This is a genomic window from Burkholderia sp. BCC0506, from assembly GCF_902833145.1.
Taxonomy (GTDB): Bacteria; Pseudomonadota; Gammaproteobacteria; order Burkholderiales; family Burkholderiaceae; genus Burkholderia.
Window position 1 is genome coordinate 344740 of record NZ_CADFEN010000005.1, and the last position, 115343, is coordinate 460082.

At 67.5% G+C, this 115343-nt stretch carries 98 protein-coding genes, 3 pseudogenes and 3 riboswitches (1 of these 104 running past the window's edge); of the genes and pseudogenes, 51 read left to right on the forward strand and 50 right to left on the reverse strand.

The features are described from left to right. The first annotated feature begins 31 nt into the window (after positions 1-31). The 7 genes from HWX62_RS14070 (at position 32) to HWX62_RS14100 (ending at position 6780) form a co-directional block, all read left to right on the forward strand. Positions 32-796: a sugar phosphate isomerase/epimerase gene (locus HWX62_RS14070; protein ID WP_175929125.1), complete on the forward strand. Its 765-nt coding sequence runs from the start codon at positions 32-34 to the stop codon at positions 794-796. Between the two features lie 29 nt (positions 797-825). Then, positions 826-1818, forward strand: a complete 993-nt coding sequence (locus tag HWX62_RS14075) for a sugar kinase (protein WP_175929126.1) — start codon at positions 826-828, stop codon at positions 1816-1818. 115 nt (positions 1819-1933) lie between these two features. After that, positions 1934-3214, forward strand: a complete 1281-nt coding sequence (locus HWX62_RS14080) for an MFS transporter (protein WP_175929127.1) — start codon at positions 1934-1936, stop codon at positions 3212-3214. A 4-nt stretch (positions 3215-3218) separates the two neighbouring features. After that, positions 3219-4184, forward strand: coding sequence for an NAD(P)-dependent oxidoreductase (locus HWX62_RS14085; RefSeq protein ID WP_175929128.1), 966 nt, complete (start codon positions 3219-3221; stop codon positions 4182-4184). Positions 4185-4516: 332 nt separating this feature from the next. Beyond that, positions 4517-5560 (forward strand): LacI family DNA-binding transcriptional regulator, encoded by a 1044-nt coding sequence (locus HWX62_RS14090; RefSeq protein WP_175929129.1) that lies wholly within the window; start codon positions 4517-4519, stop codon positions 5558-5560. Positions 5561-5615: 55 nt separating this feature from the next. Then, the gene (locus HWX62_RS14095) at positions 5616-6404 is read left to right on the forward strand and encodes a YhfC family glutamic-type intramembrane protease (protein ID WP_175929130.1); all 789 of its coding nucleotides are present in this window, start codon (positions 5616-5618) and stop codon (positions 6402-6404) included. A 13-nt stretch (positions 6405-6417) separates the two neighbouring features. Continuing rightward, the gene (locus HWX62_RS14100) at positions 6418-6780 is read left to right on the forward strand and encodes a DUF3022 domain-containing protein (protein ID WP_175929131.1); all 363 of its coding nucleotides are present in this window, start codon (positions 6418-6420) and stop codon (positions 6778-6780) included. A 43-nt stretch (positions 6781-6823) separates the two neighbouring features. Here HWX62_RS14100 and HWX62_RS14105 read toward each other — a convergent pair whose 3' ends face one another. Together HWX62_RS14105 and HWX62_RS14110 are read right to left on the reverse strand one after the other, a co-directional pair. Continuing rightward, on the reverse strand, positions 6824-7255 hold the full coding sequence (locus HWX62_RS14105) for a PGDYG domain-containing protein (protein ID WP_175929132.1): 432 nt from the start codon (positions 7253-7255) through the stop codon (positions 6824-6826). Between the two features lie 143 nt (positions 7256-7398). After that, positions 7399-7959 carry a Spy/CpxP family protein refolding chaperone gene (locus HWX62_RS14110; RefSeq protein WP_175985155.1) on the reverse strand — a complete coding sequence of 187 codons (561 nt, stop codon included), beginning with the start codon at positions 7957-7959 and terminating at the stop codon, positions 7399-7401. 248 nt (positions 7960-8207) lie between these two features. On the opposite strand from HWX62_RS14110, the gene HWX62_RS14115 reads away from it, so the two are divergent. After that, on the forward strand, positions 8208-8672 hold the full coding sequence (locus HWX62_RS14115; RefSeq protein ID WP_006481526.1) for an Lrp/AsnC family transcriptional regulator: 465 nt from the start codon (positions 8208-8210) through the stop codon (positions 8670-8672). A 495-nt stretch (positions 8673-9167) separates the two neighbouring features. Beyond that, positions 9168-10268 carry a saccharopine dehydrogenase C-terminal domain-containing protein gene (locus HWX62_RS14120; protein WP_175929134.1) on the forward strand — a complete coding sequence of 367 codons (1101 nt, stop codon included), beginning with the start codon at positions 9168-9170 and terminating at the stop codon, positions 10266-10268. A 104-nt stretch (positions 10269-10372) separates the two neighbouring features. Here HWX62_RS14120 and HWX62_RS14125 read toward each other — a convergent pair whose 3' ends face one another. Continuing rightward, positions 10373-10990 (reverse strand): ATP-binding protein, encoded by a 618-nt coding sequence (locus HWX62_RS14125; RefSeq protein WP_175929135.1) that lies wholly within the window; start codon positions 10988-10990, stop codon positions 10373-10375. Next, positions 10987-11121, reverse strand: coding sequence for a cytochrome bd-I oxidase subunit CydX (cydX, locus tag HWX62_RS14130; protein WP_175929136.1), 135 nt, complete (start codon positions 11119-11121; stop codon positions 10987-10989). The genes HWX62_RS14125 and cydX overlap by 4 nt, the downstream gene beginning before the upstream one ends. A 200-nt stretch (positions 11122-11321) precedes the next feature. Here cydX and corA point away from each other — a divergent pair, with 200 nt between their 5' ends. Next, on the forward strand, positions 11322-12299 hold the full coding sequence (corA, locus tag HWX62_RS14135; RefSeq protein ID WP_175929137.1) for a magnesium/cobalt transporter CorA: 978 nt from the start codon (positions 11322-11324) through the stop codon (positions 12297-12299). Between the two features lie 7 nt (positions 12300-12306). Here the strand turns inward: corA and HWX62_RS14140 are convergent, their stop codons facing one another. Then, the gene (locus tag HWX62_RS14140; protein WP_175929138.1) at positions 12307-12600 is read right to left on the reverse strand and encodes a YciI-like protein; all 294 of its coding nucleotides are present in this window, start codon (positions 12598-12600) and stop codon (positions 12307-12309) included. A 458-nt stretch (positions 12601-13058) separates the two neighbouring features. Here HWX62_RS14140 and HWX62_RS14145 point away from each other — a divergent pair, with 458 nt between their 5' ends. The 14 genes from HWX62_RS14145 to HWX62_RS14210 all read left to right on the forward strand — a co-directional run bounded on the left by HWX62_RS14145 (position 13059) and on the right by HWX62_RS14210 (position 34676). Beyond that, positions 13059-13547 carry a YbaK/EbsC family protein gene (locus tag HWX62_RS14145; protein WP_175929139.1) on the forward strand — a complete coding sequence of 163 codons (489 nt, stop codon included), beginning with the start codon at positions 13059-13061 and terminating at the stop codon, positions 13545-13547. Between the two features lie 857 nt (positions 13548-14404). Beyond that, entirely contained in the window at positions 14405-15106 is a 702-nt protein-coding gene (locus tag HWX62_RS14150; RefSeq protein ID WP_175929140.1) for an energy transducer TonB, read from the forward strand. 86 nt (positions 15107-15192) lie between these two features. Then, complete coding sequence (locus HWX62_RS14155) at positions 15193-16092, forward strand: MotA/TolQ/ExbB proton channel family protein (protein WP_175929141.1); 900 nt, start codon at positions 15193-15195, stop codon at positions 16090-16092. A gap of 20 nt (positions 16093-16112) precedes the next feature. Beyond that, positions 16113-16535 carry a biopolymer transporter ExbD gene (locus HWX62_RS14160; protein WP_175929142.1) on the forward strand — a complete coding sequence of 141 codons (423 nt, stop codon included), beginning with the start codon at positions 16113-16115 and terminating at the stop codon, positions 16533-16535. Between the two features lie 18 nt (positions 16536-16553). Further along, positions 16554-16985 (forward strand): biopolymer transporter ExbD, encoded by a 432-nt coding sequence (locus HWX62_RS14165; RefSeq protein ID WP_175929143.1) that lies wholly within the window; start codon positions 16554-16556, stop codon positions 16983-16985. A gap of 16 nt (positions 16986-17001) precedes the next feature. Next, positions 17002-18192 carry a tetratricopeptide repeat protein gene (locus HWX62_RS14170; protein ID WP_175929144.1) on the forward strand — a complete coding sequence of 397 codons (1191 nt, stop codon included), beginning with the start codon at positions 17002-17004 and terminating at the stop codon, positions 18190-18192. A 310-nt stretch (positions 18193-18502) separates the two neighbouring features. Then, positions 18503-19078, forward strand: a complete 576-nt coding sequence (locus HWX62_RS14175) for a cupin domain-containing protein (RefSeq protein WP_175929145.1) — start codon at positions 18503-18505, stop codon at positions 19076-19078. Positions 19079-19327: 249 nt separating this feature from the next. Then, positions 19328-22144 carry a TonB-dependent receptor gene (locus HWX62_RS14180; RefSeq protein WP_175929146.1) on the forward strand — a complete coding sequence of 939 codons (2817 nt, stop codon included), beginning with the start codon at positions 19328-19330 and terminating at the stop codon, positions 22142-22144. Between the two features lie 240 nt (positions 22145-22384). Continuing rightward, complete coding sequence (locus HWX62_RS14185; protein ID WP_175929147.1) at positions 22385-24265, forward strand: extracellular solute-binding protein; 1881 nt, start codon at positions 22385-22387, stop codon at positions 24263-24265. A gap of 13 nt (positions 24266-24278) precedes the next feature. Further along, a complete protein-coding gene (locus HWX62_RS14190; protein ID WP_175929148.1) occupies positions 24279-25331 on the forward strand; it encodes an ABC transporter permease subunit in 1053 nt (350 codons plus the stop codon). Then, positions 25285-26397: an ABC transporter permease gene (locus HWX62_RS14195; RefSeq protein WP_175929149.1), complete on the forward strand. Its 1113-nt coding sequence runs from the start codon at positions 25285-25287 to the stop codon at positions 26395-26397. The genes HWX62_RS14190 and HWX62_RS14195 overlap by 47 nt, the downstream gene beginning before the upstream one ends. Next, positions 26397-28037: a dipeptide ABC transporter ATP-binding protein gene (locus HWX62_RS14200; RefSeq protein WP_175929150.1), complete on the forward strand. Its 1641-nt coding sequence runs from the start codon at positions 26397-26399 to the stop codon at positions 28035-28037. The genes HWX62_RS14195 and HWX62_RS14200 overlap by 1 nt, the downstream gene beginning before the upstream one ends. Before the next feature lie 50 nt (positions 28038-28087). Continuing rightward, positions 28088-31255, forward strand: coding sequence for a multidrug efflux RND transporter permease subunit (locus HWX62_RS14205; protein ID WP_175929151.1), 3168 nt, complete (start codon positions 28088-28090; stop codon positions 31253-31255). Between the two features lie 700 nt (positions 31256-31955). Next, on the forward strand, positions 31956-34676 hold the full coding sequence (locus HWX62_RS14210; protein WP_175929152.1) for a TonB-dependent receptor: 2721 nt from the start codon (positions 31956-31958) through the stop codon (positions 34674-34676). Between the two features lie 263 nt (positions 34677-34939). Here HWX62_RS14210 and HWX62_RS14215 read toward each other — a convergent pair. Further along, positions 34940-35626 (reverse strand): annotated as a pseudogene (locus tag HWX62_RS14215) (IS110 family transposase); the annotation flags it as partial. Between the two features lie 132 nt (positions 35627-35758). On the opposite strand from HWX62_RS14215, the pseudogene HWX62_RS14220 reads away from it, so the two are divergent. Further along, positions 35759-36010: pseudogene (locus HWX62_RS14220) on the forward strand (helix-turn-helix domain-containing protein); the annotation flags it as partial. Between the two features lies 1 nt (position 36011). Here HWX62_RS14220 and HWX62_RS14225 read toward each other — a convergent pair. The 9 genes from HWX62_RS14225 to HWX62_RS14265 all read right to left on the reverse strand — a co-directional run bounded on the left by HWX62_RS14225 (position 36012) and on the right by HWX62_RS14265 (position 55191). Beyond that, positions 36012-36728: a LuxR family transcriptional regulator gene (locus tag HWX62_RS14225; protein ID WP_089431111.1), complete on the reverse strand. Its 717-nt coding sequence runs from the start codon at positions 36726-36728 to the stop codon at positions 36012-36014. A gap of 166 nt (positions 36729-36894) precedes the next feature. Beyond that, positions 36895-37404: a helix-turn-helix domain-containing protein gene (locus HWX62_RS14230; RefSeq protein WP_175929154.1), complete on the reverse strand. Its 510-nt coding sequence runs from the start codon at positions 37402-37404 to the stop codon at positions 36895-36897. A gap of 106 nt (positions 37405-37510) precedes the next feature. Further along, a complete protein-coding gene (gene fabF, locus HWX62_RS14235) occupies positions 37511-38794 on the reverse strand; it encodes a beta-ketoacyl-ACP synthase II (protein WP_208456121.1) in 1284 nt (427 codons plus the stop codon). 76 nt (positions 38795-38870) lie between these two features. Beyond that, complete coding sequence (locus tag HWX62_RS14240) at positions 38871-40109, reverse strand: MFS transporter (RefSeq protein ID WP_175929155.1); 1239 nt, start codon at positions 40107-40109, stop codon at positions 38871-38873. A 52-nt stretch (positions 40110-40161) separates the two neighbouring features. Next, the gene (locus HWX62_RS14245; RefSeq protein WP_175985157.1) at positions 40162-49890 is read right to left on the reverse strand and encodes a non-ribosomal peptide synthetase/type I polyketide synthase; all 9729 of its coding nucleotides are present in this window, start codon (positions 49888-49890) and stop codon (positions 40162-40164) included. Beyond that, positions 49877-51406 carry an FAD-dependent oxidoreductase gene (locus HWX62_RS14250; protein WP_244136039.1) on the reverse strand — a complete coding sequence of 510 codons (1530 nt, stop codon included), beginning with the start codon at positions 51404-51406 and terminating at the stop codon, positions 49877-49879. The genes HWX62_RS14245 and HWX62_RS14250 overlap by 14 nt, the downstream gene beginning before the upstream one ends. 65 nt (positions 51407-51471) lie before the next feature. Continuing rightward, the gene (locus tag HWX62_RS14255; protein WP_175929158.1) at positions 51472-53343 is read right to left on the reverse strand and encodes an amino acid adenylation domain-containing protein; all 1872 of its coding nucleotides are present in this window, start codon (positions 53341-53343) and stop codon (positions 51472-51474) included. Continuing rightward, a complete protein-coding gene (locus tag HWX62_RS14260; RefSeq protein ID WP_208458648.1) occupies positions 53294-54490 on the reverse strand; it encodes a thioesterase domain-containing protein in 1197 nt (398 codons plus the stop codon). Before HWX62_RS14260 ends, HWX62_RS14255 begins: the two co-directional genes overlap by 50 nt. A gap of 299 nt (positions 54491-54789) precedes the next feature. Further along, positions 54790-55191 carry a hypothetical protein gene (locus HWX62_RS14265; protein WP_175929160.1) on the reverse strand — a complete coding sequence of 134 codons (402 nt, stop codon included), beginning with the start codon at positions 55189-55191 and terminating at the stop codon, positions 54790-54792. 36 nt (positions 55192-55227) lie between these two features. Here HWX62_RS14265 and HWX62_RS14270 point away from each other — a divergent pair, with 36 nt between their 5' ends. The 6 genes from HWX62_RS14270 (at position 55228) to HWX62_RS14295 (ending at position 60068) form a co-directional block, all read left to right on the forward strand. Further along, positions 55228-56418, forward strand: a complete 1191-nt coding sequence (locus HWX62_RS14270; protein WP_175929161.1) for a hypothetical protein — start codon at positions 55228-55230, stop codon at positions 56416-56418. Positions 56419-56435: 17 nt separating this feature from the next. Beyond that, positions 56436-57140, forward strand: a complete 705-nt coding sequence (locus tag HWX62_RS14275; RefSeq protein WP_175929288.1) for an SDR family oxidoreductase — start codon at positions 56436-56438, stop codon at positions 57138-57140. An 840-nt stretch (positions 57141-57980) separates the two neighbouring features. After that, entirely contained in the window at positions 57981-58400 is a 420-nt protein-coding gene (locus HWX62_RS14280) for an organic hydroperoxide resistance protein (RefSeq protein WP_175929162.1), read from the forward strand. A gap of 66 nt (positions 58401-58466) precedes the next feature. Next, a complete protein-coding gene (locus tag HWX62_RS14285; protein WP_175929163.1) occupies positions 58467-58793 on the forward strand; it encodes a DUF4148 domain-containing protein in 327 nt (108 codons plus the stop codon). 63 nt (positions 58794-58856) lie between these two features. Further along, on the forward strand, positions 58857-59186 hold the full coding sequence (locus tag HWX62_RS14290) for a DUF4148 domain-containing protein (RefSeq protein ID WP_175929164.1): 330 nt from the start codon (positions 58857-58859) through the stop codon (positions 59184-59186). Between the two features lie 168 nt (positions 59187-59354). Continuing rightward, positions 59355-60068: a GNAT family N-acetyltransferase gene (locus tag HWX62_RS14295; protein WP_175929289.1), complete on the forward strand. Its 714-nt coding sequence runs from the start codon at positions 59355-59357 to the stop codon at positions 60066-60068. Positions 60069-60120: 52 nt separating this feature from the next. Here the strand turns inward: HWX62_RS14295 and HWX62_RS14300 are convergent, their stop codons facing one another. Then, entirely contained in the window at positions 60121-60576 is a 456-nt protein-coding gene (locus tag HWX62_RS14300; protein WP_006482257.1) for a MarR family transcriptional regulator, read from the reverse strand. A gap of 107 nt (positions 60577-60683) precedes the next feature. Beyond that, positions 60684-60893, reverse strand: a complete 210-nt coding sequence (locus HWX62_RS14305) for a hypothetical protein (protein ID WP_175928773.1) — start codon at positions 60891-60893, stop codon at positions 60684-60686. A 505-nt stretch (positions 60894-61398) separates the two neighbouring features. On the opposite strand from HWX62_RS14305, the gene HWX62_RS14310 reads away from it, so the two are divergent. After that, a complete protein-coding gene (locus HWX62_RS14310) occupies positions 61399-62862 on the forward strand; it encodes an MFS transporter (protein ID WP_175929165.1) in 1464 nt (487 codons plus the stop codon). Between the two features lie 67 nt (positions 62863-62929). Here the strand turns inward: HWX62_RS14310 and HWX62_RS14315 are convergent, their stop codons facing one another. The 5 genes and pseudogenes from HWX62_RS14315 to HWX62_RS14335 all read right to left on the reverse strand — a co-directional run bounded on the left by HWX62_RS14315 (position 62930) and on the right by HWX62_RS14335 (position 66783). Then, entirely contained in the window at positions 62930-63823 is an 894-nt protein-coding gene (locus HWX62_RS14315) for a LysR family transcriptional regulator (RefSeq protein WP_175929166.1), read from the reverse strand. Between the two features lie 33 nt (positions 63824-63856). Then, positions 63857-64153 (reverse strand): annotated as a pseudogene (locus HWX62_RS14320) (hypothetical protein); the annotation flags it as partial. Positions 64154-64197: 44 nt separating this feature from the next. Beyond that, positions 64198-64581, reverse strand: a complete 384-nt coding sequence (locus tag HWX62_RS14325) for a VOC family protein (protein WP_034207330.1) — start codon at positions 64579-64581, stop codon at positions 64198-64200. Positions 64582-64608: 27 nt separating this feature from the next. After that, positions 64609-65571, reverse strand: a complete 963-nt coding sequence (locus HWX62_RS14330; protein WP_175929167.1) for a hydroxymethylglutaryl-CoA lyase — start codon at positions 65569-65571, stop codon at positions 64609-64611. A 21-nt stretch (positions 65572-65592) separates the two neighbouring features. Continuing rightward, positions 65593-66783: a CaiB/BaiF CoA-transferase family protein gene (locus HWX62_RS14335; protein ID WP_175929168.1), complete on the reverse strand. Its 1191-nt coding sequence runs from the start codon at positions 66781-66783 to the stop codon at positions 65593-65595. Here HWX62_RS14335 and HWX62_RS14340 point away from each other — a divergent pair. Together HWX62_RS14340 and HWX62_RS14345 are read left to right on the forward strand one after the other, a co-directional pair. After that, positions 66782-66931 carry a hypothetical protein gene (locus HWX62_RS14340; protein ID WP_175929169.1) on the forward strand — a complete coding sequence of 50 codons (150 nt, stop codon included), beginning with the start codon at positions 66782-66784 and terminating at the stop codon, positions 66929-66931. The two genes, HWX62_RS14335 and HWX62_RS14340, sit on opposite strands and share 2 nt — an antisense overlap. A 111-nt stretch (positions 66932-67042) precedes the next feature. After that, the gene (locus HWX62_RS14345; protein WP_175929170.1) at positions 67043-68008 is read left to right on the forward strand and encodes a D-2-hydroxyacid dehydrogenase; all 966 of its coding nucleotides are present in this window, start codon (positions 67043-67045) and stop codon (positions 68006-68008) included. Positions 68009-68210: 202 nt separating this feature from the next. On the opposite strand, the gene HWX62_RS14350 is transcribed toward HWX62_RS14345, so the two are convergent. From HWX62_RS14350 to HWX62_RS14375, 6 genes are all read right to left on the reverse strand, one after another. Continuing rightward, the gene (locus HWX62_RS14350) at positions 68211-68423 is read right to left on the reverse strand and encodes a hypothetical protein (RefSeq protein ID WP_175929171.1); all 213 of its coding nucleotides are present in this window, start codon (positions 68421-68423) and stop codon (positions 68211-68213) included. Between the two features lie 198 nt (positions 68424-68621). Further along, a complete protein-coding gene (locus tag HWX62_RS14355) occupies positions 68622-69059 on the reverse strand; it encodes a hypothetical protein (RefSeq protein ID WP_175929172.1) in 438 nt (145 codons plus the stop codon). A gap of 121 nt (positions 69060-69180) precedes the next feature. Continuing rightward, on the reverse strand, positions 69181-70104 hold the full coding sequence (locus tag HWX62_RS14360) for an ABC transporter permease (RefSeq protein WP_175929173.1): 924 nt from the start codon (positions 70102-70104) through the stop codon (positions 69181-69183). Next, complete coding sequence (locus HWX62_RS14365; RefSeq protein WP_175929174.1) at positions 70104-70976, reverse strand: sugar ABC transporter permease; 873 nt, start codon at positions 70974-70976, stop codon at positions 70104-70106. Before HWX62_RS14365 ends, HWX62_RS14360 begins: the two co-directional genes overlap by 1 nt. A gap of 49 nt (positions 70977-71025) precedes the next feature. Next, the gene (locus HWX62_RS14370) at positions 71026-72105 is read right to left on the reverse strand and encodes an ABC transporter ATP-binding protein (RefSeq protein WP_175929175.1); all 1080 of its coding nucleotides are present in this window, start codon (positions 72103-72105) and stop codon (positions 71026-71028) included. Positions 72106-72154: 49 nt separating this feature from the next. After that, complete coding sequence (locus HWX62_RS14375) at positions 72155-73321, reverse strand: extracellular solute-binding protein (protein WP_175929176.1); 1167 nt, start codon at positions 73319-73321, stop codon at positions 72155-72157. Positions 73322-73785: 464 nt separating this feature from the next. Here HWX62_RS14375 and HWX62_RS14380 point away from each other — a divergent pair, with 464 nt between their 5' ends. Continuing rightward, positions 73786-74490 carry a glutathione binding-like protein gene (locus HWX62_RS14380; protein ID WP_175929177.1) on the forward strand — a complete coding sequence of 235 codons (705 nt, stop codon included), beginning with the start codon at positions 73786-73788 and terminating at the stop codon, positions 74488-74490. 233 nt (positions 74491-74723) lie between these two features. On the opposite strand, the gene HWX62_RS14385 is transcribed toward HWX62_RS14380, so the two are convergent. The 4 genes from HWX62_RS14385 to HWX62_RS14400 form a co-directional block, all read right to left on the reverse strand. Beyond that, positions 74724-75167 (reverse strand): antibiotic biosynthesis monooxygenase, encoded by a 444-nt coding sequence (locus tag HWX62_RS14385; RefSeq protein WP_223297006.1) that lies wholly within the window; start codon positions 75165-75167, stop codon positions 74724-74726. 99 nt (positions 75168-75266) lie between these two features. Further along, positions 75267-76292: an aldo/keto reductase gene (locus HWX62_RS14390; RefSeq protein WP_175929178.1), complete on the reverse strand. Its 1026-nt coding sequence runs from the start codon at positions 76290-76292 to the stop codon at positions 75267-75269. Positions 76293-76425: 133 nt separating this feature from the next. After that, positions 76426-76725 (reverse strand): hypothetical protein, encoded by a 300-nt coding sequence (locus tag HWX62_RS14395; protein WP_006498287.1) that lies wholly within the window; start codon positions 76723-76725, stop codon positions 76426-76428. After that, positions 76722-77282: a flavodoxin family protein gene (locus tag HWX62_RS14400; RefSeq protein WP_006485396.1), complete on the reverse strand. Its 561-nt coding sequence runs from the start codon at positions 77280-77282 to the stop codon at positions 76722-76724. The genes HWX62_RS14395 and HWX62_RS14400 overlap by 4 nt, the downstream gene beginning before the upstream one ends. Positions 77283-77440: 158 nt before the next feature. Between HWX62_RS14400 and HWX62_RS14405 the strand changes: the two genes are divergently transcribed. After that, complete coding sequence (locus HWX62_RS14405; RefSeq protein WP_035975584.1) at positions 77441-78397, forward strand: LysR family transcriptional regulator; 957 nt, start codon at positions 77441-77443, stop codon at positions 78395-78397. A 218-nt stretch (positions 78398-78615) separates the two neighbouring features. Here HWX62_RS14405 and HWX62_RS14410 read toward each other — a convergent pair whose 3' ends face one another. Further along, the gene (locus tag HWX62_RS14410; protein ID WP_175929179.1) at positions 78616-79137 is read right to left on the reverse strand and encodes a MarR family transcriptional regulator; all 522 of its coding nucleotides are present in this window, start codon (positions 79135-79137) and stop codon (positions 78616-78618) included. Between the two features lie 130 nt (positions 79138-79267). Between HWX62_RS14410 and HWX62_RS14415 the strand changes: the two genes are divergently transcribed. Further along, positions 79268-80446: an MFS transporter gene (locus HWX62_RS14415; protein WP_175929180.1), complete on the forward strand. Its 1179-nt coding sequence runs from the start codon at positions 79268-79270 to the stop codon at positions 80444-80446. 37 nt (positions 80447-80483) lie between these two features. Here the strand turns inward: HWX62_RS14415 and cobM are convergent, their stop codons facing one another. Genes cobM through cbiE form a run of 4 tightly spaced genes read right to left on the reverse strand, consistent with a single transcriptional unit; the run spans position 80484 to position 84333 of the window. After that, positions 80484-81212, reverse strand: a complete 729-nt coding sequence (gene cobM / locus HWX62_RS14420; RefSeq protein WP_175929181.1) for a precorrin-4 C(11)-methyltransferase — start codon at positions 81210-81212, stop codon at positions 80484-80486. A gap of 42 nt (positions 81213-81254) precedes the next feature. Next, positions 81255-81986, reverse strand: coding sequence for a cobalt-precorrin-6A reductase (locus HWX62_RS14425; RefSeq protein ID WP_175929182.1), 732 nt, complete (start codon positions 81984-81986; stop codon positions 81255-81257). Then, positions 81983-83071 (reverse strand): cobalt-precorrin-5B (C(1))-methyltransferase, encoded by a 1089-nt coding sequence (locus HWX62_RS14430; protein ID WP_175929183.1) that lies wholly within the window; start codon positions 83069-83071, stop codon positions 81983-81985. Before HWX62_RS14430 ends, HWX62_RS14425 begins: the two co-directional genes overlap by 4 nt. Continuing rightward, on the reverse strand, positions 83071-84333 hold the full coding sequence (gene cbiE, locus HWX62_RS14435) for a precorrin-6y C5,15-methyltransferase (decarboxylating) subunit CbiE (RefSeq protein WP_175929290.1): 1263 nt from the start codon (positions 84331-84333) through the stop codon (positions 83071-83073). The genes HWX62_RS14430 and cbiE overlap by 1 nt, the downstream gene beginning before the upstream one ends. A gap of 203 nt (positions 84334-84536) precedes the next feature. Beyond that, a riboswitch (cobalamin riboswitch) is annotated at positions 84537-84728 on the forward strand. Between the two features lie 67 nt (positions 84729-84795). Here cbiE and cobG point away from each other — a divergent pair. The 5 genes from cobG (at position 84796) to HWX62_RS14460 (ending at position 90959) form a co-directional block, all read left to right on the forward strand. Then, positions 84796-86196, forward strand: coding sequence for a precorrin-3B synthase (gene cobG, locus HWX62_RS14440; RefSeq protein WP_244136040.1), 1401 nt, complete (start codon positions 84796-84798; stop codon positions 86194-86196). Next, complete coding sequence (locus tag HWX62_RS14445; protein ID WP_175929185.1) at positions 86189-86815, forward strand: precorrin-8X methylmutase; 627 nt, start codon at positions 86189-86191, stop codon at positions 86813-86815. The genes cobG and HWX62_RS14445 overlap by 8 nt, the downstream gene beginning before the upstream one ends. After that, the gene (locus HWX62_RS14450) at positions 86812-87546 is read left to right on the forward strand and encodes a precorrin-2 C(20)-methyltransferase (RefSeq protein WP_175929186.1); all 735 of its coding nucleotides are present in this window, start codon (positions 86812-86814) and stop codon (positions 87544-87546) included. Before HWX62_RS14445 ends, HWX62_RS14450 begins: the two co-directional genes overlap by 4 nt. After that, the gene (gene cobJ, locus HWX62_RS14455; RefSeq protein WP_175929187.1) at positions 87543-89264 is read left to right on the forward strand and encodes a precorrin-3B C(17)-methyltransferase; all 1722 of its coding nucleotides are present in this window, start codon (positions 87543-87545) and stop codon (positions 89262-89264) included. Before HWX62_RS14450 ends, cobJ begins: the two co-directional genes overlap by 4 nt. Positions 89265-89603: 339 nt before the next feature. Next, positions 89604-90959, forward strand: coding sequence for a chitinase (locus HWX62_RS14460; RefSeq protein WP_175929188.1), 1356 nt, complete (start codon positions 89604-89606; stop codon positions 90957-90959). Between the two features lie 94 nt (positions 90960-91053). Here HWX62_RS14460 and HWX62_RS14465 read toward each other — a convergent pair whose 3' ends face one another. The 4 genes from HWX62_RS14465 to HWX62_RS14480 all read right to left on the reverse strand — a co-directional run bounded on the left by HWX62_RS14465 (position 91054) and on the right by HWX62_RS14480 (position 95667). Continuing rightward, entirely contained in the window at positions 91054-91797 is a 744-nt protein-coding gene (locus HWX62_RS14465; RefSeq protein ID WP_175929189.1) for an IclR family transcriptional regulator, read from the reverse strand. A gap of 59 nt (positions 91798-91856) precedes the next feature. Then, positions 91857-93023 carry an acyl-CoA dehydrogenase family protein gene (locus HWX62_RS14470; RefSeq protein WP_175929190.1) on the reverse strand — a complete coding sequence of 389 codons (1167 nt, stop codon included), beginning with the start codon at positions 93021-93023 and terminating at the stop codon, positions 91857-91859. A 37-nt stretch (positions 93024-93060) separates the two neighbouring features. Beyond that, positions 93061-94362 (reverse strand): citrate:proton symporter, encoded by a 1302-nt coding sequence (locus tag HWX62_RS14475; protein WP_175929191.1) that lies wholly within the window; start codon positions 94360-94362, stop codon positions 93061-93063. Positions 94363-94497: 135 nt separating this feature from the next. Continuing rightward, positions 94498-95667 (reverse strand): CoA transferase, encoded by a 1170-nt coding sequence (locus HWX62_RS14480; RefSeq protein ID WP_175929192.1) that lies wholly within the window; start codon positions 95665-95667, stop codon positions 94498-94500. A gap of 278 nt (positions 95668-95945) precedes the next feature. Here HWX62_RS14480 and HWX62_RS14485 point away from each other — a divergent pair, with 278 nt between their 5' ends. Next, positions 95946-96206, forward strand: a complete 261-nt coding sequence (locus HWX62_RS14485; RefSeq protein ID WP_175929193.1) for a hypothetical protein — start codon at positions 95946-95948, stop codon at positions 96204-96206. A 153-nt stretch (positions 96207-96359) separates the two neighbouring features. After that, positions 96360-96782, forward strand: coding sequence for an NUDIX hydrolase (locus tag HWX62_RS14490; RefSeq protein WP_175929194.1), 423 nt, complete (start codon positions 96360-96362; stop codon positions 96780-96782). 33 nt (positions 96783-96815) lie between these two features. On the opposite strand, the gene HWX62_RS14495 is transcribed toward HWX62_RS14490, so the two are convergent. The 7 genes from HWX62_RS14495 to cobW form a co-directional block, all read right to left on the reverse strand. After that, on the reverse strand, positions 96816-97142 hold the full coding sequence (locus tag HWX62_RS14495) for a low molecular weight protein tyrosine phosphatase family protein (protein WP_175929195.1): 327 nt from the start codon (positions 97140-97142) through the stop codon (positions 96816-96818). A 28-nt stretch (positions 97143-97170) separates the two neighbouring features. After that, complete coding sequence (locus tag HWX62_RS14500) at positions 97171-97743, reverse strand: DUF1993 domain-containing protein (protein ID WP_175929196.1); 573 nt, start codon at positions 97741-97743, stop codon at positions 97171-97173. 86 nt (positions 97744-97829) lie between these two features. Next, complete coding sequence (locus HWX62_RS14505; protein ID WP_047900659.1) at positions 97830-98282, reverse strand: YaiI/YqxD family protein; 453 nt, start codon at positions 98280-98282, stop codon at positions 97830-97832. 60 nt (positions 98283-98342) lie between these two features. Continuing rightward, positions 98343-98951, reverse strand: a complete 609-nt coding sequence (locus HWX62_RS14510; protein ID WP_175929197.1) for a VWA domain-containing protein — start codon at positions 98949-98951, stop codon at positions 98343-98345. A 68-nt stretch (positions 98952-99019) separates the two neighbouring features. Next, on the reverse strand, positions 99020-100105 hold the full coding sequence (locus HWX62_RS14515; RefSeq protein ID WP_175929198.1) for an ATP-binding protein: 1086 nt from the start codon (positions 100103-100105) through the stop codon (positions 99020-99022). After that, complete coding sequence (cobN, locus tag HWX62_RS14520) at positions 100102-103911, reverse strand: cobaltochelatase subunit CobN (RefSeq protein ID WP_175929199.1); 3810 nt, start codon at positions 103909-103911, stop codon at positions 100102-100104. Before cobN ends, HWX62_RS14515 begins: the two co-directional genes overlap by 4 nt. A 6-nt stretch (positions 103912-103917) precedes the next feature. Beyond that, positions 103918-105006: a cobalamin biosynthesis protein CobW gene (cobW, locus tag HWX62_RS14525; RefSeq protein ID WP_175929200.1), complete on the reverse strand. Its 1089-nt coding sequence runs from the start codon at positions 105004-105006 to the stop codon at positions 103918-103920. Positions 105007-105328: 322 nt separating this feature from the next. Then, positions 105329-105595, reverse strand: a riboswitch (cobalamin riboswitch). A 221-nt stretch (positions 105596-105816) separates the two neighbouring features. Between cobW and HWX62_RS14530 the strand changes: the two genes are divergently transcribed. From HWX62_RS14530 to HWX62_RS14550, 5 genes are all read left to right on the forward strand, one after another. After that, entirely contained in the window at positions 105817-107886 is a 2070-nt protein-coding gene (locus tag HWX62_RS14530; RefSeq protein ID WP_244136041.1) for a TonB-dependent siderophore receptor, read from the forward strand. 69 nt (positions 107887-107955) lie between these two features. Next, a riboswitch (cobalamin riboswitch) is annotated at positions 107956-108192 on the forward strand. Positions 108193-108302: 110 nt separating this feature from the next. Then, positions 108303-109112: a uroporphyrinogen-III C-methyltransferase gene (gene cobA, locus HWX62_RS14535; RefSeq protein WP_175929202.1), complete on the forward strand. Its 810-nt coding sequence runs from the start codon at positions 108303-108305 to the stop codon at positions 109110-109112. Further along, positions 109109-109486 (forward strand): cobalamin biosynthesis protein, encoded by a 378-nt coding sequence (locus HWX62_RS14540; protein WP_175929203.1) that lies wholly within the window; start codon positions 109109-109111, stop codon positions 109484-109486. The genes cobA and HWX62_RS14540 overlap by 4 nt, the downstream gene beginning before the upstream one ends. A gap of 34 nt (positions 109487-109520) precedes the next feature. Next, positions 109521-110123 (forward strand): cob(I)yrinic acid a,c-diamide adenosyltransferase, encoded by a 603-nt coding sequence (gene cobO, locus HWX62_RS14545; protein WP_034207296.1) that lies wholly within the window; start codon positions 109521-109523, stop codon positions 110121-110123. A gap of 2 nt (positions 110124-110125) precedes the next feature. Further along, on the forward strand, positions 110126-111430 hold the full coding sequence (locus HWX62_RS14550) for a cobyrinate a,c-diamide synthase (protein ID WP_175929204.1): 1305 nt from the start codon (positions 110126-110128) through the stop codon (positions 111428-111430). Positions 111431-111685: 255 nt separating this feature from the next. On the opposite strand, the gene HWX62_RS14555 is transcribed toward HWX62_RS14550, so the two are convergent. After that, entirely contained in the window at positions 111686-112849 is a 1164-nt protein-coding gene (locus tag HWX62_RS14555; RefSeq protein WP_175929205.1) for a M20 aminoacylase family protein, read from the reverse strand. A 324-nt stretch (positions 112850-113173) separates the two neighbouring features. Here HWX62_RS14555 and HWX62_RS14560 point away from each other — a divergent pair, with 324 nt between their 5' ends. Together HWX62_RS14560 and HWX62_RS14565 are read left to right on the forward strand one after the other, a co-directional pair. Continuing rightward, on the forward strand, positions 113174-114244 hold the full coding sequence (locus HWX62_RS14560; RefSeq protein WP_175929291.1) for a type IV toxin-antitoxin system AbiEi family antitoxin: 1071 nt from the start codon (positions 113174-113176) through the stop codon (positions 114242-114244). After that, positions 114213-115118, forward strand: a complete 906-nt coding sequence (locus HWX62_RS14565; RefSeq protein ID WP_175929206.1) for a nucleotidyl transferase AbiEii/AbiGii toxin family protein — start codon at positions 114213-114215, stop codon at positions 115116-115118. The genes HWX62_RS14560 and HWX62_RS14565 overlap by 32 nt, the downstream gene beginning before the upstream one ends. Before the next feature lie 22 nt (positions 115119-115140). On the opposite strand, the gene HWX62_RS14570 is transcribed toward HWX62_RS14565, so the two are convergent. Continuing rightward, a protein-coding gene (locus HWX62_RS14570; protein WP_175929207.1) for an AbrB family transcriptional regulator crosses the window boundary here: on the reverse strand, positions 115141-115343 show its 3' portion. Its footprint extends 16 nt past the window's final position; 203 of the gene's 219 nt are visible here — the last part of the coding sequence; the start codon falls outside the window, past its right edge; it ends in the stop codon at positions 115141-115143.

A 115343-nucleotide genomic window follows, 5' to 3' on the forward strand; every position in this document is an offset into this window, starting at 1 on the left:
AACCGGTTCCATCCGGTTGAAAAAGGGCAACATGGCAGACATCGTGATCGTGGCGAGCGCATTCGGGATGGACCGGGTGCGCCAGGAGGGCCACAGTGCATTCATCGCGACCGTGGCGGCATCCGGCGCGGCCGGTTTCGAGGTGCGGCGCGAACTGTTCGCGTCGGACGACGACACGGCGCCCGGCGCGCTGGCCGCGCTCGGTGCGCAGATCGCCGGCCACGGGCTGTGGTCGGTCTATTCGACACCGGACTCGCTCTATACGGAAACGGGGGCGCTCGACGCCGACGCGTTGCGCGACGGGCTCGCGCAAGCCGACGCGCTCGGCGCGCGCTTCGTGAAATTCCAGCTCGGCGGCTTCGCCGGCGACGCGCACGCGGCCGGGATCGTCGCGCTGTCGCGCGGTGCGCGGGCGCGCGTGGTGGTCGAGAACGGCCAGCTCGAGGTCGGCGGCGCGTTCGCGCAGTTCCGCGGGCTGTTTGACGCGCTCGCCGAAGCCGGCGCGCCCGATGCGCTCGGCATGACGTTCGACATCGGCAACTGGCAGTGGCGCGGCGAAGCGCCGCTCGACTGCGCACAGGTGCTCGCGCCGCGCGTGGAATACATTCATTGCAAGACCATCGAAGGCGAGGGCGCGCGTCGTTTCGCCGCCGCGCCGGCGCCGAACGATCCGCTCGTGACCGGCGTGCTCGCCACGCTGCCGCAGCATGCGCCGCGCGGCATCGAGTTTCCGTTCGACGCGGCCGACCTGGCGGGCGACGCCTGCCGGCGCGTCGCGTGGCTCGCGACCGCGTGACGGCGGCAGCAATCCTGAGGAGTTCAGTCATGAAAGCAGCACTCGATGTCGTGACCTACGGCGAAGCGATGGCGATGTTCGTCGCGACGGAGCCCGGCCACCTCGCGCACGCCGGGCAATTCGCGAAGCGGATCGCCGGCGCCGATCTCAATGTCGCGATCGGCCTGTCGCGGCTCGGCTTCCGGGTCGGCTGGATGAGCCGGGTCGGCCGCGATTCGTTCGGCCGCTACGTACTCGACACGCTGGCGCGCGAGGGCATCGACGCGTCGTGCGTGACCGTCGATCCGCGTTACCCGACCGGTTTCCAGCTGAAGTCGCGCAACGACGACGGCAGCGATCCGACCGTCGAATATTTCCGCAAGGGTTCGGCGGCGAGCCACCTGTCGTGCGACGACTACGTGGCCGACTACGTGCTCGGCGCGCGCCATCTGCACCTGACGGGCGTCGCGCCGGCGATCTCGGCGACGTCGTGCGAACTCGCGTTCCGGCTCGCGCGCGAGATGCGCGCGGCCGGCAGGACGATCTCGTTCGACCCGAACTTGCGCCCGACGCTGTGGCCGTCCGCCGACGTGATGGCGAAGACGCTGAACGCGCTCGCGACGCTCGCCGACTGGGTGCTGCCGGGGCTGGCCGAAGGGCGGCAGCTCACCGGGCACGACCGGCCGGCCGACATCGCGGGCTTCTATCTCGCGCAGGGCGCGCGCGGCGTCGTGATCAAGCTCGGCGAGCAGGGCGCGTATTTCCGCACGGCCGACGGCCGCGAAGGCACGGTCGCCGGCGAGCGCGTCGACAAGGTCGTCGATACGGTCGGCGCCGGCGACGGCTTCGCGGTCGGCGTGGTCAGCGCGCTGCTCGAGGGGCGCAGCGTCGAGCAGGCGGTCGCGCGCGGCAACCGGATCGGGGCGCTCGCGATCCAGGTGATCGGCGATTCGGAAGGCTTGCCGACGCGCGACGCGCTCGACCGGCTCGAAAATGTCAGCAATCGTGCCGATCGCTTAGAGGAAACCGTCACCGCGCAATGAGAGGCCGGACACGGCACAATCCGCGGATCCATTTCGTGCGCGACGCACAGCAGTTTTGTTCGAGGCCGGTCAGGCGCCAGCGCGCCCACTCCGGTCCATATACGGAGACACTCTCATGGCAGCCAATCTCGCAGCCCGTCGCTGGTGGACGATCATGCCGATCGTCTTCATCACCTACAGCCTCGCTTACCTCGACCGCGCGAATTACGGGTTCGCGGCGGCGGCCGGCATCAACCAGGATCTCGGGATCAGCAAGGGGCTGTCGTCGCTGATCGGCGCGCTGTTCTTCCTCGGCTACTTCTTCTTCCAGATCCCCGGCGCGATCTACGCGGAGCGCCGCAGCGTGAAGAAGCTCGTGTTCGTGAGCCTCGTGCTGTGGGGCGGCTGCGCGGCGCTGACCGGCGTGGTCAGCAACATCCCGTCGCTGATGGCGATCCGCTTCGTGCTCGGCGTCGTCGAGGCGGCCGTGATGCCGGCGATGCTGATCTACATCAGCAACTGGTTCACGAAGAACGAGCGCTCGCGCGCGAACACGTTCCTGATCCTCGGCAACCCGGTCACCGTGCTGTGGATGTCGATCGTGTCGGGTTATCTCGTGCATGAATTCGGCTGGCGCCACATGTTCATCGCCGAAGGCGTGCCGGCCATCATCTGGGCCGTGTGCTGGTGGTGCCTCGTGCAGGACAAGCCGGCCGATTCGCCGTGGCTCAGCGCGCAGGAAAAGCGCGACCTCGATGCCGCGCTCGCGGCCGAGCAGGCGGCGATCAAGCCGGTGCGCAACTATGGCGAGGCATTCCGTTCGCCGGCCGTGATCAAGCTGTGCGCGCAGTATTTCTGCTGGAGCATCGGCGTGTACGGCTTCGTGCTGTGGCTGCCGTCGATCGTGAAGAACGGTTCCGACCTCGGAATGGTCGCGACCGGCTGGCTGTCCGCGCTGCCGTACCTCGCGGCGACGATCGCGATGCTCGCCGCGTCGTGGGCGTCCGACAAGGTCGGCTCGCGCCGCGGTTTCGTGTGGCCGTTCCTGCTGGTCGGCGCCGCCGCGTTCGCCGCGTCGTATGCGCTCGGCTCGTCGCATTTCTGGATCTCGTACGCGCTGCTGGTCGTCGCGGGCGCCGCGATGTACGCGCCGTACGGCCCGTTCTTCGCGATCGTGCCGGAACTGCTGCCGAAGAACGTCGCCGGCGGTGCGATGGCGCTGATCAACAGCATGGGCGCGCTCGGCTCGTTCGTCGGCTCGTACTTCGTCGGCTACCTGAACGGTGCGACCGGGTCGCCTGTCGCGTCGTACGCATTCATGAGCGCCGCGCTCGTCGCCGCGGTGATCCTCACGCTGTCCGTCAAACCCCAGGCGCGCGATGCGCATCCGCTCGCCGCGCCGCTGCAAGGAAAATGAAACGATGAAGCCCCGTATCGTCGCGTACAAACCGCTGCCCGATGACGTTCTCGCGTACCTGCGCGAGCATGCGGACGTCGTGCAGGCGGACGGCGCCGACGCGCTCGCCGCCGCGCTCGGCGACGCGGACGGCGCGATCGGCGCGAGCCTGAAGGTCACGCCGCAGATGCTCGACCGCGCGCCGCGGCTGAAGGCGTGGTCGACGATCTCGGTCGGCTACGACAACTTCGACGTCGCCGATCTGACGCGCCGCGGCATCGTGCTCGCGCACACGCCGGACGTGCTGACCGAGTCGACCGCCGATACGGTGTTTTCGCTGATACTCGCCTCCGCCCGGCGCGTGGTCGAGCTGGCCGAGTGGGTGAAGGCCGGCCACTGGCATCGCAGCATCGGCCCGGCGTTGTACGGCACGGACGTGCAGGGCAAGACGCTCGGCATCGTCGGGCTCGGGCGGATCGGCGGCGCGGTCGCGCGGCGCGCGGCGCTCGGCTTCCGGATGCAGGTGCTGTACGCGAACCGGTCCGCGCATGCCGAGGCCGAGACGCAGTACGGCGCCCGGCGCGTGACGCTCGACGCGCTGCTCGCGCAGTCGGATTTCGTGTGCCTGCAGGTGCCGCTGTCGCCCGACACGCGCCACCTGATCGGCGCGCCCGAATTCGCGAAGATGAAGCGCAGCGCGATCCTGATCAACGCGTCGCGCGGGCCCGTCGTCGACGAAGCCGCGCTGGTCGACGCGCTGCGCGCGGGGACGATCCGCGGCGCGGGCCTCGACGTGTTCGAGAAGGAGCCGCTGCCGGTGGATTCGCCGCTGCTGCAGATGAAGAACGTCGTCGCGCTACCGCATATCGGCTCGGCGACGCACGAGACGCGCCATGCGATGGCGCGCTGCGCCGCGGAAAACCTGGTCGGCGCGCTGGCCGGCACGCTGCGCACGAATCTCGTCAACCCGGATGCGCTGGCGCACGCCTGAGCCGCCTCCGGCAACCGGCCGGCGCGGTGCCGGCGCCGTTAGAGTCGATGATCTTGGTGCCGGAGGGCCGGCTGCGTTATGATCGCCCGCGCTCGTCGCATCGACGGCCGGCCCCGCGGCCGGCGGCGTCGCGCGACGGGCATCCGCGCCAGGTCCGGTGCGGCCGACTGCCGTAGCACGCGACTGGCGGGCGCGGCGCGGCCGCGAGACACCGGGCCGGCGCAGGCGCCCACGCGCCAGGACAAGGGAGGCCGCCGGTTGGCTTACGTTTCCAACAACAAAGGTCCGTCTGCTCATGAAGCGGCGCGGATCGTACGTCGCGAGGCACGACAGTGACCGATTCGCAACCTTCCACGACGCGTCCGGCGACGATCAGCGACGTCGCGCGCGAGGCCGGCACGGGCAAGACCAGCGTTTCGCGCTACCTGAACGGCGAGACGCACGTGCTGTCCGTCGATCTGCGCCAGCGGATCGAGGCGGCCATCGCGCGGCTCAACTACCGGCCGAACCAGATGGCGCGCGGGCTCAAGCGCGGCCGTAACCGGCTGCTCGGCATGCTCGCGGCCGACCTGACCAATCCTTACACCGTCGAAGTGCTGCAGGGCGTCGAGGCCGCGTGCCATGCGCTCGGCTACATGCCGCTCATCTGTCACGCGGCGAACGAAGTCGAGATGGAGCGCCGCTTCCTGCAACTGCTCACGACCTATCGCGTCGAAGGGCTGATCGTCAACGCGCTCGGCGCCGAGGAAGACGTGCTGCGCCCGCTGCGCGGCGCGGGCATTCCGGCCGTGCTCGTCGACCGGACGGTCGAAGGCTTCGAGGCCGACCTGATCGGCCTCGACAACGCCGACGCGATCGAGACGGCGCTCGCGCACCTGATCGAACACGGTTTCGACGCGATCCATTTCGTCGTGCAGCCGTTCGAGGCCGTCAGCTCGCGGCGCGTGCGCGAGGCCGCGTTCCGCGCGGCGCTGGCCGCGCGCGGGCTGCCGGTGCCGTCGACGATCGTGCTCGACCTGAACGCGCCCGACGCGGCCGCGGCGGCGCTCGCCGACGTCGATGCCCGCATCGACGACGCGGCCCGGCGCGGCGTGCGCGCGGCGCTGTTCGCCGCGAATGCGCCGGTCGCGCTGGCGATCGCGCGCCACCTGCGCGCGCGCTTCGGCGCCGCGTGGCAGCAACAGGCGGCGCTGCTGTCGATCGACGATCCGGAATGGGCCGAGCTGATCGGCATCACGACGATCCGTCAGCCGACCTACGAAATCGGCTACAAGGCCGTCGAATTCGTGCACGAGCGGATCGACGGCGCGGCCGGCGACGTGCGCGTCGCGATGCTGCCCGGCGAGCTGATCGCGCGCGCGTCGACCGCAAGCTGAGTATCATTCGGGGCACGCGGCGCGTCAGGTGCGCTGCTTCGAACCAAGGAACTCCATGACTGTCGCTCCCGTCACGCTGGCGGCGCTGATCGCCGCCACGCTGATCATCGCGCTGCTGCCGCTCGTCCTCTACCGCATCCTGCGCAAGCCGCTTGCGCTCAACCGCCGCGACACGATCGTCGGCGTCGCGGTCTTCACGCTGTTTGCGATGATTCTCGAGCGCGCGTTCCACGGGCTCGTGCTGAGCCGCACGCCCGAGGACGGCTGGCTGACGCAGCCGCTCGCGTTCGTCGCGTACAGCGCACTCGCGACCGCGGTATTCGAGGAAGTCGGTCGCTATCTCGGGATGCGTGTGCTGGAGCGCCGCTATGGCGCGTCGGCGGGCGACGCTCGCGGGATCGGCTACGGGATCGGCCACGGCGGCGCCGAGGCATGGTTCGTCGGCGTGCTCGTGTGGGGCCAGTGGTCGTATCTCGCGTGGCTCGCGAGCCGCGGCCAACTCGAGACGCAGTTGTCCGACTTGCCGGTCGACACCGTGGTGCGGCTGCACATGATGCTCGCGACGCTGTCGGCCCAGTCGATCCTGCTGTTGCTGCTCGAACGCTGCGCGGCGTTCGCGGTGCAACTGGCGCTGTCGGTGCTGGTGTGGCGCGGCGTACGGGCCGGCCGACTGGCCGTGTTGCCGCTCGCGATCGTGCTGCATGCGCTCGCGGCGACGCCGACGCTGCTGTACCAGGTGCGCGCGCTGCCGGCCGCGTGGGTCGAGGCCGCGTATTTCGTGCTGGCCGCGATCCTGACGGTCGTGCTGGTGAAGACGTGCCGGCCGTCGCATGCGACGGCCTGACGGGAGAGACGCAATGGACGACTATCTGATCGAATGCCGGAGCGCGGAATTCGACGCGCTCGCGCGCGTGATCTGCGATCTCTTTCCGGAGCAGACACGCTTTGTCGAAAACAGCGACGAACGCGGCCGATTCCTGTCCGTGCAGTGGCTCGCGATGCGGTTCGGCGCGACCCCGAAGCGAATGACGCTCGATATCCGGATCGTGCCGGCCGCGCTCGCGCGCTACCTGGCGCTCAAGCCGATGCAGCGTGCGCGCAGCCATGCCGTGTTGCACGCGTATACGGAAGCGATGCTCGGCTCGCTCGAAGAGCGGCACGCGGCCGGCGAGGCCGTCGAGCGCGATGCGGCACTCGAGCTGGACGAAGATTTCGCGTGAGCCGTGGCGCCGGCTTCGTGCCGGCGCGGTGCGTTACGTCACGTCACGCGTCGCGGTAGACCTGCGCGAAGCGCTGCGCCTGCACGACGCCGTAGTCGCCCGGCGCGTATTGCATCACCCAGTCGCCGGCGACGCCGCGCAGCGTGTCGCCGTTTTCCGAGCGGGCGATCGTGAACGGTTCGTCCATCCGGCGCGCGAGCACGACGGCCGGCCGGTTGCGGTAGGCGCCCGGCGCGCCGTGCGCGAGTGCCGGATCGGCGGGCAGGTATTTGGCGTCGAAGCGCGTGCGCGACACGACCCAGCGGTCGCCGGTCGAGCCGGTGATCAGCGCGTCGCCTGCCACATAACGGTTCGGGCCTTCGAGGCTCATCAGTTCGCCGTCGGCGTCCGCGAACGACACGGCGACGGTTTCGTCCTTGACGACGCGACGGGCCTGCGGATCGGTACGCAGATCGAGGTGCTTGAGTTCGAGCATGGCGGGAAAGGGCGGGAAAGCGGGAAAAGCCGGGAGCTTATCCCGAATTCGGCGCGCCGTGTGACGCGCCGGTCGCCGGTTGCCGATCGAGGCGCGGCGCCGTTCGGCCCGGGTGGGCCGGTACGGCGCCGGCGGGGAGGGCGTCAGGGCTGTGCGGGTGCGCTCGCGGCCGGTGCGGCGGCCGCCTTGCCTTCCTTGCCCTTCGCCTTGCCCTTGCCGCGGTGCTCGCCGCCGTGGTGCAGCCAGCTGCGGAACGTCGTGTCGGCCAGCGCCTTCTGTTCGGCCGGGAAGCTCTCGTAGAGCGGCGCGAACGCGTCGGCGAGCTTCTTCGCGCCGTCGGCGTTCCCTTGCGACAGTTCCGCGTACTGCTTCATGTCGTCGAGCGCGGACACGTCGTGCCTCGCCATCCGTTCGCTGTAGAGCCGGCCCATCGTCGCGCCGTTGTCGCGCATCGTGTCGGCGAACGTCTTCCATTGCGGCTCCTGCGCCGACGTGATCTTCAACTGGTCGTGCAGGTACTTGATGCGCTGCTCGATGCGCGCTTCGTGGCGTGCCACGCGCTGCTGGGCGCTCGGGGCCGACGCCGCGGCCGTCGTGGTCGTCGATGCCGCGGCCTGAGCGGGCGCTTGCGGCTGCGCCGGGGTTTGCGCGAATGCGCTGGCTGCAACGACGAGCGTAGCGAGGGTGAGCGAGATTTTCTTCATGGTGGGCTCTCCGGGGTGGTGTCTGGCGAGCGGGCGCGGCGGCCATCGCCGCATGCGCGCATCTCGCGTCGCCCGTTATTAGTAGCACGTCGGGTGCAGCGCGGCAGTGAATGCGACACTTGCTTACATCCGATACGAATCGAAATTGAAGGGGCGAATCCAGGCGATGCCGGTTGGGCGCGCCGGCGTTAGGCGCTATCATCGCGTCACTTTCCACTTTGCCGGCATATGCATGCCGGCCCAGCGTCATGCGTCCACCCCGCCTCGACCAACTCGACGATCTCGACCGGCAGCTCGTCGCGCTGCTGCAAGCCGATGCGCGCGCCAGCGTCGCGGATCTCGCGCGCCAGCTCGACGTCGCGCGCACGACGGTCGTCGCACGCATCGCGCGGCTCGAGCGCACCAACGTGATCGCCGGGTACAGCGTGCGGCTCGGGCAGGACGTGCTCGATGCCAGCATTTATGCGTACGTCGGCATCATCCTCACGCCGAAGTTCGGCAAGGACGTGTTGCGCAAGCTCGACCGGATGCCCGAAGTCCAGCTGCTGTGCGCGGTGAGCGGCGAGTACGACTACGTCGCGTGGCTGCGCGCCGATTCGCCGGAGCGGCTCAACGATCTGCTCGACCAGATCGGCACGCTCGAAGGGGTCGAGCGCACGACGACGTCGATCATCCTGTCGCGCAAGATCGATCGCGGGACGATCGGCGGCTGATCGGTTGCACGCTGCGCGTGCATGACGGCGCAAGCGCCTGCGCCGCGCAAGTGTCGTCGCGTCACAAGTAACCGGATCGAGGTCGGGCATTTGCCCGCAAGCATTCGTATCGGCCTTCGCTGTACTTCGTGATCGGCACGGGGGCCCGCTGCCGTTCTTTCGCGCCGCTCGCGCGTCTCTCCCGGGTTTTCCTTCGCATTCCACTTCGACACGGCGTGTCGCACCTGACGCATGAGTCGTTCGTGCGTCCGGCGCCACGCCGTCGGTCGTCACCTTCTCCTTGCAATGCGCAATCGCCAACGGCCGGTTTGCGACCGCACCGCTACGCGATTTTTAGATGAATCTGTCGTTTCGTCGAAATTATTCGTCATAACGTCGAAATTACAGGTCGTTTCACATCATTCTTCGTCTTGGAACTGATTTTGAGCGTCCCTACACTGTGGTTCATGGCTCGACGCCGTCCACAACACCAACCCATCATCAGGAGATAAGCGCATGAAAATCGCCATCGTCGGCGCAGGTCTGATCGGCCACACCATTGCTCACATGCTGCGCGAAACGGGCGACTACGAAGTCGTCGCGTTCGACCGCGATGCGGATGCGCTCGCGAAGCTGTCGCGCGAAGGCATCGCGACGCAACGGGTCGATTCGGCCGATGCGAATGCGATTCGCGAAGCAGTGAAGGGCTTCGATGCGCTCGTCAACGCGCTGCCTTACTACCTCGCGGTCAACGTGGCGGCCGCCGCGAAGGCGGCCGGCGTTCACTACTTCGACCTGACCGAGGACGTGCGCGCCACCCACGCGATCCGCGAACTGGCCGACGGCTCCGACCGCGCGTTCATGCCGCAGTGCGGCCTCGCGCCGGGCTTCATCGGCATCGCCGCGCACGAGCTCGTGAACGGCTTCAGCGAAGTGCGCGACGTGAAGATGCGCGTCGGCGCGCTGCCCGAATACCCGACCAACGCGTTGAAGTACAACCTGACGTGGAGCGTCGACGGCCTGATCAACGAATACTGCCAGCCGTGCGAAGCGATCCGCGACGGCCGCAAGCAGTGGGTGCAGCCGCTCGAAGGTCTCGAGCACTTCTCGCTCGACGGCACCGAATACGAAGCGTTCAACACGTCGGGCGGCCTCGGCACCCTGTGCGAGACGCTGTCGGGCAAGGTCGAGACGCTCGACTACAAGTCGGTGCGCTACCCGGGCCACCGCGAGCTCGTCCAGTTCCTGCTGGAAGACCTGCGCCTGTCGAGCGATCGCGACACGCTGAAGTCGATCATGCGCCGCGCGGTGCCGTCGACGAAGCAGGACGTCGTGCTCGTGTTCGTCACGGTGACGGGCGTGAAGGACGGCCAACTGGTGCAGGACGTGTTCACGCGCAAGATCTTCGCGAAGGACGTGTGCGGGATGCACATGAGCGCGATCCAGATCACGACGGCCGGCGCGATGTGCGCGGTGCTGGATCTGTTCCGCGAAAAGAAGCTGCCGCAGAGCGGTTTCATCCCGCAGGAAAAGGTGTCGCTGAAGGCGTTCCTGTCGAACCGTTTCGGCAAGCTGTACGACGGCGGCACGATGGAGCGCGTGCACGCGCTCGCCTGACCGCGGTTGCAAGACCATTCGCCAGTCACCGGCACGAGGGCCGTACGACGCCGGGAGCGCAGCAGCGCTTCCGGCGTTGTTTTTTGCGGAGGCGGGCGGCGCGCTCAGGCCGGCAGCGGCGGGACGATCGTCGCCGGTTGCGACGGCGGCACGATGCGGTACAGCAGCGCATCGATGTCCGCGTCGGACGGCGCGGTGTTGTCGAACATCACGATGCCGTCGCATTCGCGGCCGGTCGGCACGAAGCGGCGCTGCCGGTATTCGTCCCAGTGCGCGAGCTTGTACGCATCGTTCGGGTTCGCGCGCGCGACGATCCGCTGGCGGGCGACGTCTTCCGACGTGTGAACCCAGACGACCGTCAGCGTGACGTCCGGCGCGATGCCGAGCCACGCGCGATCGAGGAGGCGCCGGTCGCGCACTTCACGCGACAGCGGGCCGACGACGAGTACGCCGATGCCGAGCGAGAGATTTTCACGGGCCGTGTCGAGCAGGCCCTGGTATTCGGGATCGCGAAGATGTTTCAGGTAGAGCGGGCTGTCGCGGTCGTTCGGGTCGTCCGTGAGCGCGCCCATCGCGGCCGCGCTGTAGCGGCCGTACAGCGTGTCCTTGTCGAGCAGGCAGAACGCCTCGCCGGTCGCGCGCATCAGCGGCCCGATGAGCCGCTTCGCAAGCGTGGTCTTGCCGGTGCCGGCGTGACCGCAGAAGAACACCAGGTGCGTCACGAATACCGGCTCCCCGACTGCTGGCCCGACGTGTCGCCGCGCGAGAACACTTCCGCTTCCAGCCACATCGCGTTGATGATGCCGAAGCCGAGTGCCACGCCGATGCCGAGTATCCACGAGAAATACCACATGGGTCTGTCTCCTTGACGATTGGGCCGCACGGCCGTTGTGCACAGCGCAACGCAGGCCGGTCGAGCCTGTCGACGTGCGCCGACGCGCGTGCTGCGGCGCACGCAGCCCGATCATGACCAATATCGGCGTGCCGCGCAAGCCGGGCCGTCCGTGCGGCAAACCGGTAAACTGATGCGCAAACCGCAACGTCACGGACAACATGCTGATCAACTGTGCTGCTTACCAGGACGGCCGCAAGCTGGCCGATATCGAAATCGACGCCATCAGCGATTACGTGTCGAAGCCCGAATGCTTCGTGTGGGTCGCGCTGAAGGATCCGACGCCCGAGGAAATCGCGCTGATGGGCGAGGAGTTCGGGTTGCACGAGCTTGCGCTCGAGGATGCCCGCAAGGGCCATCAGCGGCCGAAGATCGAGGAATACGGCGATTCGCTGTTCGCGGTGCTGCATACGGTCGAACTCGACGAGGACGACGAATTCAAGGTCGGCGAACTGAACGTGTTCGTCGGCCCGAACTACGTGCTGTCGATCCGCAACCATACCGAGCAGGATTTCCGCGACGTGCGCAAGCGTTGCGAGCGGGAGCCGCATCTGCTGCGGGAGGGGGCGGCGTTCGTGTTCTACGCGCTGATGGACCAGGTCGTCGACCGGTATTTCCCGATTCTCGAAACGCTCGGTACCGAGCTCGAGGAACTCGAGGACCGCATCTTCGCGAAGGCGACGCCTGCGTCGTCGCGCGCGATCATCGAGGATCTCTATTCGCTCAAGCGTCGGCTCGTGCTGCTGTACCAGCACACGGCGCCGTTGATGGAGCCGCTCGCGAAGCTCACCGGCGGGCGCGTGCCGCAGGTGTGCAGCGGGATGGCTGCCTATTTTCGCGATGTGTACGACCATCTGCAGCGGATCGTGAAGACGATCGAAGGGCGGCGCGAGATGGTCGTCACCGCGATCCAGGTCAACCTCGGGATGATTTCGCTCGCGGAGAACGAGGTGACCAAGCGGCTCGGCTCGTTCGCCGCGCTGTTCGCGATACCGACGATGATCGCCGGTATCTACGGAATGAACTTCGCGAACATGCCCGAACTGCACCTGAAATACGGGTTCTACGGCTGCATCGCGGTGATGGCCGTCGCCGACCTCGCGCTGTGGTGGCGTTTCAAGCGGGCAGGGTGGCTGTAGCCCGGCTTCACGCCGGACGCGGCGCATGCTTGCCGACCACGACGCGCCACGGCCGCACGCGCCACGATTTCACGAGGCCGTTCTGCACGTACGGATCGGCGCGCGCGAACGATTCGGCCGCCTCCGGCGAATCGCCTTCGAACACGAGTATGGCCTGATCGGCCGGGTCCGCCAGCGCGCCGGCGAGCACGAGTTCGCCGCGCTCGGTCGCAGCCTGCGCGAGCGCGAGATGCTGCGCCCGGAACGGTTCGCGTCGAGACAGGTAATCGTCGACGAGTTCGTAGATCAACTGGTAATGCATGATCGCTCCAGGAGTGGGTTTCCGCCGCGGGAGGATGGGCGGCCGGCTCAGTATAGGACACCGGGAAAGCCGTTGACGGCGTGGTTTGCCGGCGCGGCGACGGGTATTCGCGGGGTGGCTCTTTTTGAACGACGCATGGAGGGCGATATCATGGTGTTCTTCCTTAAACGCAACTAACAGTCTATTTTTTCAACGTCGGCAAATTGCCCGGTTCGCCGGCCTCGACGCATCCTCGTGGCAAATTCGTCTACAGGAAATGAGGGCCCGCCACGCGTATTCCGGGTCCGGATTTCGCATGCCGGCGGGGTGGGCGGGCGGATCGAAAACGACGGGAACAGCCTCCCTGGCCGTCCGCACGGGCGGTGCGCGAGAGCGTTTCCATTGGGCCGGAATGCGACCTATGCTGAACGAATCCGGAGCGAACGCCGTTCGCCCGATTCATCCAGACGAGGTGTGCCATGCCGGTCTCAGCCACCCTGCAGGATTGCCTGCGCCAGAAGTCATCGCGGTACGAAGTCGTGTACCACCCCTACAGCCATACGAGCATGGAGACGGCTGCCGCCGCGCACATTCCCGGCGACCGTCTCGCGAAAACGGTGCTCCTCGAGGACGCCGACGGCTACGTCGCCGCCGTATTGCCGACCACGCACGCCGTGCGCCTGTCGGATCTCTGGGTGAAGACGGGACGCCATCTCGTGCTCGCCCGGGAGGTCGAATTGCGCGAGCTGTTCAAGGATTGCGACATGGGCGCGCTGCCGCCGGTCTGCATGGCGTACGGGATGAAGACGTTCCTCGAGGAACGTCTCGCGCAGCAGCCGGAAGTCTATTTCGAGGCCGGCGACCATGAAGCGCTGATTCACATGATGCAGGACGAATTCCTGACGCTGATGGAGACGGCCGAGCGCGCGCATTTCTCGCACCGGATGCAGGGGATGATGCTGTCCTGAGCGATGCCGGTCGCGCGTCGATGACGCATGCGCGGGCATTTTCCCACCGGGCTCGGTGAAGGGGAGATGCCCGTGTGCGCCGAGCGTCGGGCAATGCATTCACGCCGATGCAGCCACATGCTGCGTCGGAAAAGAGATTCGTTGTCCGGATAATTGTGTGGATTCGATCGGTAGGAAAAGCTCTTTTGTTTTTGATTCGGAATCCTTTCTAGGTAAGCGATGGGTCCGTTCGAACATCTCATGAACAAGCCCTGGCTACGCATGAAAACGGCCGATCGGCTTCCATCCGTGCATGAGACAACGAAACGTATCCGGCGATGCTTGCGTCGGGCGCGCCGATTCGGTGCACCGCACTAAATTGGTGACTGTTTATATTGGACTCACTCGATTGGTGCGATTTCATACAAAATAATTACTGAACAAATGGAAAATGGTTAATGAGGTTTACTAACTCGTAATTCGAGTAACGCCTCCAAACTTTGTATTCGAGTATCAAATAAAGTTTGACGCCCAAATTTTTTCCTTGCTATCTTCTGCACCCAAGAAGAACGGCCTGGCTGACATCAGCGCGTAACGAAGCACCAATCGTCATGCGAAGGTATGCCAGCGTCGACGCAGCTGACAAATGCCTGAATGCGCTGGTTCGGGGTGGGCGCCGGATAGGGCGGCTATCCCGTTGCAGTTGAAACGATTCCTTGAAATTGAATGAACAGGATCCGAAGCCGATGCTTTCAATTCGGATCACTAATTGAATTAAAAATGAAATTTCGTGATGAGACGGAGACGGAGCCGACCCGGTTCCGGAGCCGGTCATCGTCGCGAAACTGGGCGATTCGCTTGGGGGATGGATAGTGGGCATGAAAGTCGAAGAGCATCTGGTTGCTTCGAACAGCGGGCTGGCCACGCTAGGGCGTCCGCGAGAATTCGGCAAGAAGCAGCAGAATCCGGTGCGCCGTTTCGGCGGCATCGCAGTCGTCCTCCTGTTGCATGCAGTGCTGATCTACGCATTGCTCAACGGCCTCGCGACGAAAGTCGTGCAGGTGATCCAGCATCCGATCGAAACCCGCATCATCGAGCCGGTGAAGCCGCCGCCGCCACCGCCGCTGCCGGTCGTCAAGCTTCCGCCGCCGAAGTTCGCGCCGCCGCCGCCGCCGTTCGTGCCGCCGCCGGAAGTGCCGGTGCAGGCACCGCCGCAGGCGGCGCCGATCACGCACCAGTCGGCACCGGTGCCGTCCGCGCCGGCCGTGCAGGCGCCGGTCATCGCACCGCCCGCGCCTGCCAAGCCGGTCAGTCACGAAGTGGGGGTCGTCTGCCCGAATTCGGACTCGATTCGCGCGTCGATGCAGTACCCGAAGGAAGCGCAGGAAAACAACATCACGGGTGACGTGACGATCGAGTTCGTCGTGGATGCGGAAGGGAACATCACGAACGAACGCGTGGCCCAGTCGGCCGACCCCGTGCTCGATCGTGCGGCCTACAACACCGTGAAGCGGTTCAAATGCGTGGCGCAAGGCCAGGCAGTACGGGTGCAGGTGCCGTTCTCGTTCAACCTGAATTGACGTAGTGGGCGGTCCGGCGGAAGCCGGACCGGGGAAAACCGGCTCGAACTCAGATAGTAAGTTCAACGAAAGAATTGGAGTGGGGTATGACGAAGCGTTCTCTGGCCGCGCTGGCGGCAAGCCTGTTGATGTCCGTCGCTGCAATCGACGGGCTCGTTGCACCGCAACTCGCTTACGCGCAAGCGAGCGGATCCACGGCGACATCCGACGCCTTGACACAGGCCGCGGCGCCGGCGCCGTCCGCCGCCGAGCCGGCTCCGCCGCCGGCGCCGGCCACGACCGAAGCGGTCGAGAATCCGTACGGGCTCGGCGCGCTATGGAAGAACGGCGACTTCGTCGCGCGCTTCGTGCTGATGCTGCTCGTGATCATGTCGATGGGCAGCTGGTACATCATGATCACGAAGTTCGTCGAGCAATTGCGGGCGAACCGCCGCGCGAAACTCGCCGATGCGCAGCTCTGGAGCGCGCCGTCGCTGGCCGAGGGCGCGAAGTTGCTCGACGAGGCGTCGCCGTTCCGCTTCATCGCCGAGACGGCGATCGAGGCGGGCGAGCATCACGACGAGGCGCTGCTCGAAGCCGTGGATCGCAATACGTGGATCGACGTGTCCGTCGAGCGCTCGATCACGAACGTGTCGAACCGCCTGCAGGACGGGCTCGCGTTCCTGGCGACGGTCGGCTCGACGGCGCCGTTCGTCGGGCTGTTCGGCACGGTCTGGGGGATCTACCACGCGCTGACGGCGATCGGGATCGCGGGTCAGGCGTCGATCGACAAGGTCGCGGGCCCGGTGGGCGAGGCGCTCATCATGACGGCGATCGGCCTGGCGGTCGCGGTGCCTGCCGTACTCGGCTACAACTTCCTGGTCCGGCGCAACAAGTCGGTGATGGAGCGGGTCCGCAACTTCGGCGCCCAGCTGCATACCGTGCTGCTGGCCGGCAGCAAGCGTCCCGCTCGCGCGCCGTCGCCTGCCGCGTCGCTCGTGAACTGACCGGCTGACGGAGGCGCGCGATGGGCATGAACGTCGGGCAGGACGAAAGCGACGAGGTGATCGCGAACATCAACACGACGCCGCTCGTCGACGTGATGCTGGTGTTGCTGATCATCTTCCTGATCACGATTCCGGTCGTCACGCACACGATCCAGCTGCAGTTGCCGAAGGAGGTCGTGCAGCCGCTGCAGACCACGCCGAAGAGCGTCGAGATCGCGGTGAACCGCGACGGCGATTTCTTCTGGGGCGAGCAACTGGTGGATGCGTCGACGTTGCTCGTGAAGCTGAAGGGGGTGTCGCAGCAGCAACCGCAGCCGAGCGTGCACGTGCGGGGCGACCAGAACACGCGTTACGAGTTCATCGGCCGCGTCATCACGATGTGCGAGCGGGCGGGTATCGCGAAGGTGTCGTTCATTACGGAACCGCCGGCGCGTGGCGGTTAGCCTTGACAGGAGCAGAAGATGGGAATGAACGTGCCTTCGGGCGGGAGCGGCAGCGAGCCGGACGTGATGGTCGACATCAACACCACGCCGCTGATCGACGTGATGCTGGTGCTGCTGATCATGCTGATCATCACGATCCCGATCCAGATGCATTCGGTGAAGATGGACCTGCCGGTGGGTAACCCGCCGCCGCCCGCTACCCAGCCGGAAGTCGTGCAGATCGATATCGACTTCGACGGGACGACGACGTGGAATGGCGCGCCGGTGCCGGACCGCGCGGCACTCGAGGCGAAGCTGACGCAGGTCGCGCACGAACCCGTGCAGGCGGAGATCCATCTGCGGCCGAACAAGCTGGCGCCGTACAAGGACGTGGCGGCCGTACTGGCGTCCGCGCAGCGCGTGGGCGCGACGAAGATCGGCCTGATCGGCAACGAGCAGTTCATGCAATGACGGGACAGACCGACCGATGAACCAGCGACGATGGAAACGGATGATGGCGGTGACGGCGCTCGGGGCCGCCTGCGCGCTCGGCCGGCCGGCGTGGGCGGCCGACGCGCTGCGCCCCGATGTGGCGAAGCCGCTGGCGGCGGCGCAGGAGCTGTATCGCGCGCACAAGTATCGCGATGCCCTCGGCAAGATCGCGCAGGCGGCCGCCGTGCCCAACCGCACGCCGTATGAAACCTACATGGTGGAAGCGACGCGCGGCGCGACGGCGATGGCGGCCGGCGACACCGGCGTGGCCGCGCAGGCCTACGAAACCGTCCTGAACTCGGGGCGCCTGTCGGGCGACGAAGAGCAGCGGACGACGGCGGCGCTCGCCGGGATCTATTTCCAGCAGAAGAACTATCCGCAGGCGATCCGCGTCGCGCAGCGCTACCTGAAGGCGGGCGGCACGGATCCGGAAATGCACACGCTGCTCACGCAGTCGTATTACCTGTCGAACGATTGCAGTCAGGTTGTGAGCCAGCTGAAGGCGAGCACGGATGCACAGGCGAAGGCCGGCCACGCGCCGGACGAAGCGCAGTTGCAGATGCTGGCGACCTGTGCGCAGAAGAGCAAGGATACCGGCGCGTATCGCAACGCGCTCGGCATGCTGGTGGCTTATCATCCGAGCCCCGCGTACTGGGACGAAATGGTTTCGGCCATTCGCGGCAGCCCCGGTTACCTGTCGTCGCTCGACCTCGACATCTACCGGCTGCGCAGGGCGACGGGCTCGCTCACGACGGCCGATGCCTATATGGAGATGACGCAGCTCGCCCTGGTGGCCGGAACGCCGGCCGAAGGCAGGCAGGTGATCGACCAGGGATTCGCGTCCGGCGTGCTGGGCAAGGATGCGCAGGCGGACCGCGAGAAACGGCTGCAGGCGCTGGCCGCCAAGCGTGCGCAGTCGGGCTCGGATGCCGCCAATCCGGTGGCGCCGATCGACGCCGGCATGAATCTCGTGTTCGCGGGCCACGCGGCGCAGGGGCTGTCGATGATGGAGCAGGCGATCGCGAAGGGCGGGATCGAGCATCCCGATGCGGCGCGGCTGCGGCTCGGCGAGGCGTATTACGTGGCGGGCCAGAAGGCCCACGCGCTCCAGGTGCTGCGCACGGTGAAGGGTACCGACGGATCAGGGGATCTGGCGAAGCTCTGGACCGCCGTCGCGTCGCGCTGACGGGATGCAGCGGAAGGCAGGTGCCCGACGATGGGCGCCGTGCCGCGTACACGAGGTAGGACGGTGATCTGACGGAAGCTGACGGCAGGGAAGTCTGTCTGGACGAAGATAAGGGGCAGTCTTGTTAATTAGCAAACCGAATGAAATGAGCGTGAATCGCGCGGCCGAGAGGCGGGAGTCCCGTTTCTCGCCGCATGCGACGCGCGCCCGGCGGCGAAGCGGAACGGCGTGTCGCGCCGCGGCAGCCTCATGGCATCGGGCAAGGCGTGCCGACATCAAACCGATTTCGATTGAGAGGGTCCGCTCTTCCATGGTCTTGCCTCCCGATGAATCGGTGCTCGTCGCGATTTCGCTCGGCAACAAGATCCGCTCGCTTCGACAGCGCCTGAACCTCACGCTCGACGAAACGGCCACGATGGCAGGAATCTCGAAGCCGTTCCTGTCGCAGGTCGAGCGCGGGCGCGCGACGCCGTCGATCACGTCGCTGGTCCGAATTGCGAAGGCGCTCGGTGTGACGATGCAGTACTTCATCGATACGCCAACCGAGGCGCGCTCGGTGTGCCGCGGCGACGCATTGCAGTATTTCCAGTTCACCAACTCGGCGAGCTCCTTTGCCCGGCTGACGAATCTCGTGGACGGTCGCAAGCTCGAGGCGATTCTCGTCAGGATACCGGCGGGGCAGTCGCCGTCGGAAGTGACGACGCATGCAGGCGAGGAGTTTCTCTACGTGATGCGCGGCAGGATCGCGCTCACGCTGGAGGATTGCACGTTCGTGCTGAGTGCGGGCGACACCGCGCACTACGAGTCGACGATGCCGCATGCGTGGCACAACACGGCCGACGAAGATGCGGTGATCGTCTGGGTCGGTACGCCGCGGCTGTTCTAGCCCGTCGTGCCGGAATTATTCGAAACGGAAAGAAAGCGTGCGCACAATGCAAGTCATAAGTCATGCAAATTAAATAACGAGAAAGAGACGTGTCGCGTTCGCGCTGCACGGTCGGTCCGTTCGGGTCGAGGTGGTTGGCAGGTCGGCAATGGCGGGCTCCGGCACACGGATGCCCAGGACGCGCGACGGAATTCACAAGGTTCCGACGCGCAGCGGGTGGGGTCTTACTGACGAGCGAGAGGGAACAAGATGAAGCCGAGAGTTTTGGCGTTGGCCATCAAGAGGATAGTCTGGGCGGAGCTGGCGCTGACGGCCGCGCTGGTGCCGCCGGCGTTCGCCCAGAGCCAGCCGGCGCCGGGAGCCGCATCGATCGCGGACGCGGTCGCGAACGGCGCACCCGTGACCGTTGCGCAGGCGGACGGCACGGCGGGCGCCGTCGCTGCCGCGGGACCCGGTGCGGCAGCCGAGGCGACGCCTGCCGCGCCCGGCGCGAATGGGCAGGGCAAGGTCGCGCAGATCAAGCGGTTCGAAGTGACGGGTTCGCTGATCCGGCAGGCCGACAAGGTCGGCTTCAACCAGGTGCAGACCATCACGAGCAAGGACATCGAGAACAGCGGTCAGACCAGCGTCGCTGACTACCTGCGCAGCACCTCGGCGAATTCGGCAAGCAGCTGGAGCGAAGGTACGACGAACAGCTTCGCACCGGGCGGCGCTGGTATCGCGCTGCGCGGTCTCAGCGAGAAATACACGCTGGTGCTGATCGACGGCATGCGGGTGTCGCCGTATGCGTTCGCGGTGAACGGCAGCGATCAGTTCTTCGACCTGAACACGCTGCCGCTCAACATCATCGACCGTATCGAAATCGTCAAGACTGGCGCGGTGTCTCAGTATGGTTCCGACGCAATCGCGGGCGTGGTGAACATCATCACGAAGAAAAACTTTCAGGGTCTTGAACTGGGAGGCAGCTACGGTGGTGCGACGAACGGTGAAGGCGGCCAGGGCACGACGAAGTTCAGCATCCTCGGCGGTTTCGGCGACCTGAACGCCGACCGCTTCAACGTGACGGCGGCGCTCAGCTACTACAAGTCGAACGGCATCTCGATCGCCGATCGCGACACGACGCAAAACCAGAATTTCTCCAATTTCCCGGGCGGCTTGTCGAACCAGAGCGTCTCCTACTGGCGCAATCCGGCCACCGGCGCGAAGGTGCCGCTGAGCCCGTGTCCGAACGGAGGCCAGGCCGTGCCGGGCACCTCCGTCGCGCAGGTCAACGGTCCCGGCACGGTGTGCGCAAACAACACCGCGTACGCATCGTCGCTGTCGCCGTGGACTGAACGCCTGAGCGCGAAGGTGCACGCCGACTTCAAGATCAACGATGCGATGCAGGCGTTCGCGGATCTGTGGGAAAGCAACAATACGACGGTCACGAACAACTTCGTCGGCCGCCTCGGTAACAGCACGCAGACCTATGATCCGGCGACGGGCGGTCTCACCCCGATTTCGAACCTCGTGCCGGGCAGCAACCCGTATAACCCGTTTGGCGTGCCGGCGAAGCTGGTCTACGCATTTCCGGCCGCGCAGGCGGTGCATACGAGCTCCAACTTCTGGCGTGCCGCGACAGGCGTGAAAGGCTCGTTCAGCACGCCGCGTGTCGGGGATTGGGATTGGACCGCGTCCTACACGCATTCGCAGGACACGGTGTCGAACAACTATTCGAACCTGATCAACGCGGCCGCACTGAAAAATATCGTGCAGAACGGCGTGTTCGACTTCGCCAATCCATCGTCGACACCGAACGGGTTGAACGGGCTGTACGGAAGCACGTCGACACAGGCCATCACGAAGCTCGACGCTGTCGACGCGACCCTGTCGACGCCGAACCTGTTCACGCTGCCCACGGGTAACGTCGGCCTGGGCCTCGGTACGCAATTCACGCACCAGAGCCAGTACATCGGCACGGGCGCGGACTACGCGAACGGCACGCTCATCCAGCCGGCGCTGCAATCGGTCAATGGCGAGCGCAACGTCGCGGCGGTCTACTACCAGATCGACATTCCGATCGTGAAGAACCTGACGTTCAGCCAGTCGGGTCGCTACGACCACTACAGTGACTTCGGCGGTGCGTTCTCGCCGCGCTTCGCGCTGCGCTTTCAGCCGATCCGCGAGCTGACGATGTACGGTTCGTACAACCGTGGCTTCCGCGCACCGACGCTGATCGAGAACACCTCGTCGAGGACCTACGGCGCGCAGGGCGCGGTCGATCCGAACGATCCTAACAACCCGAACGCATACAACCTCGTCGAGGAAGTGCAGGCCGGTAACAGCAAGCTGCAGCCGGAGCGGACCAAGAACTACAACATCGGCTTCCAGCTGTCGCCCACCCGCAATACCGATTTCGGCTTCGACTGGTACAAGATCCACATCGACAACGTGATTGGCACGGAAGACATCCAGACGGTGGTCGACCAGAACGATCCGTCGAATGTGATCCGTAACCCGAACGGTTCGATCGCGTATGTGCGGCTGCCGTATATGAACCTGTCGTCGCTCGATACGGACGGCTTCGAGACGACCTTCCGTCAATCGGTGTCGACCAAGATCGGTACTTTCACGCTGTCGGGTGACTGGGCCTACGTGTGGCACTTCAAGATGCCGATGGGCGGCGTGTCGACCGACTTCGCGGGCAACAACGGTTCGCTGAACGAGCCGTTCGGCGGCAGCTTCCCGCGCTGGAAGGGCAACACGAGTCTGAACTGGAACTACCACAACCAATGGAATGCGACGTTGACGTGGATGTTCACGGGGCCGTACAGCCAGGCAATCCTGTCGCCCGGCCAATATCCGAACATGCAGGACAGCGTGGCTTCGTACAGTCAGTTCAACCTGATGGTCAGCTACACGGGCTTCAAGCACTGGACGATCTATGCGGGCATCGACAACATCTTCAATCGTGCGCCGCCGTTCGACCCGGTTTATATGAACGCGAGTTACCAGACGGGCTACGACACGTCGCTGTACACGTATGTCGGTCGATTTGCGCAGGTTGGCGCGACCTACAAGTTCTGATGGCGATCGCGATGCACTGACAGGCTTTGGACCGGCCGCTCCACGTCCACCTCCCCATTTTTTGGAGCGGCCCTTTTTTGCCTGACGCCACGACGGCCCGCGACCGGGACGCGCGGCGATGCAGCTTGCAGGATCGTTGACAGCACGAACAACTAGTGGGATGCGGGCGGCACGCGGCATCCTGCACAGGCATCTACTGCGCGCAGGCATCGCGCCCGCACGCTTTCGGACAGACCGACCATGAAACTGTTGAATTGGCGATGGGCAGGCGTGCCGCGCACGGCGCTGTTCGCGTGCGCCGTGCTGCTCGTGTCGGGTAGCGCCATGCCGCGTGCGGCGCTCGCCGTGCCCGCCATCGCGCAATACGACCAACCGAAATACCCGCCGGGCTTCACGCATTTCGATTATGCCGATCCCGACGCGCCGAATGACGGCACGCTCAATTTCCAGAACTACGACGAAGCGCAGAGCTACGATTCGCTGAATCCGTTCCTCGTGCGCGGCTCGCCCGCACCGGACATCAAGAACCTGATGTTCGACACGCTGATGCAGCGCAGCTGGGATGAACTCGCGTCCGAATACGCGCTGATCGCCGACGACGTCGAGGTGGCGCCCGACGGGCTGTCGGCCACGTTCCACATCAATACGGCCGCACGCTTCTCGAACGGCGACCCGATCACCGCGGCCGACGTCAAGTATTCGTTCGATACGCTCACGAGCCCGCAGGCGTCGCCGCTGTACAACGCGCAGTTCTCGATCATCAAGCGCGCGGTGATCGTCGACGGCCACACGATCCGCTTCGAGTTCAAGCACGCGGAGCGCGACGCCGCGCTGATCGCGGGCGACCTGCCGGTGTTCTCGCCGAAGTGGGGGCAGCGCCCGGACGGCACGCGGCCGCCGTTCGACCAGATCGCGAACGTGCCGCCGATCGCGAGCGGCGCGTACCTGATCGAGCAGCGCAGGAACGACAAGCAGATCGCGTACGTGCGCAACCCGCACTACTGGGCCGCGAACCTGCCGTCGCGGCGGGGGATGTTCCGTTTCGCACGCGTGTCGTTCAAGCTGTATCTCGACCAGTACACGGAGCTCGAGGCGCTGAAGGCCGGCGATGTGGATGCGCGGGTGGAATACAGCTCGACGCAGTGGGCGCGCAAGTACGTCGGCAAGAACTTTCGCAGTGGGCTGCTGAAGAAGGGCGAATTTCCGGATGGCCCCGCGCAGATGCAGGGTTTCCTGATAAACCTGCGCAAGCCGATGTTCCAGGACGTACGCGTGCGGCATGCGCTCGCGTTGGCATTCGACTTCGACTGGATGAGCCGGATGATGTTCTACGGGCAGTACCGCCGTACCAGCAGCTTCTGGGAGGCGAGCCCGTTCGCGGCGTCCGGCATGCCGAGCGACAAGGAACTCGCGCTGCTCGAACCATTCCGGTCGACGCTGCCGCCGGAGGTGTTCGGCCCGATGGTCAAACAGCCGTCGACGCTGCCGCCCGGCTCGCTGCGCGCGAACCTCCGGCAAGCGCGCGACCTGCTCGCGCAGGCCGGCTGGCACTATCGCGACGGCGCACTGCGCGACGCGAACGGCACGCCGATGACGATCGAGATCATCGACGACCAGCCCGGCATGGATCGTGTGATCCTGCCGTACACGCAGGCGCTCGCGACGCTCGGCATCCATGCATATCTGCACGAGATCGACAGTGCGCTCTACCAGAAGCGGCTCGACAATTTCGAGTACGACATGACGACGTACATCTACTCGCCCGTGACGATCCCCGGGGCGGAGTTGACCCGCCGTTTCGGCAGCGAGGCCGCATCGCAGCCCGGCTCGGAGAACTATCCGGGCGTGAAGTCGAAGGCCGTCGATGCGCTGATCCGCGCGGCGCTCGCGGCCAATACGCTCGACGATCTCGAGACGGCCATGCACGCCCTCGACCGCGTGCTGATCAACCTGTACGTGCTGGTTCCGGAGTACTACGTGCCGAACGCGCGGATTGCATACAAGACGACGCTCGGCCATCCGGCGGTCGTGCCGGTTTCCTATCAGTACGAGGACTGGATCATCGACTACTGGTACGCGAAGAAGCCGGCAGCACGACCACAACCCGCTCCGGCGGCCTGACGGGGGAATAACGATGCTGGCATACATATTGAGGCGCCTGCTGCTGATGATCCCGACGCTGATCGGGGTGGTGACGATCACGTTCGCGGTCACGCAGTTCGTGCCGGGCGGCCCGGTCGAACAGGTGCTCGCGCAATTGCGCCACGGCAGCACGCGCGGCGGGGAGGCGGGCGGAGGTGCGGGCGGCTACCACGGCAGCCAGGGCGTCGACCCGCAGCAGATCGAGCAGATCCGCAAGCAGTTCGGTTTCGACAAGCCGCCGCTGGAGCGCTATCTGCTGATGCTGAAAAGCTATGCGACGTTCGACCTCGGCCAGTCCTACTTCGCGCACCGCAGCGTGTGGGCGGTAATCCGCTCGAAGTTGCCGGTGTCGATCACGCTCGGACTGTGGACGGTGATGCTCACGTATCTCGTGTCAGTGCCGCTCGGCATCGCGAAGGCGGTGCGCAACGGCTCGCGGTTCGACACGGTGACGAGCGTGCTGGTGCTGACCGGCTACGCCGTGCCGGGCTTCGTGCTCGGCGTGCTGTTGCTGATGCTGTTCGGCGGCGGCACGTTCTGGCAGGTGTTTCCGATGCGCGGGCTCACGTCGGACAACTTCGACGAGCTGACGCTGGCCGGCAAGACACTCGACTATCTGTGGCACATCGCGTTGCCGGTTACCGCATCGGTCGTCGGCAATTTCGCGATCGTCACGATCCTCACGAAGAACACGTTCCTCGAGGAAATCGGCCGGCAATACGTGTTGACCGCGCGCGCGAAGGGCGCGCCGGAGCGCGACGTGTTGTGGAAGCACGTGTTGCGCAATGCGGCGATTCCGCTGCTCACCGGGCTGCCGGCGGCATTCGTCGGCGCGTTCCTGAACGGCAACCTGCTGATCGAGACGCTGTTCTCGCTCGACGGGATGGGCCAACTGTCGTACGACTCGGTGATCCGCCGCGACTATCCGGTCGTGCTCGGCTCGCTGTTCCTGTTCACCCTGATCGGTCTGCTGACCAAGCTCATCGCGGATATCTGCTATGTCCTCGTCGACCCCCGTATCCAGTTCAGCCGCCTGGACCACTGACCCGGCCGCCGTCGCGTGCGCGGCGTCGCCGTCGCCGTGGCGACGCACGTGGCTGCGGTTTCGCGCGCAGCGGCTCGGCTACTGGAGCCTCGTGATCTTTGCCACGCTGTTCACACTCAGCCTGCTGGCCGACGGATTGTCGAACGACCGGCCGCTGCTCGTGCGCTACGACGGACACTATTATTTCCCGATCGTGAAGGAGTATCCGGAGACGCAGTTCGGCGGCGATTTCCCGGCGAAGACCAACTATCTCGATCCGTACATCCGGGCGAAGATCGAATCGCACGGCAACTTCGCGATTTACCCGCCGAATCGCTACCGCTACGACACGATCGACTATTTCGCGTCGCGGCCGTACCCGGCGCCGCCGTCCGCGAGCAACTGGCTCGGCACCGACCAGTTCGGCCGCGACGTGCTCGCGCGGCTGCTGTACGGGTTTAGGCTGTCGGTGCTGATGGCGCTCGCGCTGACGGTGTCGGGCGTCGCGATCGGCGTGCTGACGGGGGCGCTGCAGGGCTTCTACGGCGGGCGCACCGATCTCGTCGGGCAGCGCCTGATCGAGATCTGGAGCGCGCTGCCCGACCTGTACCTGCTGATCATCTTCGCGTCGATCTTCGAGCCGTCGCTGTGGCTGCTGTTCATCCTGCTGTCGATGTTCGGCTGGCTCGTGCTGTCCGACTACGTGCGCGCGGAGTTCCTGCGCAACCGCGCGCTCGACTACGTGAAGGCCGCGCGCACGATGGGGCTGTCGAACTGGCAGATCATGTGGCGGCACGTGCTGCCGAACAGCCTGACGCCGGTGATCACGTTCCTGCCGTTCCGGATGAGCGCGGCGATCCTGTCGCTGACGAGCCTCGACTTCCTCGGCCTCGGCGTGCAGCCGCCGACGCCGAGCCTCGGCGAGCTGCTGCAGGAAGGCAAGAACTACCTCGACGCGTGGTGGATCTCGATCTCCGCGTTCACGGCGCTGGTCGTCACGCTGCTGCTGCTCACGTTCATGGGCGACGCGCTGCGCAACGCGCTCGACATGCGCACGCGCGGTTCGGCCTTCGGCGGGGAGCAATGATGACGACGCCCTTGCTGGATATCCGGCGGTTCTCCGCGCACTTCGGCGCGAAAGCCGCCGTGCAGGACCTGAACCTCTCGGTCGGGCGCGGCGAGCGCGTGGCGCTCGTCGGCGAGTCGGGCTCGGGCAAGAGCGTGACGGCGCTGTCGATCCTGCGGCTCGCGCAGCACGCGACGCTGTCGGGGCAGATGCTGTTCGACGGCGAGGATCTGCTCGCGAAGACCGAGCAGCAGATGCGCGGCATCCGCGGCGCCGATATCGCGATGGTGTTCCAGGAACCGATGACGGCGCTCAATCCGCTATATACGATCGGCAAGCAGATCGCCGAGAGCCTGCGGTTGCACGAGGGGCTGCGCGCGGGCGACGCGCGCGAGCGCGGCATCGCGCTGCTGCGGCGCACCGGGATTCCGGAGCCGGAACGGCGCATCGACAGTTTTCCTCACCAGTTGTCGGGCGGCCAGCGGCAGCGCGCGATGATCGCGATGGCGCTCGCGTGCCGGCCGCGGCTGTTGCTCGCGGACGAGCCGACGACGGCGCTCGACGTCACCGTGCGCCAGCAGATCGTCGACCTGCTGATCGAACTGCAGGAGCAGGAGGCCGCCGCGCGCGGGATGGCCGTGCTGCTGATCACGCACGACCTGAACCTCGTGCGGCGTTTCGCGCAGCGCGTGGCCGTGATGGAGCAGGGCGTGCTCGTGGAGACGAACACGACCGGCGCGCTGTTCGCCGCGCCGCAGCACGCGTACACGCGCCGGTTGCTCGACAGCGCGCCGCAACGCGCCGTCGAGCCCGTCGCGGCCGGCGCGCAGACGATTCTCGACGTGCAGCAGCTCGCCGTCGATTACCGCATCGCGGCGAAGGGCTGGCGCGCGATGTTCGGCAAGACGGCGTTCCGGGCCGTGCACGACGTGAAGCTGAGCCTCAGGCGCGGCGAGACGCTCGGGATCGTCGGCGAGTCGGGGTCGGGAAAATCGACGCTGGCGGCGGCCGTGCTGGGCCTGCAGCGACCGGCGTCGGGCGGCATCGAGATCGACGGCATGCCGCTGGCGTTGCTGCGCACGACGCGCGGCCGGCGCGCGCTGTACGGCCGCATGCAGGTCGTGTTCCAGGATCCGTTCGGCTCGCTGTCGCCGCGCATGACGGTCGAGCAGATCGTCGGCGAGGGGCTCGCCGTGCACCGGCCGACGGTGGCGGGCGCCGCGCGGCGCACGCGGATCGCCGCGCTGCTGCAGGAGGTCGGCCTGCCCGCCGAAGCGATGCTACGGTATCCGCACGAATTTTCCGGCGGCCAGCGCCAGCGCATCGCGATCGCGCGCGCGCTGGCGGTGGAGCCGGAGCTGCTGGTGCTGGACGAGCCGACCAGCGCGCTCGACGTGTCGATCCAGAAGCAGGTGCTGAATCTGCTGACGAATCTGCAAAAGAAGTACGCACTGAGCTACCTGTTCATCACGCACGATCTCGCGGTGATGCGCGCGATGGCTCACCGGGTCATCGTGATGAAGGCAGGACGCGTGGTCGAGGAGGGCGATACGCTCGACGTGTTGCACGCCCCGTCCCACCCGTATACGCAGGCGCTGCTCGCGTCGTCGATGCTCGCACCGGAACCGGGGCCGCAGCAGACGGAAGGGAGACACGAATGATCGACGTGAAGCGGGCGCGGGGCGCCCGTGCCGTTCGCTGACGCACCGCGATGCCGTCGTTCTTCATCGACCGCCCGGTGTTCGCGTGGATCGTCGCGCTCGCGATCGTCGTCGCGGGCGTGCTTGCCATTCCGCAATTGCCGATCGCGCAGTATCCGCGCCTTGCGCCGCCGCGCGTCGTGATCACCGCGACGTATCCGGGCGCGTCGACCGAGACGGTCGACGGCGACGTCGGCAGCATCATCGAGGAAAGCCTCGACGGCGCCGACGGGCTGCAGTACTACCAGACGAGCAGCGACGGTCACGGCAATCTCGAGATCGACGTGACGTTCGCACCCGGCACCGATCCGGACATCGCGCTCGTCGACGTCAACAACCGGCTCAAGCAGGTCGAGCCGCGATTGCCGCAGCAGGTCGTGCAGCAGGGCATCGGCGTGTTCAAGGCGGCCAACACGTTCCTGATGCTCGTCACGCTCACGTCGACGGACGGCACGCGCGACTCCGCGCAGCTCGGTGACTATCTGAACCGCTACGTGCTGCGCGAACTGAAGCGCGCGCCGGGCGTCGGCGCGGCCGAGCTGTGGGACGCCGACGAGGCGCTGCGGGTCTGGCTCGATCCGAACAAGTTGCGCGAATACGACCTCGGCGCCGACGACGTAATCGCGGCCATCGGCGTGCAGAACGCGACGGTGACGGCCGGCGCGATCGGCGATGCGCCGTTCGTGCGCGGCCAGCAGCTCACCGCGACGATCGTCGTCAAGGGGCAACTGACGTCGCCGGAGGAGTTCGGCCGGATCGTGCTGAAGTCGAAGCAGGACGGTTCGGTGGTGCGCGTCGCCGACGTCGCCCGCGTCGAAATCGGCCGCGACGACTACTCGTTCTATTCCCGGCTGAACGGCCGTCCGGCAGCCACCGTCGGCATCCAGCTCGGCCCGCGCGGCAACGCGCTCGAAACGTCGAACGCGATTCGCGCGCGGCTGGCCGAGCTGTCGAAGACGCTGCCGCCGGGCGTCGCGGTCGAGATTCCGTTCGACGGCGCGCATTTCGTGAAGATCGCCATCCGGGAAGTCGTGCTGACGCTCGTCGAGGCCGTCGTGCTGGTGTTCTGCGTGATGTGGCTGTTCCTGCGCGAGCTGCGCTACACGCTCGTGCCGACCGTCGTGATTCCCGTCACGCTGATGGGCGCGTTCGCCGCGATGTGGGCGTTCGGGCTGTCGATCAACGTGTTCACGATGTTCGGTCTCGTGCTGGCGATCGGCATTCTCGTCGACGATGCGATCGTCGTCGTCGAGAGCGTGCACCGCGTGATGGAGGACGGCGTGTCGCCGCGCGATGCGACGCGTCAGGCGATGAAGCGGATCGGCGGGGCGATCGTCGGCGTGACGGCGGTACTGACGGCCGTGTTCGTGCCGATGGCGTTCTTCCCGGGCAGCGTCGGCGGCATTTACCGGCAGTTCGCGGTGTCGATGATCGCGTCGATGCTCGTGTCGTCGTTCATGGCGCTGTCGCTCACGCCCGCGCTGTGCGCGAATCTGCTGAAACCGGTCGGCCGCCATGAGGGTGGGGGCGTGCCGCGACGCAGCGTCGGCGCGCGCCTGGCCGACCGCTTCGGCGTCGCGTTCGCGCGCGCCGAGGCCGGCTATCGGCGCGTGACCGTGTCGGCGGTGCGCCGCACGGGCATGGTCGCGGGCATCTATGTCGTGCTCTTGGCCGTGTGCGGGCTGCTGTACTGGACGATGCCGGGCGGTTTCCTGCCGACCGAGGACCAGGGGCAACTGCAGGTGATGATCCAGTTGCCGGCCGGCGCCACGCAGGCGCGCACGTTCGCGGTCGTGCAGCGTGTCGAGGCGATCCTGCACGCGGAGCCGGCCATTGCGAACGTGACGAGCGTGATCGGCTGGAGTTTCGCTGGCAGCGGGCAGAACGTCGGAATGGCATTCGTCGAGCTGCAGGACTGGGCGCAGCGCGACGTCGATGCGATGACGTTGCGCGATCGCCTCAACCGGCGTTTCGACGAGATTCTCGACGGCGACGTCCAGGCGACGCTACCGCCATCGGTGCCCGGCATCGGTCACGCGGACGGCTTCACGTTCCGTCTCGAGGATCGCGGCGGGGTCGGGCTCGACGCGCTGAAGGCCGCTCGCGAACAGTTGGCCGCGCGCGCGAAGGCGGACCCGGTGCTCGCGTCCGTGCATTTCGAGGACTTGCCGGATGCACCGCGAATCGAGCTCGACGTCGATCGCGCGAAGGCGTATGCGCTCGGCGTGCCGTTCGAGCGCATCGCGGGCCTGCTCGGCGGCACGTTCGGCTCGAACTACATCAACGATTTCCCGGCGTCGGGCCGGATGCGCCGCGTGATCATCGAGGCGGATCCGACCGCGCGCGCGACCGACGCGCAGCTGATGGCGCTGACGGTGCCGAACCGCACGGGCGACATGGTGCCGCTGTCGGCCATTGCCGCGCCGCGGTGGACGGTCGGGCCCGTGATGCTGAATCGCTACGACGGCTATCCGTCGCTCGACATCAGCGGCCGGGCGGCGACCCACGCGAGTTCGGGCGCGGCGATGGCGGAGATGGAGCGGCTTGCCGCCACGCTGCCGGCCGGGATCGGCTACGACTGGGTCGACGCGGCGCGCGAGGAGCGGATCGCCGAGCGGCAGACGCCGCTGCTGGTCGGGCTGTCGGTGCTCGCGGTGTTCATGGCGCTCGCCGCGCTGTATGAAAGCTGGACGATTCCGCTGTCGGTGCTGACGATCGTGCCGCTCGGTATCGTGGGCGCGTTTGCGGCGGCGCTCGCGCGCGGGATGCCGAACGACGTGTACTTCAAGGTCGGGATGATCACGGTGATCGGGTTGTCGGCGAAGAATGCGATTCTGATCGTGCAGTTCGCGCGCGAGCTCGTCGGGCGCGGTGTGCCGCTGCGACAGGCGGTGGTGGAGGCGGCTGCCGTGCGGTTTCGGCCGATCGTGATGACGTCGATGGCGTTTCTGCTCGGCGTCGTGCCGCTGGTGCTGGCGACCGGCGCGGGCGCGGAAAGCCGGCGTTCGATCGGGACCGGCGCGTTCGGGGGCGTGCTGGCGGCGACGATGTTCGGGCTGGTGTTCGCACCGGTGGCGTTTCGGGTAGTCGTGTCCATAGGCCGGCGAGGGCGGCATGCGACGGTGACGAAGCGCGAGGCGCGGCGCGTGGAAACGGCCGGGAATCTGGAGACCGATTGATGATCGTGACGGGGTGTTCGGGCTGTTTCCATGCGAAGGATTCGTGTTGCCTCTCTGCTAAACAAAAAAGTTCGGGCTGGCGAGCAGCGGCCGCGTGCTCCATTGCGGCGCATGCGCGAGCGGGTGAAAAAAACAGCCGAACAAGGAAGACAAGACAACGGTAGCGGTGGATGAACCATATCGATTTTTATTCGGCACCAACCGAGTGCATCTATTGCACCTAAACAAAGTTTTGTGGCATCAAATATTTTTTGACGCATCGATTCTGTCCTGCTATGTTCGCGTCCAACGTAAAACTTTGGTAGTGAACGGTAATGAAGATTCCGTGCATTAAGAATTCCAAAGTGAAGGCGTAAAGCAGTCCTTCAACGGGCGACTGCCTTTCTTGGTAGCGCGTACGCTCCGGTTGATGAAGCGCCGTGGCGGGAATGTTCCGGGGTGCGGCGTGCAGGCAGCCGTTCGATGCGCGGAAAGATCGATCCACGTAATTAGGGTTCCTAACTCTATGGGAATTCCGCTTGTCGTATTTCAAATTCATTCTGCTTGATAGTGGAAGAAATAACTTTGAAAGAAATAAGCAGGCGAGCGGAATGGTTGTGAGCACCAGATGACGAATCAGGAACGCGGGGCAACGCTATTTAAAGGCCGGCGAATCTCCGTGCATACAAAAATTCAGGCCTTGCGACGACAAAGGGGTGTTATGAAACCAACGGCTTTGGGATCGGCAATACGCAGCATCGCATGGGCTGAAGTCGCGTTGACCGCGGCTTTGGGTACCTCCGCTTACGCGCAGACAACGCCCGTCGACGGAAGCGTCGCCGCCGAGCAAACCGGAAGCGCTGCCGCCACCGCGCCCGCGCCGGCATCCGGCGCCGCCGCGGGCGGGCAGAGCGTGAAAAAGCTCGACAAGTTCGAAGTGACGGGCTCGTTGATCCGCACCTCCGACAAGGTCGGCCACACCGAAGTGCAGGTCATCACCGCGAAGGAGATCCAGCAAAGCGGATACACGACGGTCGCCGATTTCCTGCGTTCGACCTCGGTCAATTCCGCAAGCAGCTGGGGCCAGACGACGATGAACAGCTCGGCCCCCGGCGGCGCCGGCATGGCGTTGCGCGGGCTCAGCGAGAAATACACGCTCGTGCTGGTCGATGGCCAGCGCGTCGCGAACTATGCGCAGTCGGTGAACTTCACCGACACGTTCTTCGATGTCAACGCGATCCCGCTGAACATGGTGGAGCGCGTCGAGATCGTCAAGACCGGCGCGGTATCCGTCTACGGCTCGGACGCGATCGCGGGCGTCGTCAACATCATTACGAAGAAGAACTTCCAGGGCCTGCAGATCGACGGCCAGCTCGGCAAGGCGCAGCATCCGGGCGACGGGCAGGGCAACTTCAGCGTACTGGCCGGCTTCGGCGACCTGAATTCGGATCGCTTCAACGTCACCGCGGCCGCCAGCTACTACCGCGATTCGGGCTCGACGCTCGGCGATCGCGACATGACGTCGGCGCAAGACTTCACGCAATATCCCGGCGGGCTGGCAGCGCCGCTCGGGCCGAACCAGCAATCGTACTGGTCGGTGGCGGACGGCTCCAGGGTGCCGCTTTCGCCGTGCCCGCCGGGCAGCAAGACGAGCGCGACCAATTGCACGTACAACCCGGCCTCGTCGACATCGCTCGTTCCGTCCACGACGCGCCTGAACGCGAAGGTGCGCGCCACCTTCAAGATCGACGACAACACGCAGGCCTATGCGGGCTTCTGGGTGAGCCGCGATGAAACCGTCCAGTTGCAGGGGCCGGCGTCGATCTCGAGCACGACGAACGTCTACAACCCTGCGACCGGGTCCGTTTCGCCGCTGCCGCGCACCGTACCGGTGAGCAACCCCTATAACCCGTTCGGCGTGCCGACGGCGATCAACCTGACCTTCCCGGACAACGTCGTGAGGGCGGACACGGTATCGACGTTCTGGATGGCGAACACGGGCGTCAAAGGCTCGTTCGACACGGGCAGATTCGGCGCGTGGGACTGGTCGGCCGATTACGGCCACTCGCAGAGCACCGTCGATACGACGTATCGCAACCGGATCAACGCCGCGGGCCTCGAGAACATGCTCGCGAACGGCACCTACAACTTCTCGAATCCGGCCTCCACGCCAAACGGCCTGAACGGCGTTTTCACGGACGACGATCAGCAGGCCATCTCGAAGATCGACAGCGTGACGGCCAAGGCCTCGACGTCGAATCTCTTCACGCTGCCCGGGGGGGCGGTCGGCCTGGGCCTGGGCACCGAGTTCCGTCACGAATCGTCGACGATCAACCCGCAGACGCTCGCGTCGCAGGGCGTATCCGCGCCTGCGAACGTGCAGACGGTGGAGGGGTCGCGCAACGTCGCCGCCGCGTTCTACCAGGTCGACATTCCGATCCTGCGCAATCTGACGTTTACGCAGGCGGGCCGCTACGATCACTACAGCGACTTCGGCGGGGCGTTTTCGCCAAGCTTTGCGCTGCGCTTCCAGCCGGTGCAAATGCTGACGACGTATGCATCGTACAGTCGCGGTTTCCGCGCGCCGACCCTCGTCGAAAACTCGCAGGCCGTCTATCTGTCTCACCAGAACCTCGTCGATCCGAACGATCCGAGCGGTGTGCCGACCAAGCACTTCACGACGGAGCAAGTCGCGGGCAATCCGAATCTTCAGCCCGAGCACACGAAGAACTACAACATCGGCTTCCAGCTTTCGCCCGATGCGATGACCGATGTCGGCGCGGCGTTCTACAAGGTCCGCATCGACGGCGTCATCGGCACCGACGACCCGAACGCGGTGCTCGTCGCCAACGATCCCTCCCGCGTCGTGCGCAACGCCGACGGGTCGGTGCGTTACCTCGTTCAGCATTTCGTGAACCTCGGCGCGCTCGATACCGATGGCTTCGATCTGAACTTCCGCAAAGCGATGCGCACCAAGTACGGCACGTTCACGCTCGCAGGCGACTGGACTTACGTGTGGCACTTCAAGCTGCACAGCCCCGGAACCGCACCGCAGGACTTCGCCGGCAACAACCTGGCGCTGCTGCAGCCGTTCGGCGCGAGCAACCCGCGCTGGAAGGGCAATACGAGCTTGAGCTGGGACTACCGGCAGTTGACCACCACGCTGACCTGGCAATACACGGGGCCCTATACGAACGCCGTGGCCGCGGAATTCGGCGACGGCGGTACGGGATCGGTGGCGTCGTACAGCCAGTTCAACCTGATGTTCAACTACCGCGGCTTCAAGCATTGGACGATTTACGGCGGCATCACGAACCTCTTCGACAAGAAGCCGCCGTTCGACGTCGAGTGGCAAGCCGTGCCCGACATCACTGGCTATGACCAGTCGCTCTACACGGATCTCGGCCGTTTCTTCCAGATCGGGGCGACGTACCGGTTCTGACACCGAGGAGGCCGCCACGCGGCAACCGGTCCCGGCGCGTGGCCCGCGCCGGGACGACGAAGCATGAGCACATCGGTTCCTGCGAGGATCAGACCGAAGAAGTACAGCGGTGCAAGGTTTGAACGCGAGGACGCTTGGCCGGCAACACCTCGTGCAGTCGATTTTTATGATTTGACATAATCATAATTATCGAACTTCGAACTGTAAGAGCAAAGTTGTAATCTATGGCCAGCCCGAATTTTGCAACCCTTGGTTTTGAGATTCTCGGACGCCAGCAGGCTCGCCGTGATGACGCCAATCCCGGGAATCGACAGCAGCCGTATTGCGTTCTCGTCTTCGCGCAGTTGGGCAGTCAATTCCTTGTCGAGCCCCGCGATCTGCTCATCGAGGTATCGGTAATGGGCGTGTAACCGGTAAATGACCTGCAGCAGTCGCGGCGGCAGATCATGGAGAGCGGTTGCGTCGGGCAAACAGCGCAAGGCGGCCTTGGACAGCGGTATAACGACGCCAAACTCGAGCAGAAGTCCATGAATCCGGTTGATGGTGGCTGTGCGTTCAGTCACGAGGCCCTCGCGCGCTCGATGCAAGGCTGCCAGTATCTGCTGGGCTTCGTTCCGCGGCTCGACGAAGCGCATGGCGGGTCGCGACGCCGCTTCGCAGATCGCTTCGGCGTCGATGTAGTCGTTCTTGTTGGTCTTCACAAAAGGCCGAACGTATTGAGCTGAAATCAGCTTTGCCTCGTGTCCCATTGCATTGAGCTTGCGTGCGAGCCAGTGCGAACCCGCGCAAGCCTCCATGACGACGGTCACCGCCTTGAGATTGCTGAAGAACGGCAGCAACTGCGCGCGAGAGAGCTTCTTGCGAAACACTTCGCGTCCCTTCGCATCTTGCGCATGCAGATGAAAGACATGCTTGCCCAGATCGATACCGATCAGCGTGACCTCGTTCATGGCGCTCTCCTCTACTCCGGACCGAACGTCCTATCCTAGAACGGTCGTAGGGATCGGGCTGGCCATTTCATTATGTCGTAGCTCGAGGGTTTCGGCGCATGCTGGCGACGGTTCGAACTACCGGAGCGCATCGTGGGCCAACCTGGACTGATCACCGTGAGCATGCGGGAGCTGGATCGTCTGAAGGTCGTGGAAGCCGTGATCGAGCAGCGTCTGATGCCTTGGCGAGCCGCGGAGCGGCTCGGGATCAGTCGACGGCAGATTGAACGGCTGGCCGCCCGGTATCGGGCTGCTGGCCCGGCCGGGCTGGTTTCGCAGCGTCGTGGCCAGGCGAGCAACCATCAACTGCCCAAGGATTTGGCACATCGTGCCTTGAGCCTGCTTGTCAGACGCACAGCAGCCCGAGGGAGATGGCCTTCGTCACCGCATGACGACGGCCCTTGGCATTGAGCTTCCGAACGACATTGCCGATATGAAAATTCACGGTTCGCTCGGTGATGCCGAGAATCTCGCCGATCTCCCAGCTCGTCTTGCCGGCGGAACACCATTGCAGGCATTGCCGTTCGCGCGAACTCATGCCCGACATCCGCGTGGTGCCCTGCCCTTTGGTTTCCCGCGCGATCATGGTGACCTTTTCCTCGATGTACGCGCAAAGCAGACTGAGTTTCGCGGTCTGGCCGAGGTCGTGCGCCGGGATGCCTTCAGAGCCGTCGGAGGCAACGCTCAGCACGCCGATGTCGCCGCGATGGCCGCGCACCGGCAAGCTCAGGCCGTGAACGAGACCGAAGCGACGCGCATCCGCTTCGAGGCACCGCTGCTCGCCGGAGCTGTACATCGCGCGCTCCCATCGCAGCGGCAGCGAGGACGTGCGTGCGTGGGCGAGTATCGGGTCGATGTTCGCGTAGCGGCGCTCGGCGTAGACATCCTGCCAGGCCGGGCAGTTCGAGATGATGTGACTGAAGGCCGTCTCGCCGGCGGACCCGGACGAGACAACCGAATACATATAAGTTTGGTATCCGGCCTCGCGGCAGAAACTTCCCACGTGGGCCCCGAGCTCCTCCATCGTCTGCGATTGAAGGATAGGCATGAATTCGTCTACCAATTCAAACTCCGTATTGACTCTTCACTGATCTCGAACGTAAGCACGCATCAACACCATCGGAAACGCCGCACTCGCCCGCCGACAAGCGGCGCCCGCGCGGGTCGATCCGGTATTTCACGGCCGGTACTCGGGGCGAGTCCGGCTGGTTCCGACGGTACGGGAGCGGTTAGCTGCCCGACGCACTTTCGCGCAGCTCGCGCACCTGCTCGACACGTTCATGCACGGCGGCCGACGCGACCGGCCCTGCCTTGAGCAAGACGCGATCCACGGTAATCGGCTGCAGGTCATTCCTGTCGACGACCACGGACTCCAACACCCGACCGCTCTCCCGATCGATCTGCTGAACCGCGACACCGTCGTTGACGAGGTACTTGCTCCCCCAATCGAACAGCACGACCAGCAGCGGGAACAGGTCGATGCCCATCTGCGTCAGCACGTACTCGTAACGCGCGGGCCGCGTCATGTAGCGCCGGCGTTCCAGCAGGCCCTGATCGACCAGGCGTTTCAATCTGCGCGTCAGCGTATTGGTTGCAATCCCGACACTGCGCTGGAATTCGTCGAAGCGTGTGCACCCCTGCAACGCATCCCGCAGGATCAGGAGCGTCCACGATTCGCCGATGCAGTCGAGTGCGCGCGCGGTCGGGCACTCCATCGATTTAAAGCTGGTCGTTCTCATGGCGTGAAGGCTAACATCGTTACTTCTAATATGCAAGTAACTATCTGGACGGATGCCCTGTGGCGTCAAGGGCATGCCGGACGGGCGTGTCCGGCACGCCCTTGGATCAGGCGTCTGCCGGCGGAGGGCCGAATATCAGCGCGGCGTTCGTTCCGCCGAAGCCGAAGGAATTCGACAGCGTGTAACGCACCGGCCGCGACTTGCTGCGGTTCGGCACCAGATCGAGGCCGTCGCATTCGGGGGCCGGGCGATCGAGGTTGATCGTCGGCGGTGCGACCTGGTCGCGGAGCGCCAGCAGCGCGAACACCGCTTCGACGCTGCCGGCGGCGCCGAGCAGGTGCCCGGTCGACGCCTTCGTGGCGGACACCGACGCACCACCGAACAGATGCTCGCCAAACACGCGTTTCAGCGCGGCGATCTCGGCCAGATCGCCGGCGGGCGTCGACGTCGAATGCGCATTGATGTAGTCGATGGCGTCCGGCTCGATGCGCGCACGCTTGAGGGCGGCAAGCATCGCGCGGGCCGCGCCGTCGCCATCGTCCGGCGGAGCGACGATGTGATAAGCGTCGCCCGACATGCCGTAACCGATCACTTCCGCGTAGATCCGGGCGCCGCGCGCCAGCGCATGCCCGTATTCCTCGAGGACGACCATGCCGCTGCCCTCACCCATCACGAAGCCGTCGCGGTCGGTATCCCACGGCCGCGACGCACGCTCCGGCGTGTCGTTGAAGCCCGTGGACAGCGCTTTCGCAGCGGCAAAACCGGCGATCCCGACCTCGCACACGGCGGCCTCCGCGCCCCCCGCGATCATCACGTCCGCGTCGTCGAGCGCGATCAGGCGCGCCGCATCGCCGATCGCATGGGCACCGGATGCGCATGCCGTGACCGTTGCGTGCGTCGGGCCGCGAAAGCCGTACTTGATCGAAATCTGGCCGGCGGCCAGGTTGATCAGGTTCGACGGAATGAAGAACGGCGACAGCCGCTTGCCGGGCGCGCGCTCGATTTGTCGCGATCCAGCCTCGATGCCCGGCAGGCCGCCGATACCGGCACCGACCATGACACCGGTGCGATTCTGCAGCGCCCGGTCGTCCGGATGCCATTGTGCGTCGTCGAGCGCTTCCGTGGCGGCCGCGATCGCATAGACGATGAACGGATCCATTTTCTTGCCTTCCTTCGCCTCGACCCATTCGGTCGCATCGAAGCCGCCGTCGCGCGCATTGCCGGCGGGAATCAGCCCGGCGATCTTGCAAGGCAGATTCGACGTGTCGAAGCGATCGATGGTCGTGATGCCGCTTCGACCGGCGAGCAGGTTCCGCCACGAGTGTTCGACACCGACGCCGAGCGGAGTCACGAGGCCGAGCCCCGTCACGACGACGCGCCGCAATCCCAGCGGATGAGGCAGTTGGGGAGTGATGGCATTCATTGAATTCTCCAGTTGGTTCGCGGTGAATAACCTTGGCGCGGGCTCATCGGCTAACCTCAAGTTCGACCGCCTGGTTGCAGAAGCGACCGCCCAGCACACACGCCGACACGAGCACCAGCGCGGACGTTGCGACCGGGAGGACGATCGAGTGCGGCTGCAACAACGAGGTCACGATCGGGGCCACGCCCCAGGCAAGCGCATTGATCGACGATACGACGCCCAGCACCTGCCCCTGGTCGTCGGCAGTCGCGCGGTTCGACGCGATGCTGAGCAGCGTGACATAGCAGTTGGATACGGCGAGCGCGAGCAGCGGCACGGCCGCCCAGAGGCTGACGGGGGCGTCGACCATCATCACCAGTGCGATCAGGACCGGTTGCGCGATCAGGCTGCCCATGAGGTTCTGTCGCGGTGAAAACGCCTTCGCCAGTGCGGGAATGATGAACAGCAGCGACACGGCGAAGCAGGCCGAGTAAAACGACAGCAACATCGCTTCCCAGAACGCGTCGAATCCATACCGCAACAGGGAAAAGGCCGACATGTAGTTGAAGAAGATGTAGTAGCCGGTCAGGAACACCGCGAGGATGATGAGCGGCGTACGGAGTACCGGCGAGGCCGCATTCGCGACGATGCGCCGCCATGCGCCGGTGCGTCGCGCAGGCGTGGTGCCGTCGTGTGCGCGACGATCGGAGAAGAACGCGATCACGAACGCAAGCGTGAGCGCCGCCAGGGCAGCACCGATGACGAACGGCAGCGCGACGCCGAACGCACCGCCGCCCGTGCCGGAAAACACCCCACCGATGACCGGCCCGATCGCGAATCCCACGCCGTTCGCCGCAGTGATCATGCTGAGGTTGCCGGCTTTCGTGTCGGGCGTGCTGATGTCGATGACGGCCGCCTGCGCAACCGGCAGGCTCGCGGCGGTCAGGCCGCAGATCGCGCGGCCGACGAGCACCCCCCACAGACTGCCGGCGTACACGCCGGCAGCGGTGCCGAGCATGCCGAGCGCGTTGCCGCCCAGGCACAGCAGCAACACCCGTTTGCGGCCGTACCGATCGGACATGTCGCCGAGCAGCGGCGACGCGGCGAACATGGCCAGCGGATAGAGCGCCAGCACGATGCCGTAGATCTGATAGCGCGTAGCCTCGCTCACCGACGCTGCAAACAGGCCGGTTTCGTTGTTGAGCAGCATCGGCGTCAGCGCGGGAAACACGATGCCGATGCCGGCGGCATCGACAAAGATGGTCAGGAACAGCGAGGCAATGGCAAGTTTGGATGTCTTCATGGTCAGCGTGCGGACGGACGGGCAACCGTCCGTCCGGGTTCAGGGAAAGGGATCAAAGCGCCGCGAGCCGGTCCAGGCAAGCTGCGGTCGTGGCGAGCAGCCAGTTGCCCGAGTCGTCGGCGGCCGGCATTTCCAGCCGGCCGAGTTCGTCGAGATACGCGGCATGTTCGACGGGTCGCCCGCTACCCACGCCGTCGCCGAGCGCGCTGTACAGCGGCAACATCCTGAAGAACGGATCGGATTCGGGCGTTTCGTCGCGGGCGCGGGCCACCCATTCGGCGGCCGGTATCCCGCGCAGCGTCGACCCGTTGCGCAGCCGCGCCACGATCGCGCGAAAATCCAGATCGTCGATATGGACATTGCGCACGGCCGACATCATGGTGACCTTGCTGCGACGGACGATGTAGCGCGCCACGTGTTCCGTCGGCATGACCGGCACCGCAACGGGAAGATCCGGGTAAGCGCCCATCGCCACGCACTTATTGCTGAACGCGACGAAATGGTTCTGCCGTTTCAGGTTCGGATCGCGGTCGTCGATCAGCAACGGCAGCCGATAGATCGACGTGGGATAGCCGTGCAGTACCGATTGCGCGAAGCAGGCTTCCGCCACGAACTTCGAGCGTTCGTAACCCGACGACAACGCGCGGATCGCCGCGTGGTCGAGCCATTGTTCCGGCAGCGATCCCAGCTCCGTGTACTGCGTCGAAATGTAGTGCACGTGGGCGACTTTCGCGGCCGACGCAAACGCCAGGACGTGCCGGCTCGCGCCGACGTTGCCCTCGCGCATGAATGCGTAGTCGGCCGCGTGATTGACGTGCGCCGCGCAATGCATGACCTGCGTGACATGGGTCAGCAACTGCGCATGGCTGTCGTCGTCCATGCCGAACCGCGGCAAGGTTGCGTCGCCGCGGCAGATCCGGACACGCGCGACGGGCAGCGCGCCGCCGAACATGGCACGGTAGCGGGCGTCGAGACGCGCGCGCGCGTCGGCGTCGTCGTTGCCGCGCACCAGCACGTAGACGTCCGCGTGCGTTTCCTCGAGCAGCATCCGCAGGAGCCAGGCGCCGAGGTGCCCGGTCGCGCCGGTCAGCAGATAGGCGTCCGTCGCCTTCGCCGCCGTCCCCGTGAATGCCGGCAGCGTCGCGGCGGCCGCCAGATCCGACGCATACGGCGCATCCTCCTGCCGGTTGACGGCGTCGTTCGTCGTCGTCGCCCCGTCGGGCCGGTGCGCACATGCGGCAAGGAAACCGTCGATCGTCGGGTTGGTCAGGAAGCGGCTGAAGTCGACCTTCAGCGCGAGCTCGCGTTCGGCGGCGAGGACCATGCGCGTCAACGACAGCGAATCGCCGCCGAGCTGGAAGAAGTTCTCGCGGGTCCCGATCGAGGCCAGGTCGAGCTGCGTCTTCCATAGCGTGCACAAGGCCGCCTGTTCCGGCGACAACGCCTCCGCCGCGTCGGCGGGACGCCGTGCATCGGCGTCCTGCTCGATCCGGGCCAGTACGCGCTCCGTGAGCGCCTTCCGGTCGACCTTGCCGCTGCTGTTCGACGGAAATGCGTCGAACTGCATCAGGCGCCACGGCACCATGTAATCCGGCAACCGCGCTTTCGCACCGGCCAACACGGCAGGCTCGTCGAACCCGTCCGCAATGACGCAGCCGACGATCTGCCGTCCGACTGACGAGGCGGCGCCGACATCGACCACGAGTGCGCTCGCGTGACGGACGCCCGGGTGCGACATCAGCACGTGTTCGATCTCGCCCAGCTCGATCAGCAGCCCGCGCAGCTTCACGCGGAAATCGTTGCGACCGATGTAGTCGAGTTCGCCGTCGCGCCGCCATTTGACGATGTCGCCGGTGCGGTACATGCGCGTCGCATCGTCCTGATACGGATTGGCGGAGAACGCGTCGGGCGCCTTGAGCGTGCCGATGTAGCCGCGCGCCACGCCGCTGCCGCCGAGGTACAACTCGCCGGGCACGCCAGGCGGCACCGGGCGGCCGCGTGCGTCCAGCACCCAGCAGTGCACGCCGTCGCATGCGAGGCCGATCGATGCGCCCGGCCCGTCGGGTACCCGGGTGCATGCATGATGCGTCGCATAGATCGTCACTTCCGTCGGCCCGTACAGGTTGTTGAGCGTCGTGGTCGTGCCCGATTCGAGCCACGCGCGCACCACGGGCTGCATCAAGGCCTCTCCGACCGAAATCACGTGGCGCAGCGCCGGGCATCGGGTGAGCGGCTCGAGCAGCAGGTTCAGCAGCGACGGCACGGTGCTCATCATGGTCACGTCGTGGCGTACGCACACGGCGGCGTGGCCGGCCGGCCCGTCCGTTTCGTCCATCAGCACGACGACCCCGCCCGTCATCAGCGGCAGGCAGAATTCGGGCACCGAGATATCGAACGTCAGAACCGTCCCTTGCAGGAACCGGTCGCTCGCCGAGAAGCCGAAATGGCGCTCCATCCAGCGCAGGCGCTGGGTCAGGCCCAGATGCTCGACCAGCACGCCCTTCGGATTGCCGGTGCTGCCGGAAGTGAACAGCACGTAAGCGAGCTTGCCGCCGCGATCGGCGTAGTCGCCGTTCGGTTCCAGTCGAGCGTGATGCTGCACGCGGCCGGCTTGCACGACGTCGCAGTCGATCGCGGTGTGGTCCGCGCGAAGCACGACGTCGCACAGCCCCAGCGCGTCGCGCTCGGCGAGCGCCTGCCGCACGTCGTCGGACAGCCGGTGCCGTTGCGTCAACACCATTGCGCAGCGGGCCGTGTCGATCATGTAGCCCGTGCGCGCCGCCGGATGCTTCAGGTCGAGTGCGACGTACGCGGCAGCGCATTTCCAGATCGCGAGGATCGCGATGATGGATTCCGGGCACCCGAAACGCGGCATCAGGATGCCGACGGTCGTCTCGCTGCCGACGCCCTGGCGGTGCAGCGTATCGGCCACCGTATCGGCCAGCGCGTTCAATTCACGATAGGTCAGCCGTCGTTCGCCCCATTCGATGGCGACCGCGTCCGGCGTCTCTTGCGCGCGCCGTGCGAACTGCTCGTGCACGCATGCCGTGTCGCCCGGATCGACATCCCGCATGTCGCGCGGAACCGGGCCGCGCCCGGATGCCAGCAACTGCAGTTGGTCGGCCGGCAGCATCGTGATCGAGCCCACTTCGCGTTCGGCATGACCGGGGTCGGACAACGCAACCAGCAGCGTCGCGTAATGCTCCGCAATCTGTTCGACCGTCGCGTGGTCGAACACGGCATCGGCGTACTTGAGGTCGATCGCCCAATCGTGCTGACGTTGCGTCACCCACGCACTCAGGTCGAATTGCGCTTCCTGCTGCGTGATGTCGAGCGGTGTCGCGTCGCACTGGGCACCGACGTCAACCACCATCTCGGAGGCATCGAAGTAGTTGAAATACGTCTGGAACAGCCCGGCCGAACGGCTGGCGGAACGCAGGCGTTCGTCGCGCATCAACAGCGCGAGCGGGACGTCCTGGTAATCGACCAACTCGAATAGTGCACGCCGGACCCGGTCGACCGCCGCCGTGACGGTCTGGTTTTCGTCGACTTCGCTGACGAGCGGCAGCACGTTGACGAAATGGCCAACCGTGTTGCGCCAGCGTTGTGCCGAACGACCGTTGAACGCGACGCCCGTGATCACGCGATTCTGGTTCGAGTATCGCGCGAGCAGCAACAGCCATGTGGCAAGGTGCACGGCCGCGCGCCGTCCGCCCGGCATCGCGTTGAGCTGATCGGCCAGGCGCCGCGACACCGGTACGCGCACCGTGCCGCCGGTCTTCACGCCCTGCTCCGTGCGCACCCGATCCACCGGCAGGTCGACGCTGACGGGTACGCCGTCGCCGTCGATGATCCGCTCGACGAAGAATGCGCGTGCGGCCGTCAGGGTCGTCGCATCGAGTGCCCGTTGCGTGGCCACGAAGTCGCGATAGGGTGCATCGGAGTCGACCAGCGGTGCCGTGGTGCCGCACATCGCCTGAAGAAGCTGGACGCCCACGATGAAAATGGTCGCGGCATCCATCACGAGGTGATTCGACGTCACGACCAGATACCATTCGCGCGGCGACACGCGCAGCACGTTCACGCGCGTCGCGAAGTCGGTCGCGAGGTCGGGCGACGCGGCCAGCAACGCCTGGATCCGGGCGTCGACGTCGACACCCGATGCGGCGTCCTCGGTCGCGATCGCACAACGCGAGAGCGTTTCGTCAAGCGAATGAATGACGTATCCCGGCTCGCGCTCGACTTCGTCGAACGTCGCGCGCAGCAATTCGTGTTCGCCAAGCAGCTCGCGCCATCGCGCCGCCAGCCGATCCAGGTCGAGCCCCTCGCCGGCCACGCGCCAGCCGACTGCGCAGTTGTAGGCGCGGCTGTCGCGGTGGCGGATCTGCTCGTACCAGATCGCAAACTGATTGTACGAGAGCGGTACGCGGGCCGGTGCACCGCCCTCCTTCACGGGCGCGGCCTCGGCGTGAGCCGTCGCCGTGGCCTGGCTCATCGACTCCACCAGCCGGTCATGGATATCCGCGACAGTCGCGCTGTCGAAGAACAGGCTCGCGGGCAGGCTCAGCCCGAGTCGCCCCTGCAGTTCGCTGCGAATCCGGATCGTGCCGACCGAATCGAGCCCGAGTTCGTCCAGCGTCGACGTCCTGGCAATCTGGTGCGACGCATGGCCCGTTTCCGCGGCGATCAGCCCGGTCAGCAGCGCGAACGCGCCGTCGGCTGTCGTCGTGGCCGACGCCGGCCCGATCGCGGCCGCGGCTGCGTCGCGTGTCGCGACCGTGTCGCCCGCTCGTGCGGGCGCTTCCGGGACGACGCGATAAATCGCCAGATGCGCGCCGCGCCCGATGCGCGCCATCGCGGCGGTCAATGCCGCGCAGGCGGCTTGCGGGGCGAGCGGTTGCAGCCGTCGCAGCGAGCGCGACGGTGCGCGCGCCCCCACCCGCTTCAACATGCCGGTGTCCGCCCACGGCCCCCAGTCGACCACGATGGCCGGCAGGCCGAGCGAAGCACCGTGCGCGGCCAGCCGTTGCAGCCCCGCGTTCGCGATCGCATATGAAATCTGGCCCGGCGACTCGACCAACGACGCCAGCGACGAGAAATACACGATGAACCCGATCGAAGGCTGCCCGCACGCGTAGTCGTGGAGCACCGACGCCCCGTGCAACTTGGCGCCGAGAACGGTGTCGAGCTGCGCCGCGTCGGTGTCCAGGATGTTCCGGTCGGCGGTCGCGCCGGCCAGGTGAAAAATGCCGTCCAGCGCGCCCGCATGGGCAGTCAGCCACGCACCGTCGACATCGGCGGCGGAGAGATCCGCGACGAGCAGTTGAATCGTCGCGCCGGACCGCTCGCGCAGGCCCGCAACCCATCGGTGATCCTCGTCGTCCGGCGTCAACGCGCGTCGGCGCATCAGGACGAGGTTCCGGCATCCGCAATCGTCGACAAGATGTTCGACGAGATGTTTGCCCGCCCCGCCGAACGCGCCGGTCACGAGGTAGCGACCGTCGCTGCGCGGCTGCAGCGCGTTGTCGCCGTCGACTTCCGGCAGGCCGGCCACGGTTTCGCGGCGCGCCAGCCCAGCGTCGTCGATACGCCATAGCGGTGTCGCGATGCGCCGCGACGTGATGCCCGGCTTGACGTCCCGTACCGCCAGGATCGCGTCGACGACGCGATCGCCCGCGACGGCGACCTCGAGCTGTGCCGCGTCCAGCGCGGGCAGTTCGGCCTGCAAGTGAACCGCGAGCGCCTGCATCGTCGCCGCGCCCAGAACGTCCGGCGAGGCATGACCCGTCTCCGTCACGAGGCAGACCTGTAGCGGCTGTCCCGGCTGCCGGTCCGACACCGTCTCGATGCTGCGCCGCACGTCTCGAACGAAAGCGGCGACCGCGCCGTAGGACGCTGCACCGGACAGCCACGCGTGAGGCGCCCAGACGACGATCGTGCGTACTCGCGCGCCGTCCGCCTGCGGTGCGTCGATCAGCTTGCCGTCGCGATGCGACTCTCCCGGCAACGCGAGCAAGCGACTTGCCGCGCCGCGCGCGGCAAGGCCCTCGTGCCAGCGATCGGGCGCCGGTGCGTCCGCCGGTGCGAGCAACAGCCACGTTTCGCCGGCCAGCGATGCGCCGGCCGACAGTGCCGGGGCACCGTCGCGCACCCATTCGACCCGGAAGTGCACGTCATGGCGCTCGGCGGCGCTTGCCGACAGGCTCACGCAGGTCACGCCATGCAGTGTTGCAACGTCCCGGCCGGATTCGTCCTGGACGAGCACGTCGCCGACCAGCATCGTGTCGCTCGACTCCCGAAGCACGGCCCGGCAAGTCAGCGCCGACGACCAGCGCGCGTCCGGATCGATCCGGATCGACTCGAGCGCGACGGGGGCATAGGCGCTCTCCGGACGGCCTCGGCATACACCGAGCGACTGGAAGCACGTGTCGATGAACGCACTGTGACTGAGCGGCAGGGTCGGCTGCGCGTCCGGCGGTGCGATGCGGCAGCGTACCTCGGTGTCGCTGACGCGCTGGTAGGCGGCGATCCGCTGGAACAGCGGGCCGTACTGGACGCCCCGACGCGCATATTCGTCAAAGAACGCGTCCGGGCGCGCCCATTCGCCTGGCTGCTCGTCGAACCGGCCGCTCGACGGCGGCAGCGGCGCGTGATCCGATACGACGTGCACGCGCGCCAGTTCGGCGTCGCCATCGTCCGGCAGTCGATAGACGATCGTGTAGCGGCCATCGTGCGCGGGACCGGTCACCTGGCAGGCCACCTCGTGCGTCGCCGCCGGATCGTCGAATGCGAGCGGCCGGCTGACCGTCAGATCGTCGAGCTGAATCATCGCGCCGGCAGGACCTTGGCGGGGCGCTCGCGCGATAGCCTGCATCGCGAGCGCGACACCTGTCGACAGGTAGAACGCGCCGGGCACGATCGCCCGGCCGTGAATCCGGTGCTGATTGATCCAGTCCAGCGCGGGCGTGCCGAGGTCGACCTGCAAGGTCGCGCGAAAGTCGATGCCCGACCAGACCGGCGCATCGCGCAGCGGCTGTGGCGGCGCGGCGCGGGTGCTCGCGCGGGAGACAGTGTGCGGCCACGAAGCCGGTTGCAGCAGCGTGTGGTCGAAACGATATTTCGGCAGGTCGACGAACGGCTCGGCGGCCCGCGCATCGTCGAATGCCTGCATGGCCTTCCGGATGTCCAGTGCGCCGCCTTCCGCGAGGCGTCCTGCAGCACGCAGGAACGTTTCGTCGTCGGCTCCGCGCCGGTCGATGCTGGGCAGGCACGCCAACCCGCGCTGTGCCGCCCGCGCGGTGGCCGCGACGAGGCCGCAGAGCACCGGACGCGGCCCGATTTCGAGCACCGCGTCGACGTCGTCGCCGACGAGCCCGGCGGCGGCTGCCGCGAAATCGACGGGCCGCACGATCTGTTCGGCCCAGTAGGCCGGCGAACCCGGCGCCGCTGCCATTTGCACGGACCCGACCCACCCTTCGACGGAACTCACGAAGCGGACGGACGGTCGCGTCACCGCGACGTCGCTGGCCAGGAGACGCGCCGCATGCGCGGCGAATTCGTCTGCCGCGGATTGCATCAGCGGCGTATGAAATGCGCCCTGCGTGTCGAGCGGCAGGGTCGTCAGGCCTTGCCGCCGGGCATGCTCCGCGGCGGCCAGCACGGCCGCCTCGGACCCGGCGACCACGGTCGATTCCGGTGCGTTCAGCGCCGACAGCCACAGCGCGGCCGACGGCAGGCCCTGATTGACCTCGTCGATCAGCGCCTCGACGATCTGCCGCGGCGCAGCGATCGACAGCATCTTTCCGGGGCTGACCGTACACGCCCGCTCCATGGCATCGGCGCGCGCCAGCACCAGGCGGGCCGCCGTGTCGAAGCCGAATGCGCCGGCGAACCACGCCGCCGCATATTCACCGACACTGTGCCCGAGCACGGCGTAGGGCCGGCACCCGAGTTCCTGCCAGAACCGCGCGAGTGCGCATTGCAGGACGAGCAGCGAGAGCTGGGACGTCCGCTGTTCGCGCACGAGCGGCTGCGCCGCGCCCGCAGCCTGCTCGGTGGCCAGCATGCGCGGCAGCAACGGCGTGCTCCAGCCGACGATGCTGTCGACGTGACCCGCGAATTCCGTGAGTAACGCGCGGAATCGCCGGTTGGCGTCGAACAGGCTTCGAGACATGCCGGCGTACTGGCTGCCTTGCCCGGTGAAGACCATCGCGACGCGCTGCAGCCGCGTCGTCGGGGCCGGTGCGGCGCAACGCTCGCGCAACCGTTCGACCAGTTCGGTCGGGCTGCCGGCCGCGACCGCGATCGACGCATGCGGCCACACCTGGCGGTTCGCCAGCGCCGCGTCGCACAGTGCATGCAGGTCGATATCGGGCGATGCCTCGATCGCGTCCGCATAGGCGTCAGCCAGCGCCTGAACCGAGGCCGGCGTGCGGGCCGACAGGAACAGCAGGCTCGCGCCGCTCCGGCGCTCCGCCGCCGGCGTGGCCGCACGATGGGCGCGCGACTCGCCCAGCACGACGTGCGCGTTGGTGCCGCTCATGCCGAACGAGCTGACACCCGCGATCAGCCGCCCGTCCGGATCGCCTGGCTGCCAGCGCGTGGCGGTCGCAGGGATCACACCCTGGAAGCGTGCAAGCGGCAGATCCTCGCTGATATCGTCCGCCATGCAATGCGGCGCGAGTTGCCGCGCGGACACGCACAGAGCCGCCTTGATCAGGCTCGCGATCCCGGCGCTCCCCTCGCAATGGCCGATATTGGCCTTGACTGCCCCGAGATACAGCGGATGCATGCGCTTGCCGAACACGTCGGCGAGCGCCGACAGCTCGATTCGATCGCCGAGATCGGTACCGGTCCCGTGTGTTTCGACATAGGAGACGTCGGCCGGCGTCAGCGCGGCGCTCGACAGCGCGTCTTCGATCACGCGCCGCTGGGCGGCCTGCGAAGGCGCGGTGATTCCGTTGCTGCGGCCGTCGCTGTTCACGGCGCTGCCGAGCAGGTTCGCGTAAATCCGCTTGCCGGTGCGCACGGCGTCCGATTGGCGCATCAACACGACGGCGCCGATGCCTTCGCCGCGCGCGAAGCCGTCGGCGTGTCGCGTGAAGGTCTTGCAGCGACCGTCGGCGGCCAGCATGCCGGCCTGCGCCAGATCCACGCTGTAATCGTGCGTCAGCATGAGCGACGCGCCGGCCACGATCGCCGCGTCGCATTCGCCCGCGGCCAGCGCGCCGAGCGCCTGGTGAACCGCCACCAGCGACGACGAGCATGCGGTATCGACGACGAGTGCCGGGCCTTCGAGGCCGAGGTGATAGGCGATCCGACCCGCAGCCATGCTGCCGAGCGCGCCGCGGCTCAGGAAGCCGTTGTAGTCGTCGCTGCTCGCCATTCGGCGTGCATAGTCGAGCGTGCTCAGACCGACGAACACGCCCCAGCGCTGCTTCCTCAGCGACGACGGGTCGATGCCCGCGTCCTCGATGGCGTGATAGCTCGTTTCCAGCAGCAATCGATGCTGCGGATCCATGTAGATTGCCTCTTTCGGCGCGATCGAGAACACCGCCGGATCGAATGCCCACGGCGAGCGTGCAAGGAAGCCTCCGTGCAGCGCTTGCGGCGGCGTCGCGGCGCCGTCCGCGCCGAAACGGCCGGCCGGCATCGGTCCGGTGGCTTCCCGCCCGTCCAGCACCACGGCACGGAAAGCGTCGAGCGAATGGGCGGTTCCGGGCAACTCGCACGCCATGCCGACAATGGAGATTTCCTCCGGTACCCGTTCACGCTGCTTCATTGCTCGACTCCGTCGTTGCGTTGTGTTTTTCCGTTCCGTTCTGCGTGTCGATCTGTTGCAGCATGCATTGCACCGAACGACAGGCGCCTTCGAAAAAGCCCTGCAGGTCCGAATAGGCCTCGCCGCAGATATGCACGCGCCGGTTGGCCGGATCGGCGCCGATGCCGAAGGCGGCCAGTTGCCGAATCACGTCCGCCGAGCGGTAGCCGGGACGCCAGAAATGCACGCCGGCGCCGAACGGCGCCATGCTCCAGTCGCGGATGCCCCATTCGAGGATGCGCGGCGTGTCGTCGCGCGAGAACGTCTGCTGCAGCGTCCGGACGAGCGCCGCCTTCAGGCGCTCGCCCCGGTTGCGATACGGGGCCGACTGCCAGCCGCGGCGCCCTTCTTCCGTGTCGATCAGGTTGGCCCAGTACTGATGCCACGGTTCATCGCTGTAGAACATCGCCATGCCGTACCGTTCAGGCTGGCTGGGGTGGACCTCGAAATGAGCGGCCCGGATCGTCGCGCCTTCGCCGCTGCCTGGCGGCGTGTCGGCGTTCCACCACGGATCCTCGACCACGCAGCATGCCCACGTGATCGGGAACGGGACGACGGCGTCGAGGCTGGCGGTCACGGCCGGCGGCAGGCAGCGGGCAAGCGCCCGGAGCGGGCGCTGCGGCAGCGCGAGCACGACGCGCCCGCACCGGATGACGACGCGGCGCCGCTCCGCGGTCGACACGTCTTCGATCGTCGCGGCGATGGCGCCGTCGGGCTGCTCCGACAAGTCGACGAGCGCATGATCCACGACCACGTCGACGCCCAGTGCGCGCACGGCGCGCCCTGCGTAGTCGATCAGCGTCTGCATGCCGCCGACCGGCAGGTAGGACGGACGCTCGAGCAGGCGCAGGTCGAGCAGCGTCGCGATCCATTCCGCGGCATTCGGATTCGCGTTCTTGAAGTTGTAGAACGCCCCCTTCTCGCGCGTGAACTCGACCGCTTCATGGCTCAGTACGTTCGACAGCACGTTCCAGATACCCTGCTGGTAAAGCGGCATGCCCCCGAACCGGGCGTCCGTCCGGAATCTCGCCAGTGCCTCGGCCCGGCCGGGCCGGTCGAAGCGGTCGCCGTCGAGGTCCCACTGGTCCGCGACGATCACGCGCACCGCATGCATCAGCAGCGCCCAGGGCGGATCGTGCGCGCGCGGATCCGCCAGCAGCGCGCGCTCGTCCTCGGTCAGCTTCGCCGCACACGGACGGATCGACGAACCTGCCTCGTGCGACGAAATGGGTTGCACGGGTACGCCCAGCGCCTGCACGAATGCGTCGACGAGCGGCTGAAGATCAGGCTCGATTCGCACGGCGCCGTATTCCGTACGGAATGCGCCGGCGAGCATCTCGTCGGTCTGCACCCGGCCGCCGATGCGAGACAGCATCTCGACCAGGCGAACCCGCAGTCCGGGGTGACGCTTCTTCAGTTCATAGGCGGCATACAGGCCAGCCAGACCGCCACCGGCGATCAGTACATCGGTATCCAAATGAATTCTCCGTCTGGAAGACCCGGTGCCGCGCGCGCCATTGCGCACGGCGACCGGTGTCGTTCTCATGCCGTTGCAAGCCGCGAGTGGATTTCCCGCGAAAGAAGGTCGATCGTGTAGTACTCGAACATGTCTTCGGCACGGAGGGACACCCCGAAGGTGGCGCTGAGCCGCAGCGACAGCGCCTGTACGCCCAGCGAATCGAGCCCGATATCCGCGAACGGTTCGTCCCGGTCGATCAACGCATCACTGCCCAGGCCGATCAACTGGGCCAGCGCGCGGCCGATTTCGGACTCGACGTCGTTGGCCGGCACGTCATCCGCCCGGGTGCGCTCGCTGGCCTGGCGGCAAAGGTCGACGAGCGAGCGCCGGTCTGCCTTGCCGCTCGTCGCCTGGCGCGGGATCTCCGCGACCGCGACCCAATCCTTCGGCAGCCAGGCGGCCGGCAGCGCGTGGGCAGCGGTTTCGCTCAGCGTTCGCATCCACGCGGTGTCATGGCCGTCGGCCAGAACCACAATGGCGGTCAGCCGGTCGCCGACGACGAGCGCGGTGGCATCGCGAACCATCGGCGAGCGCAGCACCGCGGATTCGATCTCCGCCAGTTCGACGCGCTGGCCGTTGATCTTCACCTGGTCGTCCACGCGCCCCACGCAGTGAACGAGGCCGTCTGCATCGACCCGGCAGATGTCGCCCGTCAGGTAGATGCGCGAGTACACCGGCAGGTCACCGGTCTCGAACAGCGGATTCGCGATGAAGCGCCGCGCCGTTTCCGCGGCGTCGTTCACGTAGCCGTTGGCCAGTGCCGCGCCGCTGATGCAGAGCTCGCCCTCCTCCCCCGGCGTCGTGGGCACGATCGCGTCGGTCACGCCGTCCGCCGCGGTTCGACGCAGGTAGAAGCGCGTGTGCGAAACCGGTGCACCGATCGGCAGCGAATCCCGCGGCGCGTCGTCAAACGGCCATGCGCTCGCCATGATCGTCGCCTCCGTCGGCCCGTACACGTTGTGGACGACCGTGTTGGGCAACAGGCGCCGGGCACGTTCCGCGAGCGACGGACGGAAGACCTCGCCGCCGACGCAGATCGCCTTCAGGCTCGTGCATTGTTCGAAGCCCGGCGTTTGCGTGATGAGGTTGAACATCGTCGGCACGGTCGTGATGTGCGTGGCCGCATGCCGCCGGATCGCGGACACGATCTCGACGCTGTCGATACGGTGCGTGCCGCCGAGAAAGCACACCGTCGCGCCGATTGTCAGCGGCGCGAGCAGCTCGTGCATGGATGGGTCGAAACACGGGTTGATGCTTTGCAGCCAGCGATCGTCCTCGCGGAAACCGAGGTAGTCGATGATCCAGCTGAAGTGATTCCACGCCGCGGCATGCGAGACGGCAACGCCCTTCGGCAGCCCGGTGGAACCGGACGTGAAGATGATGTAGAGCGGATCGTGCAGCTCGGCATCCAGCCCGAGATTGTCGGACGACAACTGGCTTGCCCGATTCAACGCCGCATAGACGTCGCTTTGCGGCACGTCGCCGAGCTGCGTCATCGCGCGACCTTCCAGGGCCGTCAGCACGAACGCGATGCGCGCGCGCTGGACCATGTGACGCATCCGGTCCTCGGGACACGCTGCGTCGACCGGCACGTAGACGGCCCCGCACTTCAGGATGGCCAGCAACGCGACGAGCCTGACAGGATCGTGATCCGTGCACACGCCGACGGCCTCGCCGGCGCGGATGCCGACTTCATCGCGCAGGAGACGCGCCAGCCGGTTCGCGCGCGCGTTCATCTCACCGTAGGTCACGCTTTCGCGATCCGAGATGGCCGCGATTCGATCGGGTGCCGCTGCGGCGCGCTGCTCGAAGGCCAGATGCGGGATGTGGGGTGAATAGATGGGTTCAGTCATCGCAGGATTCAGGACGAAGGGATTGAACGATCGAAGCGACACAGGCGACGTGCGGCTCCGAGAGCATTGAAAAGTGATTACCGGGTACTTCGATGCCCTGCACGCGATGCTGCAGCGCGTGCGCATGCCAGTCGGGCAGCAGCGGCTCGCGCGCGTGCAGGCATGCCACGCGCGCGGCCGTGGCCGCGGCGGTGCGGTGGGACTTCAGCAATGCCAGGCACGTGCGGCGCATGTCGAGCACCTCGCGCAGGCGGGCGGGGGGCATGCGCCGACGCAGGCAGGCGTCGATTTCGCTGTCGCTGGGCGATTCGGCGAGGACGCGATCGGCTTCCGCCGGCGGAAACATTGCCTTGAGCAGCGTGACGCGCTCCGTGCGGTCGTCGCTCACACGCTCGCGTGCCGCAAGGGCCAGCGACGGATCGAGACTGACCACGACGCCGAGGCGCTTGCCGCGCTGCTCCAGCAGGGCGGCCATTTCGCGCGCCACCACCGCACCGAACGAGTGACCGCCGATCCAGTGGAAAGGCCGGTCGTCGATCTCGCACAGTGCATCGACATAGCGGTGCGCGAGGTCCTTCAGGTCGGCGGCCTGCGCGAGTTGCGCCGGCACCCCGCGAAACGCCCTGACGACGAACGGCAGCCGCGCGGCGAGCGGCGCGAACGGCACGACGCTGCCGTCGGCGCCGTGAATCAGGGTCAGCACGGCATCGGTTGCGTCGCGCGCCGGGCGTCCGGCGAGCACGCGTGTGATGTCGACGATCGGATCGACGGCCAGCTGATCGGCGAGCTCGGATGCGGTGTGACGCCACCTGTCGCCGATGGCGGCCGCGAGCGCCGGCGCGCCGGCAACGCTCACCTGCCATGCGTTCGCATGCGTCGGGTCGTGCGGCCGAAGCACGATGGGGCCGGGCGCGCCGCCGCGGACCTCGAGCTCCCATTGATCGATGGCGGCGCCGGCGTCCGCGCCCCCCGCCGCGTCGAGACGATCGGCGACCCGTCGGACCAGCGTGCGGAAAGCCCCGGCGATCTCGGGCGATCCGATCGTGATCGCCGGGGGCGCAGCGCCGACGGCCGAGCGTCTGCGGATCGTGATGGTCGCGTCGTTGCCGCCATCGATGCCCTGCACCCCGGCGCGGCACAACGCCGCGAGAAAACCGTAATGGAGCGGCGCTCCGAGAACCTGGGCCATGCTGGCCCGCAGGCGCGGGGCGATATCGTCCGTCCGCATCATTCTGTATTTACCCGATTTGCAAACCGCACGTTTCTTTGAACATGCTAAAAATATATTAAATATCAAATCACTGTTGCGGAATGTGATTAGACAATCAAAATCCGTTGTCGTGAACCTGCAATATCTGACAGATATCCCTGACACAAACATCAGGTGTCATCGACGTGAATAAAGCTGTCTGTTCTGACAGCGATCATTTCGAGAAAATAGTCGATACAATCCTCCCCCGCTCCACCCTGATACGTCTTGAAAATCAATTAAATCAACATCGGACCATCGAGAGGTTTTAAATGGAAGTGAAAGCACCTGAGAGCGAATCGGCCCGGTCGATTCGGCAAGAAATCGCGTCGTTCCTGCGCAGCAAAAGCAATCTCCCCGTCACCGCGGAACACGCGACGGAGAAGCTTCTCGCCAAATCGCTGGACCTCGACGAAATCTCGCGCCGTCGCGAGGCGTTCTCGACGCATGCGGAGATCGACAGCACCGCGGTGCTTGCGAACTACGAACTTCTGCATGGCGTGAAATACCTGGATCGACTCGTAAACTGCGAAAAGCAGCAAATCGATGCGAAATGTATTGTCGCCATCTTCAGAGGGACGGAAATCTGCCTGAATAACATTTCCGTCCTCGCCGATCGGATCATCGACGACATCGGCCATTCCCGCTTCGGCGACGTGTCGGTCAAGATTTCGTGGATGAATCATTTCAACGATTCCCTGTACCGCTTTTCGCAGTTGCTGGTGCAAACGGATCTCGGTCGCAATAGCGGGGACTTTCTGTCGATCGAGGATTCGTCCACCTATCAGGCTGCCGCGAAAAAAACCGAAGCGATGTACGAAGCGCTGAAATCGGCGCCGGAAGCGGTCGGCGACGTATCGGAGAAGGACCTCGACGATCCGCAGCGCTTCACGTTCTTTCACACCTTCGTCAATACCAATTACGAAACGATCTGGCTGGCCGTGCTGCGCCACGTTCGCGTGCCGGGCGTGTTTCGCCTCGAGGGCGAGAGCGCCGAGCAGTTCTATCAGCGGGTCGTGCAGAACGACGAGGTGCGCGATGCGGTCACCTGCGTCGACCTCAAGGATCCGACGTACCTGATGCAGTTCCGTGCGTACCACCAGATCAGCGAAGTCCTCGTGGGCCTCGTCAACGACGTGATCGCGGATTCGATTCTGGCGCTCGTGAACGAAGCGAACGAGTCGTTCGAGCATGAGGCGACGTCGCTGGCGCTGTGCAACAAGTTGCTGCAGATCGTCACCGACAACATCAAGCCGATCGTGCGTACGCTGAGTCCGAAGGCTTACTTCGCGATCCGGCCGGCGCTTGGCATCACGAGCGGTTCTCACTCGCACAATCTTCGCAAGGGGCTGTTCCTGACGATCTACCCGCTGCTGGTACGTTCGCTCCGCCTGCGGCTGATGGAATTCAACGACACTGCCGCGCGCGACGACGACGCCGTGCTCGAGCAGGCGCAACAGGTGCTGCGCCTGAACACGCAACCGGCGCTCGCCGCGATGATTCGTCAGACGGTCTACGTGTACCAGTACGTGCGGACATGGCGCGACGAGCACATTCAGTTCGTCAAGACGCAGATCGGCGTGAGTCCTGAAGACAACACGCCGACGGCCTCGATTTCGGGCGCCGAAAACGCGGCCCAGACCGCGCACAACTTCCGCAGCTCGCACATGAACGATCCGATCGGCCCGCTTTACGAGGCTACGCTCGGCAAACGACCGCCCGCCCCGTTCGCGATCGTCCATCCGGGACGTTTTGACGAGCACATGGCGTTCTTCACGGCGAATGCGGTCAAGGCGATGTATGCCGACGTGCAGCAACGCGCGCAGCGCAAGCGCGACCGCGGGGTCCGCACGGGAGGCGCGTCGTGACGACTTTGCCGCTGGTGATGGTGACGGGCGCGAGTTCCGGCATTGGCGCGGCGGTCGCGCGTGCGTTTGCCGCGCTCGGGCATCCGCTGCTGCTGGTGTCGCGGCGGTTGGCCGAGCTGCAGGCGCTCGATTTGCCCAACGCCGCATGCGTCGCGGCGGACGTGACCGACGAGCGTGCGGTGCGGGCCGCGGTGCAGGCCGCGCAGGCGCAGTTCGGCAGCGTCGACTGCCTCGTGAACAGCGCTGGAACGATGCTGCTCGGCGAGCCGCTCGAACAATCGGCCGACGAACTGCGGACCATGCTGGACGTGAACGTCGTCGGGACGATGAACGCGATTCAGAGCGTACTGCCCGGCATGATCGAGCAGCGGCGAGGCAGCATTTTCAACGTCAGCTCGATCACCGGCCGCCAAGCCTTTCCATTTCATTCGGCGTATTGCGCATCGAAATTCGCGGTGCACGGCATGTCGGCCGCGCTGGGCGCCGATCTCGGCCAGCACAATATCCGCGTGTCGACCATCGCGCCGGGCGTGGTTGACACGCCCCTGCTCGACGCCACCACGTCGGAGTCCGCCAAGACGATGTTTCGCGAGTGGATGAGTTCGCTGGCTTCGGTTCTGCATCCCGACGACGTCGCACGCGCGGTGTGCTTCGCCTATGCGCAACCGCAGCACGTCTGCATGAGGGAGATCTTCCTGACGTCCACCGCGCAAACATCCTGAAGCCAACCCGCTCGCGATTCGTCGTGAGGCGTCGGGCAGGCGGATCGGGTGTCAGCTGCCTGCTGCCGCAATCGTGAGGGAACTGCCGGCGGAGATTGCCGGCTGGTCCGATCCGGCTAGTCGATAACCATCGAAACCCGACTCGATGGACTGCGCCCCAAAGGCCGGATAGCGAGCCGGTTTTTGGGGCGCTTTTCGTGGAGCGCTGTCCGCCGGTTGCGAACAGGTGCCCCGCTCGCCTGCCTGCCGCCTCGCGAAGACTGTCCATTCGTATCCGGCGGGCGATGCTGACCACGGCATGCTCGGCTACCGAGACTGACGCGTTTGCCGACTGGTCAGTTTTGAAATGAAATCACGCTATTGTGATAAGAAAGATTATCCGGATAGATGGACCTTTTTGTCCAACTGCAGGTTTTGCGAGAGAAGATTCGGCTCGTCGAACCATCGCAAAATCGGCTCCCTCGGTGCGATCGCGTCACGCTCCGACATTCGCGCGCGGCATGCCACGGCAGTTGGGCGCAACGTCGGGCGCAGATGTGCCGGGCAACAGACGCAACGACGTATCCGGCTTCACCGCGGCGATCACGGCGCCGATTCACCCGAAGCCGGAATCCGCAGTGGCGGGACTGCGCCGTCCGCCTGGCGGCCGCGCGTTCGATCAGGGGCGGGATCGCCCGAAAGCCTTGTCCGGCTTGGCGTTACACGATCCAGATACATTGAAATACAAAATATCGTATGCGATTTAATCGAATCCGCTTGACTCGGGAAGCCATCAAGCGGAAACTGCATCGCATGCGATCGAATCGCCTCTGAAACAAACCTCAACTGACGGAGTAAATGATGAGCAAGATCGACAAAGTGCTGTACACGGGCAAGACGCACACGACTTCCGGCGGCCGCGACGGCACGGCGCGCAGTTCCGACGGCCGCCTCGACATTCAGTTGTCGTCGCCGGGCAGCGCCGGCACCGGCACCAATCCGGAACAACTGTTTGCAGCCGGCTGGTCGGCCTGCTTTATCGGCGCGATGCAGCTTGCAGCGCGCGCGGCGAAGGTGACGCTGCCGGCCGACCTCGCGGTGGATGCCGAAGTGGATCTCGGTACGGCGGACAACGCGTACTTCCTGCAAGCCCGGTTGAACGTGAGCGTGCCGGGGCTCGAGCGCGACGTCGCGCAACGCATCGTCGACGCCGCTCATCAGACCTGCCCGTATTCGAAGGCGACGCGCGGCAACATCGACGTCGACATCCGGATTGTCTGAACGTCGAACCGGGTGGCCAGCGCCGCCCTCCCCCAATTACCGATTCCTGTTCTATCGAGGTGAAACATGAAAACCCAATTGATCGCTGCGCTGTTCGTCGCTGTTTCGGCTGCCGTTGCCGCTCCGGCGTTTGCCAATGAAGCCACCGTGACGCGTGCGCAGGTACGCGCCGAACTCGCGCAGCTTCAACACGTCGGCTATCCGCTGAACCGTGCGACCGACGCCACCTACCCGAACGATCTGCAGGCCGCGCTGTCGCAGATCCACGCCGACGACGCCGTCGCGGCCAACGCATCGACTGCGGGCTACGGCAGCAACGGCGACACCGCGGCGCAATCCGGCCGCCGGTATGTCGCAAGCGTGGCCGAGCGCTCGGTGTACTTCGGTCACTGAGCGTCACGCCCGGTACGTGAACCCTGCTTCCCGTCCATTCCTGATTCCATTTTGTCGAGGTGAATGATGAAGACCCAACTGATTGCCGCCCTTCTCGTTGCCGTGTCGGCCGCCGTCGCCGCACCGGCTTTTGCCGGCGAAAGCACCGTCACGCGTGCGCAGGTCCGTGCGGAACTGGCCGCGTTGCAGCAAGCCGGCTACCAGCCGAATCGTCCGAACGATCCGCACTATCCGGACAATATCCAGGCAGCGCTGACAAGGATTCGCGACGACGGTGCCGTCGCGGCCGATACGCAGGCAGCCGGTTACGGCAGCGATGCCAGCGCCGCCACGCAGTCCGGCAGCCGAAACACGATGCGCACCGCCGAGCGCTCGATCTATTTCGGGCATTGAGCACGGGACGGCGAATTCGGTCGCTGAAGTCCGGCATATAAAGCGCATGCGATGTAATCGTATGCGATTTTTTAATTGGAATGGCTCGGGTCGGCATCGTCGACGCTAGCTGCCCTGCCCGTCCGGGATTATGCTGTACGGCACTCAACTTCCATCGAGGAGACGCCGATGCCGGACGCCATGACTGCAAACGCAGGCGATGCGCACGTGCTCGACCGGGTCGTCTGGAATGCGCTCACGGGCAGGCAGCGCCGCTTTGCGCTCGAAGCGGGTCGCGCACGGCGGTTCCCGACGGCCATCGCGCCGTTTGCCGCGCTCGACGACACGCGCCCGGCGTCGTTCGACGCACTGTGCGGACTGATCGCCGCACACGGGCCCGCGGCGCTCGTCACGCCGGACGAGATCGCGCCGCCGGCAAGCTTGTCGGTGATCCGGCGCGCGACGTTGCTTCAAATGACCTGGCAGCGGACGTCCGATCCGGCAGACGAATCGGAGCATGTTGCGCTCGGCGAAGCCGATGTGCCGGACATGCTCGCGCTGACCGCCGCCGCGCAGCCGGGCCCGTTCGGCCCGCGCACGTTCGAGCTCGGCCACTACATCGGGGTACGCATTGAAGGCCGGCTGGCCGCGATGGCCGGCCAGCGGATGCAGGTGGACGGATATACCGAGATCAGCGCCGTCTGCGTGGACGCCGCGTTTCGGCGGCAAGGGCTGGCGACGCGGCTGATCCGGTCGTTGATCGCGACGATCGATGCACGTGATGAAACGCCGTTCCTGCACGTCCTCACGACGAACCGGGTGGCGATCGAGCGCTATCTCGCGCTCGGTTTCGCCGTCCGTCGCGAGATGCACCTGCTGGTGCTGGGCGATGCGCACGCATGACGACGCGGCCGGCGCGATTCACGCGTCGGCCGCTTGTCGCGCCTGAGTACTTTCAGGCTTCGGTCGACCGGATCAGGTTGCCGCGCAGCGTGACGATCGCCTTCTGCACCTTCGCGAACTCGTCCGGCTTCAGCCCGGTAGCTTCGACCAGGTTCATGTCGAGCCCCTTCTCGCGCACGCGGCGGCCGCTTTTCGTCAGGCTGACGAGCACCTGGCGTTCGTCGGACGGATCGCGGTGCCGCTCCAGGTAGCCCATTGCCTCGAGCTTCTTCAGGATCGGCGTCAGCGTATTGGATTCGAGGAACAGCTTCTCGCCGAGCTGGCCGACGGTCTGGTTGTCCTGCTCCCACAGCGCGATGATCGTGATGTACTGCGTATACGTGAGGCCGAGCTCGTCGAGGATCGGCTTGTACGCCTTGCCGAACGCGAGGTTCGCCGAGTAGATCGCAAAGCACAGGAACTCGGACAGCTTCGGCGCGGCGGGCGACGGGGTTTCGGTCGGTTTCATGAACTTCCTCCAGCGACGCGAACGGTCGCAGACAGTCGCATTATATATCGCATGCGATCTTATCGGAAGCATGATAATCGGTCTCGATCGGCTGGTGCGACGTGTGCTCAGCCCGGCCTGCGGCGCTTGTCCGTTTGCTGACGGCTGACCGACAGCAACGTGCACTGCACCGGATGCGCGATTTCGGTCGCGAGCCCGCCCGCGGCAAACAGCAGGATCATGAGCCAGCGTGTGGTGCGTGCGCCTCGACCGAGAGGGTTGCATCCATCGGCGACGGCCCCGCGATGGCAGGCCCCTTTGAACCAGGTAGCAGACATGATCGACTCCGAAGCGGTCATGCCTGCTTTATAGCGAACCCGCGCGCGGCCGGTGTATCGCACTGTATCGGCAGTCGGCGCAGATACAGTGCATTGCAAATCTACCGCTCGCGGAGACATGTTCCCGGCGCAGCCTTGCCTCGAGCGCGCGGTTCGTCGGCGGCCACTCGACCGGCGTCATGGTTTTCCCGGCCCGTCGGATGGCGCGGGTGCGCGTCGGTTTCGATACGCGCCCGCCCGCCACGCTGGCTGCAACGGCCTGCCGCGCGAATCCGGGCCACTGCGCGTGCCCGACCCTTTCTGCTCAGGAAAGGATGCTTGAGACATCCTCAATTATCACGTGCCGCCGATTTGCCCACCATGTGCCTGACGGTCGGCACAGCCCGCATGGGCGGCGCTTTCGCGAGCCCGGCGATGCCTGTCGGCGCATCGCGCGGCCGACGCGTTACGCCGGTCGCGAATGGCCGGACCCCGCACCACCGCATATCGATAATCAGGAGACACGATGAACAGCCAATCCCTCGACCTCGACGGCCACGCGGGCGGCCCCCCGTCCGCCCGCCCGCCGGCCGCCTCCGCAGGCGCCGGCGTCGACGCAGCGGCCTTCCCGGGCCGCCGCGTCACGCTCGGCGATTTCATGGACGATCTGCCGGTCGGTGCGTTGCATCGATTCGTCGTCTGGGTGATCGGCATCGGGTTGTTCTTCGACATGTACGAGATTTTCCTCGTCAGTACGATCGGCTCAGCGTTGCAGCACGAATACGGGCTGAGCCGGCAAAGCGCCGATTTCAAGCTGCTGCTGGCGTCCGCGTTCATCGGCATGTTCGTCGGCGCGATGTGCCTCGGCAGCCTGGCCGACCGTATCGGCCGGCGCAAGGCGTTTCTGCTCACGCTCGGGTGGTACAGCGCGTTCTCGCTGGTCGGTGCGTTTTCGGTGAATGCCGACATGCTCGTGGCATGCCGGTTCCTGACCGGCATCGGCGTCGGCGCGATCTATCCGGTCGCCGACAGCTTCCTGTCCGAAATCCTGCCGAAGGACAAGCGCGGGCGGCTCGCCGCGTGGGCCTATACGACTTCGTATGTCGCGGTGCCGCTCGTCGGCTTTCTCGCGCTGTGGCTGAACCCGCTGCATGTGGCGGGCATAGCCGGCTGGCGCATCATCCTCGCGATCGGCAGCCTCGGCGCCGTGTACGTGCTGTTCGTCCAGCACCGGCTGCCGGAAAGCCCGCGCTGGCTGCTCGCGCAAGGCCGCACGGCCGACGCGCATGCGGCGCTGCGACGCTTCGCGGCAAGCGCCGGCGTGCGCGTGCCCGAGCACTTCGCGGAACCGGTCGAGCCGCAGCGACCGCTCGGGCTGGGCGAGCGCCTCGCGCTGCTGCGCCGCCAACCGTATGGCGCGCGCTACCTGATGCTGGCGATCTTCCACCTGTTCCAGGGTTTCGGCTATTACGGGTTCGGCACGCTGGCCGGCACGGTCGTGAAGAGCCGCGGCTTCGACGTGACGGACAGCACGCTGTTCATCGCGCTGTCGTTCATCGGCTATCCGATCGGTTCGCTGCTGTCGATTCCGCTGCTCAACTGGATCGAGCGCCGCACGCTCGTGATCGTGTCGATCCTGTCGATCGCGGTGTTCGGGCTGTGCTTCGCGTATTCGGGCAATACCGTGCTGATCGTCGGCTTCGGATTCCTGACGACGTGCGCGTCGAACGTGTTCAGCAACGCGTATCACGTGTACCAGGCCGAGATCTTCCCGGCACGCGTACGCTCGACGGCGATCGGCAGCACCTATGCGCTGTCGCGCATCGTCAGCGGCGCGCTGCCGTTCGTGTTGCTGCCGGTGCTCGGCAATTACGGCGCGGGCGCGATGTTCGCCGTGATCTCGGCCGCGCTCGGCGTCGTCGCCGTCACGCTGCGCGTGCTGGGGCCGCTGACCACGCGGCGCAGCCAGGATGAGATCAATCCGGTTTGACGGGGCGATCGGCACGGGGCACACGCACGCGTGCCCCGTACGTCGTCGTTTCATCGCATCATTGCATTCACCGCGCGGACATGAAATCGAACAGCTTCGCGATATCGCTGGTCAGCACGCTGCCCGCCTTCACGCCGACCCACAGCGTGCGCGTCGCCCACGCGTCGTCCAGCGTCACGACACCGAGCCGAGCCGCGCGCTCGCCGGTCACCGCGTCGCGCGGCAGCACGCCGATGCCGAGGCCGGCCTCGATCATCCGGCTCACGCCGTCGAAATTCGATACCTGGATTCGCAGCTTCAGCGAGCGCTCGGCCGCGAACGCGGCGTCGGTCATCCGCGCGAGCAGCGAGCTGCCGTCGCTCAAGCCCACGTAGTCCTCGTCGAGCGTATCCGCGAAGCGGATGCTGTCGCGCGCGGCGAACCGGTGCGTGCGCGGCACGAGCAGCACGAGCTCGTCGCGTCGGTACAACCGCCGTTCGATGCCGGGCGCCGGCACGTTGTCGGCGAACACGCCAAGATCGGCCTTGCCCGACGCGAGCGCATCGACGATCTCGTGGCTCAGCCGCTCCTCGAGACTGACCTTGATGCCGGGGTTGTCGGTGAGGAATGCGGAGAGATCGGCGGGCAGGAACTGCACGATCGCGGACGTGTTGGTCCACACGTGGATATGGCCGCGCACGCCGGCGACGTAATCGCTCATCTCGTGCGCCATCCGGTTCACCTGCTCGATCACCTTCGCCGCATGATCGAGCAGCGCGCGGCCCGCGGGCGTCAGCTCGACGCCGCGCGCATGCCGGACGAACAGCGCGCTGCCGGTCACGCTTTCGAGTTCGGCGATGCGCTTGCTGACCGCGGACAACGTGAGCTGGCCGTGTTCGGCCGCCTTCGTCAGGCTGCCGTGCTCGGCGACGAGCGCGAACACGCGCAGCGACTGCAGATCGAAATGAAGCGGGTTCACCATGTCGGGATCCTGGAGGGTCGTGCTGGTATGCGGTCAGCGCGCCGACCTGACGCCGATCATACGCCGGGCCTTGCGCGTGCGATACGGCGCGATATGGCGCGGCCAGCGCGGCGCGATGGCGTGCGATGCAGCGAGCATCGCGCCGTCCGGCGTCGCGTATTCGTCTGCCTGCCGGACGAGTTCGGCCAGCTCGGCGTTGCCCACCGCCACGACGGTCGGGGCGCCGGGCCCGATGCGACGCAGCGGACTGCATGCGTCGACTTCGTGCGCGGTGAGCTGCAGTTTGTCGTTCAGGCAGCACAGCGCGATGGGTTCGAGATCGACGAGCGGGACCGTGGCGGCGTGCGCGCAGCGTGCGGATGCTCGCGCGGCCGTCAGATCGGCTCGGAGATTTCGATCAGGTTCAGGTCGGGATCGCGCACGTAGACCGAGCGGATTTTCTGTGTCGCACCCGTGCGTTCGACGGGCCCTTCGACGATCGGCCAGTCGACGCGCCGCAGGTGCGCGATCACGTCGTCGAGCGGGACCGACGCGATGAAGCACAGATCGAGCGCGCCCGGCACCGGCACATGGGCTTTCGGCTCGAATTCCGCGCCACGCACGTGCAGGTTGATCTTCTGGTTGCCGAAACGGAACGCGAGCCGGCCCGCGCCAAAGGTTTCGAGCTGCATCTGCAGCACCTCGGTGTAGAAATGCTTCGTCCGCTCCGGGTCGACGCAGGTCAGCACGAGATGATCGAGGTGGTCGATCAGCGCCATGGAATTCGCTCCTGTTTCTGTTGACGTTCACGAGAAAGCGCGTTGCGCGGGCATGTCGCCGGCGTCGGCGCGCGGCGGCGGATGAAGGTCCGAACGGCGCCCGGCCTTCAGGAGCTGGCTCGGCACGTCATGCCCGATCAGCGCGGGCAGCCGTGCCGACGCGGCGAGCACGGCCGCGAGGTCGATGCCCGTATCGTAGCCGTCGAGTTCGAGCATGTGCACGAGTTCCTCGGTGCACGCGTTGCCGGTCGCGCCCGGCGCATACGGGCAGCCGCCGAGCCCGCCGAGCGACGCATCGAAGCGGTCGATGCCGGCGTCGAGCGCCGCGAGCGTGTTCGCGAGCGCCATCCCGCGCGTATTGTGGAAGTGCAGCGTGAGCTGCAACGCGTGGAAGCGCTCGCGTGCGCGGCGGGACACATCGCGCACCTGCGACGGAAACGCCATGCCGGTCGTGTCGCACAGCGTGAAGCCGTGCACGCCGAGATCCGCGAAGCGCTGCATCCATGCGAGCACAGTTTCGGCCGGCACATCGCCTTCCATCGGGCAGCCCATCGCGGTCGACAGCGACACGTTGATCGCGACACCCGTGCCGCGCACCGCGTCGATCACGTCGCGCAACTGCGCGAACGACTGCTCGCGCGTCATCCGCAGGTTCGCGCGGTTGTGGCTCTCGCTCATCGACATCACGAGGTTGACCTCGTCGACGCCGCACGACAGCGCGCGCTCGGCGCCGCGCACGTTCGGCACGAGCACCGTATAGACGACGCCCGGCGCGCGCGCGATGCCGTGCATCACGGCCTCCGCGTCGCGCAGCGCGGGAATCGCCTTCGGCGACGTGAACGACGTGACCTCGATCTTCGCGTAGCCGCAGGCGCTCAGCGCGTCGACGAGCGCGATCTTGTCGTCGGTGTCGACGAACGCCGCCTCGTTCTGGAAACCGTCGCGGGTCGCGACTTCGTGGATGTGGAGGCGTTGCGGATGGTCGGTCATGTCTTCGTCCCGGTGGCTGTTTCAGATCACGCCGCGCGTGCGCCAGTCGTCGCGGGTCGCCGCATCGATGCCGAGCGATTCGAGCACCGCATCGGTATCCGCGCCGAGCGCGGGCGCCGGCCGCTCGATGCGGCCGGGCGTGGCGTCGAGTTTCGGCACGATGCCCGGCACGAGCACGGGCGTGCCGTCGGGCAGCGCGGCGTCGACGATCATGTCGCGCGCACGGTAGTGCGGATCGGCCGCGATGTCGGCCACGTCGTAGATGCGCCCGGACGGAATGCGCGCGTCGTTCAGCGCGGCGAGCACGTCGTCGAGGTCGTGGCGCGCGCTCCATTCGCCGATCGCCGCATCGATGCGCGCGACCTGCGCGACGCGCCCGTCGTTGTGCGCGAGCGCCGGATCGTTGCCGAGATCGGGCCGGCCGATCAGTTCCATCAGGCGCCGGAAGATGCTGTCGCCGTTGCCGGCGATCAGCGCGTACTTGCCGTCGCGGCAACGGTACGCGTTGGTCGGCGCGATGCCCGGCAGGCTGCTGCCGGCCGGCTCGCGCACCGCGCCGAACGCCGCATATTCGGGCAGCAGGCTTTCCATCATATTGAACACCGATTCGTACAGCGCGACGTCGACGACCTGTCCGTTGCCGCCCTGCCGTTCGCGATGCCGCAACGCGAGCAGCACGCCGATCACGCCGTGCAGCGCCGACAGCGAATCGCCGAGCGAGACGCCGACGCGTACCGGCGTGCGGCCCGGCTCGCCGGTCAGGTGGCGCAGGCCGCCCATCGCCTCGGCGATCACGCCGAAGCCGGGGCGGTCGCGATACGGGCCCGTCTGCCCGAAGCCCGACACGCGCAGCATCACGAGCCCCGGGTTGATCGCGGACAGCGCGTCCCAGCCAAGCCCCCAGCCTTCGAGCGTGCCGGGCCGGAAGTTTTCGATCAGTACGTCGGTGTCGGCGACGAGGCGGCGCACGACCTCCTGCCCTTCGGGCGTGCGCAGGTCGAGCGTGAGCGAGGTCTTGTTGCGCGACTGCGCGGCCCACCAGACCGACGTGCCGTCGTGCAGCAGCCGCCATTTGCGCAGCGGATCGCCGATGCCGGGCGGCTCGACCTTGATGACCTCCGCGCCGAATTCGGCGAGCATCCGGCCCGCGAACGGCCCGGCGATCAGTTGGCCGAGTTCCAGCACGCGGATGCCGTCCAGGGGGCGTGTCATGACTGTCTCCGATGAAATCGTGTTGTCGATGACGGCGATCATGACGGCGTTCGCGCCCGGCGAAAATCGCTCGATGGTCAACCTGCCTTTCCGAAACGGAAAGGCGTGCGACGCTGCGAGCGCGATATCGGCCCTGGGTGGCGCGTGAGCCTTTCCATACGGGAAAGCGCGCTCGCGCAACGCTCAAACGACGGCGCGCGCGCCGCCGGCAGAATCGGAGCCGTTCCGCGCCACCGGGCGCCTGTCAGCGAGACCCGTCATGTTTTCCGTTTCCTCTCCCGCGAAGATCGTGTTGCTCGACCGCGCGACGCTGTCGCCGCAGACCGTGCTGAAGCCGTTTCCGTTTCCGCACGTGATGCAGGCGTTCGACCGGACGGCCGCGCACGAAGTCGCGGCGCGCATCCGCGATGCGGACATCGTCGTGACCAACAAGGTACGGCTCGACGCGATAGCCCTCGCCGACGCGCGGTCGTTGCGGATGATCGCGATCGCCGCGACCGGCACCGATATCGTCGATCTCGATGCATGTGCGGCACGCGGAATCGTCGTGAGCAATATTCGCGGCTATGCGGTGCGTACGGTGCCCGAGCACACGTTCGCGCTGATCTTCGCGCTGGGTCGCAGCCTCGTCGCGTACCGCGACGCGGTACGCGACGGGCGCTGGCTCGACAGCGGGCAGTTCTGCTTCTTCGATCATCCGATTCGCGACCTGGCCGGTTCGACGCTCGGGATCGTCGGCGACGGCGTGCTCGGGCGCGCGGTGGCCGCCATCGCGCGGGCGCTCGACATGCGTGTGCTGTTCGCGGCATACGGCGACGCAGCGGGCGACGGTTATGCGCCGCTCGACACGCTGCTGCGCGTCAGCGACGTGATCACGCTGCACTGCCCGCTCACGCCCGCGACGCGGCACCTGATCGACGCAGACGCGTTCGCGCGGATGGCACGCCGGCCGCTGCTGATCAATACCGCGCGTGGCGGGCTCGTCGACGAAAGCGCGCTCGTCGATGCATTGCAATCGGGGCAGATCGCGGGCGCGGGGTTCGACGTGGTCACGCAGGAGCCGCTGCCGGCCGCGCACCCGTTTCACGCGGTCCTGTCGCATCCGGCGTTCATCCTGACGCCGCATGTCGCATGGGCCAGTGCCGAGGCAATGCAGGCGCTGGCCGATCAGCTCGTGGATAACGTCGCTGCATTCGTCGGCGGCGATCCGCGGCATGTCGTCTGACACGCCCAAACAGAACGGCCCCGCTCGATTGCTCGAAGCGGGGCCGACCGGATGCGGGGCTGCTTGCGCCAGCGACTCGGCACGTCAGGGGTTCGTGCATCCGCCCTGTCTTGCGGCCGGTTTCCGGCTACCTGATGGACGCGACTTCAAGGAATTCAGACGGGCAGCGACGCAGGGCCAGCCCGAAAAGCGGAAAAACCGCTTAGTAAGCGGACATCTCGACGCAAGGATCAACCTTGGACGGCGAGCAGACGACCGAGTACTTGGCGCTCTCGCGCATCAGCGCTTCGCCTTCGTGCAGCGCGATCTTGATCTCGGGATGACGCTCGTACGCGAGGAAGGCCGAGCATACGACGGCGGACATCACGACGAGGGAAAACACAAATTTTTCAAGGGTTTGGAAACGTTCAGGCATGGTTCGGACCTTTCTCTCAGGCCGGAATTATACCTTGAGATAAGGGTTTTCCCTATAACCCTGCCCGCATACCGAGGATGGGCTCGAACGAGATAGGCCGAACGATCGCGCCCTTTCATTCGCAGAAATGCGGCGATTCGCCTCCGCAAAGGCGAGCCCGGATGGACGAGGAGTCGAAAGCGGCTTGCGGCCGGCGCGTCAGTCCGGCGCCGACGCACCGCTCGCCGCACTGCCCGGCCACGCCTTGCCGATCCGGTCGATCAGCGACTTCGCGGTGCCCGTCACCAGCGCCGCGTCGACGCCCGACGTCTGCCACGCGCCGTCGGCCGCCTTCACGAAGGTCAGGTTCGCGCGCGACGGCGAGTAATCGGCGTTGCGCCACGTGACCACGACGTCGCACGAGTACGTGCGATCGCCGAGCTTCTTGCAGTCGCCGTCGGGTTTCGCCGACACGACGTCGGCCGACACGGGCAGCGGCTGGCCGAACAGCGCGTTCAGGCCGCCGTGGTTTTCCGCTTCGAGCGCGCGGCGCACGGCGGCGTCGACGTCGCTCGATCCGGGACCGTCGTGAAACAGGTTGCAGGCGGCCAGCAGCGTCGAGGCGCCCGCGAGTGTCAGCAGCGTTTGAAACTTCATGGATATCTGTCGATCGGGTGAACGCCGCGTAGTCTGCAACGTCCGCGTGTCGTGCGCGGTATCCATTTGTAACCAATTGCACGCTGCCCGACAGGCCGGCGCGATCGGGCGACGCCCCCGCCTACTGCCGTTCCTGCTTCACGCGGCTCACCAACTGCGTCGGGCTCACGAACTGCAGCGCGATCACGACCCACACGAGCGTGATGGCCATGTAGATCATCGCCATCGCGTCGATCGACTGCGGCGCGCGCACGCCGGTCGAGAACACCGCGTAATACAACGCGACGACGAGCGTCTGCGTGCTCGGGCCCGCGGTGAAGAACGTCAGCTCGAACATCCCGATCGTGCGCACCAGCACGAGCAACCCGGCCGCGAGCATGCCGGGCACCAGCAGCGGCAGCAGCACGTAGCGGAAATAGCGCCACGTGTTCGCGCCGAAGATGCGCGCGGCCGCTTCGAGGTTCGGATCGATCTGCTCGATGAACGGCGTCATCACGAGGATCACAAACGGCAGCGCCGGCACGAGGTTCGCGAGGATCACGCCCGGCAGCGTGCCCGCGAGCCCGATCTTGTACATCACGGTCGCCATCGGGATCCCGTACGTGACGGGCGGCACCATCAGCGGCAGCAGGAACACCAGCAGCGCGAAGCGCTTGCCGCGAAACTGCACGCGCGCGAGCGCATACGCGGCCGGTACGCCGAGCGCGATCGACAGCAGCACGACCGCGCCGACGACCTCGACGGTCACCCACAGCACGCTCGCGAGCTGGAAATCCTCCCATGCCTTCGCGTACCAGTGCAGCGTGAAGCCCTGCGGCAGCGGCGTGCCGAACCAGCGCGTCGCGATCGAGTTCACCGCGACGGTCGCGATCAGCAGCATCACGTTCAGCAGGAAGAACGCCATCAGCCCCCAGACGAGCGCCTTCCATGCGCGGCCGGCGAGATTGCTTTTCATCCGGTGCGGTGTCCCTGCGTCGACGGGCCGCGCCTCGGGCGCGTCGTGCTTCGGCGGCCACGTGCGAGCGGCATGATTGTCGGTCGCCATCAGCCCTTGCCTCCCGTCACCGCGCCCGTATAGAAGAAGCGGCGCGCGCCGAGCATCGCCGCGACCACCAGCAACTGAACGAAGCCCATCACGATCGCGATCGCCGACGCGAGCGAATAGTCGTAGCTTTCGAACGCGGCTTCGGCCGCCGCGATCGAGATCACGCGCGTCGGCCCGGCCGGCGCGCCGAGCAGCACGGCCGACGGAAATACCGAGAACGCCTGCACGAACGACAGGCACGCGGCCATCGTGAGCCCCGGCACGAGCAGCGGCAGGTAGATCTGCCGGAACTGCTGCCACGGGTTCGCGCCGAGCGTGGCGGCCGCGCGCGCGAGCGTCGGGTCGATGCCGCTGATGTACGACAGCATCAGCAGGAACGCGAACGGAAAACCCGACACGATCAGCGACAGCAGCACGCCCCAGTAGTTGTGCGTGAGGCGCACTTCGTCCGTGTACAGGTGCAGCCCCTGCAGCGCCTGCGGGAACCAGCCGTTCGGCCCGAAATACGTGAGCATCCCGTCGGCGACGAGCACCGTACCGAGCGTGACGGGAATCACGAGCAGCGTCGTGACGAACTTCTGGTACGGCGAATTGCGGCGCAGCGCGAACGCGACGGGCACCGCGATGCCGACGTTGAGCAGCGTCGCCGGCACCGCGAGCTTCAGCGTGACGAGCACGGTCGGCCACATCGCGGTGTCGGTGAAGAACTGCACGTAGTTCGCGAGCGCGCCGCCGCCGTTCATCGGCTGGAACGACAGCACGAGGCCGTACGCGAACGGATAGACGAACAGCGCGGCGATGAACGCGAGCGCCGGCGTGACGAGCCAGGCTTTCGCGTCGCGCGGCGCGCGGCCGGTCGCGAGCGTGCTCATGCGGCCTCCGGGGCGCACGCGGCGGCGCACGCTGAAAGGTGCAGGCCGTTCATTGCCCGTCTCCCGCATAGACCAGCGTACGCGCCGGCGCCACGCGCAGCCGCAGCGGTTCACCCTCCGTGAACTCGCCGGCCACGCGGGCCCAGATCGAACCGAACGGCGTGATCGCGCGGATCAACGAGTCGCGGCCGCCGTATTCGACCGTCTCGACGGTCGCGTCGAACGCATTGTCGGCCCCCGCTTGCGCGCGTTCGATGTCGTCGGGGCGCAGCGCGATCACGACTTCCTTCGCGTCGAAGCCGGCCATCGGCACGCCGATGAGGCGCACGCCAGCGGCCGTGACTCGAACGCCCTCGCCGGCCATCCCTTCGAGCGTAAACGGCAGCACGTTGCGATAGCCCATGAAACGCGCGACGTGCAGGTTGTGCGGGCGCGTGTAGACGTCCTTCGGCGAGGCGACCTGCTGCACGACGCCCTCCTTCATCACGACGATGCGGTCGGCCATCGACAATGCTTCGTCCTGGTCGTGCGTCACGTAGATCGTCGCGCGCTCGAGCTGCGTGTGGATGCGGCGGATCTCCGCACGCATCTCGATGCGCAGTTTCGTATCGAGGTTCGACAGCGGCTCGTCCATCAGCACGAGCGGCGGCTCGATCACGATCGCCCGCGCGATCGCGACGCGCTGCTGCTGCCCGCCCGACAGTTGCCCGGGCAGCTTGCCTTCGTGGCCGACGAGCTGCACGAGCTCGAGCGCCTGCTGCGCGCGCCGCCGCGTTTCCTGCTTCGGCACGCCGCGCATCTTGAGGCCGAAGCCGACGTTGTCGAGCACCGACATGTGCGGAAACAGCGCGTAGTTCTGGAACACCATCCCGAAGCCGCGACGCTCGGGCGGCAGCACGTCGATGCGCGTGTCGTCGAGCCAGATGCCGCCGCGCGTGAGCGGCTGCAACCCGGCGATGCAGTTCAGCGCGGTCGATTTGCCGCAGCCCGACGGGCCGAGCAGCGCGATGAACTCGCCGCGCCGGATCTCGAGGTCGAGCCCGTTCAGCGCGGCGACCTGCGCGCCTTGCGCATTGGTGAAACTGCGGCACACACCGTCCAGCCGCAACCGTTCGAAACTGTGCTTCATTGCACGAACTCCATCGACGCGGGCGCCGCAACGCCCGCCGGTTCAGCCGTCACTTCGATTTCTGCGAACCGATTTCGCGATCCCATTTCTGGAACGCGGCGACCATCGCCTGTGCGTTGAGCGGCTGCACGTGCGGGCGATCGGCGAGCAGCTTCGCGTATTCGGGGCGGCCGAATTTCTTGATCACGTCCTGGCTGTGCGCGGGCGCCATCTCGAGCGTCACGCCCTTCACCGCCGGGCCCGGATAGAAGTAGCCGTCGTCGTAGGTCATCGCCTGCTGCGCCGGTTCGAGCAGGAAGTTCATCAGCTTGAACAGCACGTCGAGCTTGTCCTTCGGCACGCCCTTCGGGATCACCATGTAGTGCGCGTCGTTCACCCACGTCATGTTGTCGAACGCCTGGACCCTGAATTCGGCCGGCACGATGCCGAGCGCGCGCGGGTTGAGGTCCCAGCCGGTGACGGTCACGGTCATGTCGCGCGTGCCTTCGCCAAGCTCCTTCATCACCGCCGACGTGCCGCCCGGGTAGTACGGCACGCACTCGTTCAGCTGTTTCAGGAACGCCCAGGTCTTGTCCCAGCCGTTGATCGGATCCTGCGGATTCTTGTCGCCGAGCACGTACGGCAGCCCCATCAGGAACGTGCGGCCGGGGCCCGAGTTCGCCGGGCGCGCATAGATCAGCTTGTTCGGGTGCGCCTTGCACCATGCGAGCAACTGGTCGGGCGTCTTCGGCGGGTCGCTGACCTTCGCCGGGTTGTATTCGAGCAGCGGGCCAGCCGGCATGTAGGTGACTTCGAGGCCGTAGCCTTGCGCGAGATCCTGCATCTTGCGCGGCCCGGGCGCGTATTTGTCGAGCACGCCGGGGAACGCGGCCACGTTGTCGGGCAGGAGCTTCTGCCACAGGTTCTGTTCGATGCCGGCGGCCAGCGCGTCGGTGCCCGTCAGCACGAGATCGATGTCGGCGCGCCCCGCCGCCTGCATCGCCTTGATCTTGCCCGGCAGCTGCGGCGCGGGCGCGTTCGTGAACGTGACGTTCGCGACGAGCCCCGGATTCTTCTCCTTGAATGCCTCGATGGCCTTCTGCGTGAGCTGCAGATTGCCTGCGACGTCGACGATGTTCAGCGATACGGGGGCCGCGACGGCCGCGGCGGCCGACAGCGCGAAGCCCAGTGCGAGAGCGACCCGGCGGACCCGGCGAGCGATCGGGGTGGTGTTCATGTCTCCTCACTTCGGTCGGTGGATGGGACCTTTCTTGTCAGGAAATCATGACGGCGTTATACGATGTCGGTCAACAAAAAACCACGACATGCGGGGCGGGACTTTCCCTGACAAAACGCTTCCGTTTGTTGAGGAATTACGTGCCGATCGGTTTTGTCGGCGGGGGCGGCCTCGCTTGGTGCGTCGTGTTAGGACGTCGTATCTCGCAGCGGGGCGAGCCCGTCGCGCCGCGTGCCGTGCGGCGGCCGGCGCAGGCGCGTGGCTCGCCGCGTCCTGCCGCAGTGTGACCGACGCCGAGCCCGGCCGGCGCGCCGAACCGCCGCCGGGCGGTCGTCCCCTGCATCGATTCCGCGGATCGGCTACAGTGGGCGCTTTCGGCGCGTTGCGCCCTGCCGCCGCGCGCCGTGCGCGGGCGCGGCGGCACGGGCGCAGCGCGGATCATTCACTTCGACGAGCGAACCTTCATGCCCGATCTGTCCGCCTTCCCGATCACGAAAAAATGGCCGGCCCAGCATCCCGACCGACTCCAGCTCTACTCGCTGCCGACGCCGAACGGCGTCAAGGTGTCGATCATGCTCGAGGAAACCGGCCTGCCGTACGAGCCGCACCTCGTGCGCTTCGACACGAACGACCAGTTTTCGCCCGAATTCCTGTCGCTGAACCCGAACAACAAGATCCCCGCGATCATCGATCCGAACGGCCCCGACGGCAAGCCGCTGCCGCTGTTCGAATCGGGTGCGATCCTGATCTATCTCGCGGACAAGACGGGCCAGTTGATCCCGAAGGACCTCGCCGGTCGCTACGAGACGATCCAGTGGGTGATGTTCCAGATGGGCGGCATCGGGCCGATGTTCGGCCAGGTCGGCTTCTTCCACAAGTTCGCCGGCCGCGATTATGAGGACAAGCGCCCGCGCCAGCGTTACGTCGACGAGTCGAAGCGCCTGCTCGGCGTGCTCGACGCGCATCTCGCGAACCGCCAGTGGGTGATGGGCGATACCTACACGATCGCCGACATCGCGATCTTCCCGTGGGTGCGCAACCTGGTCGGCTTCTACGAAGCGGGCGACCTGGTCGGGTTCAGCGAATTCCGGAACGTCAAGCGGGTGCTCGACGCGTTCGTTGCGCGGCCGGCTGTTGCGCGCGGGCTCAATATTCCGGCACGCGACTGACCGGTTACGCGGGTGCGCCGCGTGCGGCCCGCGACTGTGACGCCCGCCGCATGGTGCGGCGGGTTTTTGGGGCATCGCGAATTTTTGCGGAGCGTCGGGAAGATTGTCGATGTTCGGCCAAAAACGGTCGTGGACCAACAACGGCAACAAGACATCCGGTAGGCAGGTCGAGTTCCGACAACGGACACGCACGCTTTCATGGCGATCCATGCTTCCCATCTGGCCGGTGTTTGTTACGACCGCCCCCTCAATTTCCTGAAGATGAGCGGCATTGCGTCAGCATCCAGCCCATCCATGTCAACCAGTCGCAGGGACTTCACCATGTCCAGCGTCGAACGCTTGTACTTCTTGAAATGCGGCGACTGGATATGTGCGTCGTACGCATCGTGGCTCGCATAAATTTCCACAATCTTGATGTGCGTCGGGCTGTCCTTTTGAGCCATCGGGAAAATGCACACTACCCCCGGCTCGACGCGCATCGACGCCTCGGCCTCCTCGTTCAAGATGCGCCGATATGCTTCGAGATGCTGATTGAATATCTCGATTTCGGAGATACGGACTAACATTTTCGGCTCCTGCGCATGGACGTTACCGTGCTGCCCCAACGGCAGTACCGCACACATCACGACGAGCGCGAAGAGGATAAGACGTCGGCACTCGATGAACGGGTCCTTCATATCTATTTTCGCGTTCGATGTTCGTCCAGCGGCGGTACGTTCAACCGCGGCGGCGAGTTCGCAAGCTACCGCCATTGAACGTACCGCCGCTCGCGACATTCAGTTCCGCGGCACTGAAATCGTCGGCGGATGTTCCGGAAGCGGTGGCACGATGCCATCCACCGGATGGGGGACATACGGCGCTTCGAGCGCGGCGATTTCGTCCTGCGTCAGCGAGAAGTCGAGCGCGCCGATGGCGGTTGCCAGATGCTCGGGCTTCGTTGCCCCGACGATCGGCGCGGTGATCGCCGGCTTCGTCAACAGCCACGCCAGTGCGACGTGCGCGCGCGGCACATGGTGCGCCTCGGCGATACGCGCGACGACGTCAACCACCTTCTGGTCCTGGATTTCAGCGTTCCGATACATTTGCAGCGCAAAGGCATCGTTCTGCGTGCGGCGCGTGGTTTCGCTCCAGTCGCGCGTCAGCCTGCCGCGCGCCATCGGGCTCCATGGAATGACCCCGACGCCCTGGTCGGCGCAAAGAGGCAACATTTCGCGTTCCTCCTCCCGATAGAGCAGGTTGTACTGCGGTTGCATGGAGATGAAGCGTGTCCAGCCGTTGCGTTCCGCGACGTGCTGCATTTTCGCGAAGCGCCATGCCTCCATCGACGATGCACCGACGTAGCGGGCTTTGCCTGACTTCACTATGTCGTGCAGCGCCTCCATCGTTTCCTCCACAGGCGTGCCGTGGTCGAAACGGTGGATCTGGTAGAGGTCGACGTAATCCATGCCGAGGCGGGTCAGACTGTCGTCGATCGACTGAAGCAGCGCTTTCCGCGAGAGAAACCCGGTATTGGGTGAATTGCGCCACGGAAAGAACGCCTTGGTGGCGACGACGACCTCTTCGCGCCGCGCCATGTCGTTGAGCGCTCGGCCCGTGATCTCCTCGGAGCTTCCGCCCGAATAGATATTGGCAGTGTCGAAGAAGTTGATGCCCGCCTCGAGCGCTTGCCGAAAAAACGGGCGGGAGGCTGCTTCATCGAGGGACCACGGCTGGGGCAGGCGGGCAGGCTCCCCATAGCTCATGCATCCCAGGCAAAGACGAGATACTTTCAGGCCCGTTCGGCCCAGATTGACATATTCCATGTTCACCTTCAAAGGTCTATGGTCACACAACGCCGATAGGCAGACTGCGGCAGGCCCGTGGTTGACGATTTATCCGGCGTCACCGCTACACGACAACCACGGACCGACACCGCGATAGACGCTGCCGAAGCAGTCAAGCGTCGCGCGACGCGAACAGCGACTCCCAGCCGACGAACGGGCCGAGCGGAATGATCTCCCAGTCGATCAGGCCGACCTTGGCCAGCGGAAACTCGGCGAGCGCCTGTCTCGCGGCATCGACCGAATCGCTTTCGGCAATGATGGCGACGCCCGGGCGGTCCTGACGGAACGAGATTTCGCGCACGAAGCCCGTTTTATACAGATGCCACGCATGGCGCACTTCTTCGAGAAGATGGGGCTGATAGGCGTCCGGGCTGGCCCCCGGCAGCGGGACGTCGAGACAAAGCAATTTCATCGTGCGGCTCCTGACATGAACTGGCTGGTCACGTGAGCGACGCGCTCGCCCAGATACGCAGCGGTATCGATATCGCTCTCGATGGGGGTGATGTCCGGTGATGCATCATCCGATTGCGCCATCGCGCCCAGCCATCCGCCGACACGATTCTTCTCCTGCGGCGACTTGCCCGGGAAGATATCGAGTCCGACCCAGATCATCCCGTGCTGGGCGGCAAACAGCGCCATCGTGACGAGGGAATTCAGCTTGTCGCCGTGCATGGCGCCCGAATTCGTGAAGCCTGCGGCAATCTTGTTCCGCCACGACTGGGGAATCCATGCGGGCCGCGTCGAGTCCTCCATCACCTTTTTGAGCCTCGCGCTGACGGTGCCGTTGTAGGTCGGCGAACCGAAGATGATCGCGTCGCTCGCGGCAAGTTTTTCCCAGGGCGTATCGCCATCTGCAACGGCGATCAACTGCGCTTCGGCACCCGGCACGCGGCGAACGCCGTCTGCAACGGCTTGGGCCTGTTTCGCGGTATGGCCATAGCCACTGTCATAGAGGATCGTGATGAGCATTGAAGACTCGCAAGCTTCGGACGGAGGGGCGATGTCCGCCATTGTCACCAGCGTCACTCATTACGAGAAGTTCTGGCAGGGTTGAACCACCCTCAACTGCAAGTTTAGAATCCGGCTGCGCGACGACAGGTCGGCGCGATGTCAGTCATGGAGGAAATGTGGATTCTTCGCAGCGTGTTCGAGCCATCATTTCTCTCGTCCAGGCCGTGGATGCGGGAAGTTTTGCGGCAGCGGCCCGACAATTGGGCGTCACGTCGGCTGCCGTGAGCAAGAACGTGGCGGGCCTCGAAAAAGCATTGGGTGTGCGGCTGATGAACCGGACGACCCGCACACTCAAACTCACAGAGGAAGGCGAGGCGTTTTTGCGCCACGCGCGCATCGCACTTGAAACACTGGATGCCGCGATCGATACGGTTTCCGCCCAGCGGGCCGTGCCGGCCGGGCGCGTGCGGATTTCGACGAGTGCCGCCTTCGGACATAACCACGTGCTTCCGGCGCTGCCCGCGCTGCTCGCTCGCTACCCGGCGCTGTCGGTCGAGGTCGATTTCGACGATCGGGTCATCGATATTGTCCGGGACGGCTACGACATTGCGGTAAGAGGCGGCAACATCCCCGATTCCGCGCTCGTGACTCGCCCCATTTGTCGCTTGAATACGGTACTGGTAGCGTCTCCCGACTATCTGGCGAACCATGGCGTGCCCGAGACGCCGGATGCGTTGCACGCGCACCGGCTCATTGCACGGCGATTCCTGAGCGGCCAGGTCGCGCCATGGAACTTCACGGGCGACGACAAAAGCATCACGACGATCGACCCCTCCGGCAAGGCAATGCTGACACTATCCGCACCGGAATCGCTGGTGCAAGCGGCGTGCGATAGCGTTGGCATCGCGGAGGTCGGGGTGCATCTTGCGTGGGATCGGTTGCGTTCCGGTGCGCTGAAGGTCATTCTCCACAGGTTTCACCATCCCGGAAGCTATGAGATGGTGATGCAGTATCCACACCGGGCGCTTGTCGCGCCACGAGTGCAAGTTACCGTGAAACATCTGCTGGAAGCGCTAACGGCGGATAGCAAATTGCATGTGCCTACGGATGCCTTGGATATCTATAGCGTGTAGCAGTTAGCCATCGTTCACGTCACCTCAGTGGTGCCGCGTGGAAACTGCGTGCGCAGCATCGCGACGACCGGAAGTATTCATCGGGCGACCGCTGAAGATCTACAAACCGACGTTGCACGTCCGATGCGGTGAAAGGCGACTCCGGGTCGGCCAGCGACGCCCACGAAAATTAACGAAGAACTCTTTTGCCTGCCGCGTACGTTTCCATCACGCATTCTTCAACGCGAGTTCCCTCCGCCCCCTTCCGGCGTCGCACCTTCCAGCCCCGCCAACAACTTCCCCAGCAGCTGCGACAACTGCGCCTGTTCCGCGGCCGACAACACGGCCAGCAACTCACGCTGGTTGTCGATGTGCGCGACAACCGCTTCGTCGATCAGCGTGCGCCCGGCATCCGTCAGCGCGACGAGCGTGCCGCGCCCGTCGGCCGGGTTTGGCCGGCGCTCGACCCACCCCGCCTTCTGCAGCCGATCGATGCGCGCGGTCATCCCGCCCGACGACATCATCAGTGCGTCGTACAGCGCGGTCGGCGTCAGCGCGTACGGCGCACCGCTGCGCCGCAGCGTCGCGAGCACGTCGAACTCGCCCGGCTGCATGCCGTAGCGCGCGAACAACGGATTGAGACGATCGCGCGCGATCACGAGCGCGGCTTCCTGCAGCCGCCCCATCACCACCATCGACGTTGCGTCGAGATCCGGACGCTCGGCGCGCCATTGCGCGAGCGCGTGCTCGGCTCGATCCATTAACCCTCCTCGGCTTGCCAGTTATCTTGACGTCGAGATAAATCAGCATTTATCTTGATGTCGAGATACTTTACCTGAAAAACGCGCGGCGCATCGCTGGCAGCCGCGCACCGATATCGAGGGCCTTGCGATGAAGCGCTTCACTTCCCCCGGATGGCGGCTCGCCGCGATCGTGCTCGTCGGGCTGAACCTGCGGCCGGCGCTCGCCGCGGTCGGCCCGCTGCTCGACATGATCCAGAGCGCGACCGGGATCGGCGACGGCGCGGCCAGCCTGCTGACGACGATCCCGATCCTGCTGATGGGGCTCGGCGCGCTAAGCGCGCGGCGCCTGCAGCGCATCACCGGGATCGCGGGCGGCGTGTGGCTCGGCGTCGCGTTGATCGGGTTGGCCTGCGCGTCGCGCGTCGGGGCGCAGCACGCATGGCTGCTGCTCGCGAGCGCGTGCTGCGCGGGCGTCGGGATCGCGATGGTGCAGGCGCTGTTGCCCGGCTTCGTGAAGGCGCATTTCGCGACGCGCATCGGCGGCGCGATGGGCGTCTATTCGACGTCGATCATGGGCGGCGCGGTGCTCGCGAGCGTCGTCGCGCCGTTCGCCGCGGCGCGCTGGGGCTGGCTTGCCGCGCTGGCGGGCTGGGCGTTGCCGGCGGCAGTCGCGGCACTGACCTGGCCGCTGGCGAGCCGCGGTGGCGACGCGCTTGCCGCCGGGCCGGCGTCGGTATCGAATGCACGGCCGTCGGGTTCGCCGCGCGCATGGCGGCTCGCGCTGTTCTTCGGCATCGCGACGGGCGCATACACGCTCGTGCTCGCATGGCTGCCGCCGTACTACATGCGGCTCGGCTGGTCGCCGACCGCGGCCGGCAGCCTGCTCGGCGGCGTGACGCTCGCGGAAGTCGTCGCGGGGCTGACGATTTCCGCGACGATCGACCGCGTGCCCGATCGCCGGCCGGCGCTCCATGCGGCGATCGCGTCGCTGTTCGTCGGGTTGCTGGCGATGCTGGCCGCGCCGGACGCGCTCGCGTTGCCGGCCGCCCTGCTGCTCGGCGCGGGAATCGGCGCGCTGTTTCCGCTGTCGCTGATCGTCACCGTCGACCATGCGACGACGCCGGCCGACGCCGCATCGCTGACGGGGTTCGTGCAAGGTGTTGGCTACCTGATCGCCGGCTTGTTTCCGTTCGCGGCCGGCATCGTGCGCCAGCGTCTCGCGGACCTGACGTCCGCGTGGATCGCGATGGCGTGCCTCTGTGCCGTGCTGTTCGCGCTCGCGGCCGGGTTTGCGCCGAAGCTGGCGCGGCACATGGCGCAAGCCTGAGCGACGCCGCGGGCCTGCGGCGCGAGCGCCGGTGCGCTCAGCCCGCGCTCGCGTAAAGCGTCGAATCCGCGAACCCTTCGGCGTCGAGCACGCGTCCGATCAGGATCAGCGCGGTGCGCTCGATCTGCGTACCCTGCACCTTGCCGACGATGTCGGCCAGCGTGCCCGTCACGCGTTCCTCGTCGGGCCAGCTCGCGCGATAGACCACCGCCACCGGGCAATCGGCACCGTAATGCGGCAACACTTCGTCGACGATGCGCGCGAGATGGCGCACGCCGAGATGGATCGCGAGCGTCGCGCGATGCGCGGCGAGCGCGCCGAGCGCCTCGCCTTCGGGCATCGTCGTCTTGCCCGCGAAGCGCGTGAGGATCACGGTCTGCGCGACGCCGGGCAGTGTCAGTTCGACGCCGAGCGTCGCCGCGCACGCGGCCGTGGCCGTCACGCCCGGCACGATTTCGTACGGAATCCCGAGTGCTTTCAGGCGGCGGATCTGCTCGCCGATCGCGCCGTACAGCGACGGGTCGCCAGAATGCACGCGCGCGACGTCCTGCCCTTTCGCGTGCGCGGCGGCAAGCAGCGCGACGATCGCATCGAGGTCGAGTTCGGCCGTGTTGACGACCTGCTCCGCGCGATGACCGTCGAGCACGGCGGCCGGCACGAGCGAGCCCGCGTACAGGATCACCGGGCACGTGCGCACGAGACGCTGCCCCTTCACCGTGATCAGCTCCGGGTCGCCGGGGCCCGCGCCGATGAAATACACCGTCATCGAAATTTCTCCGTCAATTCGTTGGATGATCGCTGCATCGCGTCAAGCGCGCGCGGCCGGATCGAGTGCATCGATGAGCGCCGCGACCGAGTCGAACGCGCGGTCGGCATCCGGCAGCGGCGGCCGGCGCAGCATCACGACCGGCAGCCTGCGTTCGCGTGCGACGTCGAGCTTGGCTTCGGTGGCGCCGCCGCCGCTGTTCTTGCTGACGACGACGTCGATGCCCGCCAGCGCGAACAGCGCGCGCTCGCCGTCGGGCGTGAACGGCCCGCGCGCGGCGACGACCTGCGCACGGGCGTTGCCGGGATGCGCATCGAGGCAGCGCACGAGCCAGAACTGGTGCGGCGGGATCGCATCGAGATGCGCGAGCGGTTCGCGGCCGAGCGTGAACAGCGGCCGCCGGAACGGCGCAAGCGCGGCCTCGATGCCCGCCCAGTCGTCGACCATCCGCCAGTCGTCGCCCGGTTGCGGCGTCCACGGCGCGCGGCGCAGCGCCCACAGCGGCACGCCCGCGTCGCGCGTTGCCGCCGCGGCATTCGCGCTGATTTGCGCGGCATACGGATGCGTTGCGTCGATCACGAGCCCGATGCGGGCGTCTCGAAGATAGGTTGTGAGCCCGGCTGCGCCGCCGAAACCGCCGACGCGCACGTCGCAGCGCAAGTCGTCAGGCGTCTTGCCGAGCCCGGCGAGGCTATAGACGTGGCGGGGGCCGAGCGCGCGCGCGATCTTCAGCGCATCGCCGGTGCCGCCGAGCAGCAGGATCCGCGGGCTCATCGCGCCTCCCCGACAAAGCGGCCCTGCCGGTCGATCGCGAACATCTCGACGGCGACCGACGGCGGCACGATGTCGCGCGCCACCCGCAGCGCGTGCGTGCAGACGAGATCGCCGAGCGGCACGCCGTCGGCCTGCGCGAGCTTCAACGCTTCCTGGCTCGTGTTCGCGGCGCGCATCGCGGCCTGCAACGCATCGCTCGCACCGGCCTCGGCCGCCCACTGCGCGAGCAGCGGCAGGTCGATGCTCGAATGGCGGCTGTGCAGGTCGAGATGGCCGGCCGCGAGCTTGCTCAGCTTGCCGAAGCCGCCGCACATCGACAGGCGGGCGACCGGCGCGCGCCGCAGGTGCTTGAGCACCGCGCCCGCGAAATCGCCCATCTCGATCAGCGCCATGTCGGGCAGATGGTAGTGCGCGCGCATCGCGTCCTCGCTCGCGTTGCCGGTGCAGGCGGCGATATGCGCGATGCCGTTCGCCCGCGCGACGTCGATGCCCTGATGAATCGACGCGATATAGGCCGAACACGAGAACGGCCGCACGATGCCGGTCGTGCCGAGGATCGACAGCCCGCCGACGATGCCCAGGCGCGGGTTCATCGTCTTCAGCGCGAGCGCCTCGCCGCCGTCGACGCCGATCGTCACGTCGAAGCCGCCCGCGTAGCCTTGTTCGGCGGCGAGCGCTTCCAGGTGGGTGGTCATCATCTGGCGCGGCACCGGGTTGATCGCCGGTTCGCCGACCGGCAGCGTCAGCCCCGCGCGCGTGACCGTGCCGACGCCCGGCCCGGCATGAAAGCGCACGCCGGGCGTCGCCGCGAGCGCGACGCGCGCGAAGATCAGCGCGCCGTGCGTGACGTCCGGATCGTCGCCGGCATCCTTGATCGTGCCGGCTTCGGCGCCGTCGGCGGTAGTTCGGCAGAATTCGAGCCGCATCATCACGCGCTGCCCCTTCGGCAGCACGATCTCGACCGCGTCGTCGGCCTGGCCCGCGAGCAGCAGCCGCGCGGCCGCGAGCGACGTCGCGGTCGCGCAGCTGCCGGTCGTGTAGCCGAAGCGCAGCGGCGCGGGCTGTTCGGGGGTTTCGTCGCGCATCACGCGTCCGTTGCGTTCGACGGATTCGACACGCCGGCCGCGTCCGCGGCGTCTGCCATGTCGGGCTTGCGCACGTCGTACAGCGTGACCGGCAGCGGCTGCCGCCACGTGTCGAAGCGGCCGAGCGGCTCCGCGTGCGCGAGCGATACGCGCGTGAGCGTGCCGCCATGCGCATCGCGCCACGCGGCCAGCGCCATCTCGCCTTGCAGCGTGACCGCGTTCGCGACCAGCCGGCCGCCGGGTTTCAGCGACGCCCAGCATGCGTCGAGCACGCCGGATGCCGTCGCGCCGCCGCCGACGAAGATCGCGTCGGGCGCGGCAAGCCCCGCAAGCGCATCCGGCGCACGGCCCGCGACGAGCTGCAGGCCCGGCACGCCGAGCGTATCGCGGTTGTGTTCGATGAAGCGCTGCCGTTCCGCATGCGCCTCGATCGCGATCGCCTGGCAGGATGGATGCGCGCGCATCCATTCGATGCCGATCGAGCCGCTGCCGGCGCCGACGTCCCACAGCAGTTCGCCGGGTGCGGGCGCGAGGCGCCCGAGCGTCATCGCGCGCAGGTCGCGCTTGGTGAGCTGGCCGTCGTGGCGGTACGCATCGTCGGGCAAACCGGGCGTGAGCGCGCGGCGCGGCGCGTCGGGGCCTGCGCGGCAGTCGAGCGCGACGAGATTGAGCGCGGCGGTTTCGCCGACGTTCCAGTCTTGCGCGAGGCCGTCGATACGCCGCTCGAGCGGGCCGCCGAGGTGCTCGAACACGCTGACGCGTGTCGGCCCGAAGCCGCGAGCGGCGAGTTCGGCCGCGACGGCGGCCGGCGTGCGGCCGTCGGCGCTCAGCACGAACAGGCGCCGGCCCGGCAGCAGGTGGCGGGCCAGCGTCGCGAGCGGACGCCCGACGAGCGACACCGCGCCGACGTCCTGCAGCGCCCAGCCGAGGCGGGCGGCCGCGAGCGACAGCGACGACGGCGCGGGCAGCACGCGCCATTCGTCGGGAGAAAGCTGGCGCGCGAGCGTCGCGCCGACGCCGAACAGCATCGGGTCGCCGCTCGCGAGCACGCACACGGGCGCGCCGCGGCGCGCGAGCAGCCCCGACAGGTCGAACGGCGACGGCCATGCTTCGCGCGTCGCGCGCAGCCGCGCGGGCAGCATGTCGAGATGCCTCGGCGCGCCGACCACGTGCGTCGCATCGAGCAGCGCGCGCCGCGCGGGGCGCCCGAGCCCCGCGTAACCGTCGTCGCCGATGCCCACTACCGTCAGCCACGCCGTCATGCACCCTTCCCCATCGTTCGATTTCATCGTGTCGCCGCGCGGCCGTGAAAGCAGCCGGCGCCGCCGTCCGCATTGCAAAAAACGGCATGGTACCGTGTTCCACCCCGGGTTTCATCTGCCGGCCCGCCCACGCCCGACCGTAGCCCGTTGCGCGCGCCGCGAACGGCCAACCGGTCGCGAATCGCGGCAGAAATCGGGTATCCTACGGCCGTTCGTTCGCCGGTGCCCTTCGGGGCCGAAGAGGGAACACAGGGCGCGCCGCGCGCCGCTGTGGCTGCCCCCGCAACTGTAGACAGCGAGCCGATCTCCTCCTCATGCCACTGGTTTCACCGGGAAGGCCGGGAGCCGGCGCCGACCTGTCAGCCAGGAGACCTGCCGGCCAGAAAGTGCGTGTGTGCCAGTCGGCGTCGGGCGGGGTGTACCGATGCGTTGGCCGCGGCGCCACACTGTTCCGGTATCCCGTTGAATTCCGCCCCCGATTCGATTCCAGCGTCGCCCGTCGTGCGCCCATCGGCCTGCCCGGGGCTCGTGCGCGTGGTCGCGGCCGCCGACGGCGGACTGTGCCGGATCAAGCTGCCGGGCGGCCGCCTCGACGCGCGCCAGGCGCGCGCGATCGCGGCCGCCGCGCGCCTGTACGGGTCCGGCGCGATCGATGCGACCAATCGCGCGAATCTTCAACTGCGCGGCATTCGCGACGGCGCGACCGATGCGCTGACGCACGCGTTGCTCGACGCGCGGCTCGGCCCGCGCGCAAACGCGGGCAATACTGCTGCCGATGCGGCTGCACTCGCGGCGAGCGACGACGTCCGCAACGTGATGCTGAGCCCGCTCGCCGGACACGACCCTACCGCGCTCGTCGACAGCCACGCACTCGCCGTGCCGCTGCTCGACATGCTGGCGAGCGAGCCGCGCCGCGGCGAACTGTCGCCGAAATTCTCGATCCTGCTCGACGGCGGCGAAGCGGTCGCGGCGCTCGATCATCCGCACGACATCTGGCTCGCCGCATGGCGCCGTGGCGACGGTGCGGTACGTCTGGCGGCGGGGCTGGCCGGCTGCCCGCCGGTTGCGTCCGGCGACCGGCCCGCGTCGGTCGACGTGTCGCCCGATCAGGGTGTCGCAGTGGTTCGCGCGCTGCTGCTCGCGTTCCTCGATCTCGCGCCGACCGACGTCACGCGCATGCGTGCGTTGCTCGCCACGTGCGACGAACGCACGCTGCTCGAGCGCGCCGGGCACTACCTGCCCTTCCCGCTCGCGGCCGATCCTGCGCTTGCCGACTGGCGGCGCAGGCGAACCGATCCCGTCTTGCGTTTCGGCGCGGTACCGTCGCGCGACCCGGCGCGCTGCAGCGTCGGCGCGCAATTCGCGCTCGGGCGGCTCGGCGCGGCGCAACTGGAGCGGCTCGCCGCGCTGGCCGACGCCGACGGCGACGGCACGCTGTCGATGACGCCGTGGCAAGGCGTGTTCATGCACGGCGTGCCGAACGAGCGCGCGGCTGCGATGCGCAACGCGCTCGCGTCGCTCGGCCTCGTGTGCGCGGCGTCCGACCCGCTGGCGACGCTCGTTGCCTGCACCGGCAGCACGGGCTGCGCGAAAGCGCACGCCGACACGAAACACGACGCGCGCGCGCTCGCCGCGTGCCTCGGCCATCCGCTCGACGTACATCTGACCGGATGCGCGCGCCACTGCGCGCTGCCGCACCCCGCGGCGCATACGCTCGTCGCGGTGGCGCCCGCGCATTACGACCTTTACCGGCGCGACGCGGCCGCGGGCCTCGGCGCCCCGCTCGCGCGCCATCTGACGATTGACCAGGCCGCGCTCCGACTCATGGGCACGCGGCACAGCCAGGACACCACCGATGCTTGACTACATCCGCGACGGGCAGGAAATCTACCGCCAGTCGTTCGCGACGATCCGCACCGAGGCCGACCTGTCGCAGATCCCGCCCGATCTCGAGAAACTCGCGGTGCGCGTGATCCACGCGTGCGGGATGGTCGACGTCGTGTACGACCTGCGCTTCTCGCCCGGCGCCGGCACGGCCGGCCGCACGGCGCTCGCGGCCGGCGCGCCGATCCTGTGCGACGCGAGGATGGTCGCCGAAGGCATCACGCGCGCGCGGCTGCCCGCGGCCAACCGCGTGATCTGCACGCTCGGCGAGCCGGAAGTGCCCGACATCGCGCGACAGCTCGGCAACACGCGTTCGGCCGCCGCGCTCGAACTGTGGCGCCCGCATCTCGCGGGCAGCGTGGTCGTGATCGGCAATGCGCCGACCGCGCTGTTCCACCTGCTCGACATGATCGACGCCGGCGCGCCGCGCCCCGCGCTGATCCTCGGGTTCCCGGTCGGCTTCATCGGCGCGGCCGAATCGAAAGCGATGCTCGATGCCGACAGCCGCGGCGTGCCGTACGTCGCGCTGCTCGGCCGGCGCGGCGGCAGCGCGATGGCCGCCGCCGCGGTCAATGCGCTTGCATCGGAGGTCGAATGACGAGCGTGCGCGGACGGCTGTTCGGTGTCGGCGTCGGCCCGGGCGACCCCGAACTGATGACGATCAAGGCGCTGCGCGTGCTGCAGGCGGCGCCCGTGGTCGCGTATTTCGTCGCGAAGGGCAAGAAAGGCAACGCGTACGGCATCGTCGAAGCGCACCTGCTCGACGGGCAGACGCAACTGCCGCTCGTCTACCCGGTGACGACCGAGGCGTTGCCGCCGCCGCTCTGCTACGAGACGGTGATCGCCGATTTCTACGACACCGCGGCCGAGATCGTCGCGGCGCACCTCGATGCGGGCCGCGACGTCGCGGTGATCTGCGAAGGCGATCCGTTCTTCTACGGCTCGTACATGTACCTGCACGACCGCCTCGCGCCGCGTTACGACACCGAGGTGATCCCCGGCGTGTGCGCGATGCTCGGCGGCACGGCCGTGCTCGGCCAGCCGCTCGTCTATCGCAACCAGAGCCTGTCGGTGCTGTCGGGCGTGCTGCCCGAGCACGAACTGCGCGAACGGCTCGCGCGGGCCGACGCGGCCGTCGTGATGAAGCTCGGCCGCAATTTCGACAAGGTGCGACGCGTGCTCGGCTCACTTGGGCTCGCGAAGCGCGCGCGGTACGTCGAGCGCGCGACGATGGCGAACCAGCGCATCGTGCCGCTCGACGAGGTCGATCCGATGGCGTCGCCGTATTTCTCGCTGCTCGTCGTGCCGGGGGAAAAATGGCAAGGATGACGACTGCGCCCGCGATCGTGATCCTCGGCGCGGGCGCGCTCGATACCGCGCGGCGCATCCAGGCGCGTTACCCGGGCGCGCGCGTGCACGGTCTTGCGTCGCGCGTCGACGCCGACGTGCCGTTCGACGAACTCGGCGCGCACCTGGGCGAGCTCTATGCGCGCGGCTCGCCGATCGTCGCGCTGTGCGCGGCCGGCATCGTGATCCGCTGCCTCGCGCCCGCGCTCGCCGACAAGGGCGTCGAGCCGCCGGTGCTCGCGGTCGCGGAAGACGGCTCGGCCGTCGTGCCGCTGCTCGGCGGGCTGACCGGCGTCAACGCGATCGCGCGCGAAATCGCCGAATGCGTCGGCGTCGCGCCGGCGATCACGACGAGCGGCGAGCTGCGCTTCGGCGCGTGCGTGCTCAATCCGCCGGAAGGCTATGCGCTCGCCGATCTCGCGCAGGGCAAGCGCTTCGTGTCCGACCTGCTCGCGGGCGCGTCGACGCGTATCGACGGCGCCGCGCCGTGGCTCGACGAGGTCGCGCTACCGCGCGACGCCGCGGCAGCGCACGCGATTCGCGTGACACCCGATGCGTGGCGCGGCGCGCGCGACGAACTCGTGATCCATCCGCGCAGCGTCGTGGTCGGCGTCGCCGCGGATGCCGTGCATGCCGACGAAGCGCTCGACGAGCGCATCGCAGCCGCGCTCGACGTCCAGGGCCTCGCGCGGCTGGCGCTCGCGGCCATCGTTGCGCCGGCATCGGCGATCGGCGAAGCCGCGCTGGAACAGGCGGCGAGCACGCTCGACGTGCCGCTGCGTTTCGTCGATGACGATGACGATGGCGACCACGACGCGCCCGTCGACGCCGCCACGCTGCTCGACCGCGCATTGCGCGTTACCCACACGATCCGTGCGGCCTCGCACGGTCTCGCATGCGCAGTGGCATCGCATCCGGTCGACCCGGCCACGCTCGGCCGCGCACGCGGCCGCCTGACGGTACTCGGGCTCGGCCCGGGCGGCGCTGCCTGGCTCACGCCGGCCGCGCGCGCGGCACTCGCGGACGCGACCGACATCCTCGGCTATACGACCTACGTGAACATGGCCGGCCCGTTTCGGGCGGACCAGCGCGTGCACGGCACCGACAATCGAGAGGAAATGCAGCGCGCGCGCCATGCGTTCGAACTGGCGGCGGAGGGCCGGCGCGTCGCGGTCGTGTCGTCGGGCGACCCCGGCGTGTTCGCGATGGCTGCCGCCGTGCTCGAAGCGCTCGATGAAGCCCGCGACCCGCAATGGGCCGCGGTCGACCTGCGCGTGGAGCCCGGCATCTCGGCATCGCTCGCCACGGCCGCGCAGGCCGGCGCGCCGCTCGGCCACGATTTCTGCGCGATCTCGCTGTCGGACAACCTGAAGCCGTGGGACGTGATCGAGACGCGTCTGCAACACGCGGCGCAAGCCGATCTCGTGATGGCGTTCTACAACCCGATTTCGCGCGCGCGGCCGTGGCAGCTCGACCGCGCGCTCGACATCGTGCGCGCGCATCGCGCGGCCGACACGGTGGTCGTGCTCGGCCGCGACATCGGCCGGCCGGGCGCGACGCTCGCGACGACGACGCTCGGCGCGCTGCGCAGCGACCAGGTCGACATGCGCACGATGGTGATCGTCGGCTCGTCGACGACGCGGCGCTTCGCGATCGGCAACGCTCGCGAATGGGTCTATACGCCGCGCTGGTATCGCTGAACGCCGCGGCGCGCTTGCCGAATCCGGCTGCGCTCGCGTGAATGCCGATGCGCGCGGGCCGGCATTCGGCAGGCCCGCGCGTCGCCGGTTCGCTGGAACCGGTTCATGCGCAGGTCGTTGCGCACGCAACCGGAAAAAATGCCCGCCTCGCGTTTCGAAACGCGACCGAATCGGCAAGATCGTTACGTATCGGGAATCGAATAATAAAAAGAAGAACACCTAAATTCCCTATTCGACGCGAATCCTCCAAGATAGGCACGCCGCAGACGGGGCGCGTGCCTGCCCGATCGGTGGCGATACGCCGGCCAGCGTATCCCTCTTCCACTTGGAGAACACAGAATGAACAACAATGTGTTGCCGCGTTTCGTTCCGCGTACGTTCGCCGCGGGTTGTCTGCTCGCGATGGCGAGCGTGTCGCACGGTGCCGGCGTCTATGCACCCTATGTCGACGTGACGCTCTATCCGACGCCGCTGGTCGACCAGATCGGCGTGCGCCAGGGTATCCAGCAGTTCACGCTCGCGTTCGTGGTCGCGGGCAACGGCTGCGTGCCGTCGTGGGGCGGCGTGCAGCCGATCGGCAACGGCGCGAGCGGCGGCTTGCTGACCGCGCTGTCCACGTCGATCGCGAGCTACCGCGCGAAAGGCGGCGAAGTCGCCGTGTCGTTCGGCGGCGCGAACGGCACGCCGCTGATGCAGGCGTGCTCGACGGTCCCCGCGCTGAAGACCGCGTACCAGACGGTGATCGACACGTACGGCCTCACGCATATCGACTTCGACATCGAAGGCGCATCGCAGACGGACACCGCGGCGGTCGCGCGCAACTTCCAGGCGGTCGCGCAACTGCAGGCCGACTACGCGGCGAAGGGCAAGCCGCTGCACGTGACGCTGACGCTGCCGACGATGCCGACCGGGCTCACGCAGGACGGCGTGAACGTCGTCAACGCGGCGATCGCGAACAAGACCGCGTTCGACGCGGTGAACGTGATGGCGATGGATTACGGCCCGGCGAACCTCGACATGGGCGCCGCCGCGATCAGCGCCGCGCAGGCGCTCTACTCGCAGCTCGACACGGCGTTCAAGTCGGCCGGCCAGCCGAAGACCCACGCGCAGCTGTGGCAGATGGTCGGCGTCACGCCGATGATCGGCGTCAATGACGTGCAGGGCGAAACGTTCACGCTCGCGAATGCGCAGGCCGTGCTGAACGCGGCAGTCGCGAACGGCTACGGTTTCTTCGGCAACTGGTCGGTCGGCCGCGATCAGGCGTGCCCGTCCGGCGGCACGTACGCGTCGCCGACCTGCTCGGGCGTCGCGCAGCAGCCGTACGCGTTCGCGTCGATCTTCAGGAAGCTCGACGGCAAGTGGGGCGCGGGCGTCACGCAGGACCCGAACTACGGCGGCGGCTCGGGCGGCGGCACGCCGCAGCCGGGCGCGCCGTGGGCGGCCGGCCAGGTCTATACGGCCGGCGCGACGGTCACCTACCAGGGCACGACGTATCAGGCGCAATGGTGGACGCAGGGCGACGTGCCCGGCCAGGCGGCCGTGTGGAAGCCGATCGGCGGCGGCACGCCCGCGTGGTCGGCGACGACGGCCTACCAGGGCGGCACGTGCGTGACGTACCAGGGCGCGAAGTATTGCGCGAAATGGTGGACACAGGGCGACAACCCGAGCGCGGGCGGCGTGTGGGTGAAGTCGTGATGCCGTAATGCCGTAATGCGCGGCGGGTCGTCTCCGGCCTGAAGAACCGAACGCCGGCGACGCCCCGCTTCCGATGCCGGCGCGCGCCGCCGCCCTACCCGCGCGCGTGCTCGGCCAGCAGCCGCGCCTTCGCGTCGACGAGCAGCGCCGCATGCGTGTCGCGATGCTGGCGAATCCGCTCGGTCGGCCCGACCACCGACAGCCCGTACCAGTCGCCGTCGAGCGTCAGCGCAACCGCGATCGCCGACAGCTCGGGCGCGCTTTCGCCGAAGTTCTCCGCCCAACCGAGTTCGCGAAACCGCGCGGTCTGCGCGACGAGCGCCGGCAGATCGGCTACCGTCGCATCGGTGAAGCGTTCGAACGTCAGTTGCGCGCCGAGCGCCTGCTGCGCATCGCTCGCGAGTTCCGCGAAGATCGCCTTGCCGATCGAGTTCGCGTGCAGCGGGCGCAGCTCGCCCGGCTCGCGCGTATAGCGGATCGCCTGTTCCGATTCGACGACGTCGAGGTACGTGACCGACGCGCCCTGGATCTTGCCGAGCACGGCGGTTTCGCGGCTCGCGTCGCGCAGCGCGACGAGGTGCGGATGCACGATGTCGACGACCGGATCGGGCGCGTCGATCGCGGCGGCGACCGTCTGCAGGCGCCGCGTCGGGTAGTAGCCGCCGCGCTTGCGCACTTCGTACAGGTAGCCGCGGCTCACGAGCGTGCGCGCCATCGCGAGGCAGCTCGACGCCGGCACGTTGAGCAGGCGCGCGAGTTCGGTGAGCGGCAGCGGCCGCCGTTCGGCGGCGAACAGCTCGAACAGGTCGAGCGTGCGGGCAACGAGTTTGACGTCCATGACGAGCGCTTGATTCGAAACGGGAAGCCGCGCGCCGGGCGGGCCGCCGGTCGGTACGGTCAGTACGACTTCGGCAGCCCGAGCACCTTCTCCGCGATGTAGCACAGGATCAGTTGCGGGCTCACGGGCGCGAGCCTCGGAATCATACACTCGCGCAGGTAGCGCTCGACGTGGTATTCCTTCGCGTAGCCCATCCCGCCGTGCGTCGCGATCGCCGTCTGACAGGCCTGGAACGCGGCTTCCGCGCCGAGGTATTTCGCGGCGTTCGCCTCCGCGCCGCACGACTGGCCCGCGTCGTAGCGCGTCGCGGCCTTCATCACCATCAGCCACGCGGCCTCGAGCTGCATCCATGCGTGCGCGAGCGGATGCTGGATCGACTGGTTCTGCCCGATCGGCCGGCCGAACACCACGCGCTCGCACGCATACTGCGTCGCGCGGCGCAGCGCGGCCTGCCCGAGCCCGATCGCCTCCGCGGCGATCAGGATCCGTTCGGGGTTCAGCCCGTGCAGCAGGTAGCGGAAGCCGTCGCCTTCGTGGCCGATCAGGTCGTCGCGCGACACGCGCAGGTTGTCGATGAACAGCATGTTCGAATCGACCGCCTTGCGGCCCATCTTCTCGATTTCGCGCACCTCGACGCGCGAACGGTCGAGGTCGGTATAGAACAGGCTCAGCCCGTCGGTCGGCTTCGCGACCTGGTCGAGCGGCGTCGTGCGCGCGATGATCAGCATCTTGTTCGCCACCTGCGCGGTCGAGATCCAGATCTTGCGCCCGCTCAGCACGTAATGATCGCCGTCGCGGCGCGCCTGCGTGCTCAGGTGCGTGGTGTCGAGCCCGGCGTCGGGTTCGGTCACCGCGAAGCATGCCTTGTCGCGCCCGGCGATCAGCGGCGGCAGGAAGCGCGCCTTCTGCGCATCGTTGCCGAACACCTGCACCGGGTTCAACCCGAAGATGTTCATGTGGACGGCCGACGCGCCGGACAGTCCCGCGCCCGACGCGCTGATCGTGCGCATCATCAGCGCCGCCTCGGTCATCCCGAGCCCGGCGCCGCCGTAGGCCGGGTCCATCGCGATGCCCAGCCAGCCGGCCTCGGCGAGCGCCGCGTGGAAGTCGGCCGGAAACCCGCCCGCGCGATCGCGTTCGAGCCAGTAGTCGTCGCCGAAGCGTTCGCAGATTTTCTCGATCGCGCTTTCGATCGCGCGCTGGTCGTCGGTCAGGTCGAACCGCATGGACTGCTCTCCCGGCAAGCGTGAACGGTCGCGCCGCTCACAATGGAAACACGCCCGTCGCGACCGCGGCGAAGACCATCAGCACGGTGGCGGCGAACAGGAACGGAATCGTGAATTTCTGGTGCTCGGCGAGCTCGACGCCCGTCAGCCCGACGATCAGGAACGTCGCGGGCGTGAGCGGGCTCACCGGAAAGCCCGTCGTCATCTGGCCGAGCAGCGCGGCCTGCGCCATCTGGATCGGCGGCACGCCGAGCAGCTTGCCGCTCTCCGCGAGCACCGGCAGCACGCCGAAGTAGAACGAATCGGGATCGAACAGCAGGCTGAGCGGCATCGACAGCAGCCCGAGCACGAACGGCATGTGGCGCGCGTGTTCGACCGGCACGTGCGCGACGACGACCTCGGCCATCGCCTTCAGCATTCCGGTGCCGGACATGATGCCGGTGAACGCGCCGGCCGCGAGCAGCACGCTCGCCATCATCAGCGCGGCCTTCGCATGCGCGTCGATCCGCTCGCGCTGGGCCTGCACGTCCGGGTAATTGATCACGAGCGCGGCGACCGTGCCGAGCATGAACATCACCATCGGGTCGACGATGCCCGATACCAGCGTGACGAGCACGACGAGCGTCAGCGCGACGTTGATGCCGAAGCGGTTCGGCCGGCGCAACGCGCGTTCGGCGTCGGTCAGCTCGCGCGGCGCGATCGCGAGCGAGGCCGCGCCGGCGCGGTCGAGCCCGAGCCGTTTCGCCTCGCGCACGCCGAGCACCCAGGCGGTGCCGAACACGAACGCGAGCCCGACGATCTGCACCGGGATCATTGGCGTGAAGATCGCCGAACCGGGAATGTGCAGCGCGGCCGACGCGCGCAGCATCGGCCCCACCCACGGCAGGAAGTTGACGCCGGCCGCCATCGACGCGACGCACGCGAGGATGCGGCGATCCATCCCGAGCCGCGTGTAGAGCGGCATCATCGCGGGCAGCGTGACGAGAAACGTGACGGCGCCCGAGCCGTCGAGATGGATCAGCAGCGCGAGCAGCGCCGAGCCCGTCACGATGCGCGGCGGATGACAGCCGATCACGCGCAGCACGCCGGCGATGATCGGGTCGAGCATCCCCGCATCGGTGAGGACCCCGAAAAACAGAATCGCAAAAACGAACATCCCGGCGATCGGGCCGATGTTCTGTACGCCGTGCACGACGAACTTGCCGGTCTGCAGCCCGAAACCGGCCGCGAGCGACGCGGCCACCGGCACGACGATCAGCGCGACGAGCGGCGACAACCGCTTCGTGATGATCAGGCCGAACAGCGCGACGATGGCGGCCGCGCCGATCCATGCGAGCATGATGCGTCTCCTCTTCGGCCGGCGCGCATCGGGTGCGTGTCGATGCGCGGGCCGGCGTGATGTCCGAATGATGGTGTGCGCGACCGCGCACGGCCGTGCGCCGCGGAGCGGCACGGCCGGTGGCCGCGCTGCCGGTCAGGTTCGGCGGTCGCCGTGGTGGTCGTCGTCGTGCTCGTCCGCGAACACCTGCGCCGCATGTTCGTTCAGCGCGGGCGGCGGCCGCCGATAGGTGGCCGGCGTGCGGCCGAGCTTGATCGGCGACGCGATGCCGCGATGCCGGCCCAGCTCGACCTTCATCTGCCGATGCGCGACATGCGGATGGTCGAGCGCCGCATCGAGCCCGAGCACGGGCGCGCACGGCACGCCGCGGCGCATCAGTTGCTCGGCGAGCGTCGCGCCGTCGTGCGCGGCCAGCGCCGTTTCGAGCAGCGTGCGCAGCGCGGCGCGGTTCCGGCTGCGCGCGCGGTTATCCGCGAAACGCGGATCGTCGAGCCAGTCGCGCGTGCCGAGCACGTCGCACAGCGCGGCGAACTGCCCGTTGTTGCCCACCGCCAGAAAGATGTCGGCGCCCGCCGTCGGAAAACTGTCGTACGGCGTGATGTTCGGATGCGCGTTGCCGGTGCGCACGGGCGCCTGGCCCGAATGGAAGAAGTTCGGCGTATGCGGATGCAGGATCGACAGCGCGCAGTCGAACAGCGTCGATTCGACGAACTGGCCGCGGCCGCTCGCGTCGCGTTCGCGCAGCGCCATCAGCACGCCGAGCGCCGCGTTCAGCCCCGTGACGAGATCGACGATCGGCACGCCGATGCGCAGCGGCGCACCGCCGGCTTCGCCGTTGACGCTCATCAGCCCCGCGAGCGCCTGCACGGCCGCGTCGTAGCCCGGCAGCCCGCCGAGCGGGCCGTCCGCGCCGAAGCCCGACACGCGGCAATGAACGAGGCGCGGAAACCGCGCATGCAGCGCGTCGAACCCGAGCCCCCAGCGCTCCATCGTGCCGATCTTGAAGTTCTCGACGAGTGCGTCCGCGTGTTCGAGCAGGCCGAGCAGCCGTTCGCGATCGGCCGGCTGCGTCAGGTCGAGCGCGATGCCGAGCTTGTTGCGGTTCACGCCGAGGAAGTACGACGCGGTGTCGCCGTCGAACGGCGGGCCCCACGTGCGCGTCTCGTCGCCCGACGGCGGTTCGACCTTGATCACCTCCGCGCCGTGATCGGCGAGGATCTGGGTTGCGTACGGGCCGCCCAGCACCCGCGACAGATCGACGATGCGCAATCCCGCCAGCGCGCCCTGCTGCTCGTATTCCGCCATGCGTCTCGCTCCTGGTTCCGGTTGATCGGACTGCCCGTTCCGGACGCCCCGCCGCTCGCGCGCGGCTTCTCCGGATTCGGCGAATAATTCTTGTATGTGAATTTATATTCACGCACGGGAATTTTATTGTCAAGCCCGGATGGACCCGGCTGCCGCGCTCACGACATCGTCATGCGTCATCGGGGACGACACGGAACACGGGCCGGTTGCGGTGGCGCCCCGCCATTGGCTAAGCTGGCGGGCAACGTTCATCCCGAAAAATACGAGGCGGAATATCCATGAAACGGTTGTGGCTGGCGGCCTTCGTGCTGGCGTCGACGCTGGGCGTCGCACACGCGCAAAAACAGACGTTCCACTTCGGCGAAGGACAAACCGGGATGCCGGGCGTCGCGCCGCACACTGCCGCGCCGGCAGCCCGTCCGGCGCCCGCCCGCCGGCACGTGACCGCGCCGTCGCCTCATCACCGGCGGGCGGTTCACAAACGCCGCCATTCGCGGCGCGCGAAGCCGGCGCGCAGCGGGATCTATACGCACGCGTAAGCCGTGGTCCGTGGCGCGACCGCGGTGCACGGAACTGTCACGAACGGCCGGTACCATCGGCGCGGCGGCTTGCATGCCGTCGCCGCCTGCTGCCGCGCCCCGCGTGGCCGGCGCGCGCTTTTCTCCACGCTTCAGCACCTGTTTCGCCAGAACATGAGCACCGGGCCGGATACCCTCGCCGTCATCAAGGAACGCGCCACGATCGTGTGCCGACGCAGCAGCAGCGTGCTGCTGGTCGCCCGCACTGCCGCGCGCTGGTCGCTGCCCGGCGGCACGATCCGGGGCGGCGAGACGCCGCTCGAAGCCGCGCAGCGGGAGCTCGCGGAGGAAACGCGGCTGGAGGGGCTCGCGCTCGACTACGCGGTGCAGTTCGGCGGGCTGACGAAGCTGCATCACGTGTTCGTGGCCGACGTGCCCGCGCACCTGACGCCGCGCGCGAGCAACGAGATCGCCCGCTGCAAGTGGTTCGCCGTCGACCGGCTCGACACGCTGCGCGCGAGCGTGCCGACCCGCAAGATCATCGAGCTGCTGCGGCTCGACTGTTTTGCCGCGTTCGTGCGCGAGCCGCTTCGCTGAGGCCGACGCGGGCGCGCGCCCCGCTTGCCGCGATCACGCGCGCAGGAACGGGCCGGCCTTGCGTTCGAGCAGCGCGACGAGTTCGGGCTGCATGAACGCGTAGCGATCGGGGATGTCGAGGCAGACGATCTTCCGGTGCTTCAGGTGCGCGCCGAATTGCGCCGACAGTCGCGCCTTGTGTGCGCGCTCCATGACGAACACGATGTCCGCCCAGTCGAGTTGCTCGGCGGACAGCCGCACGTCGGCATCGGGCGCGAGGCACGCGGAATCGGTTTCGATGCCGGGCCATGCGCCGAACACCGCTTCGGCCGTCGGGCTGCGCAGCCGGTTGCGGCTGCAGATGAACAGTGCCCGTGTCATGTCGTTTCGCGGCCCCTCGGCGGCCGAGTCAACCTTGCGGAATCGTGCCCGGCCGCACGTACGCGAGCATGTGCGGCACGTAATCGGCCTTGCCGAGCTCGACGCCGTGGTGGCGCAGGATCGCGTACGCGGCGATCGCGTGAAAGTAGAACTGCGGCAGCGCCCAGTCGCGCATGTACTGTTCGCCCGTCATGTCGAACGCGATGCCGTTCGGCAGTTCGAGGCCGATCGGCAGCGCCGCGCCGCCGTCGAGCGCATCGGGTGCGAGTTCGCCGAGAAAGGCGAGCGTGCCGGCGATGATCGCCTGCGCGTCGGCCGGCGAACCAGGCTGGGCATCCGCGTTCCAGCCGGCTTCGCGCAAGGCCAGCAATGCAGCCGGCAGCGGCTCGCCGCGCAGCCGGTGAACCGGCTCCATCGCCTGGAAACACGAGAAGCGCACCTGGGCGGCGAGCGGATACATGTCGGGCGCGAGCCTCAGCATCATCGCCGCATCGGGCTCCTCGCCCGCGGCCTGCCGGTGCGCGACGGCCTTGTCGAGCCACGCGGACTGCGCACGCAGCATCTGGGTGTAGGTCGGAACGAGAAGTTGGGTCGGTGACACGTGCGCGCTCCTGTGCTGGGGGTTCGCGCCACACGATAGCAGCGTCGGCGCGAACCTGCATCCTGGCCGGGGCGCCGACGGGAGCGTTACGGCTTGCCGTGCCGCGCCAGGAACCGGTCGAGCTGCGACGCGAACGTCTTGCCGTCGCGCGCGCTGAACGGCGCCGGGCCGCCCGTATCGATGCCCGCGCTGCGCAACTGGTCCATCATCGCGCGCGTCGACAGGCGTTCCTCGATGTTCTCGCGGCTGAACCAGTTGCCGCGCGGGTCGAGCGCATGCGCGCCCTTGTCGAGCACCGCGGCGGCCAGCGGGATGTCGGCGGTGATCACGAGGTCGCCGGCTTCCGCCAGCTCGACGATGCGCGCATCGGCCACGTCGAAGCCGGCCGGCACCTGCACGGCCTTGATGAACGGCGACGGCGGCGTGCGCAGAAACTGGTTCGCGACCAGCGTCACGCAGATTTCGGCACGACGCGCAGCGCGAAACAGCATGTCCTTGATGACGGCGGGACACGCGTCGGCATCGACCAGTACTTGCATGGCGGGGGTTCCAGTGGGCGGAAGCAGAAGCGGCGATCATAGCGCACCGCCGGCCGGCCATCAGCCGGCGAGGTCCGTGCGCAGCGCGTCGGCCGTCACCCATTGCGCGCCCCACGCCGCGGCGAGCCGCGCACCCTGCCCGATCCGCACGGCCGTATCGTCGAAGTCGACGAACACGACGTGGTCGGCCGCCGCGGGTTTCGCCGGCATGTCGCGCGTTCGGCCGTCGGACAGCACCCACAGCCAGCGTGCCTTGCCGGGCGCGCGGCGAGCAGCACGGGCAAGCAACTGGGCGGCGGCCGCGATGCCGTGCGCAAGCGGCGTGCCGCCACCGCCTTCGACCGGTTCGAGCCAGCGCGCGTTCCACCAGCGCGGCACCGCCGGGCCGAAGCGCCGCGCGGCGCCGTGGCCGCCGAAGCAGACCAGCGCGGTTTCGACGCGTGCGCGCGCGGCCTGATCGAAATACGCGACGATCAGCCCCTTCGCGAGCGCGAGCCGCTCATTCGTCAGCATCGACGCCGAACAGTCGAGCACGAAGCAATGCAGCGCGTGCGGCGTGCCCGCGCGCTTTGCGAAACGCAGATGATCGCGATGCAGCGGGCTGCCGCGTTTCGCGGCGAGCGTCGCCGGCCACGCGACAGCCGTGCCCGCGCGCACCGTGCCCGGCACGCGCGCAGCGGCGCCTGACTGCCATCGAGGACCGCGAATGGCGTTCGCGGCGGCGCCGGCTCGATGGCTCAGCGTTTTTTTAGCGGCAGCGGCACCACGCCTTTCACGTCGCGCAGCCCGGCCGGTTCGGGCGGCAGGTAGCCCCAGTCGCCCTGCGACGCGGACGTGTCGGACTTGGTGTCGCCGGTCTCGCCCGGTCGGCCGTCGGGCCGTTGGTGCGGCTCCGGCGGCGAACGATCGTCGCCGAAGCCGTCGTGTCGCGACGACGGATGCGACGGCGGCGCCGCCGCATGGCGCCGATGCCGCAGCACGGCCTCGGCCACGCGCTCGACATGCGACACCGTCACCGCCTCCGCTTGCTCCAGCGCGGCAAGCGCACGCGCGGCGCGCAGCATCACGAGATCGGCCCGCAACCCGTCGACGGCCGCGTCGATGCACAGCGCGCTGACGCGCGCATGGACCGCATCGCCAAAATCCAGCGCCGGCAGCCGCGCGCGCGCCGCATGAATCCGCTCCGCGAGCACCCGCTGGGCAGCCGCATGACGCGCGCGAAACGCATCCGGATCGAGATCGAACGCAAGCCGCGCCTTCACGATCCGCTCGCGCTGGGCGGCGTCGAAGCAGTTCTCCAGTTCGACCATCAGCCCGAAGCGGTCGAGCAATTGCGGACGCAACTCGCCCTCTTCGGGATTCATCGTGCCGACCAGCACGAAGCGCGCGTCGTGCGCGTGCGACACGCCGTCGCGCTCGACGATGTTCACGCCGCTCGCGGCGACGTCGAGCAGCGTATCGACGAGCCCGTCGGCGAGCAGGTTCACTTCGTCGACGTACAGCACGCCGAGATGCGCGCGCGCCAGCAGGCCGGGCCGGAAGCGCACGCCGTTTTCGGCGAGCGCATGCGCGAGATCGAGCGTGCCGGTCACCTGCTCGTCGCTCGCCGACAGCGGCAGCGTGACGAACTGCCCTTGCGGCAGCAGCTCCGCGAGGCCGCGCGCGGCGGTCGATTTCGCGGTGCCGCGCGGGCCGCTGACGAGCACGCCGCCGAGCGACGGGTCGATCGCGGCAAGCAGCAGCGCCTGCTGCAACGCGTCCTGCGCGACGAGCGCCGCAAACGGAAAAACCGCGCGGGCGCGGGGCGTCGTCGGATCGGTCATCGCCGTCCTCCTTCCTGACGTTGTTCGCTGGCGAGCCAGAGCGCTTCGATCCGCTCGCGATAGTGGCCCGGCTGCTGCCACAGCCCGCGCTGCATCGCTTCGACGAAGCGTTCGCAGATGCCGTGCAGCGCCTTCGGGTTGTGCCGTTCGAGGAACGCGCGGATGGCGTCGTCGAACAGGTACGCGTCGGCGACGAGCGCGTACTGGTGATCGGACAGCACGCGCGCGGTCGCGTCATAGCCGTACAGGTAGTCGACGGTCGCCGCGAGTTCGGCCGCGCCCTTGTAACCGTGACGCTTCACGCCGTCGAGCCATTTCGGGTTGACGACGCGCGAGCGGATCACGCGGGCGATTTCCTCGCGCAGCGTGCGCATCTTCGGCGCGACCGGGTTCGCATGGTCGCCGTGGTAGATGCTCGGCTGCTGCCCGGACAGGTGCCGCACGGCCGCCGTCATCCCGCCCTGGAACTGGTAGTAGTCGTTCGAATCGAGGATGTCGTGCTCGCGGCTGTCCTGGTTCTGCACGACGACGTCGATCGTCGCGAGCCGCTCGCCGAACACGTCGGCCGCCGCGTCGCCCGCGCTGTTCTGCGCGTACGCATGGCCGCCCCATTGACGGTAGGCGTCCGCGAGATCGGCGTCGGTCTGCCAGCGGCGCTGGTCGATCAGGTCCTGCAGGCCCGCGCCGTAGCTGCCCGGCCGCGCGCCGAACACGCGCCAGCCGGCGCGACGCCGCGCTTCGTCGGGCGCCACGCCCTGCGCGATCCACTTCTCGCGTTCGCGCTCGATGCGCGCGCGGATCGGGTTCAGCGCCTCGGGCTCGTCGAGCGCGGCAACCGCCTGCACGGCCGCGTCGAACAGGTGCATCAGGTTCGGGAACGCGTCGCGGAAGAAGCCCGACACGCGCAGCGTCACGTCGATGCGCGGCCGGTCGAAGATCTCGATCGGCAGGATCTCGAAGTCGGTCACGCGATGGCTCCCATGCGCCCATTTCGGGCGCACGCCGATCAGCGCGAACGCCTGCGCGATGTCGTCGCCGCCGGTGCGCATCGTGGCCGTGCCCCAGACCGACAGCCCGATCGCGCGCGGATAGTCGCCGTGATCCTGCAGATGGCGCTCGATCAGTTGCTGCGCGGATTTCAGGCCGAGCGACCACGCGGCCTGCGTCGGCACCGCACGCGTATCGACCGAGTAGAAGTTGCGGCCAGTGGGCAGCACGTCGGGGCGGCCGCGCGACGGCGAACCGCTCGGCCCCGGCGGCACGAAGCGGCCGTCGAGCCCACGCAGCAGTTGACGCATTTCCTCGCCGCCGCACGCGTCGAGTGCGGGCAACAGCGTCGAACGCACGCGTTCGATCACCGCGCGCGTATGCGGCCATTCGCCGGGCGGCGGCATGTCGATGCCGGGATCTTCCGAAGCGGTTCCGCACACCGCGTTCAGCCAGTGCTGCGCGAGCCGTTCGAGCCGCTCGCGCGTATCGCCCGCATGCCGCCACGGCGACGCGTCGAGCCGCTGCAGCACAACCGGCCGCGGCCCGGTCCACGGCGCGGCCCAGTCGGCCGCGAGCGGATCGAACGCGTCGCCGAGCGCGAGATCGCGCGCGAGCGCGCCGATCAGCCCGGCGCGTTCGCCCTTGCCGTCGCCGACCGGAAAGCGTGCGAGCGCGAGCAGCGTGTCGCGCCGCTGGCGCGCGAGCGGCGACGCGCCGAACACGTGCAGCCCGTCGCGGATCTGCGCTTCCTTCAACTCGCACAGCCACGCGTCGACCCGCGTGAGCAGCGCATCCTCGTCGCCCGCATCGCGCGGCGGCGACACGCTCAGCTCGTCGTGCAGGCGATGCTCGGCGATCGTCGCGAGGATCGTCTTGCGCAGCAGCTTCGCGCGCCGCGCATCGACCATCAGCGCTTCGTAGTATTCGTCGACCTGCCGCTCGAGATCCTGCAGCGGGCCGTAGTTTTCCGCGCGCGTGAGCGGCGGCATCAAGTGATCGACGATCACGGCCTGCGCGCGGCGCTTCGCCTGGCTGCCCTCGCCCGGATCGTTGACGATGAACGGATACAGGTGCGGCAGCGGCCCGAGCGTCAGGTCGGGCCAGCACGCGTCGGACAGCGCGACGCTCTTGCCCGGCAGCCATTCGAGATTGCCGTGCTTGCCGAGATGGATGACCGCGTCGACGCGATACGCATCGCGCAGCCAGAAATAGAACGCGAGATACGCATGCGGCGGCACGAGGTCCGCATCGTGGTAGCTCGCGTAGTCGTTCTCGTCGCGCGAGCGCGACGGCTGGATGCCGACGAACACGTTGCCCGCGCGCCAGCCGGCGATCGTGAAACGCTGCTGCCGCAGCGTCGGGTCGGCTTCGGGCGGCCCCCAGCGTGCGTTCAGCGCATCGCGCACGGCGGCCGGCAGCCGCGCGAAACGCGCGACGTAGTCGGCCAGCGCATAACTCTGGAACGCGGGCCGCAGCGTGCGCACGGCGGGATCGTTGGTCACGCCTTCGGTGAGTCGCGCGATCAGCGCGTCGCCGTCGGGCGGCAGGTCGGCCACCGTATAGCCCGCGTCGCGCAGCGCCGCGAGCACGCGCAGCGCGGACGCCGGCGTGTCGAGCCCGACGCCGTTGCCGATCCGCCCCTCGCTTTGCGGATAGTTCGCGAGAATCAGCGCGATGCGCTTGTCGACGTTGTCCAGCGTGCGCAGCCGGCACCAGCCGCGCGCGAGCGCCGCGACGAACGCGATCCGCTCGGCATCCGGCTGGTAGCGCACGACGTCGACCTCGGTATGCGGGCAACGATACGCGAGCCCCTTGAAGCTCACCGCGCGCGTGACGATGCGCCCGTCGACCTCGGGCAGCGCGACATGCATCGCGATGTCGCGTGCATGCAGGCCCTGGTTGTCGGTCACCCACGCGTCGCGATTGCCGCCGGACAGGATCACCTGCAGCACCGGTGCGTCGCCGGCCAGCACGTCGTGCTCGGGGCTGTCGATCGCGCCGGCCGCGAACGCGGTGGTATTCAGCACGAGCGCGACGCCGTGCGCGTCGCAGAGCCGCGCGATGACCTCGCGGCTCACCGCGTCCTTCAGCGACGTCACCGCGATCGGCAGCGGATTCAGCCCTTCGTCGACGAGCGCGTCGGCCAGCGCGTCGAACACGGCCGTGTTCGCGGCCTGCCAGTGCGCGCGATAGAACAGGATCGCGACGACCGGCGCGCCGGGCGTCCAGCGCGGCCGCCAGTCGTCGACGCTCGCGCGGTCGCGCGCCGGGTGATACAGCGCGGCGGCCGGCAGCGGGCGCGGCGGTTCGGGTTCGTCGCCGAACCCGAACGTGTGAAACGCGATGCTGCGCAGCAGCGCGTCGGCGTTGTGCACGCCGCCTTCGCGCAGATAGCGCCACCACAGCCGGCACAGCTCGGGCCTGACCGTGCTCTTCGCGACGAGGTTCGGGTCCTCCTGCAGGTCGCCCGAGAACATCGCGAGCTGCTGCCCGCGCTTCGACGCGAGCGACACGGCCTGCTCGATTCCGTACGGCCAGTACGCTTCGCCGCCAAGATGATCGATCACGACCGTCTTCGCGTGGCGCAGCACGTCGTCGACGTAGAAATCGACCGACGCCGGCTGTCGCAGGAACGTGACGTTCGCGAGCCGTACGCTCGGGAACCCGGCCGGCAAGTGCGGCACGACGCTCGCGAGCAGCGACAGCGTCGTGTCGGCCGAACTCAGGATCACGATGTCGGCCGGCTGCTGGTCGATCCGGACGACGCCCTGCGTATCGTCGACGAAGCCGCCCGGCGTGGTGCGCAGCAGATGCATCGTGCGTTACGCCTGTTGCGGCTCGGCCGCGCACGCGGCGTCGAACGCGCGTTGCAGCGCGGCCGCGTCGAGGTCCTCGCCGATCAGCACGAAGCGGCTCGCGCGCGTTTCGCCGTCTTGCCAGCGGCGGTCGAAATAGCTGTCGAAGCGGCGGCCGACGCCCTGGATCACGAGCCGCATCGGCGCGCCGGGCAGCGCGGCGAAGCCTTTCGCGCGGTAGATCGTGTGCGCTTCGACGACACGCTGCAGCGCGGCGATCGTCGCGTCGCGCGAGCCCGCGTCGCCCGACACCACGACCGAATCGAAATCGTCGTGATGGTGATCGTGATCGCCGTCGTCGGCCGAGCCGTGATGGTCGTGCCGCAGATGGATCGTTTCCTCGGACGCCGATTCGAGGCCGAGCAGCATCGCCAGATCGAGCTCGCCGCGCGTCGCGCGCACGATCTTCACCTGCGGCGGGATTTCGTCGCGGATCGCGGTTTCGATCCGCGCGAATTCGGCGTCGGCGACGAGGTCGGCCTTGTTCACGATCACGAGATCGGCGGACGACAGTTGATCGGCGAACAGTTCGTGCAGCGGCGACTCGTGGTCGAGGTTCGGATCGGCGCGCCGCTGCGCGTCGACGGCCTGCGGGTTTTCCGCGAACTGGCCGCTCGCGGCGGCCGGGCCGTCGACGACGGTCACGACCGCGTCCACCGTGAAGCTGTTGCGGATCGTCGGCCAGTTGAACGCCTGCACGAGCGGCTTCGGCAGCGCGAGGCCCGACGTCTCGATCAGCACGTGGTCGATATCCGCGCGGCGCTCGACGAGCGCTTCCATCACCGGATAGAACTCTTCCTGCACGGTGCAGCACAGGCAGCCGTTCGCGAGTTCGTACAACTGGCCCGACGCTTCGCCCTGCGTGCCGTCGGCATCGTCGCAGCCGATGCCGCAGCCCTTGAGGATTTCGCCGTCGATGCCGAGCTCGCCGAATTCGTTGACGATCACCGCGATGCGGCGGCCCTCGGCGTGCTGCAGGATATGGCGCATCAGCGTCGTCTTGCCGCTGCCGAGAAAGCCCGTGACGATCGTGACGGGCAGCTTGCGTAGGGTCATGGTAGGTCCTGTGACGAGTATGGAATCAGGCCGGGATCGTCGCGTCGGCGGCGGCGTGGCGATTCAGCGGGCGAAGCGCGGGAACAGGGCCGCGCGATCCGGCCGGACTGCCGCAGGACGGGCGGAACAACGAATCGGGCATGGTGCTTCCTTGCGAACGGTCGACATCGTGAATGCCAACACGGCTGCCGCGGCCTCGCCCGCGCCGCCTGCCGTGCGTCGCGCGGAGCCCGCGCAGGCGCGGGCGGATCGGCGGAGACAGCGGGACATACCGGGCGTCGGGCCTGCTGCGGCCGTGGACGATGCGCCGCCTCCCCGCGGCGCTGAACCCCAACGTTTCGGCCGGTATCCGGGCTGACGAACACGCCGCTTCGCCTTCCCGGATACGCGCGGCATCCAGTGGCGGTCGTCCGCATGCGCACGGCATGCGGCGAAGCGGCGCTGCGTGGCGCTTGCGCGCGACGCGTTCGCTTACCGTTGCGGGGGCAGCACAGGTTGGCTCGACTGCGGTGCAGGCAGGCTCCCTGTTTCCCGTTTAACTGCGCACGCCGGAGCGGCGCGCGCGAGCACCAAAACGCGTGCGAGTGTAGGCGGCGGTGCAAGGAGCGTCAAGGCGAGCGGCCGGCCGCAAACGCGAATGATTGTCGTTTTCAACTGATCGAGATAAACTTCGCCCCACAACAATCCAGACGACCGCGCAACGGCAAGGTGAGGCAATCACTCAGTCATCCTTAAATTTCAATGTCGAAACGACAGATATCCGGGCGGTGCTTTCCTGCGCTGGCCCTGTCGCTGTGCTCGATCGCGGGCGTGGCTTCCTGCCCTGCCGCGGCGGCCGAGTTCGACGACGAGCTGCCCGCGCTCGAGGTGCGCAGCCGCCGTCATCCGAACGATCCGCGCGCCGAAAGCGTCAGCACGGCGACCCGCACCGCGAGCGATCCGCGCGACGTCCCGCAAACCGTCGACAGCGTCGCCGTCGAGGAAACGCTGTCCTATGGCGGCCGCACGCTGGCCGACGCGCTGGCCGGCGTGCCCGGTGTTTCCAATACGTCGGACACGCGCTTCGATGCGTTCCGCATTCGCGGCTTTTCCGGCGCGGGCGACCTGCTGCTCGACGGCATGCGCGACGATGCGCAGTACGTGCGCAGTCTCGGCAACATCGAACGCGTCGAAGTGCTGAAGGGGCCGGCGGCGGCGCTGTACGGGCGCGGCAGCGGCGGCGGCGTCATCAACCGGATCACCAAGCAGCCGCTGCCGGAAAACTTCGGGCATGTGTCGGCTACGACCGGCAGTGAGGGACGGCTCGGCGCGTCGGTCGATCTCAACCGGATGCTGTCGAGGGCGTGGAGCATGCGGCTCAATGCCGGACGCGAACACGCACGCAGCTTCCGCGATCACGTCGACGGCACGCGCCAATACGTCGCGCCGTCGATCAAATGGCAGGACGCGCGGCGCAGCTGGCTGCTGCAGTTCGAATACGACGTGTACCGGCGCGTGCCCGATCGCGGCATGCCGGCGCCGGTCGCCGCGGTCGATGCGGCCGGCAAGCCGGTCGCGTTCTCGCTGCCGTCCGCGCCACGGGCGACCTTCTTCGGCGCGCCGGGCCGCGACACCATCCGCGACGAGAACCTGAATTGGCGCTCGGTCTTCACGCACGCGCTCGGCGGCGACTGGGAATTGCGCCATACGCTCGCCGTGCTCGACTTGCGCAGCACCTTCGACAATACCTACGTCACGCAAGGCTACGTCGCGAAGCCGCGCGACTACCGGCGCGTGCAACGGGCACGCTACCTGCAGGACATGACGCATCTCAACGTGCAGACCGGCGTCGAACTGAGCGGCAAGGTCGCGACCGGGCCGGGCCTGCATCACCTGCTGTTCGGCATCGAATACGGCTGGCAGAAACGCGCGCCGACGCTCCGGCAGGCCGACGCGGCGCCGATTCCGATCAGCGGACCGGATCGTTTCGCACTGGCCGGCTCGACGCCGCGCCCATACGCGACGAACCGCCACTGCGTCAGCGACTATGCGATCTTCGCGCAGGACCGCATCGACCTCGGGCGCGCGTGGAAACTGCTCGGCGGCCTGCGCGCGGAGCGTTTCGACGTCGATTCGACCAACGTGCTGAACAACCTGCGTTCGCGGCGCGCGACGACGGCATGGAGCCCGCGGCTCGGTGTCGTGTGGTCGCCGGTCGGCGCGCACAGCCTGTATGCGTCATACAGCAAGAACTTCGCGCCGGTCGGCGGCGACCTGATCGGCATCACGCCCGACGCGCGCGGCAACGCCAACGATCTCGGCCCGCAATACACGCGCCAATACGAGATCGGCGTGAAAAGCGACTGGCGCGACGGCGCGCTGAGCACGACGCTCGCGCTGTTTCAGCTCGATCTGTACAACCGCCGCGTGGCCGACCCGGTTCGGCCGGGGTTTTTCGACCTCACCGGTCTCGAACGCAATCGCGGCCTGGAACTGGGCGTCGCCGGCCGGCTCGCGGGCGACTGGTTCGTCCGCGGCGGCATCGGCTGGCAACACGCACGAGTGGTCGACGCCGAACCGAAGTACGCGGGCAAGCGGTCGTCGGGCGTGTCGGCGTCGAACGGCAGCCTGTTCGTCGGCCATGCGCCGCTGCGCGGATTGTTCGCCGAACTCGGGGTCGTGTACGAAGGTGCGCGTTACGCCGATCGCGACAACCTGCTCGAACTGCCCGCCTACGTGCGCTGGGACGGCAAGGCCGGATATCGGACGCGCGACCTGGAGGTGACGCTGGCGGTCGTCAACCTGACCGATCGCGACTACTACGCGAATGCGACGAGCGTCGCGCAGATCATGCCCGGCGCGCCACGCACGTTCACGCTGACGGCGACGTACAAGTTCTGACCGGGCGCGTGGTCCCGACCCCGGCGCAGCCGGCCCGCCGGGGCCGCTCGTGCGTTGCATGCGTGTGCTATCGTATGCGCCGCGTTCGGTGCTCGCATGCGCATTCCGCGCATGCAGTTAAACGGGAAACAGGAGGCGGATCGCCGCCCGGCCTGTGCTGTCCCCGCAACGGTACGCCGCCCGCGCATCGCGCTTTCCCGCGCGTGCGCCCAGGCCGCCCGCGATGCCACTGCCCGTCAACGGGCGGGAAGGCTGCGGCCTGGCAAGCGGCCAGCCCGGATACCGGCCGACGCAAGGGGCGAGCGCGATGCTCGCCGAACGCCCGATCCGCGGGGGACGGATGGGGTGCGCATTCCACCCGCGTTCGCGCAGGTTTCGTCCGATCCGCCCATGCACTGCCTGCCCGCCGGCCGCCGATGTGCCGTCCGCCTGCCCCGTTCCATCGTTTCGACACGGTGCGCGCCGTGCCGCGCGCGATGAGCCGCGCGTGGCTCGTCGGTGCCGGCCCGGGCGACGCCGACCTGCTGACGCTCAAGGCCGTGCGCGCGATCGGCACGGCCGACGTGCTGCTCGTCGACGATCTCGTGAACCCCGACGTGCTGCGCCATGCCCGTGCCGATGCGCTGATCGAGCACGTCGGCAAGCGTGGCGGCCATGCATCGACGCCGCAGGAGACGATCGTCGCCGCGATGCTCGCGCACCTGCGCGCGGGCCGCAGCGTCGCGCGGCTCAAGGGCGGCGATCCGTTCGTGTTCGGCCGCGGCGGCGAGGAACTGGTCGCGCTCGGCGCGGCGGGCTTTCCGGTGGAAGTCGTCAACGGCATTACCGCGGGCATCGCCGCGCCGGCCGCGCTCGGCATTCCGGTCACGCACCGCGGCGACGCGCAGGGCGTGATCTTCGTCACCGGCCACGGCGCGGGGGCCGACGAGCCCGACTGGCGCGCGCTCGCGGCCACCCGCATGACGATCGTGATCTACATGGGCATCCGCCGGCTCGACGCGATTGCCGCCGCGCTGCGCGACGGCGGCCTGCCCGGCGACACGCCGTGCGCGGCGATCGAGAACGCCACGCGCCCCGCCCAGCGCCACGTACGCGCGACGCTCGATACGCTCGTCGCGCGCGTCGGCGAGACCGGTATCGGCTCGCCGGCGATCGTCGTGATCGGCCGCGTCGCCGCGCTCGCCGACGATCCGGCAGTGCGTGCGGCGCTCGGCGGCCGCGCATGATGCGCGTCGCGCTCGGTATCGGCTTTCGCGCGGGCGTCACGGCCGCGCAACTCGATGCCGCGATCCGCGCCGCGCTCGCCCGCTACCCGGGCGCCGAGCCGGCGCTCGTCGCGACGCTCGCCGCCAAGGCACGCGCCCGCGCGCTGCGCACGCTGTGCGCGCGCCGTGGCTGGCCGCTCGTCGCGTTCGACGCGGCGCAACTCGCGAGCCGTCCGGAACTGGCCGCGAGCGGCCCGTCGGAGGCCGCGCTCGCCCGCTTCGGCATCGCGGGCGTGGCCGAGCCGTGCGCGCAGCTCGCGGCGCCGCACGGCCGGTTGCTCGGCCCCAAATCCATCCGGGACGGCGTGACGGTCGCGCTCGCCGGCCCGCTTTGAACCCGTTGTTTCGCTTTCGACAGGACGATTCCCGATGAAGACCGATTCCGAATCCCATCAGCGGATGGCCGAACGCCGCCGCGCCGGCCACGAGAAGAAGCAGGCCGCCGCCACGCAGGAAAAGGGCCTGCTGATCGTCCACACCGGTAACGGCAAGGGCAAGAGCACGGCCGCGTTCGGGATGGCCGTGCGCGTGCTCGGCCACGGCATGCGGCTCGGCGTCGTGCAGTTCATCAAGGGGGCGCTGCATACGTCCGAGCGCGACTTCCTCGGCGCGGTCGCGCAATGCGATTTCGTGACGATGGGCGACGGCTATACGTGGAACACGCAGAACCGCGACGCCGACATCGCGACCGCGCGCAAGGGCTGGGACGAGGCGCGCCGGATGATCGACAGCGGCGACTACCGGATGGTGATCCTCGACGAGCTGAACACCGTGCTGAAGTACGAATACCTGCCGCTCGACGAAGTGCTCGCGACGCTCGTCGCGCGTCCGGCGTCGGTGCACGTCGTCGTCACCGGGCGGCACGCGCCCGATGCGCTGATCGATGCGGCCGATCTCGTCACCGAAATGCGGCTCGTCAAGCATCCGTACAAGGAGCAAGGCGTGAAGGCGCAGCGCGGCGTGGAGTTCTGAGCATGCCGGCCTGCCCCGCGCTGTTCGTCAGCGCGCCCGCGTCGGGCCAGGGCAAGACGTCGGTGACGGCCGGCCTCGCGCGGCTGCACCGCCGGCTCGGCCGCCGCGTGCGCGTGTTCAAGACCGGGCCCGATTTTCTCGATCCGATGCTGCTCGAACGCGCGAGCGGCGCACCCGTGCATGCGCTCGACCTCGGGATGGTCGGCGCGGCCGGGTGCCGCGCGCTGCTCGCCGAGGCCGCGCGCGACGCGGACCTGATCCTGATCGAAGGCGTGATGGGATTGTTCGACGGCACGCCGAGCAGCGCCGATCTCGCGGTCGCGTTCGGCGTGCCGGTCGTCGCGGTGATTTCGGCGAAGGCGATGGCGCAGACGTTCGCGGCGATCGCGTTCGGGCTCGCGCGGTTCCGGCCCGAGGTGCCGTTTCACGGCGTGCTGGCCAACCGCGTCGGCTCGGCGCGGCATGCGGAATTGCTGCAACAGGCGCTGCCCGGCGACCTGCGCTGGCTCGGGCACGTGCCGGCCGATGCGGGTATCGCGTTGCCGGAGCGGCATCTCGGCCTGCATCGGCCGGCCGATATCGACGATCTCGATACGCGGCTCGACCGCGCGGCCGACGTGCTCGCGCAGACGCCGCTGGCCGAGTTGCCGCCGGCCGTCGCGTTCGCGGAGCCGGACGCGGCCGCGCCGCTGCCGCGCGCGCTGGCCGGCAAGCGGATCGCGGTCGCGCGCGATGCGGCGTTTTCGTTCATCTATCCGGCGAATCTCGCGTTGCTGGACGCGCTCGGTGCGGCGCTGCGGTTCTTCTCGCCGCTTGCCGACGAACCCGTGCCCGACGATTGCGACGCGCTGTTCCTGCCGGGCGGCTATCCGGAACTGCATGCGGCGACACTGGCGGTAAATGCCGTGACCGCACGGACGATTCGTGCGCATGCGGCAGCCGGCCGGCCGATCGTCGCGGAATGCGGGGGGATGGTGTATCTGGGCGAATCGCTGACCGACGTGGACGGCTCGACGACGCCGATGCTCGGGCTGCTGCCGGGCCACGCGACGATGCAGCGCCGGTTCGCCGCGCTCGGGATGCAACAGCTCGATACGCGCACCGGGCCGATGCGCGGTCATACGTTTCATTATTCGCGGCTGGATACGCCGCTGGCGCCGGTCGCGACCGCCGCCCGGCCCGATGGCGAGGCCGGCAGCGGTGAAGCCGTTTATCGCAGCGGCGCGATCGTCGCGACGTACATGCACATGTACTGGCCGTCGAATCCGGACGCGGTCGTGGCGTTGTTCAGCGGGGAAGCGTTCTGAACGATCGATGTCGTGCGTGCATGACGCGGCACAAAGCCTGTCGAGATTGAGCGTTGCCTTGTAGCGACTACAGCTCGGCGGTATAGCGCCAAACGTCTTCAAGGTCGAGTTCAGCCAACGGGGTCGGCCGAAGTTGCCTGCCTTTAACCGCCATGCGTTGCCCGCATGCGGGCCAGGATTTGGGTACGTTTCGTATTCGGCCCCGCCGAAGTCGGGCCGATGGTCGGCCCAGTGCCTCATGTCTCGCCGCCTCCATCACACCAGAAACGCCTCGGTCAGCTTGACCCAGTACGATGCGCCGGTCGGCAATGCCGCGTCGTTGAAGTCGTAGCCGGGGTTGTGCACCATGCAACCGCCCTCCCCGTCGCCGTTGCCGATGATCAGGTAGCAACCCGGCCGTTTCTCGAGCAGGAACGCAAAATCCTCGCTGCCGGTGAGCGGCACCATCCCGTCGATCAGATTGGCTTCGCCGACCCATTCGCGCGCGACGCCGCGCGCGAACGCCGTCATCTCCGCGTCGTTGACGAGCACCGGATACCGGCGCTGGTAGTCGATCGTCGCACTCGCGCCGAACACGGCCGCCTGCGCATGCACGACCTCCTTGATGCGCGTTTCGAGCAAGTCGCGCACGTCGGGCTTCAGCGCACGCACCGACAGGCGCATCTGCGCGCGATCGGGAATCACGTTCGGCGCTTCGCCCGCGTGGATCGCACCGACCGTGACGATCGCCATGTCGAGCGGCGACACGTTGCGCGACACGATCGTCTGCAGCGCGACGACGATGTGCGCGCACACGACGACCGGATCGATCGCGCGGTGCGGCACCGCGCCGTGGCCGCCGCGGCCCTGCACGTCGATGACGACCGTATCCGACGACGCCATGAACGGCCCCGGCAGGAAACCGAATGTGCCGGTCGGGAAGCCCGGCATGTTGTGCATCGCGAAGATCGCGTCACATGGAAATTGCTCGAACAGCCCGTCGTCGAGCATCTTCTTCGCACCGCCGAGCCCTTCCTCGGCCGGCTGGAAAATCAGGTTCAGCGTGCCCGAGAAGCGGCGTTCGCGCGCGAGGTGCTTCGCGGCCGCGAGCAGCATCGCCGTGTGGCCGTCGTGGCCGCACGCGTGCATCTTGCCCGCGATCGTGCTCTGGTACGGCAGGCCCGTGGCTTCGTGGATCGGCAGCGCGTCCATGTCGGCGCGCAGGCCGAGGCGCCGCTGGCCGTCGCCCACTTTCAACTGCGCGACGACGCCGGTGCCGCCGAGCCCGCGATGCACGGCGTAGCCCCACGACTGCAACTGTTCGGCGACGAGGTCGCTCGTCGCGAATTCCTCGAAACCCAGTTCGGGGTGAGCATGAATGCGGTGCCGGATCTCGATCATTTCGTCGGCGAGGCCTGCGGGGATCACGCTGTGCGTCACGGTGTCGTCTCCTGTTGTCCAGTAGGGAATGTGCAGGCAAGGATAGTTCGTTAAGCGGCAACCGGGCAGACAGAAAGTCGTCGTGGAGACAACCGTTGATTGCCGGTCGAATCGCTCTCCCGTCCGGACGACTGCCGCCTCCGTGCGGCACGCGCGACACTGTGCGTTCAGGCTCGAATTTTCACGTGGAGGTGATCGTTGATGGCGGTTCAGTGCCCCGGAATAATCCCTTTGTATCAACGGCTTGAAAACGTTTGTTCATTTTTTGACGGTTGTACATTTTTTGTGTACGCTGACAAAACAGTGAACAAGCGACCCTCGGTGATGCCTGCGAATGTCCCCCTCCCGATATCGGAACAGCACGTGCTCGACGAAGCGTGTGCCGCGTTCGGCCGCGCGACCCGGCGCTTCGCCGCGCGGCCCGTGCGCGTGCCGGCGGCGTACCAGGCGCGCGCCGACGCAATGATCCGCTTCGACATCGCCGGGCAGACCTTCGAGATGCCGGCGGCCGTGAGTGTCGGCGTCGAGTCGCTGCAGGGCGCGCTCGCGGCGCTGCGTCGCCGCGGCGGCACGCCGGCGCCGGGCGAGCGGCCGCTGATGCTGGTCGCGCCTTATTTTTCCGCCGAACTGGCCGCCCGCCTGACCGAGCACGACATCCCGTTTCTCGATACGGCAGGCAATGCGAGCCTGATCCAGCCGGAGGCCACCCTGATGATCTCCGGCCGCCCGAAACCTGCGCGCACGCCGCGCCGTCAGGCGTCGCGCGCGACCACGCCGAAGGGGCTCGCCGTGATGTTCGCGCTCGCGACGCAACCGGGCCTCGTCGCGCAGTCGTACCGGGCGATCGCCGCCGCGTCGGGCGTCGCGCTCGGCACGGTCAACCTCGCGATGGACGACCTGATCGCGCGCGGCCTCGTCGCGCAGCGGCGCAACGGCGAACGGCTGATGCCGGACTGGCCGCGCTTCCTGCAGGAATGGGTCGCGCTGTACCCGAGCCGCCTGCGCGCGAAACTGCCGGCCCGGCGGTTTGCCGCGCTCGCCCCCGACTGGTGGCGCGGCTTCGATTTCGCCGCCTTCGATGCGCGGCTCGGCGGCGAAGCGGCGGCCGATCTGCTCACGCACGACCTGAAGCCGGCGGCGATCACCGTCTATACGCACGGCGCCGTGCCGAACCGCCTGCTGCTGCAAGCCCGCTTGCGCCCGGACGAGCACGGCGACGTCGAGCTGCTCGAAGCGTTCTGGCCGCAGTTGCCGACGCCCGACTGGCGCGAGCACGATGTGCCGCTCGTGCCGCCGCTCCTGATCTACGCGGATCTCGTCTCGTCCGGAGACAGCCGCAATCTTGCCGCCGCCGAACATATCCATGACCGATACCTCGCCCACCCGCCCGCTTGAAATCGACGCGCGCCGGCCGCTCGAGCCGGCGGCGGTCGCGCTGCTGCAGGCGGTCGGCGCGGCCTGCGCGCGGCTCGACGCGGCATTCGTCGTGGCCGGCGCGACCGCGCGCGACATCCTGATGTGGCATGTCCACGGCATCCGTCCGGTGCGTGCGACGCGCGACGTCGACGTCGCCGTGTGCGCGGTCAGCTGGCCGTTTCATGAACGGCTCGTCGATGCACTCGTCGCGACCGGGCAGTTCGCGCGCGCGCCGAAGCATCGGCAAAAGCTGCTGTTCGACAGCGGCTCGCCGGGTTTTCGCACCGAACTCGATCTGGTGCCGTTCGGGCCGCTCGAAACGCCGCCCGGCGAGATCGCATGGCCGCCGGGCGGCGACTTCGTGCTGAACGTGCTGGGGTTTCAGGAGGCGGTCGATACGGCGCTCGCCGTGTCGATCGGCGCCGGCATCACGGTGCCGGTGGCGAGCCTGCCGGCGCTCGCGCTGCTGAAGCTGCTCGCGTGGAAGGACCGGCGCGCGCGCCAGAACAGCGACGCGTACGACCTGCTGTTCCTGCTCACGCATTTTCACGACGCGGGCAATCGCGAGCGGATCTGGGACGTCGCGCCCGACCTGCTCGAACGACATGGCTTCCAGCCGGAGCTGGCGGCAGCGGCGCTGCTCGCACGCGACGCGAAGCGGATCGCGTCACCGCACACGCACGACGCCATTCACGCGCTGTTATCCGACGACGCGACTTACGCGACGCTCGGACAGGATCTGCAGGCCCGCGCGTTCGCGCTGTTGCCCGGTGAATTCAATGACGACGCGGACCGGTATCTCGATGCGTTCCGCGACGGCTTCCTGGCGGATCCGCTCGTCCATCGGGCGTGACATCACGCCGGTCACGCCGTTTTCACCGTCCTGCCCGGGTCGGCTCGACGACGAAGCCGGAATCGGCGAGCGGCTCGTTTGCAAAGGACAGCCACGTCGGACGTACCGGACCGACCGGACACAGCAGTAACGCGCCACCTTCGCGGCGGATCTCCAGTTCGGTCACGTCGTTGAATTCAAGGCCCTTCGGAATGCGGACGGCCTGTTGGCCGTCGACCGTCAAGA

Bases quoted from the DNA above. Each gene is read 5' to 3' on its own strand.
- HWX62_RS14260 (WP_208458648.1), bottom strand. From the start codon at position 54,490: ATGGCCCAGGTTCTCGGAGCGCCGCTCCATTACGGTTTTCTCGCGGCG.
- HWX62_RS14375 (WP_175929176.1), bottom strand. From the start codon at position 73,321: ATGAACACCACCCCGATCGCTCGCCGGGTCCGCCGGGTCGCTCTCGCA.
- cobW (WP_175929200.1), bottom strand. From the start codon at position 105,006: ATGACCCTACGCAAGCTGCCCGTCACGATCGTCACGGGCTTTCTCGGC.
- HWX62_RS14340 (WP_175929169.1), top strand. From the start codon at position 66,782: ATGACTGTCTCCGATGAAATCGTGTTGTCGATGACGGCGATCATGACG.
- HWX62_RS14550 (WP_175929204.1), top strand. From the start codon at position 110,126: ATGCCGGCCTGCCCCGCGCTGTTCGTCAGCGCGCCCGCGTCGGGCCAG.
- HWX62_RS14445 (WP_175929185.1), top strand. From the start codon at position 86,189: ATGCTTGACTACATCCGCGACGGGCAGGAAATCTACCGCCAGTCGTTC.
- HWX62_RS14230 (WP_175929154.1), bottom strand. From the start codon at position 37,404: ATGAGAACGACCAGCTTTAAATCGATGGAGTGCCCGACCGCGCGCGCA.
- HWX62_RS14390 (WP_175929178.1), bottom strand. From the start codon at position 76,292: ATGGAATATGTCAATCTGGGCCGAACGGGCCTGAAAGTATCTCGTCTT.
- HWX62_RS14190 (WP_175929148.1), top strand. From the start codon at position 24,279: ATGCTGGCATACATATTGAGGCGCCTGCTGCTGATGATCCCGACGCTG.
- cobO (WP_034207296.1), top strand. From the start codon at position 109,521: ATGAAGACCGATTCCGAATCCCATCAGCGGATGGCCGAACGCCGCCGC.
- HWX62_RS14380 (WP_175929177.1), top strand. From the start codon at position 73,786: ATGCCCGATCTGTCCGCCTTCCCGATCACGAAAAAATGGCCGGCCCAG.
- HWX62_RS14140 (WP_175929138.1), bottom strand. From the start codon at position 12,600: ATGCATTACCAGTTGATCTACGAACTCGTCGACGATTACCTGTCTCGA.
- HWX62_RS14400 (WP_006485396.1), bottom strand. From the start codon at position 77,282: ATGCTCATCACGATCCTCTATGACAGTGGCTATGGCCATACCGCGAAA.
- HWX62_RS14210 (WP_175929152.1), top strand. From the start codon at position 31,956: ATGAAACCAACGGCTTTGGGATCGGCAATACGCAGCATCGCATGGGCT.
- cbiE (WP_175929290.1), bottom strand. From the start codon at position 84,333: ATGACGGCGTGGCTGACGGTAGTGGGCATCGGCGACGACGGTTACGCG.
- HWX62_RS14205 (WP_175929151.1), top strand. From the start codon at position 28,088: ATGCCGTCGTTCTTCATCGACCGCCCGGTGTTCGCGTGGATCGTCGCG.
- cobA (WP_175929202.1), top strand. From the start codon at position 108,303: ATGTGCCGTCCGCCTGCCCCGTTCCATCGTTTCGACACGGTGCGCGCC.
- HWX62_RS14200 (WP_175929150.1), top strand. From the start codon at position 26,397: ATGACGACGCCCTTGCTGGATATCCGGCGGTTCTCCGCGCACTTCGGC.
- HWX62_RS14270 (WP_175929161.1), top strand. From the start codon at position 55,228: ATGAATCATTTCAACGATTCCCTGTACCGCTTTTCGCAGTTGCTGGTG.
- HWX62_RS14145 (WP_175929139.1), top strand. From the start codon at position 13,059: ATGCCGGTCTCAGCCACCCTGCAGGATTGCCTGCGCCAGAAGTCATCG.
- HWX62_RS14505 (WP_047900659.1), bottom strand. From the start codon at position 98,282: ATGCAAGTACTGGTCGATGCCGACGCGTGTCCCGCCGTCATCAAGGAC.
- HWX62_RS14335 (WP_175929168.1), bottom strand. From the start codon at position 66,783: ATGACACGCCCCCTGGACGGCATCCGCGTGCTGGAACTCGGCCAACTG.
- HWX62_RS14085 (WP_175929128.1), top strand. From the start codon at position 3,219: ATGAAGCCCCGTATCGTCGCGTACAAACCGCTGCCCGATGACGTTCTC.
- HWX62_RS14080 (WP_175929127.1), top strand. From the start codon at position 1,934: ATGGCAGCCAATCTCGCAGCCCGTCGCTGGTGGACGATCATGCCGATC.
- HWX62_RS14540 (WP_175929203.1), top strand. From the start codon at position 109,109: ATGATGCGCGTCGCGCTCGGTATCGGCTTTCGCGCGGGCGTCACGGCC.
- HWX62_RS14430 (WP_175929183.1), bottom strand. From the start codon at position 83,071: ATGCGCGACGAAACCCCCGAACAGCCCGCGCCGCTGCGCTTCGGCTAC.
- HWX62_RS14495 (WP_175929195.1), bottom strand. From the start codon at position 97,142: ATGACACGGGCACTGTTCATCTGCAGCCGCAACCGGCTGCGCAGCCCG.
- HWX62_RS14565 (WP_175929206.1), top strand. From the start codon at position 114,213: ATGACCGATACCTCGCCCACCCGCCCGCTTGAAATCGACGCGCGCCGG.
- HWX62_RS14370 (WP_175929175.1), bottom strand. From the start codon at position 72,105: ATGAAGCACAGTTTCGAACGGTTGCGGCTGGACGGTGTGTGCCGCAGT.
- HWX62_RS14490 (WP_175929194.1), top strand. From the start codon at position 96,360: ATGAGCACCGGGCCGGATACCCTCGCCGTCATCAAGGAACGCGCCACG.
- HWX62_RS14315 (WP_175929166.1), bottom strand. From the start codon at position 63,823: ATGGTGAACCCGCTTCATTTCGATCTGCAGTCGCTGCGCGTGTTCGCG.
- HWX62_RS14120 (WP_175929134.1), top strand. From the start codon at position 9,168: ATGAAAATCGCCATCGTCGGCGCAGGTCTGATCGGCCACACCATTGCT.
- HWX62_RS14070 (WP_175929125.1), top strand. From the start codon at position 32: ATGGCAGACATCGTGATCGTGGCGAGCGCATTCGGGATGGACCGGGTG.
- HWX62_RS14465 (WP_175929189.1), bottom strand. From the start codon at position 91,797: ATGGACGTCAAACTCGTTGCCCGCACGCTCGACCTGTTCGAGCTGTTC.
- cobM (WP_175929181.1), bottom strand. From the start codon at position 81,212: ATGACGGTGTATTTCATCGGCGCGGGCCCCGGCGACCCGGAGCTGATC.
- HWX62_RS14360 (WP_175929173.1), bottom strand. From the start codon at position 70,104: ATGGCGACCGACAATCATGCCGCTCGCACGTGGCCGCCGAAGCACGAC.
- HWX62_RS14105 (WP_175929132.1), bottom strand. From the start codon at position 7,255: ATGCTCGAACTCAAGCACCTCGATCTGCGTACCGATCCGCAGGCCCGT.
- HWX62_RS14160 (WP_175929142.1), top strand. From the start codon at position 16,113: ATGGGCATGAACGTCGGGCAGGACGAAAGCGACGAGGTGATCGCGAAC.
- HWX62_RS14195 (WP_175929149.1), top strand. From the start codon at position 25,285: ATGTCCTCGTCGACCCCCGTATCCAGTTCAGCCGCCTGGACCACTGAC.
- HWX62_RS14295 (WP_175929289.1), top strand. From the start codon at position 59,355: ATGCCGGACGCCATGACTGCAAACGCAGGCGATGCGCACGTGCTCGAC.
- HWX62_RS14515 (WP_175929198.1), bottom strand. From the start codon at position 100,105: ATGACCGATCCGACGACGCCCCGCGCCCGCGCGGTTTTTCCGTTTGCG.
- HWX62_RS14180 (WP_175929146.1), top strand. From the start codon at position 19,328: ATGAAGCCGAGAGTTTTGGCGTTGGCCATCAAGAGGATAGTCTGGGCG.
- HWX62_RS14410 (WP_175929179.1), bottom strand. From the start codon at position 79,137: ATGGATCGAGCCGAGCACGCGCTCGCGCAATGGCGCGCCGAGCGTCCG.
- HWX62_RS14365 (WP_175929174.1), bottom strand. From the start codon at position 70,976: ATGAGCACGCTCGCGACCGGCCGCGCGCCGCGCGACGCGAAAGCCTGG.
- HWX62_RS14425 (WP_175929182.1), bottom strand. From the start codon at position 81,986: ATGAGCCCGCGGATCCTGCTGCTCGGCGGCACCGGCGATGCGCTGAAG.
- HWX62_RS14150 (WP_175929140.1), top strand. From the start codon at position 14,405: ATGAAAGTCGAAGAGCATCTGGTTGCTTCGAACAGCGGGCTGGCCACG.
- HWX62_RS14485 (WP_175929193.1), top strand. From the start codon at position 95,946: ATGAAACGGTTGTGGCTGGCGGCCTTCGTGCTGGCGTCGACGCTGGGC.
- HWX62_RS14345 (WP_175929170.1), top strand. From the start codon at position 67,043: ATGTTTTCCGTTTCCTCTCCCGCGAAGATCGTGTTGCTCGACCGCGCG.
- HWX62_RS14450 (WP_175929186.1), top strand. From the start codon at position 86,812: ATGACGAGCGTGCGCGGACGGCTGTTCGGTGTCGGCGTCGGCCCGGGC.
- HWX62_RS14470 (WP_175929190.1), bottom strand. From the start codon at position 93,023: ATGCGGTTCGACCTGACCGACGACCAGCGCGCGATCGAAAGCGCGATC.
- HWX62_RS14265 (WP_175929160.1), bottom strand. From the start codon at position 55,191: ATGGCCGATGTCGTCGATGATCCGATCGGCGAGGACGGAAATGTTATT.
- HWX62_RS14110 (WP_175985155.1), bottom strand. From the start codon at position 7,959: ATGAAGAAAATCTCGCTCACCCTCGCTACGCTCGTCGTTGCAGCCAGC.
- HWX62_RS14100 (WP_175929131.1), top strand. From the start codon at position 6,418: ATGGACGACTATCTGATCGAATGCCGGAGCGCGGAATTCGACGCGCTC.
- HWX62_RS14285 (WP_175929163.1), top strand. From the start codon at position 58,467: ATGAAAACCCAATTGATCGCTGCGCTGTTCGTCGCTGTTTCGGCTGCC.
- HWX62_RS14245 (WP_175985157.1), bottom strand. From the start codon at position 49,890: ATGAAGCAGCGTGAACGGGTACCGGAGGAAATCTCCATTGTCGGCATG.
- HWX62_RS14560 (WP_175929291.1), top strand. From the start codon at position 113,174: ATGCCTGCGAATGTCCCCCTCCCGATATCGGAACAGCACGTGCTCGAC.
- corA (WP_175929137.1), top strand. From the start codon at position 11,322: ATGCTGATCAACTGTGCTGCTTACCAGGACGGCCGCAAGCTGGCCGAT.
- HWX62_RS14330 (WP_175929167.1), bottom strand. From the start codon at position 65,571: ATGACCGACCATCCGCAACGCCTCCACATCCACGAAGTCGCGACCCGC.
- HWX62_RS14480 (WP_175929192.1), bottom strand. From the start codon at position 95,667: ATGGCGGAATACGAGCAGCAGGGCGCGCTGGCGGGATTGCGCATCGTC.
- HWX62_RS14300 (WP_006482257.1), bottom strand. From the start codon at position 60,576: ATGAAACCGACCGAAACCCCGTCGCCCGCCGCGCCGAAGCTGTCCGAG.
- HWX62_RS14185 (WP_175929147.1), top strand. From the start codon at position 22,385: ATGAAACTGTTGAATTGGCGATGGGCAGGCGTGCCGCGCACGGCGCTG.
- HWX62_RS14175 (WP_175929145.1), top strand. From the start codon at position 18,503: ATGGTCTTGCCTCCCGATGAATCGGTGCTCGTCGCGATTTCGCTCGGC.
- HWX62_RS14155 (WP_175929141.1), top strand. From the start codon at position 15,193: ATGACGAAGCGTTCTCTGGCCGCGCTGGCGGCAAGCCTGTTGATGTCC.
- cobJ (WP_175929187.1), top strand. From the start codon at position 87,543: ATGACGACTGCGCCCGCGATCGTGATCCTCGGCGCGGGCGCGCTCGAT.
- HWX62_RS14280 (WP_175929162.1), top strand. From the start codon at position 57,981: ATGAGCAAGATCGACAAAGTGCTGTACACGGGCAAGACGCACACGACT.
- cobN (WP_175929199.1), bottom strand. From the start codon at position 103,911: ATGCATCTGCTGCGCACCACGCCGGGCGGCTTCGTCGACGATACGCAG.
- HWX62_RS14325 (WP_034207330.1), bottom strand. From the start codon at position 64,581: ATGGCGCTGATCGACCACCTCGATCATCTCGTGCTGACCTGCGTCGAC.
- HWX62_RS14240 (WP_175929155.1), bottom strand. From the start codon at position 40,109: ATGAAGACATCCAAACTTGCCATTGCCTCGCTGTTCCTGACCATCTTT.
- HWX62_RS14075 (WP_175929126.1), top strand. From the start codon at position 826: ATGAAAGCAGCACTCGATGTCGTGACCTACGGCGAAGCGATGGCGATG.
- HWX62_RS14290 (WP_175929164.1), top strand. From the start codon at position 58,857: ATGATGAAGACCCAACTGATTGCCGCCCTTCTCGTTGCCGTGTCGGCC.
- HWX62_RS14115 (WP_006481526.1), top strand. From the start codon at position 8,208: ATGCGTCCACCCCGCCTCGACCAACTCGACGATCTCGACCGGCAGCTC.
- HWX62_RS14165 (WP_175929143.1), top strand. From the start codon at position 16,554: ATGGGAATGAACGTGCCTTCGGGCGGGAGCGGCAGCGAGCCGGACGTG.
- HWX62_RS14415 (WP_175929180.1), top strand. From the start codon at position 79,268: ATGAAGCGCTTCACTTCCCCCGGATGGCGGCTCGCCGCGATCGTGCTC.
- HWX62_RS14305 (WP_175928773.1), bottom strand. From the start codon at position 60,893: ATGTCTGCTACCTGGTTCAAAGGGGCCTGCCATCGCGGGGCCGTCGCC.
- HWX62_RS14350 (WP_175929171.1), bottom strand. From the start codon at position 68,423: ATGCCTGAACGTTTCCAAACCCTTGAAAAATTTGTGTTTTCCCTCGTC.
- HWX62_RS14460 (WP_175929188.1), top strand. From the start codon at position 89,604: ATGAACAACAATGTGTTGCCGCGTTTCGTTCCGCGTACGTTCGCCGCG.
- HWX62_RS14385 (WP_223297006.1), bottom strand. From the start codon at position 75,167: ATGAAGGACCCGTTCATCGAGTGCCGACGTCTTATCCTCTTCGCGCTC.
- HWX62_RS14475 (WP_175929191.1), bottom strand. From the start codon at position 94,362: ATGCTCGCATGGATCGGCGCGGCCGCCATCGTCGCGCTGTTCGGCCTG.
- HWX62_RS14310 (WP_175929165.1), top strand. From the start codon at position 61,399: ATGAACAGCCAATCCCTCGACCTCGACGGCCACGCGGGCGGCCCCCCG.
- HWX62_RS14095 (WP_175929130.1), top strand. From the start codon at position 5,616: ATGACTGTCGCTCCCGTCACGCTGGCGGCGCTGATCGCCGCCACGCTG.
- HWX62_RS14275 (WP_175929288.1), top strand. From the start codon at position 56,436: ATGGTGACGGGCGCGAGTTCCGGCATTGGCGCGGCGGTCGCGCGTGCG.
- HWX62_RS14355 (WP_175929172.1), bottom strand. From the start codon at position 69,059: ATGAAGTTTCAAACGCTGCTGACACTCGCGGGCGCCTCGACGCTGCTG.
- HWX62_RS14170 (WP_175929144.1), top strand. From the start codon at position 17,002: ATGAACCAGCGACGATGGAAACGGATGATGGCGGTGACGGCGCTCGGG.
- HWX62_RS14395 (WP_006498287.1), bottom strand. From the start codon at position 76,725: ATGAAATTGCTTTGTCTCGACGTCCCGCTGCCGGGGGCCAGCCCGGAC.
- cydX (WP_175929136.1), bottom strand. From the start codon at position 11,121: ATGTGGTATTTCTCGTGGATACTCGGCATCGGCGTGGCACTCGGCTTC.